Below are 115343 nucleotides of genomic sequence, written 5' to 3' on the forward strand. Positions count from 1 at the left end.
GGGAACTTTCAATTTGTTTTCTTTTGTCAACGTAACTGGTACATCATTTCGCTGCAGATGTTCTTTTACCTTATCTGTTAGTGCTTCATTGTACTGACCTTGTAAATCAAACTGATACGTGAGATCGCTTACTTTACATCCTTGACAAGACATCTTTTTCCTCCTTGTTTTGCTCTCTTCTTCCTTATATATACAATACCTTATCGTAGTATCGGATACTACAGCGAATTCGTTTAACGATATAACATTTTCTCTAGGCTAAGAAAGAAAAAGCTCACGATTTCTCGGAAGCTTTTGATAATGCTTGTACAGAATGTACTTTTGTTTTTATTAAAAGAGAGAATCGTTTCTCGCTTTAACTTTGTAACGAGCACATACATCACATTCTCACCGAGGATAACTGTGTCGCTTAATTAAGAGAATAGAAAGAACAATAATTACGGGATCGACGGTAAAAGTCAATCGTCGTCCCCTTTCTAAGTATTTAGATACGTTAAGTATATTGTTCTGATTTTCTGAAAACAAATAACGCTTCTTTCCGTTCCTTTCCCCTAAAAAAAGCCTTATCCGGCGGGATAATGGCTTAGTTCTCACAAATTTTCTGTGTTAATTCGTGGCTGTGGATCTACTACTTCTGTGTTTTCATTTTTGTCATCATCGAGGTCATTTGAAGAGAGCTTCAGTTTCTTAATTTCCTCTTCTGCTTTTTTCTCACGTTCTTTTTCCTTGGAATCTTTACCCCACATCACTTCATCACCTCATTCGCAAATAGTTTCTATCCTTATCATACCCTTCTCACCCTCTCCGTAATCCTTAGGTGTATGGGTCGAGTGCAAACTGATAAATTGTTTTAATTTTACAACTACGGGTTGACGCTCTCTAAAAGGAACGCGTACAATTTTTACGTAGACATCATGAGAGTGGAGGAAGGAAAGATGAATTTTGATCATTTGATTGCCCCTGAGTACTACAAACTTACAAGTGAACTTGAAGTTTATAAAGAAGATGATCAACGAATTGCCATTCGGTGGATGGATGACCAGGGATCACACCTAGATGTTTCGTATAAAGAACTTTCCACAAAGAAGTAAACGAAAAACCACTTTGTCAATCGGACAAAGTGGTTTTATGTTTCTGTTCATGGGCAAGAAGCCATTCTTTTCGCCAAAGGCCTCCCGCATACCCTACCATCTTCCCGCTCGCCCCAATGATACGGTGACAAGGCAAGACGACCGTAAAGGGATTCTTCCCGTTGGCTCCACCTACTGCACGCACTGCCTTCGGGCGATTCACTGTCGTGGCAATCTGTAAATACGAACCTGTTTCTCCGTAAGGAATCGTCCGTAAGCTTTCCCACACTTCCCGTTGAAATGGCGTACCAACTTGAGGCGCTATACAGAATGTAAAGTCTTTTCCTGTCCCTTTAAAATACGCATCAATCTCTTCATACGCTTTCTTTAGTTCCTCCGGAAGTTCGTCTGTCATAGGGAATTCAAGTGCATCCCCTTCTTCAAATAGAACTGAATGAACCGCATCCCCATCCCCTGTAATGACTAGTCGTCCAATCGGTGTCAGATAATCAACTTGTCTCATTCAACCCGTCTCCCTTTTCTTATCCTTCTTTCTTTAGTATACTATGAGGAACTGAAAGACACGAAAGTTTTCTAGGGTTCCGGAAGCTGTTGCTTTGACTGGTCCGAGAGAAAACGCATGGTGCGCCATGTACACGGAGGGACAAAAGCCTGGGAGATACTGCTGTTGCAGTGTCTTTCAGGCTTTTACTATGGAAAGGGGTAATACAACATGAAAGAATGGGGACTTCTTATAGTTGCCGCTATTTTTGAAGTGGGCTGGGTCATCGGATTAAAGCATGCCAGTTCAGTAGTGGAATGGGGATGGACCGTAGTGGCGATTCTGATCAGTTTCGGGCTATTGATCCGCTCCGGAAAGTATTTGCCTGTCGGTACAGCGTATGCCGTATTCGTCGGTCTTGGAACGGTAGGGACTGTCATTATGGATACCGTTCTTTTTGGTCAACCTCTCGGATGGGCACAAGTCGTATTGATTGGTCTGTTGCTTGCCGGAATTATCGGCTTGAAGCAGACGACGAAAGGAGCGGAAGTCTAATGGCTTGGATTGCACTGATTGTGGCGGGTCTTTTGGAGATGACAGGCGTCGCTATGATGGCTCGACTACATGAAAAGAAAAATCTATCGTCTGCGCTCCTACTCGGCGCCAGCTTTACGGGCAGTTTCTTCTTCTTGTCTTTGGCGATGGAAACGTTGCCTATGGGGTTGGCCTATGCTATATGGACAGGCATTGGAGCAGCTGGCGGTGCCGTTCTCGGGATGGTTTTCTATAAAGAGTCCACTGCACCACTTCGGCTATTTTTCCTTGGACTCATAATTGCTAGTGTGATTGGTCTAAAACTTGTCAGCCCATAAAACAAGCGGGGCTTCCTGTACCTGTTGTCATAGGACCCAAAAAAGAAGTGTCTGTAGCGAATAAGTAAGGAGTGAAGTACATGGAAATTGTAGGAACATGCGCCTACTGCGGGAAAACCGTTTATTGTCAGGCAGGATTTCTTCAAGGGATTCATGAAAACGGTCAACTTTTGTGTTTTGACTGTGCAGAACAAAAATCATAGAGGCTGGGACATAAGTACAAAATATTAACCTGATTAGCTGAATACTCAATAGTAAAACCGCGTAAAATCAAGGTTCTTGAAACTTGATTATGCGCGGTTTATTCATTTTACTGAGTTATGTCCCAGCCTCTCTCGAATCGGTTATTTAAATGGGTTTTTCCACTCCATCAACATCGCCATGTTGTGAGATTCCGCATCCTCTAAATACTCTTTGACGATCCGGACCGGCGTTCTGCCGCTTCGTAACATAAATGTAATGACCGGATCTTTCCATACGCCTGCTAGAACGTTCTCCATATATTCTTCTGGTGTCGCCTCTTCCGCATAGCGGTGATAGCCTGACATCCTTCCTCCGCCAAGCAGCCGGTCTAATTGATCTGCCACTACGCGGTCATACAGTCCTTGAAGAAGAGCCTTTCCAAGGTCCAGCTGACGATAGCCAGGACGGACACAAAGATCGACAACATATAATGTAGTACCTTCCGGATCATGTGCCGAAATATCGCCTCCACCGGTTACTTCTTCCCATGTATGATCAGGATCTTCATACGAGAAGTTTGTAAGTAAACTTGTCACAGACCCAGCCAGGATTCCCTCTACCTCCGCGCACAATGCCCCCTCCGGATAGAGCCGGAGATGATTCTCAAGCTGTTCCTCCGTCCACAACAGTTCTTCCGGGAAAGGTGGTGGAAAGCTCTCCCGTTGGATTTGAATTAGTTCTTGAAAATCATCCGGAGTGTATGTTCGAATGGTCACCTTCACAGGACGACTCTCCTTGAAAGCATAATAGTCTTTACGGTACACCTTCATCTCCCCCTTGTTACTCTAGTCTAAAGTAGCATACCATGGGATTGCTTAGGATGCCCCTTGTTTCACTTCAATTTGGCCATTGTCAGTCTTTAAGGAGATGATGACACGACCCTCTCCAAACTTCCGCTCCTTTACCTTCTCCCCAAATATTTTCGCTTTGCCTGAATCTCGTTCCGTGCTAATGACGGCATCACTCGGAATTCCTAGAACATTTACTTCGATCGAACCACTATCCGATGCAATCTCTTGATCTGTCTTCCCATCAGCTCTTCCATTTGCAAAATATTCTTTCATATCGCTCACTATTTCTTGACGGTCTTCTGATCAAAGTGTCTGTAGTGCTGCTACTAACTTCTCAATAAATTGTTGTTCACTCATTTATTTCATCCCCTTTTTGTAATAAATGTTGTACAGCTTTTACAAAAGTCTCCCACTCTTCCTTTTGTTCCAAACAATACACTGTGCCCTGCTCTGTCATTCGGTAATATTTTCTCGGAGGCCCTCCAACCGAGTCCATTAGGTACGTTTCGAAATACCCTTCGGCGGTCAATTTACGTAAAAGTGGATAGACAGCTCCTTCAGATAATTCAATCTGTTTCGATATCGTTTGAACCAATTCATATCCGTACCGATCTTTTTGTTCGACCAATGCTAAGACACATAAATTCAGTACACCTTTTTTGAACTGGATATTCAACTTACACCCCCACTACTATTCAATGTATAATACTACTCAAAAAAAGAAAGCAGGATGTGTCCTGCTCTAGTTCCCTTTTTCTATCAGTAGGTTCGCCACATTCATTCCGGATAACGTCACCATAGGAGACCCTCCCCCAGGATGTGTACTTCCACCGACAAAATAAAGATTGTGAATGTCTTTGCTTGTGTTACGCGGCCGAAGAAAGGCATCCTTTTTTCGGTGACTCGATAACCCGTACAAGGCACCTCTGTAGGCTCCAAACTTTTCCGCAATCTCTGCAGGCGGGATGACACGTTCCACCACGAGATCCTTGCGAATATCGACTCCTTTTTCTTTGAGACGGTCGTAGATGATTTCTTTATACGCCTCAGCCTCATACGACGCCGACCCATCCTTTCCTAAAGCAGGTGCGTTGACCAGAATGAATAAATTATCCCCGTCCGGTGAACGTTCCCGGTCTGTCACACTCGAATTACAAATATAAATGGTCGGATCCTCCGCCATCTCGCATTTTTTGAAAATCTGTTGAAACTCTTTTTTGTAATCCGACGAATAATAGACCGTGTGATGAAACTGCGATTTACGTCGTGTCGACAACCCTGCCAAAATGACGAAAGCTGAGATAGAGGGCTCCATTTCTTCCACTTGTTTATCTGTAAACGAAGGTCGGTCTACTTCATCAATCAGTTCAGGGTACGCTTTTAGTAAATCGGCATTCATAATTACGTCGTCCCCTGACCACACAGATTGCCCATGCGAGAACAGCGTATGAATTTGTTTCATCTCAATCGCTACTTGATCAATAGGTGTCTGAAGATGAAATTTTACGCCCAGTTCTTTCGCTACACTATGGAACGCACGAGCGATGCATACCGTTCCGCCTTTGACTGTATAGACGCCTTGAATCAATTCCAAATAAGCAATCATCGCAAATGTGGCAGGTGCTTGGTAAGGGGACGACCCAATATACGTTGCATACCGACCAAACGATTGCAAAACTGCAGGATGCTGAAAATAGCGCTTGAAGAAATGGTCCATCGACTCGAGTGGACGCACTTGTGTGAGTGCATATCCTAAGGACGGTGACAAATAATCCGTCCAGGAACGAAACGTTTTCGGAAAGAAATGGGTTTCTGACAATTCGTAAAGTCGTGTCAGTTCCTTTAGAAACGTATAGTAGTTTTTTGCCCCAATCGGATCAAGCGTTTCTAGTTGTTCAATCATTTTGTCCTTATCTCTGGATACTATGAATTCTGTGCCATCAGGAAATACATTCTTCGTATGGTGTTTCAATGGAATCAGTGTAAAGTAATCGTCCGCCCGTCTTCCGGTCTGTTCGATCACCTGTCTAAACACATGAGGCATCGTAATGGTGTTCGGCCCGAAATCAAATCCGTACGTCTTTAGTTGAACAGGCATCAATTTGCCGCCGATATGTGTGTTTTTCTCATACACGTCTACGTCAAACCCAGCATGAGCAAGTGTGATTGCAGCAGAAAGTCCACCGAGACCAGCCCCGATAATTGCTACTTTTTTCATCCGTAATACCTGCCTTTCCATTCCACTTGCTGTCCCTTTACTGATTTTCTCATAGCGGAAACCAATAGGAGAATGAATGCAACGGAGGCAACCGGCAACAAAAATGCAAGAGCAAGTGGCTCCCGTGTGTTCAGATAGACAATTCCTGCCTGAAGGATAATCAGTAAGTAAGGTAGTAACAAAACTCTCTCCTCCACTAGAAGAGCTGCCAGAGCAAGTATGCCGGACCCCACATAAACGACACCATAAAAAAGAATGATTCCTACGGCAAGAGGAATTGAACGTCCAATCCCATTAAAGATGTTTTTAGTGAACCCTTGCCATACTTCGGCATTCGTTTCATACATGCGGCAACTCGCAACCGACGTGATATTGGCAATCCACATCCTGTATCCTTCTGCTTTCATACGTTTAGATATCGCCACATCTTCCACAATATTTTCTTTTACGACCGCGTGTCCGCCAATGGCCTGATAAGCACTTCGTTCGAAGAACATAAACCCTCCGTGGGCAGCTGTAGCAGGGGGCCACTTTGTCCAATTGGCAAGGAGGATGGGGAGGTGAAAGAGAACAAAAAAATGTTGCAAAGGAACGAGCAGTTTATTTAACCATGTAGGTAAAATAAATCGTGAGAAACCAGAAAGCAAAGAAATGTTCTTTTGTTGCATCAATCCAAGTGCCCGCTCTACGGCTTCTGGTTGTATCCGGACATCGGCATCTAAAAACAGCAGATAGTCTCCTTTTGCCGCCTCACTCAATTGATGACAGGCAAAGACTTTGCCTATCCACTTTTCAGGCTTTGGTTTTCCCTGTAGAACCTTAAATCTTGCGTCTCCTCGAACGGCAAGTTCTAATGCGGAAGAAGTCCCATCAGTGGATTCATCGTCAAGAAAGAACACCTCTATATGCTTATACGTTTGTTTCTTTACACTGTCTACCATCCCCTTGACGTTACGCACCTCATTTCGCATAGGTACGAGAACGGAGACCAGTGGAACTCCCTCTATCCTTCGTATCTTAGATAGGTTCGGCAGCAATAGACTGTGAACTAGCGTAATGACAACAAAACTTAAAAGTATATAACTAAACCACAATGTCCACTCCATCGAACCCCCCCTTTATATCTTGATGTAGTCCTCTACTTGTTCATGGATAACGTCCTGTCGTACTTGATTGAGCTGCTGCTCCAGCAAGCGTTCAAGTGCTTCTGTTTTCTGTTTCCTCGTTTCACCTTCTAAGTCATGAAAGTAGACAGGTGATCCTCCCTGGATGGCTACTTCGCCTTTCTGGTGATGACCATATGAATAATAGAAGGTAAGAGGGATAATAGGCACTTTCGGAAGTTGACTGGCAAGATGCCCTACACCTGTCTCCAGTTTCAACGGTCGTTTTTCTTGATGATATTCATCGCCTTGTGGAAAAATCCAAATACTCTTTCCTTCTTTTAAGAGTTGCTTAGAATAACTGAGGGCTTCCACAATATCTCGACGAGAGGTTTTCTTCACGGAGTAGGCGCCAATCCATTGAAAATACCAGAATTTCTTGAGGCCTTCTTCATGCATTAAAATATAGACAACTCGGTCAATTACCGTGTGACGTAAGTGAAAGTAGAGAAGACCATCCCACCAGGAAGAATGATTCGCAATATAAATTGCCGGAGACGGATAGGGGTCCTCTCCCTTCCAGTAGATGGTGTGAAAGTGACTTCGTAACTGTCTGTGCGTAATTTGCCGCATAATCGCTTCAAACCATCGCTTCCGGTTGGCACGAATCATGACTCCTTCAGTCTCCTTTCTGCAAATCCATAAAGAACGCCTGTTAAGAAGAAGCTAAGGAAAATGGCTCCCCACAATCCCCCTGCAGCCATCGCGGTCACGATGAACATGAAGATCATCATGCCGTATAACCAATAGGTCCGCCTTTCCCATCTTTCAAAATCCGTTTGACGTTCCTCTCGTTTTTCCATTCCCCAAATGACCGCATGAAGAAGAAAAGCGACGACAAACCATCCCATAAAATTGGTCCATGGAATGTCATAGTATAGGCCACCCTCCCGCCAAATCCAATATTCATTCGCTTTAAAAGCGACCGGATCAATGATAAGGTCCATGACAACCGCAGCCAAGCTTCCCAACACAACATACCAAACGCCTCCGGAAGGGGTGATACGTTTCGTCAGAGCATGCGTGGAGGCGATGACAAGAAGCCAAGCGAAACCAATCGTGAATGGAATCATTCCAAATAGTTTATATCCAAACCGATCTGTATAATCGTACTCTCCAAATAAAATTCCATAAGCAGAACCTAAGTACTCCATAAAAGAAGAGAATATGTAGATAACAAAGACAACAACGGTTGCTTTGGCTGGGGGAAAGAGATGATAGAAATACAGAACCCCTATGAGTCCAGCCAATACTAAAAAGACGGAATTTGCCCATTCAAGCCAACTTGGTAAAAGGGCAAAGCCGACAAGAATCACGCCGACCGCATACCAAAACAAAAAGAGTAAGTAGATGCGGTCTTTCCACTTCGACATACCTCCACATCCTTTCTCTAGTGAAAAAACACCCGGAGGCGGGTGTTTTATTGAATCACTGCTAAAATTTCGGCTTTCCGTTCATCGGTTACGAAGTGTTTCGTATCAAACACCCGGTACTCTTTTTCACGAATGGTCGTGAGGATATGACGATAAAAATGAGAAGCACTCTTGAGTGGAATTTGAGACCTTTTTGGATATAAGTGAATCGTTCGGTTCGCTTTGTCATAGTGGCTTTCTGCTTCCGCAGCCAACTCTTCCCACGCTTTTTTAAACCCTTCACTCATGACCCCTTTGCGCATACACCATTCCGACACTTCGAAATGAGCGAGTCGTTCTGTAGGCATATAAATACGGCCTCGTTCCAAATCCTCTCCCACGTCACGTAAAATATTGGTTAACTGCATCGCAAGACCAAGTGATATCGCGTCTTGTCTTAATTCATTAACTTTGCCAGGCGCAAGAATTGGAAGCAACATAAGGCCCACAGTACTCGCCACATGATAACAATAAATCAACAAGTCCTCGAGTGTTGCATAGCGGTGAATCGTCAGATCCATCTCCTGACCTTTTAATTGTTCTTTAAAAGGGGTTGCATCCATTTCATAGCGCTTAAACACATCTTCAAGAGCTAACCACATCGCATCGGACGCATCAAATTGTCCTTGTAAGAACGCATTAAACTCTTCCTCAAATGCACGCAAACTTTCCTTGGGATGTTTCCCTTCATCTACTAAGTCATCTACTCTACGACAAAAGGCATAGATGGCCCATACAGCTTGACGATCGGCTTTTGGAAGAAGCGAGAATGCTTTGTAAAATGTCCTGGAATTCTCAGCAATGACGTTTTCACAGTGTTGGTACGCTTGTTTGACGTTCATTCGATTGTCCCCCTTTAATCGGAAAGTCACCCACAATGGCATCAGCTGTTAAATAAGCACCTTGCATGACAATGGGAATGCCGCCCCCCGGGTGGGTAGAAGCCCCTGTTGCATACAGGTTGTGAATCTTCGTAGGTTTTGCTTGTGGACGAAAGACGCCGGACTGACCAAGTATCGGTGCAATTCCAAAATTCCCACCTTGGAAGTACCCTTCTTGTTTTGCCGTTTCTGGTGTGCGAATTTCCATCCATTCCGTATGATCTCGCAATCCTTCATATCCGTTCATTTCTAAACGATCAATGATGCCTTCTCGCCACTCATCAACATCATTCCATGCTACATCAGAACCCGCGGGTACTGGGACAAGAACATAAAGAACACTATGTCCGGAAGGAGCAAGCGTGGGATCCACGACTGACGGGTTAAATATATAGATGGAAGGTTCTTTCGGTAACTCTTTAGTCTGGAACACGGCATTCATGTGACCTTTGAAATCCGGTCCCATTAAGTAGTTATGAACGGGTTGCTCCAAATACGTCTTGTTCAGACCAAAGTATAGTAGATAACAGCTTGATGATGGCGTGAACTTACGCGCGGGCACTTCCGGAAGTAGTTCCGGTAAGTGCGGCATCTCTCCATTAAAGACTACTGCGGAGTGATGCGTTTCTTGACCTGACGCTCGAACGCCTGTCACGTTGCCGTCTTTTGTCAGTACCTTTTCAACGGATGTGGACAGGTGAATCGTCACACCACGTTCCCGAAGTGTCTTTTCAAGTAACGGAATCAGAGAGGCATAGCCTCCTTGTAAGTAATAAACACCGTGTTCATGTTCAGAGAACGAAACTAACGAATACATCGCGGGCACTTGATAAGGGTTGCCACCAATATAAAGAGACTGCAGTGCATATGCTTGTTGCAGGCGCTCATCACTAAAGTAGCCCTTCATTAGTTGAGCAACGGATTGATAAGGTTTTAGCTGCAGCAATTTACGTATATTTGAGAATGTCCAAAAATCTTTGGACTCGGAAAAAGATTTGGATAAAAAGGCATCCATCCCTATATGGAATCGTTGTTTACCTTCCGTAAGAAACCGTTTGAATCCTCCCGTATCCCTTGGAAACAATCGGCTAATTTCTTTCTGCTGCTCGAGAGCATCCGCGTATTTTGTATAAGTCGAGCCGTCTGGAAAATGCATCGAGTACAAGGGATCACATCTCAGTAATCGCAAGGAAGTCGTGTCAACACCTGCTTTTTGAAGGAGTTCTAAAAACATTTCCGGCAGCAACACGATGGTTGGGCCTTCATCAATGCGATACTCCCCGTGGCGAACAAATGCAAGACGGCCTCCGAGCTTATCGCTTTTTTCGTAGATGGTCACCTCATAACCCTGATTCGATAGGTAAAGAGCCGTCATCAGTCCACCAACGCCTCCACCAATAATTCCAACTGTCATGATGTCCCCTCCCATGCAGGAAGAAGACCGACCGGAATCCGTTCTTTTCCTTCTTCTGCTAAAATCCCATTGGCCACAATACGAGCAGATTCTAAAATTGTCGGTAACCCGCTTCCTGGGTGAGTGCCTCCACCAACTAGCCAGCAGTGATCCAGCTCTTCGAACTTATTATGTGGGCGGAACACCATCATTTGTGACAATTGATGTCCTAAATTGAACGTGGCGCCTTTATAGACAGCTAAATCCTGTTCCCACTGCATTGGTGTCAACATTTTTTCAACGATAATATGTTTGGAGATGTCTTTAAATTCCGTTTTCTCTTCAATTGTACGGAGGACTAAATCTCGAAATGATTGTTGTTCCTTCTCCCAGCCAATACCGCTGTCATTGTTAGGCACGGGCGCTAAGATATAGAGAGCAGACATTCCTTCCGGTGCAAGTGTTGGATCCGTCACACTGGCATTTTGGATATAAATAGAAGGATCTGCAGACAGCTTCCGTTGATTAGTAATCTCTTCGACATTCGTCTTATAGTCTTTTGCAAAGACAATAGAGTGATGCGGGAGATCGTATTTTTTATCCAGGCCTAGGTATAACATAAAGGTAGAACAAGAATATTTTTTCTTTTCCAAATTTTCAGATGAGTATTTTTTTAGTATACCTTTATCAACGAGGTTTGTCATGACATGCCCAAAATCCCCGTTAACCACTACTTCGTCGGCTGTAACTCTTTCTCCAGACTCAAGTAGTAACCCTGTCACTTTCTTACCATCGAGAATAAATTTTTTCACCCCTGTATCTAAATGAATTCTCCCTCCAAATTCTCCAAGCACCTTGGCCATCGAATGGGAAAGCTGATTCACACCACCAATCGGGTGATAGATTCCATAGGCATGTTCCATATAAGAGAGGATGGAAAAAGCACCCGGACACTCCCATGGTGACATCCCCAGATATTTTGACTGAAACGTGAAAGCAAGCTTCAATTCTTCTTGGTCAAAGTATCTACTCAATACATCATGTAGCGTCTTTCCAAGTTCTAGTTCAGGCAATGCTTTAATTACACCTGGACGCATATAGTGAATCAATTTATCCATACGAGATTGTAGAATTGGAGTGAGTGCTGCTAATTTACGACCGCTTTCAGTCATAAATTGATCGTATCCCTCACTGTTTCCTGGATACGCTTCTTCAATACGACGTTTCATTTCTTGTTGATCTCGTGTCATTCCTAGTTTCCGTTTCCCATCAAACGTCAATTCATACATTTCCGGAAGCTCGACAAGGTCCATGTAGTCGTGCATGTTTCTCCCAGCTGCTTGAAAGAGTTCATCGACAATATGAACCATACTTAAAAACGTAGGTCCCATATCAAATCGATAGTCTCCTAGCTCAATTGCTGAATTACGGCCTCCGACTGTTTCGTTCTTTTCATAAACGTCCACTTGGTATCCTTTTGAAGCGAGCAACATGGCCGCCGCAAGACCACCTGGCCCTGCACCGACAACTGCTATTTTCTTTTTCATGATGGCCCTCCTCTTTGTACAACAATTGTATAATGATTATACAACCTTTTTTCTTATTATGCCATTAAGAGCTTTATTTTGTGATATTTTGTATAACCTTCGAAGAATGTTGTTGTAAAAGAATGATAGACGTTTAGTTTTACCTCGCCTTTTAAGTGTGTGTGTTCTATAACCTTACGTCTATGAAAAGTAAAAAATGCCCACCTCGAAAGGTGAGCAAGTGAATTACGCTTTTTTAGCTGTTGACAGTTGTGGTTGGAGGGGAGGAGTAATGAGCCAAGCTTTTTCCTTCATTAAACGTAGCCATTTCGCTCCAGCAAGTGCTTTCGATGCATGGAATTGTCCGAATAACATCGCTACGTCTTCACGAACGCATTGACCCATGACCATGCTGCACGAAACGAGTCCTTGTCCCAAGTTCATGCTAACTGTATTCGCAATTTCCGGATCAAGTACACGAGCCCCAGGTGGAATGGTCTCTGCATCAGCAACTGGTCGCTCTGGTGTTTCTGGAGGGAGGGGAATGCCATTTTCTTTCAACAATTGCGTTAACTTGACGGTCTCTTCTTCCATCGTTTTGTGAAGATCCTGCAATTCCCGCTTCAAATCATCGTCCCCTGCATGATTGTTCAGTGTTTCGTACAACCGTAGCAATCCATTCGTTGACAATAAGTATGCCCAAATCCCTGTAATTTCACCTACATGTAACGGTTCTTTAGACGGATTTCCTGATAAAATACCCAACTATGTGACCTCCTCTTCGGTAATCATAGTTAGGTTGTGTGGAATTAAAAAAATTATTCATTTTTAAATGAGTGTGGCTACTGAGAAGAAATGGCACACACTAGCTGCCAATACAAAAACATGCCAGACCGCGTGATGATAGGAAAAGCCGCGCCACACGTAGAAAATAGCGCCTACAGTGTAGAGTACACCACCAGCAACCAGTAAAATGAGCCCTTCTTGTGTCATCGAGGCTGTTAATGGATTCCAGGCAAAAACGATTAACCAGCCCATGACCACATATAAAAAAGTAGAAAGCTTCACAAAGCGCTTCACAAAATACAATTTAAACAATGTGCCGGCAATGGCAAGGCTCCAGACGATACCGAACAACACCCAAGCGAGTGTTCCTTGGACAGCCAAAAATAAAAACGGTGTATAGGTTCCGGCAATGAACCAATAAATCGATGAATGATCTAGCCATTCGAACCAGTCTTTAGCTTTCCCTTCCGGAAAACTGTGCACGAGAGTCGAGGCTGTGTAGAGTACCAGCATACTCCCACCAAACAATGTAAAGCTGACTACATGCCACGCGGTGCCATAGCGGGCTCCTGCCACAACGAGAATGACGAGTGCCGCGATACTTAAGAGCATGCCAATACCATGAATCAAAGCATTCATGAATTCTTCGCGTTTTGTAAAAGTATGTGTTGTATCCAAACCGATCACTCCTTACTCCCCACTCTACGCTTTTCCTATGGAGGAAAACAGTGACAGCTGTCACTCTTTCAAATGACAGGTGTTGTTAGTTCGAGGATTCTGCAGTAGCTAGCTCACGAATTTGTTGTTCGACAAGTTCATGAACATCCGAAAATCGAAAACCTTTTTCAGCAGCAAATGCGGTGGTTTGTGCGAGCGATCCGCCCAGGTCGTATGGGCTGCGATTGGTAGTCGCCTCATCTGAAATCGAGTAGGAATGACCGGTGATACCCGCAATCTTATCTAGGAGTTCACGAATCGAATAGCTTCCGTCAGAGCCTGCATTGATCGGTCCGAAGAACTCACTTTTCGCAACAGCCACTAAAAATTCGGCCGCATCTTTTGAATCAATAAATCCAAAGCGTGCGCCCGGATTTACAGAGCCTACAGGTTGATTTTCAAGAACCGCACGTACATGAAAAGCAAATCGCTCTGTATAATCATCTGCTCCAATAATAAATGGGAACCGAACGGTTACGACTGAACACGGAGCTTGTTGGTAGAGAACGGCTTCTGATGCCCTTTTTGCTTCCTGATATCCCGAAAACCCTGCGTACTCTTCCCGACTTTTGTAATGAATATCAAATTGACGCGGGTCAAAATCATCTTCCGTTAAGTGATCTCCTTCATCATAGACTGCGACTGATGAGATAAATACATACTTACCAATTCCTTCACCTAGTGCTTCCACCACTTCGCGAACTTCAACAGGAGAATAGCATGTATGGTCAAATACCACATCATATTTTTTTCCAGTTAAAGCAGCTGCCACACTTTTTCCGTCCGTGCGGTCGAGTGTTAACCGGTGGACCGTCTGCCCAAAGTCATCTGCCGCCTTCCCCCGTGTAGCAATTGTAACGTCGACACCTTGTTCCACTAAGAGTTGAACGACACGTTTCCCTACAAATTGAGTTCCACCTAAAATCAATGCTGTTTTCATAGCTCTCTCTCCTCTTAAAGGGTAATCACCTGTTTGGTCGATGCCAGTTCAACAGGCCCCGTATAGCGTTTTTTTGCTTCGGTTACTAAAATCGATCGGTCTCCGTACTGTGGCAAATGCGTGAGAACAAGCCGCTTCACATTCGCTTGTGCGGCAAGCTTTCCAGCCTCTTCGCCTGTCATATGCCCTTGAATCTTGCCAGCATATTGCGGATATACATTGGCTTCACTTACAAGAAGGTCAGCTTCTTGTGCAAAGGGAACTAAATCATCTGTCCACTGGGTATCTGCTGTGAAGACAACAACTTTGCCTCCTGCTTCAATTCGGTACGCCAGACAATAGACCGGATGAATGGTGGGACAAACGGAAATATGAAAAGGCCCAATTTCGAAGGAAGCCCCTTCCATTACTTCCTTCCCTTCGGTCACTCCTTTGTAACTTAACTTCTCAAATTCCACGGAATCTTGTGTGTGTCCATAGATCGGGATCACCTTCGATAAATTGCCGAGCTGTGTTTGAATCATCGCTGCGTGTTGCAGCACCCCAATATCTGCTACATGATCCGGATGGTAATGACTAATGAGTACGGCATCGAGCTCTTCTATTGTTCCCAGTGTCAGATAAGTAGAAAGCACGGCACTCCCACAATCGAACAATAGCCGTGTACCTTCGTATTCGATGAGGAAAGAAGAGGTGGCTTCTCCCGCTTCGGGATAGCCGCCCCACATGCCAATTGTCGTTATTTTCATTGCACTCACTCCTTCACATCTTTTTGCTAGTATCTATTCTACCTATTTTCTTTGTGTATTGCATTTTTATGCAAAGCGGAACATGATATAATACTAAAATTAAATTGTACTTAAAAGGAGCCTTGGCGATGGATGCATTAAAAATTATGGACCAACTTGATCAACTACGACCTGCCCTGCAACCGATTGTCAGTGCCATTACCCATCAGATTGTCGGCTACGAAGTTTTAGGACGCTTTGCCACAGAGGACGGAGTGATTTCCCTCGGCCCCTTCTTCAACGATCCGGAAATTCCGGAAGACTTCAAAAATGAGATTGATGGACACTTACTAAATCTAGCCGTCGACCACATGCTCGAACAAAAATTACCTGGCTATCTTTCTATCAATCGCAGTGGGGCTCAACTTCTTGCCGATGACGGAGAAGTATTGCTTCAACAGCTTGAGAAACAAGAGAAAAAAGGGTTTCGTATGGACCGTTTTGTGCTTGAAGTCACAGAGCATGATATCGCTGGAGACTTTGAAAACTTGAGTCATTTGCTGCGTTACTATAAAACGTATGGCCTCCAGCTAGCGATTGACCATATCGGGGGAGAAAGTTCGAATATCGATCGTATCCGGACCTTACAACCGCATATACTCAAGATTAATGCATCGTTAACTCGCTCATCGAATCTTGAAAACTTCCAAGACGTCTTACATACATTATCCGTCCTTGCCCGCCGCATTGGGGCTGTTCTTGCCTACGAACACATTGAGGATGTCAACCAATTGTATTTTGCGTGGAAGAATAACGGCCATTATTATCAAGGATACTATTTAGGCAAGCCATCCTGCACTCTTACCTCTAATCAAGCCTTAGCCATTCCGATTACGGAGCAAATTCATGAATTTGTAGAGCGAGAAAAACAATTGATTCAGCAGCGTTTGGCATTTGCGGAAGCGTGCGGCATGCGACTGAAGAAACTCCGGAAATGGCAGTCGGAAGAACGAGCAGACGCGTTACTCCATGACGCACAAGGTTTGTTTGATGAAGAAGCCTTTCGTCTGTATATTTGCGACAGCAACGGCAGACAGGTGTCTTCCAACTTGCGCAGGCATGGAGAGGCCTGGTCACTAGAAGAAGACATTCGCGGGGCAAACTGGGCGTTCCGTCCCTACTTTTTAGAGACGATGTTACAGATGCAACTAACACATAAAGGCAGACTATCAGATTTGTATTCCGATATTGAAACCCGCGAGTTCATTCGGACGTTTAGCTACCCACTAACAAATGACTACTTCTTGTTTATTGATATCAGCTCGTCGTTTTTGACGGAACGAGATTATCTGTTTATGAATTAACTTTTAGATGTGTTGACAGCTTGCACGTCGAGCGACCGTTCATTAGCCATGAAATGAGATTTATTGACCATGAACTGAGATTTATTAGCCATGAACTGAGATTTATTAGCCATGACATGAGATTTATTAGCCATGACAAGCATTCCTTTAGCCGCAAAACGTATGATGGGAACCAATCAATTCAATAGACGAAAGGTGCGAATCACCATGAAACTCGAACATCCAATCACAGGCGTTACATGGGGCATTACTATGAAATCCCATGAACGTCCGGAGAACAACAACATGGCTTTGCATACGTGCGAGAATCCGGAGGATATTTTGGCGAACCGGGAAGTTCTTGCGCAAGAGCTCGGTGTGCCACTTGATCAATTTGTCCTTGCGAACCAAACGCATAGCGACCACTGTCATGAAGTAACTGCAGCAGATCAAGGGAGAGGCGCGTTTTCTGTGGATACCGCTATACCCGACACCGATGCGCTGTTTACTTATGAACCGGACCTCGTACTCGGGACCTTTACTGCCGATTGTGTACCTATGCTCTTTTGGAGTACAAGCTCGCAGGTAATCGGCAGTGTCCATTCCGGTTGGCAAGGAACCGTAAAAGAGATCGTACCAAAACTGCTTGTCCACTTAAAAGAGGAGAAAAAAGAGGAGTTATCGAATGTACATGTCGTTTTAGGACCTGCCTTAAGCCAAGAGAAGTTTGAAGTCGATGCAGATGTTGCTGAGAAATATAAAGTCTTAGGGTATGCTGATGAATGGATTGTCTACAAAGAAGAAACAAATAAATATCATATCGACAATGCGCAAACAGTACGAGCGCAATGTCTACGGGCCGGTATTTTACCAGAGCACATTCATGTCTCTCCGGTATGTACATTTCAAGCAGCGGACGGCTTCTCATACCGCCAAAATAAACAAGACGGCAGGCACTTAGGATTTATTTTCCGACATAATGATTAAAAAGTGCCCTTAAATTATCCTCATTAACATTCCGACTCCCGCTTCCTTGATGAGGTATTTAGCTGTTGCAGGAATCCCTTAGGTAATAAAAAAACGCACTCCTCGTGAGTGCGTTTTTCTATGTCCATGAAGGAGCTTCATGTTCTTCAATTTCAGCTTCTAGAAAAGCATCCCACGTATTCACTAAAGGATTCCACACCCGGACGTACGTCATTTTCTCAACCGTATCATAGAGGCGAAACTCGTAACAGGTCACCCACCGGAGTTCTCCGTCATCATAGTCCACTAGTCCATTCAACGATTCAACAAACCCTTCCGCATGTTCCTGCTCATCCGCAAGTGTTTCTTTCACACCTTCAACGAGTTGTTCCTCATGCCGGTCGGGCACTTCATACGCCTGTGCATAGCGAAAAGGAGTGGCTGCTTCCTCGTGCGTCTCCACTTCTTCATCTGCCACTAAAAAGGTTTGATGTGTCGGACTAAATAGAAGATCCCGATACTCTTCTTCTTGTTCTTCCTCATAGATTCCCGCCAGGAGTTGTTGCTTTCCTGCTGGCGTCAGCACATAGCCTGTCTTCGTTTCTTGTATCAACTGGTTTCGTAGAAGTTTTTCCATTAAGTCGGTGACGAACAGTTCCTCGACAACTAATAATTCAGCGATAGCTGCTGCCCGTCGGATGGGCATCTCATCGATCACATGAAGAATCATCCGCATCAAAATATCGAGTCGGTATTTCTTTACACGTCGGAAGGTTACAGCGTACGACCATACAGGTAATTGCCAAAAGTCTCGGTGCTTGATTGTCACTGCTTTATTTCTTTCAAGTTGGCGTGCTAAATCAGTGGCTAAGTTTGACATGACCAAGCACCTCCTCTAGTGTTCGTGTTCCCTCGATTTGCTTCGTATAGTTCCAAACATGCTGGTACATATCTTTCGTAGAAGTGCGTTTTACTTTTTCCGTGAACATTTCATGGCTTCCCACTAAAACAAGCAGTTCTTTTGCTCGGGACAGAGCGACATTCAGTCGGCGGTAGTCATTCGCAAACCCAATGTCTCCTCGCCCTTCCTGATGATTACGCACCATACTTAAGATGATGACCTCCATCTCCATCCCTTGGAACCGGTCTACTGTCCCTGTTCGCATCGTGATATGAGGTAATCGGAGCTCTTGTTGAATGAGTCGATCAAGCTGTTTGACTTGTTCCCCGTAAAAGCTGATGACCCCGACAGTTTTTTGAGTATCTTTCGGATAACGTCCTTGTTCTTTCGCCGTCTTTATTGCCTCATTTAAATCGATTAACGCTTGCCGCATGACTTTCATTTCGGAAGGGTTCCATAAACTCTTCCCGCCCTTGACACGTTCTTCAAAATAGCCCTCACCGTGAGGCAAATCAACCCAGAGCACATGGTTCTCCGGACGTAACCAAGGTGTTTCAAGTCCATGTGCTCGAAGCGTATCCGAATCCTCTAGTCCACATGTTAACTCGTGCTGATCATGGCGATAGAACGGGGTAATGGTCTGCATAATGGACTCATGCATACGATACTGAATCGCAAGCATCGTCTTATGAGTTTCCGGCAAGTTCTTATATAAACGTTCAAACAATGATTCTTTTAATAAGTTTTCAATTTCTTGTTTCGCTGTAAACTCTTTCTGATCTTTCATCATTTGTTCAAGCACTTCTTCAAGCGTATCATCTCCAAGAAGCGGCGGAAGTTGGTGATGGTCTCCTACCAAAATGACTTTCTTCCCTTTTAACATCGGTAAGAGAAGCTCAGGAGGTGTCGCCTTTGACACTTCATCAATGATGACCACATCAAACGATGGGTAATTCTCTACGAAATCTTTTCTTGCGGAAGCTACACAAGTCGTTCCGATCACATTCGCATACTTAACGTTCAGTTTGCGAATTTCATCTACGTCCTCAGCAGTAGCTTGCTCAAGAAGACTTTGCCACTGAGATTGCAGTTTTTGTTTCAAAGGCGCATCTTTACTTTCTCTTTCAAGCGTTTCTACTTGGAACTGCAGAGATAGCCATTCCTTTTGAATCTTTTCGAGTTCTTCTTCTGGATTGTCTTGTAGAAGATGTTCGAGTTCTTTCAGCTCTTCTTCCAAACGCTGTATTTCGGAAGGAAATATCTCTGCCTGTGTTAAGCATTCTGTAAGTGCATTCTGGGCAGACGCAAGCTGTTCTTTTGCGACTTCCCAATCCGAAATCACTTGAGCGTAGCGTTCTTCAAATGCTGCAATATGTGCCTGTTTCTTTTCCAAATCTCGTACGGTTCGTTCCCATTCGAAAACTGTTGTTTCTGTTATCTGCTCCAGCTCTTCTAACCAGCGGTCTCCTTCTGCATGCTGCCACTCTGCATCGAGCTGGTGCTCCCGTTCTTTCAATTCCTCAAGCAAGTTCCCCGCACTCTGTTGAGCTCGGAGTTCCTGCTGAACCGTCAAACGTTCCATGTTCACGAGTTCCTCGCGCAACATCATAAGTTCGTGTTCTCCACGAGCGACGAGATCCTCATAACGATAAATGATTTCCGCTATGTACCGAAGACGGCTATAGAGACCCTGAACATAGTCACTCAGTTCACGCATATCCGGAAGTTGCCGATATTTGATCCATGCTCTACCCTGGTCAAGATACGCCTGCAATTCTTCATTCAGATAGACAGGGTCTGCCTGTTTACGAATCGGACGTTGCTTTTCTCCAAGTTGTTGGGTGAAATAATCAAGCGCCTTGGAGTACTGTTCCCACGTGCTTACTGCAGGATGATAGGTCTTCATCAATTGCCGAATCCCTTCGATTCCTTTTAATTTGAAAAGTACACGCGGTGTTTGGTACACCGGATTTTCATTTAAAACGTCTTGAATGTCTTTTACCTTACGCAATTGTTGAAAATGTGCTTGTTTTTGTTCCGTGAATTGAAGTTTCGAGTTAAGTTCTTCTACTCGATGCTTTGTTTCTTCTAAATTCTCTTTCACCTGTTGCCGAGATTTCTGAAGCTTGGCAAGTTGTTGGAGTTCCGTGACATGATGCAATTTTTCTTTAGCGACTACTAATTGTTCATCAAGTTCGTCTTTCGTCGGAAAGTTATGCTTATCTTCTTCCTCTTTTCGCTTGTTAGTTGTTACTTCGTTAAAGTGTTTCAACGCCTCATCTACAGTTGTTTCAAATTGTTGTTTCTGTTGGTCAAACTCTTCCATTTGTTTGGTGCGTTCTTGGTGTTCAGTACGGAGCTCTGCTTCTTTTTGTTGCGCTTCTTTTTTGCGTGCTGCTTTCTCTGTCCACAGATTTACTTTTTCTTGTAATTCCTCAAACAATGGTTTTACAGTCGCAAGTTCCTGTTCAACTTGCTTCATGCGAAGTGCTCGTTCATCGACAGTACTTGTAATGGTTCTTAGTGTAACGTCTCGCCAATAATCCCCAATATTTTCTTCAATAAACTTTTTACCTTCTTCTTCAATACTTTCCGTCCGTCCTACACGGAGAATTCGAATATCTTTATTGGCGAGTAATCGACTCAGTGCGTTGTCTACTGCCAAATTAGACTGAGAGGCCACAAGCGTACGTAGTCCCATCTTTGCATTTTGAAGACAAATCTCAGAAATGACGGTTGTTTTACCCGTGCCAGGGGGACCTTGGATGACATAAACATCTTCTGCAGCGATGGCACCTTCTACAGCCCGCCGTTGATAGTCGTTTAATGGATGATGCAAATGAAGTTTAGGAATGGTTTTGAGTGGTGCTACCGGTGGAGATTCTTCAAACAAGATTTTCTCTAGAAGTGGATTTTCCGCTTGCCCTTTTTCAAGCTGAACAAATCCAGAACGTAACCGCCGAATCTGACTGAGCGAAGCAAAATTGCTCAAAGTAGCTGTCTTCCCAAATCGTTCCGGATTCGTTTTCCGGACGACGTCTTCCATATACGGCAAGACCTCTATTTCCATCGTGGCAGAACGCTGATTTACTTTCAGTACTTTCCCGAGTTCGCGGCCTAGTGCAGGAAACTTGATGTCTAAGTCTTTTGCTTTCCGCCAGTCGTCTTGCTTTAACTGAACATCGTACAATGTTAAACGTCTAAAGTCTTTTTGAATTCCTACCTCGCCAAAGGAAAACGAGATGTCTGCTATATCGGCTTGCTGCTCTTGAATCGAGAGATACCCTTCCCATCCAGCTATCCTCTTTCTGACATATGCCGATTTTTCAGCGGCATCTTCCAGTTGATCTAGCCATTCACGAAAGGGTCGGGGAACTGGGTTCTTAATATGTGAATCTGGTACGAATGTGAGTTGGGCAGTTTTTCGCCAGTTGGTTTCTAAAATGGATTTATGTGGCTTTAACATGACATGTACAGCTGTTAACACGTAATCTTCCATGACTGCCGTAAGAACCGGAAGTTTTCCATTAAATTGTGCAAGCAAGTCTGGGGAAATATGCGCAAAATAGAGCAGAATTTTAGTAGATTCCTGCTCTGGCTCTTTATTTTTTTCAATTAGCACCGTATGAGGGTCATGCTGCTTGAGAAAACCCGAGTCCTCGAGTCCAAACCGTTTAAACGCATCTTGTACGGATTTTGTCAGTCTGATCGGACAGTTAAAATGTCTTGCACTATTCATAGAAATCCCTCTTTTATTGAATCTTTCTCTATACTACATGGAAACCTTCCATACGAAAACCACCAGAAGTCCCTTTCTACTTTCATTTCCCGGGAAATCTTTGGAACATAATAGATTGCATGCTATACTTAATTCACTATATTTCAAAGGATGATTGGATGTCACCGTTAAAAGTAAAACGCGTACCGTTTCAGAATTTTGACGAGGCCGCAAACACGATACTGCATATGATGGCAGGCCTATTAGAAATTAATACGTTATTCATCGCTAAAAACGACAAACAATCAAATGAAATTACAAAAGCAATCAACAAAAAGGAGACTCTCGTTCAACCAGGAGACACCTTGCCGTTTGAGCAAACGTTTTGTAAAATCAGTGTCGATCATGGGAATGAAGTGATTTACATTCCGGATATCACGCAACACGAACTGACAAAAGACTTGCAAGTGACACATAACTTGAAAAGTGGAAGTTTCATTGGAATTCCTATTTATACAGGGGACGGGGAGAATTACGGCACCATTTGCGGACTCGATACCACGCCTTTTCGTATACGCGAGGAACATGTAGATTTGTTCGAGACAATGAGTTCCTTACTTTCCTACGTCCTTGAGCTCGATGATGCCCAACGTCAGATTCAAAATCTGTCGGTCCCTATCGTTCCTCTTGCAGAGGGAATTGCGATTTTACCGGTCATCGGGAACATTACACGGACCCGGGTGGAACAGATTGTCGAAGTGGCCCTTACACGCAGTCAGGAACTCGGCCTCGACTATTTAATTGTGGACCTATCAGGAATCACTCAAATGAACCAATCTGTCGCAGACTCGCTATTAAAAATCACCAAACTTTTAAACCTGTTGGGTGTTCGACCTATACTGACCGGACTTCGACCTGAAACAGCTCTACAAACCAATCAACTTGGTATTGATTTGAAGAAGGTGATGGTAGAAGCCAATCTAGAGCGAGCTCTAGCTAAAGTTGGTTTTATGCTCGAAAAAAAATAAGCACTCCAAGTGGGGTGCTTATTTTTATTTAGTTTAGATCGTCAGCTGCTTCTTCTTGTAATTGTTGAAAAGCCTGTGACACGCGTTCAAATTCAGCATCCTCTTCAATCTCATAAAGCTCATCTTCCGCTTCTACGCGTAAGAAGAACACATCAATGTCTTCTTTGGAATCATCTTGAACGTCTTCTGAAAATGCAACAGCTGCATATTCATTTTCTTCCACATGTACGAGACCGAGAACTTCGATTTCTACTTCTTGGCCGTTTTCATCTTCCATTGAAAACACATCGCCTACATTTACTGTACTCATATCGTTTCCTCCTCGTCTACTTGTCTTACCTACTCAGCATAGCATACTTCACAGAGTAGAGAATATACTCTTCTTTTCCCTACTCATCACGAGTTAAACGATTAAAACGATTGATGGAAAGTCAGTTGATTTCCTACATATGCAAGCGTTTCTCTCAGCACAAAAGGAAATTGTTCTGCCCAAGACGTATAGACGCTAGTAGGTGTGGGAGCTGCAGAGACATTTAATTCAAATACATCCGCCATCATGAGTGCACGCTTCATATGAAATGGATCACTGACGAGTAGAAATTTCTCGAGTCCTAGTTGAATTGCTAAGTCTTTTGTATACATCATATTTTCCCGGGTGATTTGAGAAGTATCCTCCACCAGGATGGCTGACTCTGGTATGCCCATCTCCATCGCATAAGCTTTGGATACTTCCGCTTCACTTAAAGACGCCCCGTCTGTTTTCCCACCTGTAAATACGATTTGTTTGACGAATCCTTCTTCATATAACCATATCGCATAATCAACCCGGACACGTAGAGCAAGTGAAGGTTGATCTCCTTCCACTTTCGTGCCGAGGACAAGCGCTGCATCTGCATATTCCAGTTCAAGTTCGGATGTAAACGTCCATATTCCATACATAGACAAAAGTATGTAAAGAAATAAACTACTGATCAGTACCTTTGATGCTACGCGCATAGTTCTGTAAAATCCCCATTTCGATTTGTTCTTCTCCTATTAGTATGAGAAAGAAACGGCTAATCGAACAGAGACGCGAGACCTAGTTCATGTGTCTAAATAGTGAATCTATGAATGTATGCGTCATTATTTGTTTCTTGCCTCATATAGTAATCAAGTGGTCCGAAAAGAAGCCACCCACAAGGGGCAGCTAGTAAGACTCAATCGCTTCGAGTAGCTCTTCAATCGAATTCGTTTCCGTCACATCAAATGCAGAGGGTTCTTCCGGTCCCGCAAGAGATGGATCTGCCCCGTACTCCAGCAATACTTCAGCAGATGCACGGTCTCCATACGTAACAGCCGTTGTAAGTACTGTCGTATAGTTGTCAGCCGTATTCGGGTCCGCACCTTGGTCAAGAAGGAAACGGACGATGTCTGCATTTCCCCCGTAAACCGCATACATTAGAGCGTCTGAACCGTCCGCGTCTGTTGCGAGTAAATCGGCTCCAGCAGCAAGTTCTGCTTCTACAGACTCCGTGTTCCCGTAATACGCCGCTGTCATCAGAGGAGTTTCCCCTTCTATACCAAAAGCGGTCGATTCATCACCAAGTGTCTCCTCCCATTCCGAAGTAAACGCAGAGGTGAATAGGTTGCCGTATAGGAAACTTCCTCCTGCAAACAAGGCAATGGCTGTAAAGTATACTGCCATAATCCCCACAGCAAGTAACGCTGCCCCTCCGAGTACTTTTCCTAATCTTGGCTGATACACCTTTTGTGCTGTATTTGCAAACACAGAGATAGCCTGCACCCGTTTCGGAAGTAAAGGATGGGTAGATAAGATTTCAGAAAGCCATACTGCAGCATTCGATTCGGTTTCAATCTGTTGCATATATGCGTTTTCATTGACTTCACGGAATGTTCCTTTGCCGATTCCGAGCAATGTCAATGCACGACGGGCCGCTTGTGGATTTTGAATGACATATGCCGCATGGCGGTCACATGTATATTCACAGGAACGGCTATAGGCTTGTGAAAGAAACGGAACGAAGGCGGCAGGTAAAATCAATAGATTCTTCCAGACATGTCGTCTCTTAACGTGCGCTAATTCATGCGCCAAGATAAAATCGAGTTCCTCTTGACCTTGTTCTCGAGCAAGCTCAAAGACCTCTGAATACAAAACGACCATGTCACGTCCAAGAAAGCGTGTCGCAAAAGCATTCAATGCACCTTCCGATTGGATGACAAAGACATCCGGTACTTTCTTTAAGCCCATCTCTTTGGCTAATACGTCTACGCGTGCATACACATCAGGAAACTGTTGTTGATGGATGCGTACCCCGTTTCCGCGGATGGATCCCAACATGATCAGTTGAAGATAAAACACGATAGCAAACACAATCAGTGCGATTCCAATTCCAACAATTGATACAGCAGCTACTATGTATATGCTAATACTGATTAACAAACTAATAATAAAATAGACAACTTCTCGCGAAGATCGAATATGGGATGATTGCATATTGAAATTCCTCCTGTTCACTTTTCTACAATAACATGTTCTCGCATGTCAAACTAGCACTTTTTCGACACTATTTGTAAATTAATTTTCTCAAAATTCACCATTATCAATTAATCAATATTTCTTGATGAAATAGTTGACATGCGACCTGAGGGGTCGTATGATGAGTTTATCAAGGAAATTTGATTGAACAACTAGAAGGTGAATTCGATGCTAGAAACGACACATTGCACGCTTTCAACGGACACTTTAGCAATATATGAAAAGAAATTCAAAGCCATTAGTGACCAGAAACGCTTGCAGATTATGAACATCTTATCGAATAAAGGTGCTATGTGCGTAGGAGATCTCGCACCGTTGGTGGATATGACACAGTCCAAACTGTCATACCATTTAAAAATTCTATTGGACGCCGACCTTCTTGAACGAGAAACAAGCGGAACCTGGAGTTTTTATCAATTGAATCAGGTAGAGCTGAATCAATTATTATCTGATGAACTCTGTTGTCTATTCAAACCGGAAAATTGATTTTTCCGGTTGTGCTTAGGACTTTTAATCAAATTGTCTTGTTTAATTAAAAATTAAAACAATTCAGGAGGAATTTCTTATGATGAATTTATATTCTATGCATGAATCAGTAAAAGAAAATCAGTCTTCCATTCAGTTTTTAGCACAGCAACGTTTAGACAACCAGACAGCTACTACTGTAAAGCCCCACCCTTGGAAGAAATGGTTTTCAATCAAATCCTAAAATTTAAATTTTTCGACTTTTAATCAAATTGTCTTGTTTAATTAAAATTTCATACAATTATGGAGGAATAAAAAATGATGAACTATTACACAGTTGGAGAATCAATGAAAGACGCACAGAATGAAATGGCTTTCCAAGCCCATCAACGTATTGAAAATAAGACGTCTTCTTTCACAACAAAAGTAAAGGGATTATCGAAGTGGAATATCTTCAAATCTACTCAAAAAGCTATTAGCTAATCCATGCGCATCGATAAATCAAAAAATCTAGTAGCATCGGATCATGATGAAAAGCTGATTCACCGCGTGTGGAACTACTTTAAGCAAATACTTCGTAAATCGTGAACTCTCGCATTGGTGCGGGAGTTTTTTTATTTGGCTTGTGGCCGTTCTCTAGGTGTCATATTGATGATGAAATAACTGATGATAAGAATCAAAATAACTAAAGCATTGAGTAATGTATGAAATGCATTGTCATGTTCAACGATAATGACCCTAGTCATCGCAGTGATTCCGATATAGAGGAAGTAACGGAGTGGGAAATGATAGTTTTCTTTAAAATACTTTACAATCATCGCTATAAATTCGAAATAGAGAAAGAACAATAATATGTCCGCTAGAAATACTTTGTAATCATAGGTCGAGACGGACCAGATCAATTGACCGAACTCTACTAATGAACGAACTAATAAAAAGGATAATGTTAGAGCCAGTCCGATTAAAGCTAGGTTTAAAAAACTTTGCAATATCTTTGGAATCATTACAGTCAAAGGAATGACTTCTCGCATCGGTCTTGTCATTTCTTGTTCTCCCCCTTTATTCAACTTCATTTGACATCCTTACTATCCGTTTCTGATGGACGACATGTAAACTTTCTTCCCATGAAGAATTGTAATAGTTATACGAATTTTTACCACATAAGTCAACACTTATTTTCAGAAAGCGTTTACACTGAAAGTCGAGTCTTTTCCAAATTCCTGCTATACTCTCCTCTAATAGAAAAACGAGGTGAAGACACTCATGTTTACATTTGGATTTACAGATTTTTTTTCATTGCTAATCTCGGCGTTTTTAATATTACCTATAGTCATATTCATGCGAGAGCTTGGCTATGTCATCGTCACCTTCTTCATCGGGGTCGACAATCCGCGCTTGACGATTGGATCAGGCCCTCGCCTCTTCCGAATCGGTATGTTCGATGTGCGGAAATACTATCATCTATATAGTTGGTTTTCTTATGACGAGTTGAAACACAAAAATAAATGGATATACATTATTATTTACTCAGCACCTATTCTCATGAATATCCTTCTTGGGATCTCGCTTAATCTATTATTAGCCAATGGCTATTTTGAAGATATGCGAACGTTTTGGGATCGATTCATTTTCTACGTATTTTACTATGTTTTATTTGATATCGTGCCTATGCGAATGATTGGTGGAAAGCCGAACAACGGCATGATCATTTACGAGATACTACGTTACGGAAAACGAACCGATTATCATCCCGAGCCTTTTCTCCCTTCCACAAGTGAATCAGAAAGAGAAGTAGAGAAATCTGCTAAAGAAGCAAAAAATAGAAAAATTTAAGTGGGGCACTATTTGTTGGCGTGTTGTACGGCAACATGGCTTAGGCATCGCCGATATCATACGCGCCAAATGATTCGCCTATATCACTATTCATAAGCATGACGCGCCCTCCTTTCCTGAATACTAAACGCGAGTTCTTTCAATTGTTTGCGCTGGTGGTCGAGTGCTTTACGTGCTTCTTGCCATGTCACCCACTCAAAATGTAGGATATCCCCTGGTTTCTTCTGAGCCATGGCAGGCAAATCTGCTTGAATAACCTGCGCAATTCTTGGGTAACCCCCAGTCATTTGGCAATCGGCCATGAGAACGATAGGTGCGCCGTCCGCAGGTACTTGAATGGCACCTTTTGTAACCGGCTCTGAGAGCATTTCTTCCGATTGTTCAGGGGTCAATTGAGCACCATCTAAGCGGTATCCCATGCGGTCCGATTGAGGAGACACGGAGTAAGGAGTTTGTACAAAGTTCGCCAATTGGTCTTCTATAAACCGGTGCACTTCCGGACCTTTTACAATACGGATGCGCGGACGTGTCCACCAGTCTTCTGTACGGATAGTAAAATCGCTGCATGGTAAATCCGACTGAGAAACTTTGCAGAGAATTTGGTCCCCTTTACGAAGAGCCCGTCCGTCTAGTCCGCCAATGGATGCGCGAAGGTAGGTGCTCATACTCTGAAGGACAGGTTCGATGTCATAACCTCCTGCCAGAGCTACATACCCTCTACACCCATGAGACACTTTTGAAAACGTCAACAAACTTCCTTGTTCGATAGATACTGCTTTCCCCATGGGAATTGGCTGTTCATTTACTAGCGGCATCAGGTTAGCTCCAGTAATCGCGATGGTTGCTGTCTGATGGAACAGCAATTTCGTACCCGAAAGCGTCAGCTCAAGCCCTCCTTCATCCGCTTCATTACCTACTAAGTAATTAGCGATTTCAAGCGACACCGTATCCATGGCTCCGCCAATCGGCACACCGAAACTCTGGTATCCCCGGCGTCCTAAATCTTGAAACGTGGTTAGCAGTCCAGGATGAATCACTTCGATCATTTCAATCCCCCCACAGCGACAAATTTGACCCGATCTCCTGCTTGAAGAAGACTCGGTGGGTCTTGATCCGGTAAAAAAAGTTGGCGGTTGGTTCGCCCAATGATTTGCCAGCCTCCTGGCGTGGAGATAGAGTAAATTCCGGTCTGCCCACCCGCAATGCCGACACTACCTGCCGGAATGGATATACGAGGCGTTGTCTTACGAGGCGTATGTAACTTTGCAGATAAACCCTCTAGATAAGGAAACCCTGGCACGAATCCAATCATTGTCACCGGATAGGTTCCCGCTGTATGGTGAACAATCACTTCTTCTTCAGTCATCCCATTATGCTCAGCTACAATGGCTAGGTCAGGTCCCTCTTCCCCGCCGTAGAGAACAGGAATTTCAAAAAGACGTGATGGAGTGGGTGTTGTACTTAAAAAGTTCGTTTGTTGCTCCAATTCACCAATTACCCGGCACATTGCCTCATATGACAAAGATGGGGAAAAATAGAGAGCTAGCGTATAGGCGGTGGAAACAGTTTCATGAATTGTTTCATGAAATTGTGTGTGGATCAGTTGCTCGAGCTTTCTTCGTTTCTCTACAGATTCCGGCTGCCCTACAAACTTCATGACATACACCTCTTCGGTCAACCAATATCCCGTCAATTCCCATTACCTCACTTATCATTTATATCCTTAAATTCGGAACAGCAATTCCGTTTTACAAAACATTTCTTATCTTACTGGTTGTGGAAGTGGATTGCAAGCTACTTTTCTACTCACTAAAAACAAAAAGAGTTGATTAAATTTCACATGAATTCTCCCGTTTCCACAAGCCATAAAACGATTTAGGTAAAAAAATACCTATCCGAATTGGATAGGTATTTTTCTCATTACTGTTGGTATGCATTTAAGAATTCTTTTACTTTGTCTGCATCTGCTTCAAATGATAACCCTGTATCAACAAGTGGTGACACAGTAGATACTGCAGGCTTTTTATTTCCTTGATAGTACGTAATAAAGTCTTGCTGATTGATTGAATAAAGAACGGCTTTTCGAAGATCTGCTGAATTTGATACTTCACGTCCTGACATGTTGAATTGTAGGTAGCTCACACCATTGCTGTCTGCTTGCTTCAGTGTCAGGTTCTCATCAGAATTCACGACGTCATATTTTGTATCTGGCACCGATTGAAGCACGTGTATTTCCCCGTTACGTAAGGCAGATAATGCACTGTCATTATCATCGATGAATCGCACATTCACTGACTCGATGATTGGTGCATACTCCGAACCTGTTCGGTACGCAGGGTTTTTCACAAATTGTGCTTCATAGTCATTCTTCTGAACTAAAATGTATGGACCGCTTGCATACAGGTGATTATCGTATGAACCACCTTCTGTGATTGTAGACTGGTCACCATAAGCGATGTCGCTATTCGGGTCGTAACTTGCTACATCAAATGTATTGATAGAAGTAACTTGATGTTCAGAAACAATTCCGCCTGATTGATGTGCTAAGTAGTTGAGTACTTGCGGGAATGGCTGCGTTGTCGTAATTTTTACTACTTGGTAATTCCCTGTTGCATTATCTACTTCCTCTTCAGAAGCAACTAGTGCCGTCACATCTGCTGGGAGCTCTTGAGACAACGCTTCTAGAATACTTTCTCCATCTGGTGTTGTAGCATTCTCAAGCTCCGTTATATCTGTCACAATTTCTATAGTGTCCATGTTTTCATGCAAGCTATAAGTGCGGTGATCTGGAACAGATTCTGGATCCTTCGCACGATTCAATGAAAAGACAACGTCTTCTGCCGACACTAAATCACCCGTATCAACCGCCTCTCCGTTCTCAACAGCTGCAAAGTTAATATCATCACGTAAGATAAAGTAGTAGTTAGAGTTATCCTCTGTCATTGCATAATTGTATGAAAGGGAATCTTCTGCCACCACTTCATCTGCATCTGTTAAATTGACCAAGCGAACATACATGTTTGTATTAAGTGTGTTGATGGATCCATCATTGGCTTTGATTGGGTCAAGTGATGTCAGGGAACCAATTGCTTGGTGCAACACTAACGTCTCAGAAGCATTTAAAGAAGAATCATTAAAGGAGATCTTCTCCCATGCTTGTGCGCGTGACTTAGATAGACGCACGGTATCTGGGTTGACAGCTGCCGAATAAATGCCTTGGGCCTTGTTAGAAATATAAAGTGGCGCAATATAAGCTTGGTCAAACACAAGCAGTTCTTCTACCGCTTTGTATGCCTCCACTGCCTCTTCACCCGTTACTGCACTTGCTGCGTCTATTAATTCATCCAGTTGCTCATCAGCAATTACACTTGACGCTCCATCTGACTTGAAGAGTCCACGCACCGCATAATCTGGATTTCCTGTAACGGTTGTCCAGCTAGATACAGCAATATCGTAGTTGCCTGCATCTTTTTGAGAAGAATAAGAACCGTAATCCGGTTGAATATTTAATGTTACCTCAAAACCATTTTTCAATAACTGGTCACGCACAATGTTCATATCTTGTTCGCTTGATGCCATACCTAGTACTTCAATTACTGGTTTTTCAGCAGAAGGCGTCTCCGATACGCCACCTGATTCACTATCCGACTTCGTTTGAACACAGCCTGCTAAAACGAGGGTTGCTGCTGCAGCAACCGCAAAAAATTTCTTCATGTTGACTGTTCCTCCTCTAGATTAATTTGTTTTTGGATCAAGCGCATCGCGCAGGCCATCTCCAAAAAAGTTAAACGATAACACAAGTAACATGATGCAAATACCAGGAAAGATAGCTACGTATGAATGCGTTTCTAAATACGTACTCCCCACTTTCAAAATATTCCCCCATTCAGGAATATGAGGTTCGATGCCTAGTCCTAAAAAGCTTAGACTGCTTGTTGCAATCACAGCACCACCAATCGTCAAAGTGGCTTTTACAATCATTGGGGCTAATGCATTAGGAACGATTTGTTTAAAGATAATCGAAGCATCGGAAGCGCCGAGTGCTCGAGCCGCTTCTACAAATTCATAGTTAGACAATTGCATGACAGTGGCTCGCATGGTTCGTGCATACGTAGGAATAGCCCCTACACTCAGTGCAATAATCAGGTTCACTGTATTTGCTCCAAATGCTGCGATAATGGCAATCGCTAGAAGAATCCCCGGAATCGCATAGAGCACATCGAGCAGTCGCATAATGACCGAGTCGGTAGTTCGACCAAAGTAACCTGAAATCGCCCCCAGTGTACCGCCAATTAGAAATGGGATTACTGTAGATGCAAATCCGACAATTAAAGATATTTGAGCACCAAACACTATTCGCGAAAACAGATCTCGACCAAAATCATCTGTGCCTAATGGATACAATAGCGATGGACTTTGTAAAATCGCACTATAATTATTTTGTGTCGCAAAATCATAATCAAAGACAAATTCACTCACCACTGACAATGAGAAAATAAATGTGATAAAGAACATTCCAAAAATCGCCATCGTATTTCGGGTGATCTTCAACCACATGCTATGCCATTTCTCGATAGATGATGGGTTCGTAGATAATGTCTTTTTCAATAAGGAATAGCCCAGTAAGACAGCGAAGAAGTTCCCTATAAATAGACTAAGTAAGAGAAAGATACCCGGAAACACCATCCACCTCGGCGCGTTTTCCACTGTGACGAACTTGGCTGTTAAGACTATCATTCCCCCGTAAAAAATAGCCATCAATATGAGGAGCCCCATCGCTAGAACAAATGTATCGACTACGTACGGTTTAAATAGATTGAATGCAGCCACGCCGATAATAAAGAGCTGAGTCAAAAAAGCATAACTAGCAAATGTATACTCTGGGTGGTGATGACGATTTGCTAAAACAAACGCGAAACCTGCTGCAAAGATATTCCCTACTAAAATGGTGAGCAAAAGGGGGTAGGCGAAGAGACGCGTCCGCTTCTGCACCCCTCTTTTAGTTAGGATGTCTTGTTTGATGCGCTTTGCAAGGAAAAGTACATAGAGAGTAGTACCAGCATAGACAATCAAGAATACGACAACTGGAACGCGCACCTGTTGCGTTGCAAAATCAAAGCTATAGAGCAAAAACAAGAGGGTGAACAGTGCTGTAAACACCCATGTGAAATGAGCGTTGCGGTATTCTTGTGATAATTTAAGACGCAGTGCGTCATTGGTAATTTGTTTCACGGAAGCCCTCCTATCCTTTCTTTTTCATGGTCGAACGTATCCGCGGGTCATAAAACGCGTATAAAATATCGATGAACAAATTGACAAGGGATATGGCAATCGCGATATACACGACTCCACCGAGGAGTGCTGGGATATCAGGAATAAACTGCTTATCAACGATATAGCTTCCAATCCCACTAATATTAAATACTTTTTCAGTAATGGCAGCCCCACCTAACATGCCACCGAAAAGAAGCCCGATTACAGTAATGATGGGAATCATCGCATTTTTAAGTGCATGCTTTGAGACAATTTGACGTTCTGTAAGACCTTTTGCCTTTGCTGTTACAATGTAGTCTTCATGAATCACTTCCAACATAGAGGAACGAGTCATTCGAGCAATAGACGCAGCAATCGATGTGCCTAGAACCGCAACCGGTAGAACAAGGGAAAGCCAATTGGATGTACTATAAATAGCAGGGAACCATTGAAGGTGAATAGAAAACCCAAGAATAAATAACAACCCTTGCCAAAAACTTGGAATAGATAGTCCGATGAGAGCCACAATCATCAATGTATAATCCCAATAGCTATTCGGGCGGAGAGCAGATACGATTCCAGCCGGAATGGCTATCGCAATGGCCATGGCGAGTGAAAATAACGCGATAACTAGCGTCACTGGAAATTTTGAAGCGATACTAGCTGCAATATTTTCTTTTCCGGCAAATGAAGTGCCTAAATCAAATGTAAATAATCCAACTAGCGTGTCACGCAGCTGCACAAGATACGGTTGGTCTAACCCATAAATACGGTTAAAATTGGCTACTTGGTCCGGTGTAGACTCTACACCTAAAATATTTCGTGCTGGATCAAGTGGGGATATATATAAAATCGTAAAGACTAACGTAGCTACGCCCACAATCACAAATAATGTCTGTACAAGGCGCCCCAAGATGAACCAAGCGAATGATTGGCTACGTCCTGCTAAGAATGCGTATAGTGGCAATCCCAAAAGAAGAGTTAACCAGAAAAATGGAGGCTGTCCGATTCGGTCTGCTGTAAACGAGGCGTATGTCTGTGGATGAATGCCTTGTCTTAGTAATTGTCCTTCCACAACCCGCACTTCCTGTTCGTCCGTCAACTTTTGAGCCTGTTGCTTCATCACGTTGTCGGATTGCTGTAACTGAAAGGCGTGATTTTTGGCACGTTCTTGGTGGTAATAATCGTTGAACCATCGTTGCCGTTGTTCATCACTCACTAATTCTTTCTGACTGTGTAATTGATCACGATACAACCGGTCCGGACGACGAACGAGATATAAAATCAAACTTACCAAGTGAAGTGGAAGTGCTAGTAGAATCTGAAGGCAGAATATTCGTTTCTGCCGAGCATTTTTTATGTAGAGCTCTTTCATCCAACTGGATAGTGCCATCTGAACTGCACTCCTTTCACAACCTAAAAATTCAACCCGCCTTCACAATATGAAGACGAGTTAAAAGTGGGAATCGATATATTGTATAATCCCTAGTGGTATAGTAGAGTATGAAACATATTAAAAAAAGAGTCAACTAATTTTTTTCATTTTAAAATTGAGGTGTTTTCTATGGTTCAACCAATTTTATCCATCCGAGCTTTACGAGTCTCTTTTATAGCGGGAGAGCGAGAGATAGAGGCTGTGAAGAATGTCGAGTTCGACATTTTCCCTGGAGAAACTGTGGCTATTGTGGGTGAATCCGGTTCTGGAAAAAGTGTAACTGCCCGGTCAATCATGCGGTTGCTTCCCTCTCCTCCTTCTTTCATAAAAGATGGGTCGATTCGATGGAAAGGGGAGGAATTAATTCAAGCTTCCGAAAAACGTTTAGAGCAAGTTCGTGGGAAAGAGATTTCGATGATCTTTCAAGACCCAATGAGCTCCCTCAACCCGACGACTCGTATCGGGGATCAACTAGCAGAGAGCTTGATCAAACATCAAAAACTATCAAAGAAAGAAGCGCTTGAACAAAGTGTCATATTAATGGAGCAAGTGGGAATTACGAATGCTCGACAACGCGCTGTCCAGTATCCACATGAATTTTCTGGAGGGATGCGTCAACGCGCCATGATAGCCATGGCACTTGCCTGTGAACCACAGCTGCTACTTGCGGATGAACCGACGACAGCACTTGATGTAACGATTCAAGCACAAATTCTTGCTTTGATGAAGACGATGCAACAACGATTAGGGACAGCTATTGTCCTCATCACGCATGACCTTGGTGTAGTTGCGGGGATGTGTGATCGTGTCATTGTGATGGAAAAAGGGGAGATTGTAGAAACAGGAACGACAGAAGACATTTTTTATCATGCCAAACATCCGTATACCCAAAAGTTATTGAATGCATTGCCTAAATTGCATGAACCTAAACAGCCAAAACCACTCTCTACAACTAATGGAGTTCAAGACGTGACAACACCTTTGATTGAAGTACGCTCGCTTGTAAAGGAATTCGATTTAGGTCGCGGAGAACGCTTGAAGGCTGTAAATGATATTAGCTTTTCTATCTATCCAGGTGAAACACTGGGCCTTGTAGGAGAGTCGGGTTCTGGCAAATCCACTACAGGGCGTACCTTGTTACAACTCCACCAAGCAACTTCTGGAGATGTTTTATTTGATGGGATTCCGCTAAACCGTTTAACAAAAAATCAATTGAAACAAATGCGCAGACGTATCCAAATTATCTTCCAAGACCCATATGCTTCCCTTAACCCACGACAAAAGATTGTGGATATTATCGGCACAGCACTCGACTTACACGGTTTAGCTAAAAACCGGTCTCACCGGCAACAGCGAGTGGAAGAATTGTTAGAGCTCGTAGGACTTGAAAAGAGTCATGCCATGCGATACCCTCACGAATTTTCGGGAGGCCAACGTCAACGAATAGGAATTGCGCGTGCACTTGCTGTCGAGCCAGATTTTATAGTATGTGACGAACCTCTTTCTGCCTTAGACGTCTCTATCCAAAAGCAAATTGTCGATTTATTGCGTGATTTACAGCAGAAATTCAACTTAACCTTCTTATTTATCGCTCATGATTTATCTATGGTAAAACATATAAGTGATCGTGTAGCCGTCATGTATAAAGGGAAAATCGTCGAACTCGCGGAAAGTGAGCAACTCTACACATTCCCACAACATGCATATACAAAAGCATTACTGGCATCCATTCCCATTCCTGACCCCCATGTAGAAGTTGAGCGACTGGAGAACCGGTCGGCAAGGTTACGTCAAGAAACGACGGAAGTCTATGATGTAGAAGACAGTATCTTAACGGAAGTATCCCCGAATCATTGGGTAGCCGTACAACAGCAATTGACCTATCAATGAAAATAGTCGTGCCACCATTTGATAGGCTGGGAAAACTTATTTTAATTGAATCCGCATACACGGATTTCTTTATTGTTTCGGGCTTGCAGAAATCCGAAACAGGTAGAGACCGATTGCGCTAAGGACTAACGAGGGAAAGTATAACGGGATGCGGTAGATAGGATCAATCGTCTGTAAATAGGGCCATACTAAAACCGCTGACATCAGCAGTACACCAATAACTAGAAATAAGAGACCTAACCAACGATGTTTCATCGAACTTCTCCTTTCAGCAGGAAGTTTTCTGTCCTTTCACGAATACTATCCTTAGACGGATTCAGGAGGAGGACGAACGATTGCCTGCACATCAAACATTGACTCTTCGCGCTGTCGTCACGCGCCATCAAGGGTTATTTACTGACTATGCTACGATTGTACCGGAAAAAGCCCAACAATTCATGAAAAGACTGCAAGAAGTGGATCATCATGCCTCGATTGAAGTGGCTATTTTTGAACCTCACCGAGGAGACGACCATACAGAAGGTCATTTCTTTGTAGGAACCCTTGTCTCCAAACAACCGGATCACCCACCGGCGGGTATGGAATATATGGAATTCACTCGGGATTTTGCTTATTCTCGTGGCACCATAGAAGACATCGGAACACTTCATCTTCAATTGAATGATTGGATGCAACAAGAGAAGTTAGTATTTGATTATTCCGGATATATTGTTGAAATGTATTTCCCGACGGAGACTGGCGAAGAAGTGGAAATCTATCTACCTGTGAAAAACACCTCATCCTGATACATAGGAGAGGTGTTTTTTCACATTAAATCACTGGTTTCCACCAAGACGTTGTTTCGTAGTCGTCTAGCTTAGCAACATCTAATTTTTCACCGATTTTCGGTATCACTACATGCACCTGATGTTCTTCACCAAGATGCATCATTTGTTCAGGCGGGTCATCCCAAGTATGGAAAGCAAGCGTAAAGGCGCCCCAGTGAATCGGCATGAGATGTGCGCCACCTGTATCAAAAAAAGCCTTCATACTTTCGTTTGGATGCATATGCACCCCTGGCCAACGTTCATCGTACTGACCACATTCCATTAATACCAGATCGAACGGTCCATAACGACGTCCGATTTCTTCAAAGTGTTGACCATATCCACTATCCCCACTATAAAATATTCGGTAATTGTCCCATTCAAACACCCATGAACACCAGAGTGTTTCTGCATAGTCAATACCTAAACGACCTGAGAAGTGGCGTGCAGATGCTGCGTGGAAACGAATGCCGTCATCTTGATACGATTCCCACCAGTCCAGCTCAAAAATACGATGGGTTGGTACTCCCCAGCCTTCTAACCGCTTCCCTACACCGAGAGGAACGATGAACTTGCGAACACGGTCCTTGATGGTTTGCACTGTATCATAATCCAGATGATCATAATGGTCATGGGAGTAAACTACCCAATCAATGACAGGGAGATCATTCAAATCAAGAGCTTCCTCAGAAGGGTAGCGCATATTCTTAATCGGAAACGGTAAAGGAACCTTTCCAAACATAGGATCAACGAGCAGAACTTTGTCCTCCCATTCCACAAGGACGCAGGAATGACCAAACCATGTCACATGTGGCGTCTTTAACCCTATTTCTCGAATAAATTTCTCCGTAGGCATTGGATTGGCCGGATGTAAATCTGCCTTTCCTACAAAGAAATCTTTTGCGAGACTCTGGAGTGTTTCTAAACCTCCTGGAGAAACAATGGGTGGTGTGTTTCGAAACTTTCCATCCGTGTAATGGGGCAATTCATCATATCGTTTCTTTTCTGTTCGACTGACACGTTTTCCAAACGCAGGATACGTGACAAGATAGGCAGCGGCCCCAGCAAGTAAAGCACCCGCTACCCATAGTTTTTTATTGCGCATTGCTTCCACCTCTTCCGTGAGTATCTAGCTAGTCTCTTCCCTATTCTAATCTCCTTATAACTTTCTATTCGAGAATTTCCCATCCTTCTTTCTTGGCATAGGCTTTTAAGTCTCCATCCGGTTGAACGGCAACAGGATGGCCTACTAAATTCAATACATCCAAATCATAAATGCTATCGCCATATGCATAGCTCTCTTCCCATGAAACATCATACTCTTTCAAGTCTTGTTCGATTTGAATAATCTTTTGACGCTCATGTACGTGTGTCAATTCCACCACTTTTTGAAGTCTTCCTGATTGGAGCGGCACTTTTGTACCTAATAATGCATCTACCGGTAAATCTTTTAACACCTCTTGTAACATCACATCAAATGCACCGGAAATGACGAGAACGCGATGTCCCTGCTCGTGATGCCAATGCAACCGGCGAAGAACCTCTTCATTGAAGTCGTCTTTCATCTGCTCGCCCATCTCTCTGAAATACTGTCTCAGTTCTTCTTCTGTTGAGTTTTCAAACGTACGAAGATAGATTTCCATCGCTTTCTTTCGCATCTTTTTTTCTGGAGTCATCCCAAGTTTGTACATCAAGTAAACAGGCATTAAGCGGCGCATGAATTTCTTATAACGCTTTTTATACACAGAATGGTTCTGTAAAAAGCGCATGAGTAGTGTATATGTCTCATGTCGGTAAATGGTTCGGTCAAAATCGAATAAAGCTACTTTCATCTTGGTTCCCCCTGCACATCGTTTTCTTCAGTGTACAGGAATCCGGGCCATCAAAAAAGCGGGACAGTTTCCTGTCCCACCCTTTTACTCAGTATAGAATATGAATTTCGTTTCCAGCTGCATCTTCTGTAATGACCCGACTGTCTTGACGGTTCGCTTTATAGCTTTTTGCTTCTAAACGTTTCGCAAGGTCTTCGAGTTTCTCAGCATTTGCCACAGTTAAGGTATAGTGTTTCAATCCTACACTGTTTTCAGCCGGACGAGGAGCCCCTACACCGTTCCAAACATTGAGTCCGATATGGTGATGGTATTTTTGATCTGCAATGAACAGGGCTTGATGACCGTATCGTGTGACGACTTCAAATCCTAGCGCGTCAACATAGAATGCTTCTGCAGTCTTCAAATCATCCACGTGAAGGTGAATATGACCCATTACAGTGCCTGCTGGTAGCCCTGTCCATGGTGAAATGTTTTCAGGTTGTAACAAATCTTTGAAATTCAGTGGATCTACCGTCATTTCAACTGAATCACCATGCCATGTCCATTCTTCTGGCAAGCGATCTCGATAAATTTCAATCCCGTTACCATCTGGATCTGGTAAGTAAAGTGCTTCACTCACTAAGTGATCAGATGAACCAAGTTGCACACCGTTATTCACGAGATGCGGAACAATGCTCGCCAGGTCTTCACGTGTTGGCAAGAGAATTGCAAAATGATAGAGCCCAGTTGTCCGTGGCTGTTTTGGTGTTACATCTTCCGGTTGAACAATGGTCAAAATAGCAGTTTGGCCATCTGCAGTTAAATCAGCTTCTTGAGATGTCTGAGACAAGATTTGGAATCCAATGACACGCTGATAGAAGTCGAGTGATCGTTGTAAGTCAGAAACTTGAATGGTGACATTTGAAACATAAGTGACAGGTTTTGTATGAAAGTTCATGTTATCGCTCCTAAATTATCAATTACTTACTTTATGTAACCTAGTTTATAATAGTAATTTAAAGTTGTCAATAAAAAAAGCACCCCGATTTTAGGATGCTAGGACTTAGTGGTGGATAGATTGCGTTCTCTAAGTTGCGCTGAGATTTCTTTAAGCGCTTGTACTTTTTCACGTTGCGTTGCGATGAGTTGTACCATAAACCAAATGACAAATCCGATCATAGCCAAAATAAATAACAAGTATATCAACGAGAACAGTCCAATACCTACACTTGCGAAACCTGACATACCAATTCCCCCTTTTTTATCTCTACGTTTTGCTTTCACGAAAGTTTCACTGGATAAAAAACCGAAGCACTGAATTTCTCAGCACTTCGGTATTTTCCAACTTTATTCTTCGGTATCGACAAGAGATTTGTTCTTTTGGAATTTACGAAGAATTTCATACACGACAGGAACGACAACCAAGGTAAGGAGAGTAGACGAGAACAATCCTCCAATAACAGTGATCGCTAAATCTTGAGAAACGAGTCCTCCGCCACCACTTGAAAGTGCCATTGGAATCATTGCACCGATTGTTGCAATGGCTGTCATTAAGATTGGACGTAAACGTGTAGCCCCTGCTTCGAGTAAGGCTTCTCGTACCGACATTCCTTCTCGTTCCATTTGAATGACACGGTCAACTAGGACGATGGCGTTTGTAACGACAATACCAATCAGCATGAGAAGACCCATCATGACGGAAACAGAAATCGTCTGTCCAGTGATAAATAAACCAGTGAATGATCCAATGACGGCAAACGGTAGGGAGAATAAGATGGCGAATGGCGCCAGTCCCCCTCCGAATGTCACAACAAGAATAAAGTATACAATAGCTATTGCTGCCGCCATTGCTAACCCTAGTTGTGTGAACGTCTCATTGATGTCAGCCGTAACTCCACCCGTTTCCACTTTCACACCCATCGGTAAATCTAGGGCATCAATCGCTTCTTGAGCTTCTGCACTTGGACCGGATACATCATTTCCAGAAATGGTTCCAGAAACCGAAGCATAATATTCGCCTTTAGAACGGCTTAACGTATTTTGTGTCGTGCCTTCTTCCACTTCGACAAGTTCACCAAGCGTCATGGTGGTGCCTAATGCTGTTGGCACAGGCGTGTCTAACAACTCTTCAAACGTAGCAACAGCCTGTGCTTCTTCACGCTGAATAATGACGTCTAAGTCTCCATTCTCGGTACGAATGGATGTTAGTACTTCATCTTGACCCGAACTTGTTAGCGCCATAAGCAATTGACCGGCTGTTAGTCCATATTGCAGAACCTCTTGTTGCTTAATGCGTAAGACGTGTTCGACATATGGATTTTCTGCATCCGATGTCACTTCATCTAACCCGTCGATTTGGTTCATGGCTTTTTCTACTTCTGAAACCGAGGAAAGCAGGTCATCGAGATCTTCACTGTACAGAGTATAGGCCACTTCATTCGATGACATCATACCGCCACCCATAAAGTCTTGCTCTTTCCACTCCCCAGGTTGATCGAGCCCTGTCAGATAGTTTGTAATTTCAGCTCGGTAGTCTTCAAATTCATCCACGGAAATGGAATCATTAAAAATCAAGTAAAGAAGTGCTCCATCACTTCCGCCCGACATCATCGCTGCCATATCAGCAGACGACGCATCGGTGATTGACAACTGGACGATATCAATTTCTTCGCGAGTGAGTAGTTCTTGCTCCACTTCTTCGACATTTTCAATCGTTTCGTCGCCGAGTTCCCCTGCTGCTGGCGAATACGTGACATACATCATCTTCTCTGTTTGAGAACCAAGGAACGAGAAGCCAATGAGTGGCGTCAGTGCTAATGAACCAACCAATAATACGACGGCAATAACGGACGTGATCCATTTATGGTTTAATGCTTTTTCAAGTATCCCTTTAAACCATAATGCCAGCTTTCCAACCTCATCATGTTTGGACGGGGTCTTCTCTCCGTATAATTTCTTACGGAAAAGACTATGTGACATCGCTGGTACAATCGAAATGGCAACAACTAATGACGCAAGTAGAGCAAATGACATTGTCAGTGCGAACGGTAAGAACAGCTCTCCTACCATACCTCCCACAAAGACAAGAGGTGCAAAAACAGCAATCGTTACAAGTGTAGAAGATAAAATTGGTTTGAACATTTCAATCGTTGCGGATTGAATCAACTTGCGTCCTGATAATTTCTCTTCTTTCAAATGCATACGCCTGTAGATGTTCTCTACAACGACGATGGAATCATCGATGACCCGTCCAATGGAGACGGTGATGGCTCCAAGCGTCATGATATTGAGTGTGATGTCAAGCCAGTTCAGTAACAGGAGTGCTACAAAAATAGAAACTGGAATTGAAACTATCGCGATTAGTGTAGAACGGAAGTCCCTCAAGAAAATCAAGATTATCGCGACAGCAATCAAACCACCAATCAACGCTTTTTCAATCATGGCAAAGACCGAGTCTTCAATTGGCTCTCCTTGGTCAAGTGTCATGTCGACAACTAACCCACCCACATCCGCCTCTAGCTCTTTCATGAGATCTTTTACAGCATTTACAACGGTAACCGTATTCGCTTCTTGTCCTTTCACGACTTGAATCGCAATGGCATCTTCCCCATTCGTCCGTGCAATGGATTCCACTTTACCAACAAGTTCAATGTCAGCAAGCTCTGAAAGTGGCACAAACGGGGTAGGATTACTTTCTGAAGGTGTGACGGGGATTAAAATTTCCTTTAAGTCGTCAACAGAGGTGACGGCTCCGTCCACGTATACCGCTTCCTCCCCTTCTTCAAACTCATATAAGCCTAGTGAAACAGCAATATTACTTGCTTCAATCATTTGTTTTACATCGTCTTCAGTGACCGCAAATTGCGCCAATGCTTCCTGATCATACGTTACGTGGATTTCTTCCACGTGCTGCCCGTTGACCGTCGCAGACGCAACTCCGTCAATTTTCTCAATTTCAGGTAGAATAGAACTTTCTACGCGTTCTGTCAGTTCTACAATTGATTCGGTCTCACTACTAATCGATAAAGCTACGACCGGGAACATGTTCAAACTGATGGAGAGAATCGACGGTGTTTCCACTTCTTCAGGAAGTACCACATTGTCTAAAACGGATTCCAATTCTCGTTTCTTCTGATCCATATCCACACCGTAGGTATATTCGATCTGTACCTGGGAAACGTTTGCGGAAGAGTTTGAGAACACAGCTTTCACGTCTTCTAAACTTTCCACCGCTTGTTCAAGTGGAATGGACACTTCATCCATCACTTGTTCCGCAGTTGCCCCCGGATAGACGCCTGCTACAATCAGATAGGGAATCGAAATATCCGGTATGGACTCCATTTTCATTTGAGTAGTGGAATAGATGCCGGCAAAGGTTACAATAAGAGTGAGTAACCAGACGGCAAACTTATTTTTTAAAACAAATCGAACAAGATTTTGCACAAAGAAACTTCCTTTCACTTTGACTAATTTTATTTACCACTTTATAGTAATGACCAATCGGTCAATAGTCAATTTATAGAATACGAAATGAGGTAGAAATTATGTCAAAAAAACAACAGATAGTAGAAAGTGCCATTCAATTATTTGCTCAAAATGGAATTGAAGCTACTTCTATACAACATATCACAAAAGTGACCGGTATCTCTAAAGGCGCATTTTATCTGTCTTTCTCTTCAAAAGAAGAGTTGATTATGGAGATAATTGATACATTTATGAAACAATTTGTGGCTGATATTGACCGAGTAGTCAATTCAGATGTAACAGCCACCACAAAATTGTACCAATACTTTTTAGAGCACCTACAACTCCTTGAAACGCATGCCGATTTCGCGAAAATGTATGCCCAAGAACAAATGTATTCACTCAACGAAGAAATTCTTGAAAAGTTAATGGTTTACGATATGCTCATTGACGAATCATTAATTAAACTATTTGAAGAATTGTATCCAAAAGAAACGAAGAGTCAGCATTATGATTTACTTGTTTCTGTAAAAGGTTTTGTGCGCATCTATTCGCAACTCGTTCTCTTTCACCCGTATCCCCACGATACACAGCAAATTGCAGAAGCGTTGGTGGAGAAAACGACTATTTTGGCACTTCACACGAAGAAGTGGTATGTAACGGAAGAAATGGTACGCATCCCTTTACTTAATAAAACGGGAGAAACTGGTATTGAAAGTATTCAAGCTACGATTCTAGACTTAAAAACAGAGCAACACCCACCCCTCATTGAAGAGAGTCTGGAAGTTCTGGAAGAGGAGATGGCGAGATCCACCCCTCGCCAAGCAGTTATCAAAGGGCTTTATAGCAACTTTATGGAGTATTCTCCGACAAAATGGCTGTCCTATCTTTTGAATACGATGGAACCAAAAAAAGACGCCGAGTAGGCGTCTTTTTAAGTGAGTAATTGCGCATTGCGAACAAGCTCTTGGTAATAAGGGTTGGTTTCCACGAGTTCCCTGTGAGTTCCCGCCCCTCGCACACCTCGCTCTCGAATCACAATCAGCTGATTCGCATGCTGCACAGTGGATAATCTGTGCGCAATGATCAAAGTGGTCCGGTCTTTCATAATGTGTTGCAAAGCTTCTTGAACGAGCCTCTCTGATTCTGTATCTAGGCTTGACGTCGCTTCATCAAGAAGGAGGATACGAGGGTTACGGATAACAGCCCGGGCAATGGCAATGCGTTGCCGTTGTCCACCAGATAATTTAATCCCACCTTCCCCAACCGGTGTATCCAGTCCTTGTTCTAGTCTAGAGACAAAATTCCATGCATTGGCTTGTTTCAAGGCTTGTTCAATTGATTCGTTTGTTACGTCCTCAAGGGCCACCCCATAAAGGATATTGTCTCGAATCGTCCCATTCATCAGAGGACTTTCTTGAGACACATACCCGAACAAACTCCGCCATTCCGTCAATTGAATCTGACGGATATCCATTTCTCCATAGAGAATCTCTCCTGACTGCTGCTCGTAGAAACGTTGTAAGAGAGAAAACAACGTCGTCTTTCCACCGCCACTTTCCCCAACGAAAGCGGTCACTTTCCCTTTAGGAATCGTAAAATTCATATTTTCTAAGATGACTTTATCTCCATATGCAAAAGTGAGGTCTCGAATGTGAATATCTTGTTCAAGGGTCGACAGTGCTTTCCCCTCGTTCTTTTCTTGAGCACGTTCCAAAATGTCTTTAATACGTTCCGTGGCCCCTATTGTCTTTTGATAAGCGGTAAAGAAACTGGCCATTTGCGTAAACGGAACAATAATTTGAATCAGATAGAAAATAATCGCAACGAGTGCACCAGCTGTTAACGCACCAGAGGCCACTTGTGCGCCTCCATATCCAAAGACCACAATCAGAACAAGCGTCATGACGAGAGTCATCACAGGAGATAAAACAGCTACCAGCTTGGCTTCTTTTAAATAGAATGAGTAGATTCTGTCGACCTGTTGCTCTCCGTGCACTTGTTCCTTTGGTTCGGATTGGCTGTATTTTACGAGACGAATATTTTGGAGGACACGACCAAGTTGTGCACTGAATGTCGCCACTTCATCTTGGGTGGATTTGGCTACCTTCGTCATCATCCTTCCAATCGGGAACATAATGGCAAGTGTGAGTGGAACAGAAACTAGTAGAATTAAAGTCATGCGCCAATCGATCCAAATTAAAATAGCCACTGCACCAATCACCGTCAAAATACTTGTAAAGAAGGTGATCAGGTGTTCTGTAATCAATGATTTAATGACACCTGTATCTTGTAAGATACGACTCATCAGTTCACCAGATTCTTCTTCATCAAAAAAAGATACGGGCAGACCCAGAACATGATGCCACACCTTATTACGGATAAACGCGACCACATATTCTCCGATTTTCCGCATCAAGTAAAAGGCAATTCCTGATAGGACAGCTTGTACAATTAGCAGCGCCACTATGCCCCCGATGACAAGCGGACTGATGCCTCCTTCTGTAAAACTATCAATAAAGTTCATCGTTAAGAGCGGGATAACCAGACCGAATCCTGTCTCGATCAAGCTAAATAGAAAAGCAATAGCAATCATCCATTTAGGCCACTTCATACCAGCTACCAAAGATTTCATAGTTTTATCCCCCACCAACTGACCCCTTATTTTTATTTAAAACTGATACTTTTTAAGGGTTCAGTCATTTGATAAAGTAGATGTACATTTTACATTAATGAAAGAAGGTTTGGTTGTATGCAAAATCCACAAACATTGACACCCTCCTCATCACGTCCAAAGACATTTGATCTTATTCTAACATCGATGTTGATTGCGCTTGTCTTTGTCGCTACACTTTTACTAAATATTCGTCTGCCTATTGCCGCGAATGGTGGCTTGGTGCATTTAGGAACAGCGATGTTATTCATTGCTTCCATGTTATTCGGTCCGAAAAAAGGCGCACTTGCCGGCTCATTCGGAATGGCCATCTTTGACTTAGTGTCCGGCTGGACGCTATGGGCACCTTTCACATTCATCGCACGTGGGATTCAAGGCTATGTGGTCGGAAAGATTGCTTGGGCTGGTGGAAAGAACGGTAGCAGTGTCGGACTAAACATCTTAGCTGCAATTGTTTCCATCCCATTCATGCTCGCTGTGTATTATGTATGCGAAGGAATTCTTTATGGTAACTGGTACGCACCGATGGCCTCTATCCCAGGAAACTTAGTTCAAAATGGTGTAGGAATTCTTGTAGCAATTCCAGTTGTGTTAGTCTTGAAACGCATTCCTTATTTTAAGTAAAGTGAAAGCACGGCCATCCTAGGCCGTGCTTTTGTTTAGGAAATAAATAAGAGATAGGTTGTCACAAAGTAAACGATGATTGTGAGAACAGATGGAATCAAATACGTACCTAACTTGGTGGTCGGTTTACGACGGATTCCATAAATCACGAGTAAAGATAAGAATGTGATACTGACTCCTGTAACGATGTGGCTTTCTGCAGCCGCGTTCAAAATAGACCCTTCTCTGTAAACAAAGTCTGACATAACCAAGATGAGCATGTTAAAGATGTTACTTCCCAATATAGACCCGAAAGCTAAGTTTACATTTCGTAATCGAAGTGCCACGTAGACAGACACCGCTTCCGGAAGCGAAGTAGTCGCAGCAATTAAGAAACTCCCAATGAAGCTAGAACCGAGTCCAGTTAAAACAGCAATCTGGTCCCCTAAAATGGATAACGCTGTACCTGCACCCATAATGACTACGGCAGCAATCGAAAAACCGATAATAGCTCTTTTTAAAGAAATATCTGAATGTGGATTGCCTGGCTTTTTCTTTGATGTTTTTTCAGTCGGTACTTCTTGGACAGGTTGCATCGAAGAGGATGACTTCTTATTCATATAAACCAGACCTATGATGTAAATGATTAAAATAGCAATCATATCAATCCCTACACCTAAGATGGCTGGCGTTTCACTATAAAGCAATCCCGAAAGTGCTAATGAGGTGAGGATAATTGCGAGAATGGCAGAATACAAATGGGTTCGATCGATCTGTTCATAAAGCCGTTTACTTCTAAAATACAAATCAAACATAGCTAGAACAAACAGATTGAAAAGATTAGACCCGAGAACATTTCCTACCGCAATATCCGGGTTGCCAATCACAACTGCGGATATACTGGTTGTGACTTCTGGTAATGATGTGGCTCCGGCCAATAAGATGGTACCTACCAACATTCCACCCATCGATGTTTTTGTACTTAACACATCTGCAAATGTCGATAACTTCATGGCTGCATAAAGCGTTACCGCTGCCACTAAAATAAATAATACATAGACCATAGATTTCTCTCCTTTATAGTAAATTGGGGACAAAAAAAGACCCTTTTATGAAAACATCTGACCTTCAGTCTGTTTTCATAAAAAGGTCTTGTGCGCTCTATTTGAGCGGGACGGTCCGGGTACACTGTACCGGAATGACGAACACGTCGCTTATCACTACTCCCCTAATTACAACTTTAGTATATCGTATCCTCTAGACATTGTCTATGATAACCTTTTGAAACTTTTCCTCTTCCTCATCCGTCTAATGAGTATGCAGAAAGGTGGGGTCGTTTGAGAAAAATAGTGTTAGTCGCTGCGATGCTCAGCCTCTCTATCAGTTTATTTGCTATATATGAGCGTATGGTACAGCCTCCTCTCCCCATCAAGAATATTAGTCCCCAAGAAGTCGCAGAGAGAATCACAGGGTCGCCTTCACCAATTGTCTATTTAACAGAAGAAGAGTCTTATTTATGGTACGCGGTGAAAGAAAAGCGTACAGACCATGCCGATCAGCGAATAGAAGAGTTTATGGAATCTCACGGATGGATGTTCACAGAAAAGATGGGAAGTGGCTTAATCTTTTCCCGTGATTCCCAAGAAGTGATTTTGACGACTCAAAAATGGACAAAGAACTATACATTAGTCAAAGTACCAAAAGAAAGCTCAGCTGAAGAAGAAACCAGCTGAGCTTTTGACTTCCATGACCGCGAAATAGTTGTCTTCCGGATCGGCAAAGTTAAAGAACAGATTGCCCTCCATGTTCACCTTTTCACCAAGTGTGACGCCTTTTTGTTCTAGCTGGTCATACAGTTCATCTAGATTTTCTGTGAAAAATAAAAGTGACGGGGTTCCAAAGTTTAATTCCGGACTGTTCTTTTCCACAAATTCACGGTCATGCAGGATAAGGGTCGTCTCTGCGTCTTCCGTTGGAGCGACTTGTACCCAGCGCATGGCGCCTTCTGTATAATCCTGTAAAATGACAAACCCCATATCCTCTTCCCAGAAACGCTTCACTTCATCTTGATTTCGTACATAGACCATGACTTCTCCTAGTTTAGTAATCATCCGAACGCCTCCTTTTCTATACTCATTCGCTGTTTCTCCTCCATTTTCCTCTACTCAAGAAAAAATCGTTAAGAACTGCTACACTTTAATCAGAACATACTTATAGAAAAGAGGCATACATATGATTGATTTACGAAGTGATACGGTAACCAAACCTGATGAACGCATGCGAAAAGCGATGTATGAAGCGGAAGTCGGCGACGATGTATACGGGGAAGACCCAACGGTAAATCGATTGGAACAACGGGCAGCAGAAATTTTAGGAAAAGACGCAGCTCTTTTTGTGACGAGTGGCACACAAGGAAACCAGATTGCTGGACTTGTGCATTGCCGTCCCGGTCAAGAAGTCCTCTTAGAGTCTCAAGCGCATATCTTCCTTTATGAAGGGGCTGCCATGTCTGCTCTCGCCGGTGTGCAGCTAAAAACCATCGAAGGGATTCAAGGAGCCATGGACCCTGTCGAAGTGGAACAAGCCATTCGGGGAAAAGATATTCATGAACCGGAAACGGGGCTCATCTGTTTAGAGAATACTCATAACAAAGCAGGCGGAGCTGTTCTGTCGGTGGAACATATGAAAGCCATCTATGAAATAGCGCAACGTCATCAAATCCCTGTGCACTTAGACGGTGCACGTCTCTTCAATGCACAAGCAGCTACAGGCATTCCGGTAGCCGAATTTGCGAAGTATACAGATACGGTACAGGTCTGCTTATCCAAAGGCCTGGGGGCACCGGTCGGATCTATCATTGCAGGTTCACATGACTTTATTGCAAAAGCGCGCAAATGGCGCAAACGTCTAGGAGGCGGACTTCGCCAAGTAGGCGTTCTGGCAGCTCCTGCTTTGATTGCATTAGAAGAAAATCCCTCTCGTTTAGTTCAGGACCATGATATGGCAAAGGAACTGGCGGATGGCATTCAACAGATGACAGCCTTTGAGGTGCTTAATGAAGTGGAAACGAATATTATTCTCGTGAAGTTAACTAATGAACATCAGATGACAGAGAATCTTTTAAGTTATTTAAAGGGAAAGGGGATTCTCGCTGGTGGCTTCGGGCCGGGAATTATTCGCTTTGTGACGAACAATGGAATTTCTCATGAGCATATCAAAGAAACTTTAACTAAATTAAAAAAATTTCAATGATTTCCCACTAAAGTCGCAGACTATAATTCTTTCATTCGGGAATAATACATTAATTTCACCCGAAAGGAAGGATGATTATACAATGAAAGCTGTCACGTTCCAAGGCTCTAAAGATGTTCAGGTCAAAGAAGTCACGGATGCAAAGATTGAGAAATCGGATGATATTGTTGTAAAAATTACGACGACCGCTATTTGTGGTTCCGACCTTCATATTTATCGCGGTGCTGTCCCTGCACGTAAAGGTTATGTCATTGGTCATGAACCGATGGGAATAGTAGAAGAAGTCGGTCCGGATGTTACAGCAGTAAAAATAGGAGACCGCGTTGTTATTCCGTTTAACGTGGCGTGCGGCGACTGTTTCTATTGTCAACACGACATGGAAAGTCAGTGTGACAATGCGAATGATAACCCCGCCGTTGATTCTGGAGGTTATTTTGGTTTTACAGAGCGGTACGGAGACTGGGCAGGTGGCCAAGCGGAATATTTACGTGTACCTTTCGGTAATTACCTTCCATTCAAAATTCCGGAGTCTAGTGAACTCGAAGATGAAGCGCTTCTATTTTTATCAGATGTCTTGCCAACCGCTTGGTGGAGTGTAACAAATTCAGGGATGAAGAAAGGCGACACCGTAACTGTTTTAGGCTGTGGTCCGGTTGGGTTAATGGCACAAAAGTTTGCATGGATGCTGGGAGCAAAACGGGTAATAGCTGTTGACCATGTTCCCTATCGGCTCCAAAAAGCTATTCAAATGAACAAAGTGGAAGCCTATAATTTTGAAGATTTTGATCATATGGGAAAACACATTCGTGAAATCACAAACGGAGGAGCAGACATTGTTATTGATTGTGTAGGGATGGACGGAAAGATGTCCCTTGCAGATAAAGCCCAGCAGAAACTTAAGCTCCAAGGTGGAACATTAAGTGCCATCGATATTGGGCTAGATGCAGTGCGCAAGTTCGGTACCATCCAATTAACTGGGGTATACGGCTCAACTTATAACAATTTCCCGCTCGGCAATATTTTTGAACGTAATGTTCAATTGAAAATGGGGCAAGCACCTGTCGTGCATTTGATGCCAATCCTCTATAAGAAAATTGAGCAAGGTGAATTTGATCCAACGGAAATCATTACGCACCGTATGAGCTTGGATCAGGCCGCAGATGCCTATGAACTCTTCCATGATCATCAAGATGAGAGTATTAAATTTGTGTTAAAACCATAAGAAAAGGCTGAGTCTGCAAAAGTGCAGCTCAGCCTTTCGTCATTAAACCCATTTCGCTAAATCTTCGATTGGCAAACGTACAGATGAGTGACCTTCTTCTGCTGCTTTCCCAACGGAAATCAACATGACTGGTTCAAAGCGGTTTTTATCTAAACCGAATGTCTCTGCAATATCTTTCTTGTTATAGCCACCCATTGGATTGCTTGCATACCCACGTGCTTGCGCAGACAACATAATTTGCATCGAAACAAGCCCTGCATCAATAAAATGCGATGCACGAAGTTGTTCCTGAGGAACATCCTTCATCATATTCGTAATGGCTGGCACTTGCTTCTCTTTTACATCTTGCGGCATAAACCCTTTTTCCACCGCTAAACTATAAATTTCATCAATCGTCTCAATGCTATTCATATCAACGAACACAGCAATAACTGCTGAAGATGTTTCTACTTGTTTAGAGTTGAACTTTGCAAGTTCTTTTAACTTCTCTTTCGCTTCATCGCTCTCAATAACAAGGAAACGCCACGGTTGCATGTTCATTGAAGATGGCGCTAGTGTTGCTTCTTCAAGAATTTCTTGCATCTCTTGTTGCGTGATTTTCACACTCGTATTATATGTTCGAATGGAACGTCGCTCTTTCACGACTTCCTGGTAGCTTTTCTTAGTTGATGTTGTCATCTCTATCCCTCATTTAGTTAAAATTTTTATCGTACCACTGTTTGGATGCATCGACCTCACTGTCCGTCAATTGATGACCATACGGCTCGACGTGCATGGCAACTTCTGCTCCGTGATCTTCTAACATCTTCTTAAGTCCTTTTGACTCTTCATAAGGCACCATTTGATCATTCTTACCTGCTCCAATGAAGACAGGCAACTTACTGATATCTGGAATTTGTGCATCCGGGTTTGGAATCATCGGATGATATAGAATGGCCCCAGCGAGGCTATTCGCTTCCGTCATTACTAGGTTCGCTGCAATATTTGCACCATTTGAATACCCTACAGCTACGACATTACTTCGGTCAAAACCGTATTCCGTAGCGGCTTTATTCAAATAGTCATGTAACTCTTTTGTGCGGAGGGCAAGGTCTTCTTGATCTAATACACCCATGGCGAGTCGCTTAAAGAAACGAGGCATGCCATTTTCAAGTACATTTCCACGAACACTGAGCACGTTCGCACGATCATCAATCATCGAAGCAATCGATAATAAATCATGCTCATTTCCACCAGTACCGTGCAACAGTAATAGGGTAGGTGCGTCTTTCTTCGTTCCTGCTTTATAAATATGCTTCATATTATCTCTCTCCTTTTCGAGCAGCTTTACCGAGTTTACGTGTTAACTCAATCCATTCTTTTAACGTGTCTTCATCGACGCCTGCAAAAAACCGCTTCATATTTTCGAGATGGGCGGGGAATGCATCTTCCATTAACCGCTGTCCCTCTTCTGTCAATTCCACGTATGTTACTCGTCTATCTTCCGAACACATTGTTCGTTTGATCAGTTGTTTTTTGACGAGCTTATCAAGCACATATGTAGTACTTCCACTCGTAATCAAAACGTGCTGCGCGACCTTTTGAACCGGTTGGCGCCCTTGATGATACAGGAGTTCCATAACGGAGAATTCAGTCACATGGAGACCGTGAACGGTTGCATCTTCTTTAATTTTCTGATGAAATGCACCTGATGTACGGACAAGAGCTGCAATAGCCCTTCCTACTAGTTTTGTGTCTACCATTGTTAACCCTCTTTTATCTTGATTTTAAGATACTATAGCATGAATGGAAAGAAAGCGTCAAAAAAAGAGGCTCGCCATTAAGCGAACCTCCATAATCTTCTTCACAAAAAGATGCCTCGAATCAAAATAACAGCACTGATGATGGCAAAGAGCGGAAAAAGAATCATGAGTAAGGCGACACCTGCAAACCCGTCCCCTTCTATAATCGCATAGCCCATACTCATCAACCAACTGGCCAGTGGGGTGATGACGAGTAGTGAAACAATCCCCCACGCCACCCAGCGAATTTTTTCAGATTTTCTTCTTGTAATTAGAAACGTTATTCCTATGGCTAATACAAGTATGAAGCTTGCAACAATCAGTTCCATCAGACGCTCTCGATGACTAAAGCAATTCCCTGGCCTCCGCCAATACATAAGCTGGCCACACCATACTTTAGTCCACGCTCTTTTAACTCATACGCGAGACTTAGTACGATACGAGCACCACTGGTTCCAACGGGATGACCAAGCGCGATGGCCCCGCCGTTCACATTCGTCTTCTCCCGGTCTAGACCTAACTCTTTTTCAACAGCGAGATACTGAGCAGCAAATGCTTCGTTCACTTCAAACAAATCAATTCGATCAAGCGTCATTTCTGCACGGTCGAGTGCTTGTTTGATTGCAGGGACCGGGCCAATTCCCATAATTTCAGGATCTACCCCGGAAATTCCCCAGGAAAGGATGCGTGCCATCGGCTTTAATCCGTGTGTATCGATTGCCCCTTTGCCTGCAATTATAAGACTCGCCGCTCCATCATTAATCCCACTTGCATTTCCTGCTGTGACAGTTCCATCTTTTTTGAAGGATGGACGCAGTTTCCCCAGTGTATCCGTGGTCGTTTCCGGCTTGATGTGTTCATCTTTCTCAACCACAATGGTTCCTTTACGGTTCACGATTTCAAACGGTACGATCTCTTTAGCAAACCGGCCAGACTCACGTGCTGCCGCGGCCCGTTCATGACTTAGTGCAGAAAACGCGTCTTGTTCCTCACGAGAAATATCATACATCTCGGATAGCTTTTCTGCCGTCATCCCCATGCCGTTTCCTGTAAAGTCATCGGTCAAAGTCGACAACAACATATCTTCAAATTTCATAGGTCCTAGTTTTGCTTGGTGAAAGCGACTGCTAAAGTTTGCGTAAGGCGCCATGGACATGTTTTCAGCACCACCAGCTAATACGATATCTGCTTCCCCGAGTTGAATCATTTGAGCTGCAGCTACGACAGCTTGTGTTCCCGAACCACATAAACGATTTAAAGTGAATGCAGGTACTTCTTTCGGCACCCCTGCTTTCAGTCCGATGTGGCGCGCAAGGTATGCCGCATTTGTGTGGGAGTGAATGACATTTCCATAAACCACGTGATCGATTTGCTCTGGTGTGACTCCAGAACGTTTCATCGCCTCTTCAGCTGTCACTTTCCCTAACTCGTCCGCTTGAATGGTTGAAAATGACCCACCAAACGCAGTAAATGCGGTACGAGCTCCGTCGAGTATGTAAACTTCTTTCATATTGGTACATCCCCTTTGTTTATTCTATCGATGATAAATCACTCTTTAAGTATATCGATTTTAGCGCTTTAAGAACAAGACAACAGACGAACCCTTCAATTCGCCCGTCCATTTAGTCATAGGAATAAAATCCGCGTCCTGATTTTCTACCGTAATGACCGGCTCTTACTTTTTTCTTCAGAATAAGCGGTACGCGATATTTCGAATCTCCTGTCTCAGTAAACAGTGTCTCGCACACGAACTGTAGCGTATCGAGTCCGATGAGGTCCGCAAGGGCAAGAGGGCCAATCGGCTGATTGGTACCAAGCATCATGCCACGGTCGATATCTTCTTTTGAAGCCAATCCTTCCCCGTAAACAATCATGGCTTCATTGAGCATCGGCACTAAGATACGGTTAACAACAAACAATGGAGAGTCAAGAACGGTAATCGCTTCTTTTCCAATAGACTCGATTGTTTCTCGAACAAACCGCAACGTTTCGTCGGATGTTTCTTCCGCCTTCACGACCTCAACAAGTTTCATAAGGGGCACTGGATTAAAGAAATGCATACCCACCACCTGGTCTGGTCGTCCACTCGCAGCACCGAGTTCGGTCACGCTCAGGCCTGAAGTATTTGAAGCAAGGATGGTGGATTCTTTGCAAATCTCCCCCAATTGGTGAAACACTTTCTTCTTAATGGCCATTTGTTCAATAATGGCCTCTACAATTAAATCACTATCGGAAAGCTGGTGAATGTCTGTAACAAATTCAATGGATTGTACGACTTGACCGGTTACGTTTGGGTCTTCCCCCTGCTTTTCATGAATCTTAGCGATACTTTTCTCAATACTTTTTTTAGCCTTTTCTAAGCTTACTGGTTCGATATCATATAACTTCACTTCATGCCCGGACATAGCAAAGGCTTGAGCGATCCCGTGCCCCATTGTTCCGGCCCCTAAGACACCGATTTTCATCTCATTCAGCCCCCCTTAAAAAAATCTGGCAAGTCACTAGTTGTAAGAGGGAAACGAGGGTTACGTTTCTCTTTAAAAGAGGCAATTCCTTCTTTTACATCTTTTTCTCTAGATGCCCAGTGTAAAAACTTTGATTCTACTAAATGAGAATCCATTGGATGTTCTGCTTCCCACATTTTATAAAACAGTTGTCTACTAAATGAATTAGAGACAGCAGATGTATTTTCAATGATTTCTTTAGCCAGCTCCAGTGCTTTTTCATAGGCATCTTCCGCGACGTGATTGGCCAATCCAGAAGTGATCAATTCCTCGGAATATATCATTCGGCCTGTATACACCCACTCAAGCGCTTTCGACATACCTACCAGTCTCGGTAAGAAATAGCCACTTGTGGCTTCTGGACCAATACCGCGTCTTCCAAATACAAATCCGACTTTTGCCGTTTCAGAAAATACGCGTATATCTGCAGGCAGTAACATTGTTGCGCCAATACCTACTGCCGCTCCGTTGACAGCTGCAATGACTGGTTTTTTTACATGATAGACTTCAAGGCTAACGCGTCCCCCCGTATCTCTAAACTCCTCGATACTTTCATCCGATTCAAAGACATCGTCCCCTGTTGATAAATCCATACCCGCACAAAACACTTTTCCTTTTGCTGTGAGAATAATAACTCGTACGTCATCTGATTGGTCTGCTTTTCGATAGACTTGAATCAGTTCCTCCATCATTTGCTCGTTAAAGGAATTTAATGCCTCTGGACGGTTTAATGTAATCGTTGCGATTTGCTCGTTCACAACGTAGTCAATCGTGTTAAACATGAACAAACCACTTCTCCTTTGCCTCCATGTATTCACGCGTTAGTGTTTGAAGTAGCTGCTGGACAGGTTGTGTCTCTTTTACAACCGTCACTCCATGGCCAGCTGACCAAATATCCTTCCATGCTTTTGGGTCAATCATATGACCTAGGTCGACTGTTTCCTTTTTCTTTAATGTCGAAGGATCAATATGATTTCTTTTTAGACTGGGAATCAGATAATTTGCATGCACGCCACTGAACGCATCCGTATAAAGAATATCTTCTGAAGTAGATTGTACGAGCATGTCTTTGTATTCTGGAAATGCCACACTTTCATCTGTAGCAATAAATCGTGTACCCATATACACGTAGTCTGCTCCCATGACTTGTGCCGCAAGAATATCTTGGCCTGTCGATATTCCTCCTGCCAAAATAATGACTCCGTCCCAGAATTCTCTTACCGCTGAAATGAAAGCAAACGGATTTAATATACCCGCGTGCCCGCCAGCCCCTGCACTCACTAAAATAAGTCCATCCACACCGGAGTCAGCCGCTTTTTGGGCATGTCTCAAATTGGCTACATCAGCAAACACTTTTCCACCGTATGTTTTGACAACGTCTACCACTTTTCCAGGATGACCAAGAGACGCAATGACAATCGGTGGTTTATACTTCTGAATCAATTCTAAATCCTCTTCTAACCTCTTATTTGTCCGATGACAAATATAGTTAACCGCCCAAGGAACATCCGATAGTTCTTTAGAAAACTGCTGTAACCACTTTTCGCATTGTTCTTTTGTTCGAGCATTTAATAAAGGAATGGATCCTATAACACCACTTCTGCTACTTGCTATGACCAATTCCGGACTAGAAACGAGAAACATGGGCGCAACAATAATAGGTAATTTTAATTTAGAAAACATTACGCAACATCTCCTATTTTTTTGAAATAGGTTCGGTAGATGGATAGCACTACTTCAAGAACAACAGCAGCAAAGCTGATAGGCACGATCATATAGAGTGGATAGACAGGCAATAAATTCCCTGCAACAGGAATGGCCATTTGATCTTGAATACCCGATAAGGCAAATAAAATACTGTAATAAGTTAACAACAAAAATACGACTAATTCTAATGCATAGATAATGATGCGATTTACCTGTTGGAACCGCTTAGGAAGTTTCTCAATCAATTCACTAAGTCTAGGTAACACACCTGATTGATAAGCAAATGCCAAAGTTGGAAAAATGGCCAACGGCATTAAAAAATATTGTACAACTTCATAGGTACCTTGAATGGGTACTTTAAAGACATTGCGCATCGTAACATCTACTACAATCATTAGAACCATTGCTGCGATTGCAAAACTAGCTACACTGATGCCAATGATACGAAACCAATGGGCGATTTTTTCAACACTACTCAAATTGACTCCTCCTATCGCATCTGACTTGGCAACCAAGTAACCAGTTGCGGAAATGCAATCAATAATCCTATAACGATGATGGTTGCGACCACTGCAAAGACAGTTGATGTCTTGAACAGGCGTTCAATAGGGATTCCGGTAACTCCCCCTACAGCATATACACTGATACCCACAGGCGGTGTCAACATGCCCAACGTACACACAACAGTTAACATGATGCCAAACCATAAAGGATCCGCGTTAATTTGATCCAAGATCGGTGTAATGATGGGAACTGTCATCAGAATAACGGCTACTCCTTCAATAAACATAAACAGGAAGAAATAGAAAACCATAATGATGGTGATAATCAGAACAGGTGATTCCATCAATGGACCTAACAAATCAATGATTTTTCGAGGAACAAGGGATAAAGAGATAAATCTCCCAAATAAAGATGCCCCTACAACAATAAACATTGCCATCGTTGTGACTTTTATGGTTTCAACAAACGAGACTTTCAAGAACTTGAGTGAAACTTTTTTTAATACAACCGCAAGGATAAAGGCAATAAAGGCACCAATAGCACCAGCTTCAGTCGGTGTAAATATCCCCATATAAATACCACCAAAAATAGCAGCAACAATGAAGGTTCCTGCGAGAACGACAGTGACATATCTCATTACGGATGTCTCTTCATTCGTCTCATTTTTAATGGCATTTGCTTCAAATTCTTTTCCGTAGATCTTCAAGTAAACCAAAGTCGTTCCAGCAAAGACCAGCATCATAAGAATTCCGGGTATCATAGCTGCAGTAAACAGTTGTCCGATTGAAATTTGTGCGACCACCCCATATAAAATCAAGAAAACACTTGGTGGGATAATTGCCGATAATGAACCGGATGCCGCTGCAAGGGATCCAGCCAAATGTGGCGGGTATCCTCGGCGAATTAATTCTGGCACGGCAATCTGCCCTAGCGCTGCCGAAGTAGCTGTACCTGAACCTGATACACCGCCTAATAAACCCCCGATGAATACCGTTAGTACGCCTAGAACTCCACCTCTACCTTTAGACAATTTATAGGCGAGATCGTAAAGGTCCTTTACAATTCCCGCTTGCATGATAAATTGAGCCATGAGTATGTAAAGTGGAATGGTTGTTAAAGAATAGCTGGCTACTCGTGCAAAGGGTTCTCCTTGTAAAAACCCATTCATGATGGTCGAGCCCCCAATGAGATAAATTCCAAGGATCCCTACAAAGAACAATAATGAGCTGATATACATGCCTGTTGTTAAGAAATACAGAAAAATTAAGATGACGATAAATAACACAATATTCTCTGTCATACTCTGCCCCCTATGCCAAGAAAGAAGAATAGGGGCTATGGAGCCCCCAAACTTTTTCTCTCCTATTCAATATCCATAACTTCTTGTGGAACTTCTGCGCCCGCTTCTACTAGACTGTCTCTCCAAAGGATGGCAATGTTCTTACCTGCATGTCCTTGAGATTCTAGATTTTCGATCCAGTCTAACCACGTTTTAGTAATGGCTGCTTCAATATGAACTCGAACCTCTTCAGGTACTTCCGATAAATGTTTGAAATCTCCACCCTTATCGATATTGCTTTGACGATTCTCTTCAGTTTCATCCTTCGTCAATTGAGAACCTTCTACAATTAAGCGCTCTGCATTTGTGCGGAAAATGTCTTGAGTTTCTGGAGTTAACTTAGCCCATGTGTCTTCCGTCATTGCCGTATGACCAACGAAGTGCCCGAAGTTTGCTCCTTCAATCGTATGTTTGATCAGTTCATCAAAACCAAAAGCCATCCAGTCAGGTACATTGTAGAAAAACCCATCTAAAGCATTTCTGCTCAATGCATCATAGGCATCTGTGATTGGCATAGATTGTGATGTAATGCCTAAATTAGTTGATAAGATTTCGTGCACACGTGATGCTGTTCGCATGCGAACATCTCGACTAAAATCGCTCACTTCAGCAAACGCTTTGTTTGTTGTTGAAATCACGTAAGGCTGTGTTGGTGAATTGGCAAAAGCTACTAACCCTTTATCTTCAAATTCCAGTTGGTAATAGGTTTTTCCATCTTTAATTTCTTGATCGCTGTTCATCATTGCTCTCATAGCCTCAGCCGCAATCGTAGAATCCGATTCAAGCAACGGCAGCATAACCACTTCTGTATAAGGGAAACGTTGTGGGTCATAAGGCGCCATTAGAGTAAGGGCTACATCAATCGTTCCATTTGTTAACGCATCATATTCTGTACCTAACCCGACAAGCTCTCCAGATGTGAACGCATTAAAGCTTACTTTGCCGTCTGTCTCTTCATCCACAGAATCCATCAGTGGCTGGAAAAATCCTCGATGCCAAAAGTGTTTATCATTTACCCCTGAAGAAGCATTAAACGTCACCGATTCTTGATCCCCAGATGTATTGGAGTCAGTGGTTGCTGAAGAGGTACCTCCCCCATCTCCGCATGCTCCTAAAATTAGTGCCGACATTGCCACGACAGAAAACCATTTCTTTGAACGTTTCATTTCATTATCCCCTTTGATTTGTATTTACTTTCATTCAATCCCTGTGGTTAAGCTGTTTGATGCTCTCGTAAAACATTCTTGAGTACTTTTCCACTCGCATTCCGTGGCAACTCTTCTAAGAAATCAATTTCTTCAGGAATTTTATATTTTGCAATATTCTTACTGCAATATGTTTTTACATCTTCTTCTGTAAGATGTTGGTCGTTTTTCAACACTACATATGCTTTAGGAACTTCACCATATACCGGATGAGGAACACCCACGACAGCGGCCTCTAATACTTCAGGAATCTGATACAAGACTTCCTCTACTTCAACCGGATAGACATTTTCACCACCCCTAATGATCATGTCTTTTTTCCGGTCGACGATATACAATAATCCATCTTCATCAAATCTTCCTAAATCCCCTGTATATAACCAACCATTCTGAATCGCTTGGTTTGTCGCTTCTTCATTTTTTAAATACCCATTCATTAACTGTGGGCCTTTCACAACAATCTCGCCCACTTGACCTGTTGGCAATGACTCACCGAATTCATCGACTACTTGAACTTCCGTTTTTGGTAACATTTCACCTACGGAACCGATCTTGTCTAATGCAAAATGATCTTTAAGCGTAGTTGCTGCTGGAGAATTTTCAGTTTGACCATATAAGTTTTGGACGCTTACATTCGGATACAACTCTTTTACTTTTTTAACTAATTCATATGGCATTGGTGCGGCTCCATAGGTGAAGAGGCGAAGTTTTGGCAAATTCAGCTCCTTCATCCGTGGATTATTCAATAAGATGCTATACATAGCTGGAACTCCAAAGAAAATCGTAATATCTTCATTTTCGAGAGTGTCCATTGCAGCTTCTGGTGAAAATGCTTCTTCAATGACGATGGTTCCCCCTGCATAAATAACAGGGATGCTAAACACGTGACTAGCTGCGCAGTGAAACAGGGGTGTGACAATTTGCACTCGATCCTCGTGATTCAAGCCCATGGCTTCTCCCCATATTTGAGCAGTCGCCTCTGTTGCGCCAGCGCTCAACATGACCCCTTTTGGTCGACCTGTTGTACCCGAAGTATAAAAAATGACATTCACATCTTTAGAAGTAAGGTCTACAGATTCATAGATGAACGAAGAATCATTCAAGACCTCTTCTAGCGAGTGTTCAGACCCTACTTTGAGTACCGTTTCTACTTGTTGAAGGGTATCTGAAAGTTGTTTCAGTGTATCGTCAAAGCGAGTATCATAAATCAGGTGCTTTGCTTCAGAGTGTTCCAAAATGTACTGAATTTCTGGTGCAGCGAGTTTATGGTTAATCGGGAGAGCAGCAAAACCTCCTAAATGCGCTGCATAATAGGCAACCAAGAAGTAATCACTATTCGGCAATAAGAAGGCGATAGGGTCTCCCTTTTTTAAACCTTTTGACTGATAGTAAGCTGCCAATCGTTTCGCTTGCTCGTAGAATTGTTGATACGTTAATTGTCTTCCTGCAAATGACGTGATGACTTTATCCCCTTGAGTTGTTGCATGTTCTGTTAATCGACCTGTAATAAACATGGCTCTACCCCTTTACTTCAATAATTTGATTAAATAATCGGCATACAATTGCTGGATTTCTTCAATTGAATTTTTCCCATCTACTTTGTACCATTGTTGAATCCAGTTCATTGCACCAAGTAGCATCATTCGTACCATTCGCACATCTACTTTTTCAAACTCCCCTGCTTCCATCCCTTTTTCGATAATTTCATCAAAAAATCGAGAGTAAATTGCTCGCTTTTCAAATAATGGCTGTAATTGTTCTTCAGCAAAGGTCTTATCCGGCCGAATGATCATATTAAACGTTTCTTTTTCATTAATTGCATAATCGATATGAAGGGCAATCATTTCTCGCAATCGCTCCTCATAACTCTTCTCACTAATCACTACTTGGTGAATGTCTTCATTGGCTCGTGAAAGAACAAGAACATGACATTGAAAAATGAGATCTTCTTTATTACGAAAATAATAATAGAGAGAACCTTTTGTCATGAGGAGCTCCGCAGCTATTTGTTCCATAGTGGCTCCTTTTGTTCCTTGTCGATTCATAATGGCAATTGCGGAAAGGATGATATCTTCTTTCTTTTTCTTGACTTTCATTTCTGAGCGCTTCATAGCACACCCTCTTTTCTAAAGCTCCAGTTGTTTAGCAATGATGGTCTTCATAATTTCGGTCGTTCCTGCATAAATACTAGCAACTGGAATATCGCGATACCTACGTGCAATTTCATATTCCTCCATATAGCCATAGCCTCCATGTAATTGAAGACATTCTGCGGCCGTTCTTTTTGCCATCTCACTGATCCACCATTTCGCCATGGATACTTCTTTGACAATGTCTTCACCCTCAATATGTCGATTAGTCACAGAGTTCAAATAGGTCCTTCCCAGTTCTAACTCCGTTGCAATTTCGACTAATTTAAATTGAGTATTTTGAAACTGACTAATCGGCTTCCCGAAGGCTTTGCGTTCTTTCACATAGGCTCTCGTAATATCGAACATGACTTCTGCTTCAATTTGGCATTGAATAGCTACAACCAGCCGTTCCTGTTGCAGATGACCCATCAAGTAATAAAAACCTTTGTTTTCTTCGCCTAAAAGGTTACTTACCGGAACTTTCGCATCTTCAAAGATCAGCTCACCCGTATCTCCACTATGTATGCCAATCTTGTCGAGCTTTTTTCCCTTCTTGTAACCCGGAGTTCCTGTTTCTACAACAATGAGGCTGATTCCTCTATGAGCCGGTTCTGCTGACGGATCCGTCTTACAAACAACTACAGCTAGATCGGAGTCTATAGCATTCGTAATAAATGTTTTTTCTCCATTTAGAATGTAGTGGTCTCCTTCACGCCGAGCAGTCGTTTTGATATTTGCTAAATCTGATCCTGCACCCGGTTCGGTCATGGCAATCGCCGTAATTATTTCTCCACTGATACATTTTGGCAGCCATCTCTCTTTTTGCTCATCTGTCCCCAATTCAACAATGTAAGGGCTTACAATTTCTGAATGCAGACACACACCACCAGCTAAACCCTGACCCACACGTTCAAGCTCTTCAATTAAAATCATTGAATAGGAAAAATCTAGACCTAGTCCTCCATACTCTTCTTTCACCCATGGGAGAAGAAACCCGTTCTCGCCCAATTTAGTCCAGATGGAACGAGGTATTTCTCTCTTTTCTTCCCATTCCTCGTAAAAAGGATAGGCTTCCTTTTCTAACATTTTTCTCAAAGATTTTCTGAACAATTCGTGCTCACTCGTAAAGTGTAAAGTAGACACAAGAATTCCCCCATAAATTAGTTGATTACACTTAATTTTCTGATAATTAAGTTAAGTATAATTCCTGTTTTCTTTGAAGTAAAGAGTTTTTTGAACAAAGTTTAAATTTTAAACATATAATAAAATTATAGTGGAAATTGATTTAACATAAGGTATTACAAGGTCTGACTTTCGTTTAATTATTAAACAAACAAAAAAGACTAGCTCTATTGGCTAGTCTCCTACTCTATTGTGTACACTTACCGAGTGCACTAAGATCTCATCATGTATCGGAAAAATAATACTTGCGTGTGTACCTTTTTTTACTTGTTTATATACAAATTCACCTTCAAGATCGTTCACAATCAAATTACGAACAATATCAAGACCTAAGGAACGGGTATATCCTTCCATTCCCTTCCCATCATCACTGATATGCATCTCGATAAACTCTTGCTTCACTTTAAACTCTACACAAATCGTTCCTGCTTGATGGGGAAATGCATGCTTCAATGAATTCTGTACGAGTTCATTGACAATCAGAGCAATGGACACTGCTTTTCGTGAAGAAGCAAGTAAGGTATAACCGTTTGATACTACCCGGAACTCAATTTGATGATCCAAATCATTCAACATCATTGTCGATCCAATCTTGGAGGTAAGCTCAATGACATCCACATCATCTTGATCAGCATCTTCATTAGCAAGAATCAATTCATAGACCGCAGAGATGCTATATACTCGGTGCAACGTATCTTCAAAATGGCTCTTACTTTCCACCGATAATCCTTTACGCATCTGTAATCTCAACAAGCTCGCGACCGTCTGGAGGTTATTTTTCACCCGGTGATGAATCTCTTTAATGACAACTGACTTTTTCAACAACTCTTTTTCTTTTAAGCGGAGCTCCGTCAAGTCTTGAATAATGAAGAGCAACCCTTCCAGCTCATTCCGCTTCGTTCGCATATGAACTTTCTTGACCTCTAAGACACGTTGTCCTGCGAGAACTTCTGAGATAAACACTTCTTCTTTGTGATGAAGTAACCCTTCGAGAAAGGGTAAGACGTGTCCCACAGGTTGGTTTACCCAATCACGCTCGCCTTGAATTTCATGTAAAAACTTGATACCGGAAGGGTTGGCATAGACAAGGCGTTGCTGATCGTCTGTCATGAAGATAATTTCCATTAGTAAGTCTGCCACCATCGGGTTGTCAGAGAAGGGTCCCATATCCATCGACTTGATGGGGAGTGTCCCTCCATTTGGAGCTGAGGATTCCTCACTCCGATCCGCCTCCATAATTAACGTTCCTATCACTTCATGGCTGTCATTGTAAATCGGTATCACACTCTGTTCGACCACTTTCCCTTCTTGTGTGATCGCCCGGTGTTTCAGCGACTTTCTCCCGGTCTTATGACAAAGTAGAACGGCCGGTTCAAATGCTTCGAACACTAACTTTCCAAGTACTCGATCTTTGTATGCCGCGTCAGGCGTGCGTGGAAGAGCTTCTGCTACGACAATCCCGTGGTCCCCTGACTGTAACAAACAATCAATGTACATATAATTGCCCGTCAATTCGGCATACTGAGGCAACGTATCAGCCACTTTTTCTAGGATAGCAATGTCTTCCGCTTTCAAGTTTGTATATAAACGACATAATTGGTGAAGCGTGGTTTCGCTCATAGACTCGTCAACCACCTTTAGCTTAGTTGTACCTTCTATCTTTTCGTATTTCTACACGTCTTGCAAGTTGTTTTGACGAGCAAACGCCACCCCTGAAGACTTAGCTTGAAGCATTTTTTCAATCAGTCCTGATAAATGTGCGCCAGCTTCTACAGGAGCCAGACCTTCTTTGTGAATATTAGAAATCACAGTTCGGTCCGCTTCTACCGTTTTGTCTGTAGGTTTATAAACCATATACGCACTCATACTTTCATCTGTATTCAGTCCTGGACGTTCGCCAATCAGTGAAATGACGAATTCGGCATTGAGTAATTGAGCCACTTCATCCTGAACCCATACTCGTGCCCGTTTGATAAAGAGAGGTTTCCCTACTTTAATATTTTTGAGAAGTAGTCCTTGTGTCAATGCAGGGAGCAAGTCCCCAACATTTGCCTCTACGGCAGAAGAGCTGAGTCCATCACAAACCAAGATCTGTACTTGAACGTCCTTCTCGCCGTTCTTTTGAAGCCATTCTTTGGAACGGTCTGACAGTTTTCGTCCTGCATCTAGATCCATTAGGTAGTTCTTCAGGGATTCCGCACGTGTTTCAAGAATAGGGAGATCCAATGCTTCGATTACTTCAGGGTTTACATCTTTACGAACGGCATCTTGAGCAGCTGCATGGTCAATCCGGAATTGTAGATAACTCTGCGTTTTCATACGTGAACCTGCCCGTCCGATACCAATCCGTGCGGGTGTAATTGACTGGGCATGGCGGATCGCTTCTTCTTTATACGGATTCTCAACTCCCATTTCAAATTCTTCAGGGAAGTGAACCGTTCTTTTGCTACGCTCATCAGATTTAGGTATAAACGTACTCTCTTGGTTTCGCATAACTTCATCTATTATTTGTTTGACAATCTTTTCTAAGTCCATTCATTTCACCTCCTAGTCTTCAAAAATAGATAAGTCGCCTGCCCGTTTTGTTAAACGACCATTTTCCATGATGCCCATTCTCTCCATCCACTTTTCAAATTCTCGGAGTGGACGTAACCCCAGCATTTCACGTAATGATGCATCATCATGATAACTTGTGTCCTGATAATTGAGCATGACATCATCCCCGCCAGGCACGCCCATATAAAAGTTTGCGCCAGCTAATGCGGTTAACATGCCCCCGATCTCTTGGTCGTTTTGATCGGCTTCCATATGGTTTGTATAGGTCGGCGCAATTCCCATCGGGAGACCTGACAGTTTCCCCATAAAGACATCTTCGAGGTCCGCTCGAATCAGCTGTCGGCCATCATATAATGTTTCCGGCCCAATAAAACCTGATACGTTGTTGACCATGAACGGCTTCCAGTGTTTAGCAAACCCATAGCTCCGTGCTTCTAATGTTTGCATATCGACTTTATGATCGGCGTCTAGGGACACTTCCGACCCTTGTCCCGTTTCAAAATACATAAAGTTTGGTCCCGCTGATGTTCCCATCGTGCGCATCATTTCATAGCCTTCTGTTAAAATATCACGAGAAATACCAAATGCTTCATTTGCCCGCTGGGTACCTGCAAGACTCTGGAACATCAAGGCAATCGGCGCTCCTTTTTTCATGGCATCCATTTGGGTTGTAATGTGCGCAAGTACGCAGTTTTGCGTGGGAATCTCCCATCGCTCGATAAAATCATGAGATAGCGTCAACAGTCGCTTCACAGATTCCACAGAATCGACATTCGGGTTAATCCCAATCACGGCATCTCCTGCTCCGTAAGATAACCCTTCCTTGATTGAATAAAGGATTCCTTCCGGTACATCGTTCGGATGATTCGGTTGACAACGAAAAGCGAGTCGCCCTCGTTCCCCAATTGTTGTATTGCAATGTGCAGTGAACTTCATCTTTTGGGAGGCAAGGACAAGGTCAATGCTCGACATGAGTTTAGCTACGCCTGCGATCATCTCACTTGTTAAACCTCTCGACCATTTAATCAAATGATCCGTCGTCGTTTCATATGACAAGATGCGGTTTCGTAACTCCCCAACCGTCCAACCTTTTAAGGACTGATAAATGGGTTGACTGACGTCATCATAAATAATCCGCGTCACCTCATCTTCCTCATAGGAAATGACCGGATTTTCGTAAATATCTTCAAGCGTGAGTTCACTCAAAACGACCTTCGCTGCCATTCGTTCGAGAGCACTTGTCGCAGCGACACCCGACATCACATCGCCTGATTTGGCTTCACTCGCTTTTGCCAGTACCTCACGAACGGATGAAAATGTATACGTTTCCCCTTTTACTGTACATGTTAACTTTGGCATACCTCTTCACCTTCCCCTAAAAAGACAAAAAAACACCAGCCCAATGATTCATTGAGACCGGCGCCTTTGCCAGAAAAATTATTTACATAGTTTGAGCACAGAGCGAACAGACTCCGCCGACCGGTCCAGTGCTTCTTTTTCCTCTGTCGTGAGTGGCAACTCAATAATGCTTTCAATTCCATCTCCACCTAGAATCGTCGGAACCCCTAAATACAGATCACTGTACCCATATTCTCCTTCTAAATACGCAATGGATGGAAGGATTCGTTTTTTATCACGTAAGATGGATTCTGCCATTTCCACGAGGGAAGCAGCTGGTGCATAGTACGCGGAACCATTTCCAAGAAGTGCGACGATCTCGCCACCGCCTTTTCGAGTTCTCTCGACAATTGCATCCATCCGTTGTTGAGGAATTAACTTCTCGAGTGGAATGCCCCCTGCATTGGAATAACGCACAAGCGGAACCATATCATCGCCATGCCCTCCCAACACAAAACCAGAAACATCTTCTACAGAGACATTCAGTTCTTCAGCGACAAACGTATTAAAACGAGCCGTGTCGAGCACACCTGATTGACCAATGACGCGGTTCTTCGGGAATCCTGTTGTCTGATAACAAACATAGGTCATCGCATCAACGGGGTTACTCAGGACAAGAATATAGCTATCTGGAGCATACTTCTTTACGTTTTCAGCAACGGATCGCATTATCTTTGCATTTGTCGCTACTAAATCATCACGACTCATACCCGGTTTACGTGCAATTCCTGCTGTAATGATTACCAGGTCGGCTCCTCGAATGGTCTCATAATCAGACGAGCCCTTTACATGAGCATTAAAGCGTTGAACAGGTCCCGTTTCTAGGATATCCAAGGCCTTTCCCTTCGTTGGGTTCTCTTGTTCAGGTGTATCGATGAGAACGACATCTCCTAGTTCTTTTTGAGCAGCCATCAATGCAACTGTCGCTCCTGTGAATCCTGCACCGATAACAGCAATTTTCGGACGTGTGAAAGCCATACAATCTCTCCCTTACGCTTCGTTTGGTGGGGCTGGTTTCGCAGGCTTATTCACTTGTGGTGCAGGCGGTAAAGGCTTTGGATCCAACATCTCATAAACATCTGTATCTGGACGCGGAATCACATGAGCACCAAGCAGTTCACCCGTGCGTTTCGCTGCCTCTTCTCCAGCCGATACGGCAGCCTGAACAGCTCCCACATCTCCTTTAACAATAACCGTTACAATCCCACCGTCAATCATCTCCTGCTTCACAAGGGAGACGTTGGCAGCTTTAATCATCGCATCTGCGGCTTCAATGGAACCGATGAGGCCTTTTGTTTCAATCATTCCAATCGCTTGACTCATTTAGCCCACCTCTTTCTACCTCTGTCGAGTCAATAATGCCGACAATCACAGCATCTATCGGCAAAGATTTCTCTTTCATGATATAGCGGGATGACCCTCCGGAAGTCACTAACACATCATCCCCGATACCGGCCCCAATTCTGTCAGCTGCAACAAGCTGGGTACGAATCGGTTTGCCCGCAGAGTTGACAGGTTGAACGATGAGGAGCTTCAACCCTTCCAATCCTTCTTCTTTCCGTGTTGCCCATACGTTGCCAATCACTTTTCCCATTTGCATTTAGGGCACCTACTTTCCTGTCTCAAACGAGAGCGCGATGCCTCGTTCTCTCGCAAAATCTTTCGCAAGATCGGTCACAATCGTTCCTTTTGGAAGACGGACCTCTTTTCCTTGAAGACTCTCTACATCTTCTTTCGTCAGCAGTTTTTTTGTATACGTTATGCGTTCAGAAGAAACCTGTTTGACCTGTGTTTGTTCTAATGCAATCTGTTGAGGCACTACTTCTCCTGCTTTAATCAGTTGACCCCTACCTTTTTTCTGTAGAAAAGCTGCATTCGCTTCGTCCGTATCTATATGCATTTCTAATCGATATCGATCAGATACGCGAACTTTGACCCTTTGGAACCGTAGAGGGCGATCTGAATCAATTAAAACTTCTACATATTCTTGGTCCTGGACCTGGTAACGGGCGGCATCTTGAGGTGACATGTGAATATGTGCTTGTGCCACAATCAGTCCCTCATTTAGATATAAACTTCCTTTAGGCCCAATTAATGTGACTCCAGCGGAACCTGCGATATCTCCTGATTCGCGGACCGGAGCAGAGACACCTAATGTGATGGTGTCGGTCTGACTGACTTCTACTTGAGTGAGCTTCCTTGCAGGACCGAGTACACGTACACGGGTAAAGCTGCCTTTTGGTCCCGCGATATGAACGGTCTCTTCTGCAGCAAATTGACCAGGTTGGGAGAGGTCGGCTCGCTTCGTGAGCTGATACCCCTTTCCAAACAACTGCTCTATGTGCTCTTCCGAGAGATGAACATGTCTTGCGGAAATAGCAATCGGCACAGAAGAATCGGGTGTTTGCTGGGTATCTGCCTCTAAAGAAGCGAGTACCTCTCTGACTATCGTCTGAATCAATTGCGGATCCATCGACATTCCCCTTTCCTCTTATCTATTAGTTCTCCGATTTTGGCAAAATCATTTCAAGTTCGTTATGTGGACGTGGAATCACGTGGACAGATAATAATTCTCCCACACGCTGTGCCGCTGCTGCACCTGCATCTGTTGCTGCTTTAACTGCGCCTACATCGCCGCGTACAAGAACTGTGACTATACCGCCACCCACATGTACTTTTCCAACTAAATGCACACTAGCTGCCTTAACCATTGCATCTGCTGCTTCAATTGATCCGATTAATCCTTTGGTTTCTACCATTCCTAATGCTGTACCTTCTCTTGACATGTGTATGTCCTCCTTTAAATTTGCTTTTATTTAGTAGTTAATTGGTTCACAATTTGAGTGACAAGCTGTTTCACCTGTGCTTCGTCGAGTCCATTAATGGAGCCAACTGATTTGAGTACTTGTTGGGTAACCTCTTTAGAAGATGCTTTGACTGGTAACACTTTTGGTAGCGACACATCTTTTGTTCCATAGGCCATACGCTTGATGTTCAACAAATGGTGAGCAGAAATGTTATCGGATGTAATATTCCCTCCGAACGTCCCACACCCAAGTGTTAGAGAGGGTTTAAGTCCCGTCGTACCTCCGACTGCTCCAATCGACGACAATGTGTTTACAAGTATACGAGAAACCGGCATCTCAATAGAAAAGTCTCGTGCGATTCGGTCGTCTTGTGTATGGATGGAAAGACTATGTCCTCGTCCACCTAAATTTAAGAGGTCCAGGCAGACTTCCTTGGCATGCGTAGAATCACGTACTTCATAAAATGCGAAGATAGGGGATAGTTTCTCAAGGGAGAAAGGCACATCTTTCCCTACACGGTCTTCCATTCCGACAATAATTCGGGTCCCTTCGGGAATAGTGATTCCCGCAAGTTCAGCAATGGTCTGTGGACTTTTTCCAACGATTTTGGGATTCACTTTTCCCGGAACTGGCGAGATGGTCTTTTCCATCTTCTTCTTTTCTTCGTCATTTAACAGATACGCGCCGTTCTTCTCAAGCGCTTTAAACACTTGATTTTTAATGGCCTGATCCACGACGAGGGCTTGTTCTGTAGCACAAATCGTTCCATAATCAAACGACTTACTATCAACAATTTGAGCCACCGCTTTATCAATTCGGGCAGAACGTTCAATATAAACAGGAACATTACCAGGCCCTACGCCGTATGCAGGTTTTCCTGAACTATATGCCGCCCGAACAAGAGCGCCACCACCTGTAGCCAAGATTAAATGAATATCTTTATGTTTCATCAATTCTTGCGTCGCTTCCATCGAACCGAGAGTGAGACACTGCACGAGCCCTTTTGGAGCTCCAGCTTTTTCTGCTGCGTCTGCACACACGCGTAATGCTTCTTTTGTACACTCAATTGCATAGGGGTGAGGACTGACAACGATGGCGTTGCGCGTCTTCAGAGCAATCAGTGTTTTGAAGAATGCTGTGGATGTCGGATTCGTAGTAGGGATGATACCCCCAACGACTCCAAATGGTGCAGCAATCTCAACTACTTTGTTCGTTCTGTCTTCTGAAACAACGCCCACACTCTTTAAATTCTTGATGCTTTCATACACATCGCGTGACCCAACTTCATTTTTCAACTTTTTGTGTTCGGCAACGCCCATTCCAGTTTCTTCAACAGCCAACTTCCCTAGCCTTTCAGAGGCTTGGTAAGCGGCATCTGCTGCTGCCTTCACAATTTTATCGACTTGTTCTTGAGTGAAATTCATATATTCCTTCTGCGCTTTATTGGCTGCCTCCACGGCTTGCCTCATCTCTTGTAGAGCAAGAAGATCGTTGTCCACTAATGTAACCATATGATTCCTCCTTTCCTAATACTGCACAGGTTGCTGAGCGAGTCGTTCTATAGTTTCTCGAAATGCATCAGCAGCTGCCTGACACGAAGACTGACTACCCGTAAGTAAAGCTCCACCAAAGTTCGTTTCTGAAGGTGGGTTAAACAATTCACAAATTCGAACATCAGCTGCTTTTAAAGCGGCATCCAGTCCGACCATTGCCTCAAGAGGAGGGGCAATGAGATACGCCAGTGCCTGACCTTCTGAAACCCCTGCTTGTTCCGCTAGAAATGTACCGCAACTGGAAATAGTTTTTGCATAAAGGGTATGCCCTTCATCCCCATTGATGGCTTCAAAGTAAGCATCTGTTTCTACCGTTTGTCGAACAGCATCGAGGCCACTCCGGATTTCTTCTGGAGATGGGCCAGCTAGTATACCAATAAACTCTCCAGAGAGTGGACCTGAGGCATGTGCGGCTCCGGCGTAAAAGCTCTTGGCATACACGACACGCACATCTGCCTTTTTCGTTGCTTCATCTGCTGCCGTGTACCCCACATCATCAATTGTCGATGTAAACAATCCTAAGCTGCGTTCATGTTCTCTCAGTCCATATGCCTGTCGCATATCGTCCTGCACATTCGGAATGATATGCATCGCTAGTAATTCCCCAAAGATTTTTGTCATCGTCACGCCTCCTTCTTCACCAAGTTCACACCACTGGCTTGATAATGGAGTATTTTTTTAATCAATGTTCCAAGGTATGCCCCAGCTTCTACAGCAGGAATGCCTCCTTTATGAATATTGGAGACCACCATCCGGTCCGCTTCAATTGTTCCGAATCGTGGCTGATAACACACATAGGCACTCAGAGATTCAGCGGAAACAAGTCCAGGACGCTCTCCAATCAAGTAAATGACCACATCTGGCTGCAGCAATTCCCCAATCTCATCCATTAATGCAACCCGTCCCTTATCAATATAAAAAGGTGTACCGACATCAAGATTCAATTGCTTCAGCGCTTGTTGGAGACTGAGGTATACATCTTCAAGATTCTCTTCTACAGCTTTTGCACTTAATCCATTCGACGAGATAATCTGAACTGTGGGGTTTTTCTTACATTCCCGTTTGACTTTTTCCTTACTGTCATCCGAAAGTCGGCGTCCAAGGTCCGGACGCAGAATATACTCTTCTTTATCTTTCACACGTGTCGTTACTTGGAAGAACCCGAGCCGCTCAATCAGTTCATCTGGTACTTCTCCGTAAACGGCATCAACAGCCGCGGCATGGTCAAAACGAAATTGAAGCCATGTGTCTGTCTTCGGTCTAGATCCAGCTCGTCCTACCCCAATTCTTGCAGGCGTTGTCTTTTTCATGGCTCGGATATCATCACTTACGGCAGCATTTTTCTTTTCAACTTGGCGAGATTCTTCCGCTTTAACTGACGGAGAAAACGATTCTCTTACCTTGGATTGCTTTTGTACCGGCTTGGATGATGAGGAAGTTAGCGAATGTAATGTAACGGTTCCCTCTGGTTCTTTTTTACGTTTTTCGATTTCTACCCGTCCTTTAGGACTGGTTGATCTGAGGGCAACAGATGCACTCTGAGAAGCCGATTCTATTTCATTTAGTTCCGCCATCACCAGCTTGGTAATTTGTTCAACGAGTTGTTCATTCACTGCTTTCACCTCCTATCGGTTAAAGAGTTCAATCTTGCCAGCGTTTGGACCCAGTCTTCCGTTTTCGTAAATCCCCATGTTCTCTAACCACGTGAGATATTCTGGAGAGGGCAGTTTACTCATTGTCGATCGCAGTGTTGCGACATCATGGTAACTCATCGATTGATAGTTCAACATACAATCGTCACCCATTGGTGTAGCGATAATGAAGTTGACACCCGCTGCAGATAAAAGGACGCCAAGGTCTTCCATGTCATTTTGATCTGCTTTGATGTGATTCGTGTAACAAATATCAACACCCATTGGTATACCATGCATTTTTCCCATAAAATGATCTTCAAGCCCAGCCCGAATAACTTGTTTACTGTTATACAAGTATTCCGGTCCGATAAAACCGACGACCGTATTGACGATGAACGGATCGTATCGTCTAGCGAAACCATAGTTTCTTGACTCCAGTGTCACTTGATCTAATCCGTGATGGGCTTCCGCTGAGAGTTCTGAACCTTGTCCTGTTTCAAAGTACAATCCTTGTGGTCCGGTTCCTGTTCCGTGCTTCTTGGCTACCTGCTGGGCTTCTGCAATGAGTTCCGCCGAGATGCCAAATGAACGATTGGCTTTCTCTGTTCCTGCAATACTCTGGAAAATCATATCCGCCGGAGCCCCTTGTTGAATCGCTTTCATTTGTGTTGTTACGTGAGCGAGTACACAGTTCTGCGTAGGGATTTGCCATTCACGGATAAAATCATGTGTTGCATGCAACAGTCGTTTGACACTCTCTACCGAGTCATCTACGGGGTTGATTCCAATGACGGCATCCCCAATTCCGTAGGATAAGCCATCTTTTAACGAAGCAATCATTCCGTCAACATTGTCCGTCGGATGGTTTGGTTGTAAACGAGAGGCAAGAGTCCCCTGTTGTCCGATAGAAATATTGCATGTCGTGATAATTTCAATTTTGTTTGCTGCGTGTACCAAGTCGAGATTGGACATGATCTTGGTGACTGCCGCAATCATTTCCGAGGTAAGTCCCCGACTGATTCGCATCAGTTCCCTGTGACCTGTTGACAGATGCAGAATATACTCACGCAGTTCAGCAACGGACCAGCGTTTGATCTCTTCATACACACGTTCGTTGATGTCTTCTTCAATAATGCGAGAAACTTCATCTTCTTCCGGAGCAATTAACGGGTGATTTCGAATGTCTTCGAGCAACAGTTCGCTAAGAACCGTCTTCGCAGCAATTCGTTCCTGTACAGTTTCAGCAGCAACGCCTGCTAAACGGTCCCCTGATTTTTCTTCATTGGCTTTTGCCATTACCTCTTTTAAGTCCCGAAATGAATACGTTTCTCCGCCGAGTGTAGCGGATAGCTTCACAGCAATTCCTCCTTTTAGCTATGAAAAGTCAATGTTTTGATGACCACTGGTACAGTATCTGAAGCAAGTGATCGTCCGATATCCAGATAGTCACCGTGCTCTACTTTGATTTGGTCGATACAGATAATGCTCTGCTTTACCTGCATGGCATGCAATGTCTGTCCAAGCACTTTTGCGTGATCTGTTTCTAAAACAAGTACGACCGGAAGTGACGGGTCAGCTCTTCGGTTCATCACCTTCATCACTTGTTCCGCGAGTTGCTGAATGGCTTGGAACTTCATATATGGAAGTCCTGAAAGATATAACGCAAAGTTCTGACCTTCACGGTATGCATCATAAAGATCAAGTGCCTGACTTATTGCATTTTCCATCTGAGGAAGTCGTTCAACAAAGTTCTGTTCAAAATCGAATTCATATACTGGTAGGTTCTTCAGCGGAAGTTCGTCTGCCTGCACCTGGATTGTGGCTCCACTAATTTCTGTGGTATGCGCTCCTGCACCGAGCACGGTAGCACGTACGGTCTCCTTTGGTTCTAACCAGCGCCAATCCGACTTCGATTTTTCCTGCAAGATTTTATGAGCCAATTGTTGTCCGATATCATTGTACTGAGCGGGAGAAGCACCTTGCTCTTCGTACTGATACATGCACTCTGCCACTCCACCTGAAAACATGACGGTTTCAATGGGCCTGGACCAGTTTGGCAGATGACCAAGTACCAGCACTTCATCGATCGGTTCAGGACTTTGTGAGAGAATGCGGAAAAGCGCTGCAGTCAGTTCGTCAATGACTTTCGCAACAACGGGTTCATCCGATGGATCTCCAACATGGAGTGTCCACCCTTTTTTCTGAAGAAGCTTTTCAATAGGCGGCGAGATGGAACGAATCTTCCCGTTCTCAAATTCAATCAACCTTCCTCCCACATGCATTGTGCACGTACCAAGGAGCTTTTTCTGATGATAGACGGCAATGTTTGCCGTACCTCCTCCAATATCGACGTTCGCAATAGGGGCATAACTTTTCGCTGACTCATCAAATGCACCCGAACCTTTGGCAGCAATCATTCCTTCGAGATCGGGTCCTGCTGTAGCGACAAGAAAATCACCGGCATGCTCAGATAAATGGTTGACCATCTCTCGCGCATTTTTTTTCGTTGCCGTCTCACCCGTGATGATAACCGCGCCTGTTTCAATCTCTTCCGGCCTTACACCTGCTTTTTTATATTCTCCCCGAACGAGCTCTTCCACTTTGGCCACATCAATCGTGGATGCATCTAAAAGGGGTGTTCGATAAATAGGGCTTTGATATAAAATTTCTGTTTCCACAATTTCAATACGAGGGACATGGGTAGCACCTGCCACATTCATGAGTTCAAAACGACTGACAATCATTTTGGTTGTACTTGTCCCCACGTCAATGCCGGCACTGAGCATCGACTCTCTTTTGCGCGGCCTCTCCCACATGCTCTTCCCTCCCTCTAAAAAACGAAAAAAGACGCCATTACACACGATATGCGAATGGCATATCATGGGTAAGGCGCCTTTGCCTGATTATGGACTTGTTACGAATACACTCATCCTATCAAACTCCATTATTTTTGTAAAGATTCGACTAAATTAAAATTTCAGACGAGTGAGACTCTGCATAGTCTTTCATCGCTTGAGTGGTAGAGCATGCCACTAGCTCTTTGATATGCTCTAAACCTTTCCTTGTTACAGCAGATGTGACCACAATCGGTCCTTTCGGCAAGGCCATCCGTAAGATACGGATGGCCCGTTCCACATTCGCTTCTGGATGGTCCGATTTCGTAATCACTCCAATGGGAAGCTTGGTAAAACCTTGACTAAATCCAGGTGGAAACGTCAGCTTTGCACTAGTGGCATCAAACAAGAAAATTAAGTGTGTGACTTCTAATGCAGTCGCCATAATCGTCTTATAATAATACGGGTTTTCCATGTATTCCCCTGGCGTATCCACAATCCAGTCTCTGTAAGACAAGGTCTGTGTTTTTGTTGCAGACGATTCAGTTTCCAATAAAGCATTGGTCAGTGTCGTCTTTCCAGCGCCAATCGGCCCCATCATCATCACGCGGTTTCTCAAGTTGTGGCCTCCTTAGGATTTTGTGATTGGCGCTGTACTATATCCAAGGCGTTCTGATAAAAATCGGTTGATTGCTTCCATCGCCATCTCTACTTCAGATACACTGCCAACAATGACCAGACTTCCTGTAAAGCGGTCAAGAAACCCAATTTTCACACTGGCTGCTTTTGTTGCCAGGTCGCCTGCAATAATAACAGTCTCACTTGGCGTACAAGTCAAAATGCCAAGAGCACCTGCTTCTTCAATCCCTAGTTTAACAAACATATCCGGGTCAGGATTGGCGATTAAATGGGATAAGGTAATTTGTTTACCCGGCACAAACTCCTGGATAAAACGCTTTTTCTCTTCACTCACTGTCCTCTTCCTCTCCTTTCCGGACTCCTGTTACACACGTCTTGGTGTTGGAATCTCTTCGTGTTCCCCGTATTCTTTATCCACGTACTCACCTGGACGGATCAAACCACTTGCACGGTCTTCCTCTTCAAGGCGTAATGCAGTCGGAACCGAAAGCCAATACGCAAAGCCAATGGCGATAATCCCGGCAATCAACTTCCCTAAGATAACAGGTAAAATGATATTCGGTTGGAAGTTGGCTGTGAACGATAAATGATCTCCTAATAAGAACGCAGCACACACCGCAAAGGCAATGTTGATGACCTTGTCTTTTGGTCGCATGTAACGAACGAGTGTGAACATCGCTAAAATATTGGCAATCGTCGCAAGTAGTCCTGCACTTCCGACAGAAGTTAATCCAATCTTACGTCCGCCCGCTTCGAGTGGAGAAGAGAAGAATTTACGGATTAAGTAAACCATTGGGAAGGCCCCCGCAAGCATGATTCCGATATACCCTGCTGTTTCTAAGGCACGGAATTGATCTTCTTCATCCGCCATGATCGGGTCAAAGCCCCAAGCGCCAAAGACGTTTGTAAATAAACCTGTAAAAATTTCAACTATCGAGAACACCAGGACTAACTTGATTCCTGCATCAAGGAAGCGGCCAAAGCCCATGAATCCAGTAATCATCGCGTTCGGGAAGAACTTTAATCCTGCTGCGATGATCACAACAAAGATGAGCAGTGGCAAGAGATTAACTAAAATCTGCCCATAACTAATCGCAAATTCATAACTAGATTCCGCTGTGGTGCTCACGACTTCACGCACATTCGTGTCAAATAAAACAATAAGTACAGCAGAGATGAGTGCACCAATCGGAATCGTTAATACGCCCGCCATAACCCCAAGTGCCATATATTTATGGTCGCGCTTGTCGAGCATTGCCAATCCCATCGGAATGGAGAATACAATGGTAGCCCCCGCCATAAAACCTACAATTAAGGCCATTACCCATCCTTCGTAAGATGCTTTTAGTGCATCTGCTAATTGGTAGCCTCCCATATCTGAAGCAAGGATCGTTGTGGCGGCAATAGCTGGATCCGCTCCAATCATGTTGAAAAACGGTCCAACGAAACGGTCGATAAACCATGTTAGATATGGAATGGATGCCATGATTCCTGCAGCAGGTACAAAGATGTGACCAACTGCATGTAACCCATTCATGAATTCTTTTCCAAGACCCCGGTCTGGATCTTTAATAGAGGCAAATGCCCCTGCAACCGCACATGCCATGATGATATACACCACGATTGTTCCGATTAACGCCATTCTGTTTTCCTCCCCTATGTGTTTTTCTCCTCAGTTGACACGAATTCACGTGTCCTTTCCGCAACAAACAAAAAGACGCCTAAAGAAAATTTCTTTTCTTTAAGCGCCGTTGCTTAGTTATGGACGTGTTCAATAATTTCCTTGGCAAGAGATTCTAAGGTGATTTGACGTGACATGCTGGTAGATCGCATTTTTTTAAACGCTTCTGGTTCACTGAGATGTTCTCGGTCCATCAAAATCCCTTTCGCACGTTCGACAAGTTTTCGTTTTTCAACCATTTCATTGGCTTTCTGGACATCTCCTTTTAGGCGTTTGGTCTTGTCCGCTTGATGAAGGGCTACTTCGACAGCAGGAAGGAGGTTGGCTTCCGAAATGGGTTTCACTAAATAGCCAACGATATTGTCTTGGCGTGCTTTTTCGATAAATTCTTTCTGACTGTAGGCAGTGATAAGTAGGATCGGTAAATCAAGCTGACTGGCAATCACTTGACTCGCTTGCAGCCCATTGATCTTTGGCATTTTGATATCCATTAGAATTAAATCCGGACGATGTGCAAAAGCAAGTTCAATTGCCTTGTCTCCATTCCCGGCCTCTCCTACAACTTCATAGCCGTTGTCTTCAAGCATCAATCGTACATCCATACGGATCAGCGATTCATCTTCAGCGATAAGAATACGCTTTTTCATGCGGAGTCCTTCCCTTCTTCGGAAATTAGAACTCATGCAACTGGTTAACCAGTAAAGCAGTGGTTGCGTCTAAATGAAAAACGCCGTTGTTTTTCTTTAGTCGTCACTGAGTATCAGTTTTATTGTAAGGGGATACATTTCAAGAATCAAGTTATTTTTGAATAGTCTCATAATTTAGGTGATTCTTTATGACTAGTGAATCGAAAAATGGATGGGGAATATCTTATAAATTCGATTCTCTGTTGTAAAAAAATTCATGCTCCTGGACGTATCTACTTAATTCGGTGGTGCCTGATGACTGAAGTAGGCTGTTGCAAGAAAAATAGCAAATAAGATGAGTGATTCTGCACGCACCCAGGGAATAGGATTCACATTGCGCGCTTCCATCCATCGTTTCATAAAAAAACTATTGACGACGATATAGAAAATCAATGGAATCATAAGCAGATGCTTTATAAGAAGACCTTGCCCATAGGCGGTGCGAAGCCCTGCTACATAATTTGGAACCATCAAGTCCATCAGCAATAATCCGCTAATCCCCAATGTGACAAAACTCAAGAAAGCAACGGGAGAAAACCACTTTAACCATTCAGTCCAGTGTGACGTATCTTTTGAAAACCAAGCGATGACAAACACCACTCCGACCCAAACCGCAGCTGCAAGTAAATGAAGAAAATCCCCAAGAAACCCTCGCAAAAGTGCCACAGAGCTGGCATGACTTGCCCAGGCAATCGTACCGATCATCACCACCGTCAGGGCTAAATATCCGACGTGATATCTCCGTTCCTTCCGGTGACCAAATAGAGCATAGAGAACTAGCAGGAATACGCTGCTCAGAAGGGTAAAGCTCCAGGCGAGACCTGTACGATACGACAGCAGGACCATTTCTAGTGCAGATGTAAACGATAATCTAGGCATCAATGCAAAAGTGATCTGAAGTACAGGAATAAATGTTCCGACGAGAACCCCAATTACACTTCCAGCAATCACTAAAGGCGGAATCGTAAGAGAGGGTCTCTTCGATTCAGGGACGGCGAGTACTATGAAACTTCCTACAAGAACAGCGAGGCCAAGCGACAGTACCAGCTGTCCAATGATGACAAGCCATTCCATTAGACGTTCTTACGTTTCACGACCATCCACAGACTTCCCGCGACAAGGACGAGAACTAGACCTGCAATGATCCAAATAAATGAGGGTGATCCATTGGTTTCTGTAGCAGTCGCATCTACGACAGCTTCTTCTGTAGATTCTTCGGCCGCTTGTTCTACAGGAGCCTCTGTCTCTTCGACCTCTTCCTGTTCAGTGGGAGCCACTTCTTCAGGTACCGCTACTGTAAATGAAAAGGTGCCACTCAGTGGGTGTCCGTCTTCACTGATGCTATTCCAGTTCACAGTGTATGCACCATTTTCTAATGGGGATTCAAGCATGCCTGTCAGCACACCGTCAGCCACCACAAAGTTTTCTACAGGAATGACCTCTCCTTGTTCGTTGGTCACATCAAACGCACTACCTTCTTCAATTTGACCTGAATAGGTTAAAACAATTTCGCTGACAGACGCTGTCAGTTCTGTCCCATCTTCTGGATTTGTCTTACTTAAATCGGTATGCGCGAAGGTGACCGATGCCGTCATAAAAAAGATTAGTCCGATTATCATCAGTTGTCCTATTGTTTTCATGTAAATTCCTCCATTCTACTTCTCCCTTAAGTATAAAACGGGAAGAAGCGCGTAAGATGTTGCAGTTTTGACTAATTAGAGAACGATTAGAATCTATTTTGGGATCAATTCTTGTTTAGACAGATGAAACGAGGTGTGTCATCATTAGGAGGAGGTGTTCAAATGGCAAAACGAAGAAAGCATGTAAATGTGGAAGGAATATTACTTAGTGGAGGGATTCTTCTGTTAATCGGCTCTCTCTTTTTACCTATCCCCATTATTCTCTTTGCGCAAGATGGTTTATTTTATCGAGAAGATCAACTAGCTCTCATACGCCATGAAGAAGCCTTTCGTGGACTTGCAGCGGCGATGGCAGGACTTGGAGTCCTAAGCTTACTCGCCCTTATTCGATGGGTCTGGGCAGATAAAAAGCGTCAGCCTTTTCAATATAGCTGGCTATTTGTAAGTCTAGCACTACTCGCCCTTCCCATTATACTCTCTTCTATTTTCAGCTATACCTCTATTGAAGAAACAGGCGTGACTCAACACTCGTTTGGGAAGTTCCAATCTGAATCCCTGTCGTTTGATGAAATGACACAAATGACACGGCATTATGAACCCAACCCACTGCGCATCACATCGATCACCTTTACATCAGAAACTAATGAAGTGACGATTCCTTATGATGTACAACATGGACCTACTGTGCGTTCCATCCCCCGTATTCTTGAATTGTACCCTGTAGAAGTGATTGAAGATGGTTTGCCGGAATAGAAACCTTTTTACAATCAAATCGTCCGGAAAGAAAGATAGAGTTGGAGGTTGTTATGGAAGAATTCGTTATTTTATTGAAATACATACTTTTAGGTGCTTTACAAGGATTCACAGAGCCCATTCCGATTTCTTCAAGTGGGCATTTAATTATCGCCCAAGAGCTGTTTGGTCTTGAAATGCGGGCGGATGACTTTACATTTGAGATTCTTATGAATTTTGCATCTTTACTTGCAGTATTACTTATATACCGCAAAGATTTGATTCGTTTAGTCATGAACTCACTTTCTTATATTCAACACCGGACAGTAGAAGGAAAATCTGATTTTCAGTTTGTAATCTACCTCCTAATCGCCACGATTCCTGCGGGTATCATTGGACTGTTGTTTGAAGATGTCATCGCTGAATTCTTTAAATCATCAAAGACCGTCGCAGTCGCTTTGATCGTGACGGGAATTGCCTTATTCTTCATTCGTAATCTAAAAGGACGAAAGAATGATGGCGACTTAACATGGAAAGACGCCGTGATTGTGGGGTTTGCTCAGGCGATCGCTCTCATTCCCGGCATCAGTCGTTCAGGGGCGACAATCGTCGCTGCCATGGGGCTTGGCATGAAACAGGAGACCGCTTTACGCTTTTCCTTCTTGTTATTCATCCCAATCAGCTTAGGTCTCATCCTTGTCAAAATCCCTGATCTTGCATTAGGCGATTTATGGCTACCATACCTTTTGGCTTTCTTATTCTCCTTTGGATTTTCATACTTCGCTTTAAAGTGGTTTATGAACATCATGGCACGAGGGAATTTGATCTATTTCACAATCTATTGCTTAGTGGTCGGATTTGGATTCTTGATTTTTGGCTAATGAAAAAGAGCGAAGGCAGCCTTCGCTCTTTCTTTTACTTTGTCTCCCGATGAAGTGTCACTTTTTTTAATCGCGGACAATACTTTTTCAATTCAATTCGTTCGGGATTGTTACGTTTGTTTTTCGTCGTAATGTAATTGCGGTCGCCTGTCTCTGTACAAACGAGTGTGATGTTTACACGCATATATGCTCCTCCTATTGCAAAATAGTTTGTGCTCCTGGTAATGGATCTCGAAAACTGAACCACTCCAGTTTCATTTCTTCTTCAGTTAACAAACAAGCCGTAAGATGGGTACGAATTTCCGCTTCATCCATTTTGATTCCAATGAGCACAAGCTCTGTTCTCTCCTCCGTTGTCTCTTCCCACTCTCCAATCTTTTCAATGGTCATAGCTGGGCCTGCTTGAGAGAGTAAGATTGCATCTTGTGGGCGTGTTGCCACCCATAAGAACCCCTTCGCTCTTACCACTTCCACAGGCCAGTCCATAAGCCAGTCCATTAATCGTTCAGGATGAAAAGGACGAGGCGAACGGAATACGAAAGAGGAAATTCCATACTCTTCCGTTTCAGGAATATGCTCCTCGTTTAATTCTTTGATCCAGCCTGCCCCTTGACTTGCTTCCTCGAAATCAAATAGGTGCGTGTCTAATACATGTGACAGTGGAATTTGTGAATGAGAGGTCTTGTAGATTTTAGCGCCAGGATTCAGTTTAGCAATCACGCTATTGAGCTCTCCTACTTGTTCGGAAGTTAGCATTTCTACTTTATTAATTAAAATGACGTTTGCAAACTCAATTTGATCAATCAGTAAGTCGGCTACTTCTCGCTCATCTTCTTCTCCCACAGCTTCTTTTCTATCGAGCAAGGTTTCTCCAGAAGTAAAGTCATGCCAAAACCTGTTCGCATCCACCACAGTGACCATTGTATCTAATCGGCTGACTGCACTTAAATCAATGCCAAGCTCCTCATCGATGTATGTAAATGTCTGCGCAACCGGAATCGGTTCGCTAATGCCAGAAGACTCAATCACTAAATAATCAATATCTCCCGCTTCCACGAGTTTCTTGACTTCAATCATTAAATCTTCACGTAGTGTGCAGCAGATACACCCATTTTGCATCTCTACTAATTTTTCCTCTGTGTGTCGAAATCCACCTTGTTTCACTAACTCTGCATCTATATTCACTTCACTCATATCGTTTACGATAACCGCTACTTTTAGGCCTTCACGGTTCGCTAGTATATGATTCAGTAGCGTTGTTTTTCCTGCTCCTAGATATCCACTTAGAACAGTTACCGGAATTTTTCGCATGTAGTTCTCCTTTTTTAAATCGTATTCATTACGTTTTATAGAATACGTGATTTCATCTACTAATGCAAGAGAAAATAAAAAAAGAGCTCATATGAGCCCTTGCGGTAAGGTTGGAATCATTCGCTTCTTGAGTTCGTGAAGGTAGGTAGGAGGCAGTGCGCCCATATCTCCTACTTTTAATTGTATTTCTCGCTTTTCACGTTTTCCATCCCGTTGTACATATCCAACGCACGGAATGTGTTCTTTTTCATGACTAATTAGTTGCAAGAAGTCACGTAACCGTGTGGCAAATATGCCTTCAAGCTCTTCTTCTTGAATCGAAAAATCTTCAAGTGTTCCAGGGTGGCGATAGAGAAACACATGTGCGAACTCTGCATCGTTGATATCCGGCGTATGGATTTGATAATTAATGACTCCTAGCGGTTCTAATTCCCGAAAAGAGACGCTTATGCCTAGCTCTTCTCGCAGTTCTCTGACACCGTCTTCTACGGTTTCCTGAGCTTCTAAATGTCCTGCTGCCGTGATATCAAAATCTCCTGGATAATCTTTTTTCTTGAGGCTACGCTGCTGCAAATAAATCCACCAGTCCTCATTGCGCTGTTCCAGAACCCAACAATGAAAGACTTCATGCCAGTCCCCTTCGCGGTGGACGTCTTCCCGTTCTTTTTCTCCTATGTACGCATAGTCCTCTGTAAATATCCGAAGATATTCTACCATTCTACAAAACCCCTTTTCATCATGTAAAAACCTCTCCTGAACAGAACGTTTCAGGAGAGGAATAGGTTTACTTAATGCAAATCTTTTTTACCCGGAATGGCATCAATCTGCAACGAGGCATACGTATTACAGAACTTAAACACCGTTTCTACAACCACTTTCGCACTGTATTCCATAAACGGCTGCATATGCTCTTTATTATTCGGATGATAGAACGTCGTCAAGAAATCGAGTAACAGATCGTTGACGATTTTCGTCGTCATGTAGGCAAGCTCTCCATGACGTGCTTTCTCCTCTACTGTCTCACCTTTTAAAACAAAAGCACGTTGGCGTTCTGCAATCTTTTGAATTTCCGCAGGATCACTAATCATCGTACGTAAATTGGATAAATAGACTTTAAAACTATCTGGTGAATAAAACGTTTCTTTATCAATACTTTGAAAAAGGAAATTATTCATGCCATTGGTATGGCCTATATAAAAAGCGGCATTGTTTAACAGCATCTCTAAATAGGCTTCATCGGATTCTGCCTTCTCCCGCTTTTCAATCAATATTTTTTGAATCCCTGCATACAGTGTATCCTTATCCCACTTCGGCTGCTTCGTTACCGCATTAATGACCCCTGCGGTTTGTTTTGTTAATTGTTCCATTGACATGCTGTAACACTCCTAATTTTAATTTACTATTCTGTCAATTGTAAGTAGAGTTAGTGTATCATACCCTGCCAAAGGATTCGTCCTTTTTTTAAAAAATCGCCCAGTACACGAGGTGGAAGAACACTGGGGCCGTGTACGTCAGACTGTCTATTTTATTGATTGTCTTACTTTCTAAAAGTTCTCCCTTAAACGTTTCCCTTAAAAAGAAATTTCGTTTCAATGCTGACATCACTGCCGTACCGAAAAATCCTGTCATTGCAATCAACACGCCCGCAAAAATACTAAAAGGCAAGGTCATGGGCGTAATATAGGGGGCAATGATGACGGATAAAATGGTAGTCCCAAAGATCCCTGCCACTACACCTTCCCAAGTTAAATCCGGATTCGCAACGGGCAGAACTTTATGTTTTCCAAACTTTTTTGACACCATATAGTGAATCACATCATTCGCTTGCGTTAAGGGAATCAAAAACAAGACCATTAATGCACCGTATTCTGTCGCAATTCCAACATCATGTCGCGTAATCTCTGGCATTTTTGCAAACAGAGCGAGATGACTGATACCGAATACGATGAGCATCAACCCCCACTGCGTCATACTGACAGACTTGAGAAAGCCTGCGTTGCTTTTTTGAAATAACCGAGCAAGCGGCAGGAAAAGAAAGACATAAATTGGAATAAAGACAATAAACATGCCGTACCAACCGATATAGATCCAGTAGAAGTTAATTGGAATCGCCAAGTACGCCCAAATGAATAAACGGCGGTCCTGTTTTCGTGTCTCCAACATTGAAAAGTATTCACGCAGAGCTAAAAAGCATAGCACCATTAAGGAGATAAGAGAGATATTCGGACTGACTAAGAAAGACAATCCAAAAATGAGGGCCATACCCCACCAAAGCTTCGTTCGGATGAGAAGTTGCTCGTATTTATTACTCCCCTTATGTTTCCTTCTATGAAAATATGTTATAACTGAAACCAAGAGACTAACTACTATTAAAATCATAAAAACGATATAAATTGTATAAAAGGCTTGGTTCATAAAAAAATCCACTGTCACATTGTCACCCCTATATTCAGTCAAAAGGAGGTTTCCCAGTTGAATGAACGTTTTGTCTATATATTATTAACAGATACGGGCACGGTCTTTACAAAGACGATAAAGACCTATACCAAGGCTCCTTATAACCATTCGTCCCTTGCTCTCGATTCCGATCTGATTCAATTATATAGCTTTGGACGTAAAAAACCTAACAACCCTTTTAAGGCTGGATTTGTTCAAGAAGACGTCGTAAATGGGACCTATAAAAAATATCCTCAGACGACATGTGCTCTCTACGAAGTTCCAGTGTCAGAGCGGCAATATCAAAAAATTTGCCGTATGCTGGAATTATTTAAGAAAAACAATCAAAAGACGATTTATAATTTGATGGGGGTTTTTGGAGTTGCTGTTAAAGCACCTTTTGAGCCACAAGGATCTTATTTTTGTTCACAGTTCGTCGCAGAAATTTTGCATAAAGCTGGCGTAAATCTTTGGACGAAACTCCCCGCACTCATTGAACCGAATGACTTTAGAGAAGCCCAAGTAACAAAATTAGTGTATGAAGGACTTTTAAATGAATATCCTCCTGTATGGCTAAGGTCAGAACGCACCTAGAATTTTCATTTTATGGATAATCTTATTCCAGTCTATAGCTATGCATTCTTCGAAATGGTATACTATTCTAACTAATCAAATTTTATGGATGTGAGTATATGGCGACAGTGCTTCTGGAAGATCAGCTGAAAGACATTTGGTCTCACGTGCACTCCGATTCAAAGCAAGCCATGAGAAATGCATCAGCTCTGATTAAACAGTTAGATCCCCTAACCGACAAGTTGCTGATTGCTAAAACTCAAGTTACGCTTGCTTATTGTTATGGTCACGAAGGTGATAATGCAGAAGCTCTTGACCTGGTAAACAGGTCCACACAAATAATTAAAGATGCACAAGACATAGAATGGCATGTCAATGCAAACCGAGTCACTGGATTCGTATATGCTAGTTTAGGAGACCTTAAACAAGCGAGTGATGCATTTGAAGAAGGTTTAGTACTTATGAAAGAACACAAAATGCCTATCGATCCCTATTATTTAAATAATCTGGGGTTTATCTATTATGAGTTGGGTGAGTACGAACAAGCCTATCATCAGATTCTCGGTGCCATGGAAGTAGCACGCGAACAACAACATGACATCGTGCCCTTGTTGTTATCAAACCTAGCAGACTTGCAGCTTCTTTTTGGAAACATTGAAGAAGCTGAAGGATTCAACAATGAAGCATTCCATCTGTTGAAGAAGCAACCTCATCAGAAAGCCTCTCTTGCACAATGTTATAGCATTTATGGATTAATCGCCCGCGAGCGAAAAGAATGGTCGAAGTCTCTGGAATACTTGCAGAAGACGTTAGAACTGAACCAAGAAATGAATAGTAAATACTCTCAGGCAGCTACTCTACTGGACATCGGGATGCTTTATTCTGTTCAGAATGACTACGAGGCAGCGTTAGATTATTTGATCCAAGCTTTAGAGCTTTCCGATTCGATTCAAGCCACTCTTCTGCAGCGAGACATCTTAGAGAAAATGGCAGAAACATTTAAACAAACGGGGGACTTTGAAGAGGCATACTATCACTTAAAGCGTTTTAATGAGGTCAACGAACAAATCCGTACAAAAGAGGTTCAGGATCAAATCTCCAGGCTGATGACGGAAATGAAAGTAGAACAAATGCAAAAAGATGCAGAAATTGAAAACTTAAAGTTAAAACGTCTTTCTGAACAAGCCAAAGTTCGTGCGGAAGTCCTTGAAGAATCGTATCAAGATTTGATCACAATCAGTGAAATTGGCCGCCGAATCATTGCTAATCAAGAAAATGCAGAAGTCCTTTATACCGTTCACAAAGACTTGAATAAATTAATGGAAGCTCATATCTTCGGGCTGTGCATCTACAATAAGTCAAAGCAGGAAGTAGAATACCGCGCTTTCGTCGAACAAGGTCATCTTGTTACACTTTCCAATAAGTCCATACATGACCCGAAAAGTCTATCCGTTCATTGCATTCGTGAAAATAAAGAAGTGCACATCGTAAAAGGTGTGGCGATGCAAGATTACACACCACGCGAAACAGGAATTGAGAGTAGAAATCCACAATCCCTCCACTTCTTCCCGCTTGTGATGAACGAGGATGTCATTGGAGCTATTACGATACAAAGTTATCAAAGCAACGCATTTAGCGAGCGTCAAATTGAGATGCTCCGAATTCTGGCATTGTATGTTTCCATCGCAATGAGCAATGTCATTAAATCAGAACAGCTTCGTGAACAGACGAAAAAGTTAGAAGAGATGACGAAAAAAGATTCATTAACAAATCTTTATAATCTTCGCCATATGAAGTCTCTATTGAAAGACGCGATGGAGACATTCCATAAAACACATACGCCTTTTTCAATTATTGTGATTGACTTGGATCATTTTAAAGAAATCAATGATTCCTACGGCCACAGTTGTGGCGATCATGTGCTTCAAGAAGTGAGTCGTCATTTTTTAGAGTTTGCTCGACAAGAAGATGTGGTCGCTCGTTGGGGAGGGGAAGAATTTTTAATACTCTTACCGAATACGCCTCTTGAAGAAGCACGAGTGATCGGGGAAGCACTTCGCGAATTAGTAGAGGATCTTTCCATCTTGTATCAACATATGACGGTAGAAGTAACAGCCACTCTTGGCGTTGCCACGTATTCCTCAAGAGACTGGCATGTAGATGAATTGATTGAACGTGCGGATAAAGCACTTTATATCGGAAAAGAAGCAGGGCGAAATCAAGTGGTTGTTTACGGGAGTGAATAAACAAAACGAGTGTCCCTTATTTATAGGAACACTCGTTTTTCATTGACGGTGTAGAGAGATATACTCGTTAGTGGTATTCTCATGTCCAGTAGATACCTTCCATGCTTTGAACTTCTCTAAGTCTTTTGAGATCCGTTTATAGGCAAAACCAAGAACCGCAATGTCATCTATAAATCCAATTCCCAATAGAAAATCTGGAATCAAGTCGATGGGTGAAACAAAATAGAGGAGCGCAGCAACGATACTCAGGATCGTACCTTTTGAAACATGCCGGTACTCTCTCTTGTACCAGGCTTTTACGAATTCTACGAGAAGTAAGGCTTGTTCTTTGGCATCACCTAGAGAGTTTTTATTACTCGCTGCCTTTAAAGCGACCGCTTTCAAAAGATTCTCACGTCTTTTCGGATGATTCATGACACCTTTTGCATGGCTCTCATACGGCTTATGTGCATCTTTAAACGATTTATTGCGTTTCATAGGGTCCCGCCTTTCCGTTTGTCGTTCATCTTTATACGTTTCATACCCCATTCTGGTTTCATTAGACAAACCTAAGCAAAAAGGCATCTTCGAAACCAATCGAAGACACCTTGCTCTCATACTTAATATACCCATATAAGTATATTGTGAGGGCTTCTAGAAACTATCAATGACAAGAAAAAGCGTATCTACTCAAAACATGAGCAGATACGCTTTTTAATCTTCTTTATTAAACCAGAGCTCGTCTTGGTCATCAACGTCTCCGTTATAGTTAATTAAAATTTCTTCGCCTTCCGCGATATCCGTATATGCATAGAAATCAAATGTCTGATTATCGAAATCAATTTCATACGTAGCATTCGGTGTATACGAATGATTGAATAACATTCCGTACCCTAACAAAATCGCAGAACGACCTATTCCGTATTCAAACGCATAGTCTGCAAGGTGTGTTTTTTCAATATGTTGATGTTCTTCGTTCGGGTACGCCAGAACAGGTGCACGGTGGAGGAGTTCTCCTTTTTTTATTGCTTGAGTTGCAAAAACACCACGGTTCATTTCTCCTTCCCCAAGTGGGGACCATTTAATTTCAATCATGCCATACCTTCTTATTCTTTAGAGTTGTTGGCTTAACTGTACCACGAATCTAGGAAATGCTACAGGGATATTTCACAAAAATAGGTCTACTGTAAGGCTCTAAGGGGTATAGGAGAACATAACCACAAAGGAGATAGAGATTATGGGTAGTCAAAAATTAGTTTGAGACAAATCAATGGAATCTTTGGCGCTTAATAGCGATGTCGTATCGATGGAAACGATCAAAGGGCAGAAGTATGTGCAGGCCCTTCATCAGCGAATCTGCGACGGAGCCGTTGGGTACAAGTTTGCCTCTACGGAACGCGAGGCTGTCGAAGAGTTAGTTGATTTACTGGAGCTGATTCACACCGTCTTACCTCTTCACAATATGACATTTGAAGAGCTCGACATGGTGCGCCAACGGAAGAAGACGGAACAAGGTTCGTTTTCGAAGGGTATTGTGTTATCGAACCAAGCGGCTGAATAGCCATCTCCCCTAGCTTTTCTATAAAAGGCTAGGGGATTTTTTTCCTTGAGGATGTCACAGAATCCTCATACGTCTACGAGTTCTTGAGCTCTCGCAACGGATTGTGCCGATCAAATTCCGTATAATAGAGACAAGAGGTGAAGCACATGAAAACGCTCCAAGCGTGGGCAATGCAGTATAGATTATTTCTGGGCATTCTTTTTCTCATTAATGTCCTCTTGGGAATCACTGTCATTGGTCAAAGCTATGCCATCGTTCAAATCGTCGATTCTGTTTTTATGGAATCTACCACGTTTCAACAAATCGTCCCGTACCTCATGGGACTTGCTGCATTTTTACTGATTCGCACATTCCTTAATTACACGAATGCCCGTATAGGCTTGTCGTTATCTCATCATGTCCGACACTCCTTACGAAACGCCTTAACTACTAAATGGACAAAGATACCTGTTGAACAAACCGGGGAATCGTTAACTGGTAGCCGAATCACCACTCTAATCGAACAAATTGACCAGATTGATCCATACTTCCGTGAGTATATTCCGCAAGTTATCAAGACGACGATTCTTCCACTTTTAATTTTGATAGCTGTTTTTTACGTCAACCCGAATAGTGGATGGATTATGCTAATAACCGCCCCATTTATTCCGATTTCCTATATCTTAATTGGCGTGAAGACCCAACAAAAGTCGGAAAGGCAACTGGCGGAACTCTCTCGTTTCTCAGGGAAGTTCTTAGATATCCTCCAAGGACTACCCACGTTAAAGCTATTAGGTAGAGGAAAAGAGCAATCTGACATCCTCCAACAAAACAATCAGGGATTTCAAAATACGACCTTATCTATTCTAAAGATTGCCTTTGCTTCGTCTTTCTTTATTGAGTTGATTATCACACTAGGCATAGGTTTACTAGCACTGGAAATTGGTTTTCAAATGCTCGTTTATGAAACACTCGCGTTTGCGTCGGCCTTCTTCATCCTTGCCATTGCACCCGAATATTATAATTCATTAAAAGAACTCGGATCCGCCTTTCACACCGGACGAGGCAGTTTAGCTGCAGCTGAGCAGATTTCAAAAGAACTCGATAAAGAAGAACGTCCGGTCTCTTGGGGAAGTCAATTCATAGAAGGACCCATTCGTTTAGATGCAAACAGCCTATCTTTTCAGTATGATGATGGATTTGAACTGTATGTGAATCATTTCACGTTGGCTAAACAGAAGCGGGCTGTTATCATTGGACCTTCCGGACAAGGGAAAACCACCCTTTTGAACGTCCTCGCCGGTATTTATGAAAAACAACAAGGCGAATTACGTTTGAATGGAGAACTACGTGAAAACATTGACGAGAACAGCTGGTGGAAAACGACCTCTTATATTTCTCAGCAACCCTACCTTTTTTCAGGAACACTTCGTGAAAATGTGTCGATGGGTGAACACTATACAGATGATGAAGTAACCAAGGCGCTTCAGACTTCCGGACTTCAGGAATGGATTACCTCCTTACCTCAAGGTTTAGATACAAACATAGGTGAAGGTGGGCGTGGTTTATCTGGTGGAGAAAAACAACGTGTCGCTCTGGCTCGTGCTTTTTTAAAAAAGCCTACCATGGTTTTTTTTGATGAACCCACTGTCGGCTTAGACGTGCGGACGGAACAGATTTTAGCTAATTCCATCGATGCTCTTGCAGAAACGGCAACCGTCCTTACCGTGGCACACCGACTTCCGACCATTCGTAAAGCGGAATGGCTGTACGTTATAGAGGGTGGAAAGGTGACGGCTATGGGCACACCAGAAGATTTGTTGATTACAAGCCCTTACTATCAATCCCTTATGAAAAGAGGCGCTTCAGATGCAAACACTCATTGATTTACTTTGGCACGAAAAGCGTGATGCCCTCTACTCCGTCGGACTCGGTGCATTAAGCGGTTTAACAGCTGTTGCCTTATTCGCAATGAGTGGGTATATGATTTCGAAAGCTGCACTGGCTCCTCCGTTCTATACCATTTTGATTTTAACATCCTTCTTAAAACTGTTTGGAGCTGTGAAATCAAGCTCTCGCTATTTTGAACGTGTCATTTCTCACCGTGTGACATTTCAAGCACTTAGTCGCATCCGGTTGCACTTTTTTGAACAGTTGCAGCCACATGTTCCGCAATTGTTCTCAAAATATCGGTCGGGCGACTTGCTCGCACGGTTTGTGGGAGATGTGGAAGCACTTCAAAACTTCTTTTTACGTGTGGTTTACCCTCCACTCGTGACAGCAGTTGTCTTTCTGGCCACTATTTTCTTTTCATTGTTCTTTTCCGTCTGGATAGCTCTCGCCTTACTTATCGGTATACTACTTGTATCCGTTGTGATTCCCGTGATTCTTTCAAAACGACTGACAAAATACGATGTATTAGAAAAGCGTGCAGCACTCTCTACAGAGACAGCTGAGTATTTTGCGGGATATCGGGACTTGCGACTGCACCAACAGGCAAAAAATAAACAACAATCTTTAGAACGCCTGCAACACATGTACGAACAAGAACAACATAGAAACAGTCGTGTCCAAGTATGGAGTCAGACACTCAATGCTGGAGTTGCCTCGTTTAGTGCTTTTGCTGTATTGGCGGCAGGTGCCTATTTAGTTTCTACGGGGGAACTAAATGGCTTATACTTAGCCATGCTAACCCTTGTGGCACTCACATCATTTGAAAGTGCGATTCCTCTAGCAAATACGCCTACTTATTTTCATGAATCTAACCAGGCTATGGAACGATTAGAATTTCTTGATAAAGAGCCGTTACCGATAAAAGATCACTCGTTACTGGTTGCAGAATCATATACTTTGATGGTGAATCAACTGATCTATTCCTACCCAGAAGCGCTTCGCCCAGTTTTAAACAACATCTCACTGACCTTTCCGGCAGGCTCCTCGACTGTCATTGTAGGTGCCAGTGGTTCAGGCAAATCGACGCTTCTTCAATTATTAGCTGGGATGATCATGCCAACCAGTGGGGAAATCCTTTATAACGGTCAAGATATTTCTAACGTCCAAGAAGAAAGCTTGTGGCAGCAAACCGGAATACAGCTACAATCAAGCCACTTCTTTTACGGAACTGTTCGCGAAAACCTTGCACTTGCTCATGCATCGGCAACGGATGAAGAGCTACAGCAGGCTCTGGAGAAAGCTCAACTTCCGCTAGATTTGGATGCGTCTGTGTTTGAAAGAGGAGAGAACTTATCTGGAGGTGAAAAGCAGCGACTCTCACTTGCCCGACTGTTTCTTCAACGGGCCAAGGTATGGCTACTTGATGAACCCTTTACTAGTATGGACTCCTTCACAGAAGAACGATTGTCAAGTGAACTTAAACAACATTTGAATGGCGGCACAGTCATTATGATTAGTCATAAGCTAAATGGTCTTGAAGAAGTCGATCAAATCGTTGTAATGGACCACGGAGAAATCAAAGAGGTAGGATCTTTTGAAGAATTAGTGGCCCGTCAAGGATTGTTCTATGAGATGTTAGAAATTGAAAATCAAATCGTATAATGATAAACGCTCCTCTGCACCGAAATGCTGAGGAGCGTTTTTATGAGTGATTCCACTCATCTTGTAGGAGATCGGGTGGCAGTGGTCGGCTAAAGTAGTACCCTTGGAATACATGACAGCCCAGTTGCTTCAGTTCGGCTACTTGAGCAGGTGTCTCGACTCCCTCCGCAACCACAGTTATATCTAAGTGATGTCCTAGAGATATAATAGTGGCAACAATCGCTCTTCCCTCTTTCGTAAAGAGGTTGTTGACGAATGCTTTATCAATTTTAATGTGGTCAATCGAGAAGTTCTGCAAATATTTGAGAGAACTGTATCCTGTGCCGAAATCATCCATCGCAATTTTGACACCTAGTGTTTTTAGTTCTTGAAGAATACCGGTAGCGATGTCTTCCTGCATCGCAATGGTCTCGGTAATCTCGAGCATTAAATACTCTGGTGGAAGCCCAGTACTCGTAAGAATAGCTTTGATTTTTTCAACTAAATCCGATTGATAAAATTGTCGTAACGATAAGTTGACGGAAACGGGTAATGGGTTCATGCCGGCATTCTGCCAAGTTACATTCTGTCGGCAGGCTTCTTCTAACACCCATTCTCCAATTGGAACAATCATGCCTGTTTCTTCCGCAACAGGAATAAAGGCAGCCGGAGTCACCATGCCCAGTTCTTTGTTATTCCATCGGATGAGGGCCTCTATACCATGAAGTTCCTTTGTATCCGCACGATACTGTGGCTGATAGTGTAAGACAAATTCTTTATTCTCTAAAGCCTCATGTAGAAGAGCTTCCATTCGCAAATCCGAATGGGCAAGCCCTTCAATATCTGAAGAGTATACTTGGAAATTATTGCGCCCGTACTTCTTCGCATGATACATGGCATGATCGGCTGCCCGTACGATTTCTTTTTCATCGACTCCATGTCGTGGGTATACCCCAATACCAATACTTGCTGTAAGAACAGTTGTGAATCCATCTATTTCAAACGATTTACCCACCGCACAAACCACTTCCATGGCAAGTACTTTCACTTCAAGTTCAGAAAAATGAGGGGTTAATACAGCAAATTCATCCCCGCCAAAGCGGTAAACACTCCCTTTGTCACCAACCACTTTTTGCAATCGCTCTGCAAAACTAGTAAGTAGCTGGTCACCTGCTTCATGCCCCAGATTGTCATTGATAAATTTAAAGCGGTCAAGATCTACAATCCATACAGCCAGTTCTTGTCCTTGTTGAATGGATTTTCTCAAATCCTCATTAAAAAGACGCCGATTTCCAAGGCCCGTTAAATTATCATGATAGGCCATGTACCTCATCACTTCATCATGTCGCTTTTGTAGCGTGATATCCTTCCCAATACAATGAATATGGGTCAGCTCATTATTGACGAAAGCGGGGATGAGGGTAACGTGCAAATAGATGATTTCATTATCTTTATTTCGAGCAATCGTTTCATATTGATATGGTTGCCCTTTCAAAACTTGCTGAAAGTGGTTCCAAGTCTGCTCACGTACCTCTTCATCAATAAACGGTAAAAAAGATTGACCAGCCAGTTCTTCCGGTTGCACACCTAAGAGTTCTTCTGTTGTTTTATTAAACGTAATAAAACGACCTTCTAAGTCATATGTAATAACTGGATCAATGTTATAGTAGAAGAACGCACGGTTGCTTTCTACACTTTCTTTGATTTGCTGTTCCATCGAAAGTCGGTCAGTAATATCTTGCGCAGTCCCTATCACACCCGTGACTTTCCCATCAATAATAATCGGAACTGCTGTAATTTCTACGGAAATGGCTATCCCTTTCTTATCCTTCATCGTAATAAAGAAGTTTTCTACATGTCCATCCAACACCTTTAAGAAATGATTATAGGTACGTTCAAGATCTGCTGGAACAGTTACTTCTTGATAACTCATTCCAATGATTTCTTCGCGCGAATAGCCGAGAATCTTGAGGCCTGCATCATTAAAATTTGTAAAATGACCTTCTTTATCAATCATATAGACAATATTTGGATTGTATTTAAAGAGAGATTCAAACTCCGATAATGTGACACGTAACTTTTCCTTCGTCTGATAATGATCCGTGGCATCTACAATAGTTAGGACAAAAAAAAGGCTTTCCATCGGTGGTAAAGAAATCTTTTAAACTCACTTTTAATGCGCGCCCTTGCAAATGGTTGAATAGCGGAGATTGTTTATGTGTATACAGCCGATCTTTATATGTCTCCTCTATTTCCTCCATCGTGCTTTCTAGTTGTGCACCAAAGAATTCAGACCATGTAAACGTACATAACTCATCTGCTGACATGTTCAATAACTCTTCAGCTTTCGTATTCGCATAAATGAACTGCAAAGGTTGTCCAAATTCATTGGAGTTTAATAAACAGAGCGGCTCGGGCATCCGTTCCAGTAAGAGATGCAAATCTTTCTCACTGAAAAATTGATAAAGATTTGTTAAACAGGTATTTATTTTCATAGGCCTCCACCACCAGACAGTAAATTTAATTAAGACAAAGGGAATAGATTTTGTCTCATTGTATCAAATGATTCGACAAGAATATATGACAATTATTAAAAAAAGCCCCTCAATGCATAAGTGAAGGACTGTCTGTCTATTCATTTATATACGTGTTAAAGGCATTGTACAACAGCGGAAGGAGCCGCCAGATTTAATGATTTCACTAAACTCAATTTCAATCACTCGAAACCCATGCAGTTTCAGTTGTGCATTCACTTTTTTATTTTGAGGCAGACTGATGATTTGTTTTTGCCCGACCGCAAGGACATTGGTTCCCATGGCAAACTGTTCTTCTTCACCCACTTCGATCAGAGTGAAGTGCTGCGCAAGTAGTTCATACGCTTCTTTTGAAAGCGCAGCAGGATAAATCAATGCATGAGTTTTAGAGATGATGGTAAATACACAGTCTAGATGAAGACATGCAGCATCGAACGGTACACGAATAATCGTATATCCTGGCAATTGTCTTTCTAGGAAATCAATAGCTTCATGATCGGTTCGAAGACTGATGCCAACAAAGATACGTTGACCATCGATGACCACGTCCCCGCCTTCAATAGACCCAGCTGTCATTTTTTGATACGGAAACCCATTCGAACCGATCCATTCACGTAATACCTTTTCTTCTCCTTGGCGAATAGGGCTAGCCATTTCGGAAATAAACACTCGGTTTCCAATCGTAAATCCAATATCTCGTGTAAAGACCTGTTCCGGAAATTCAGGTCGACTAGGTAGCGTGATGACATCGACTCCGAGTTCTTTCAGCTTTTGTGTGAAATTGTGATGCTGTTCCATGGCACGTGGAACATCGATGTTTTCTTTGGCATAACGTTTTTGCACCGTATTGATGACTTCTTCAATCTTCATATATACCGGCTCACAAACGATTACTTGTTCAAGTGAAGCATATTCGGTGTGGCAACCATGCCATCGCGTTTCGTGTTGTTCAAGTCCCATGTTTTCTCCACCTCGACCTCTTTTGGTACTCTTACTATTTCCTTTTTTATACGAGGTAAACTCAGAATAGGAAAAACGCGTTTTTTTCTCGCAGGTTTAGGGAATGACAAAGGAAACAAGATATCATGAGTTGGAGGGACAACCCGTTATGATTCAAGCAAAGCATGCATTGTTAACGAAAGAAGATGTGGAGACACGGACCGATTTGCCGGAATGGTTTAAAAGAGAGTTTCAAACCTTCGAAAACACCATTACGGATAAGACATTCCCTTGTTATTTTGGACGCACCGGTCATCTGCGCGGCGAACTTCGATATGCTTATATATCACAAGATGATTGGTCCAATGCATCGATAGCTTTAAAGGATTTTCTCGCTCTATTTGAAGACCCGAACCATAAACGACACGGATTATTTTTGTTTGTGGAACCTTTTGAAAAAGAAGGACCACTCGATGCGTATCGAACACAATTTTGGGACATCCTCCAGTATTTACATCAGGTCGATGATGTCCAATGGCCAGAAGAAGCTCCGAAAGACCCAGATCATTATTTATGGGATTTCCGTTATGCAGGTCAACCAATTTTTGCGTTTGGAAATACTCCCGCTTATAAGCAACGAAAAACACGCGACCTTGGAAATGCGATGGTCATCGGGTTTCAACCTCGCTTGATTTTTCAAGGGCTTGAAGGAACTGAAAAAGGCGGCATCATGTCTCGCGAGAAAGTACGTGAACGCGTAGAGAAGTGGGACGGTCTACCGAAACATCCGGACATTAGTCACTTTGGTGATCCAACACATAATGAATGGAAGCAATTCTTTATTGGTGACGATAGTGAGCCGATTTTAGGAAAATGTCCTTTCCAACATAAAGCCTTACAACAAACAAACGAGACGTTAAATTAACGTCTCGTTTGTTTTTAGTAGAGGACAAAATTCGTTCTATCCTCATAATATGACAGCGGGTTCATAAACATAAAAGGTCGATTTGTTGTCAGCTTTCGTCGTGTACATTGCTTCATCGGCAAAACGAATCAATTCTTTTTGATCACGGGTATGGTCGGGATAAAGAGCAAGCCCAATGTCTACATTGAAATGAATCGTATGACCGTCATATTCCCACGGATTTTTAAATTCTTCCATGATGCGTTCCGCCACCACAATGGCATCTTCTTCTTTTTCAATATCCGGTAAAACGATAGCAAATTCGTCCTCACCGAAACGGGCTACCGTATCTACTTGACGTACACTGCGCTCTAAGCGGCGTGCCAATTTTTTGATGACTTCGTCTCCGATGTCATGTCCAAATGTATCGTTGATACGCTTGAAATTTTTACCATCAATCAGGAGCAAACCGACTTTTTTGTCTTTTCGCTCTGCTTGACGAAGAGCCATGTTTAGGCGGTCTTCAAATAGACGGCGATTTGGTAAGCCAGATAAATAATCATGGAACGCCATCTTAGCTAATTTTTCTCTGTATTCGATCCGTTCAGAAATGTTGCGAGCGGAAGTGACGACTTGAGTAACTTGACCGTCTTTAATGACAGGGGTCGCTACAATTTCCATCCATACGTGATGACCATCTCTATGAAGATATTTAACTTCTACTGTAATGGCTTTTTGTTCTTTAATGATAGATTCAAAATTTTGAACGATTGTCTCTCTTTCTTCTTGACCCAGGAAATCCTTAAAGTGTTTGCCGATATAAGTATCTGGCAAGAAACCGACAATGACTTCACTAGATGGAGAGACATATTCAATAATGCCATCTGTATTGATCAATTTGATGACATCCAGGGAGTTTTCAGTAATCAAACGATATTTCTCTTCATTTTCACGAAGCATTTGTTCGAGTTGGTATTTCTCGGTGATGTCTTTAACAATTGTTAAGATATACGAACAGCTGCCGTTTTCATCAAAGATGGGATAAAGGGTTGTATCACCGATGAGTAAGCGTGTTGGATTTAAGAGATGATAAACAAATTTGACAGGTTCTTTTGTATCAGCTACCTGCTGGAAATGACTATGTAAAACCTCCACTTCTTCCGGTTTATCGGCTACTTCTTGCAGTGTTTTGCCAATAGCCGAGTGGTCAAACAACAGCACTTGTTTAACGGATTGATTAATGTATTCATAGCTAAAGCCTTTCGATTCCACTTTCAATAAAAACACGAGATCATCTACAAAATCAAATAGCCGAACCATCTTCAATCCTTCTGATAAATGTGTATCGAAGAAATTTTGCATCGCCCTTTTCCCCTTTAAGAACTAATTTCATTGATTATATACTATATACCCGTTAATAATCGATTTTACACGAAGAATAATGGATGTTATGTGAAATTTCTCACCACCTATTTGACCTTATTGTTATTTTTTTGTCTATATCGAGTGAAGTACTTCCTTAAGTCTCCTAAGATATGCATAATAAAATCCACCTAGAAGAAGGTGGATTCGGCATTTCTATTCGACAAAATGTTCCACGAGGAACGATTCCATAGTCAGTAAGGGAAGAGAAGATTTTATTCTTCATCCCCTTCTTCCTCCTCCCAGTCGTATAACTCCCGAAGGTTTTCTTGAATGGTGAGAATATCATCTTCAGCTAATGGTTTGTTGATCCATCGGTCGATGTAAACGAGGACATCTTCAATTGGCAACGCATATTTGATTTCTTCGTAATACCCACCCGTTTGCGTAATGACTCCAATTACTTCACTTGATTTCGCATCAAATAGTGGCCCCCCACTACTGCCTGATGCGACTTGTGCATCAAACTGAATGAATTGGTTATAGTTTGACGCACTTTCCATTTCTACGGATCGTTTACGGCCCGTGATATACCCTACAGCTCCTGTGTTCTGGTTATCGTAAGGAGTACTAATTGTAAGGATAGGGATTCCTGGCTGAACATTTAATACTCGGTTAATCGGGACGCCTTCATTGCCTTCATAATCTGGTACGTGAATCAATGCAATGTCCATGAATTCAGATATCCCTACCACGGTTCCGTCAGAAGGATGTGAGAAGGAGTTCCACACGGTAACGTCTAGACCATCCGTGACGACGTGAGCATTAGTGATCACGTATCCACCATCCGTATACAAAAATCCAGAGCCCCATCCAGTTTCTCCTTCAATCACCATGACAAGTGGATCTAAGGCTTTAAAGTTACTTGAATAATCCGGCAGTCCATTCATTTCTAGTTGAGATGAAACAGGTAAGGCAACCACCGTTTCTTGTTCATTAAAATAGAACCCACTTAGATTGAGCCCCAACAGAACCCCGATGACAACTAGTCCTGTTGCTTTGATGCGTGATTTCCACGGTGATGTTTCTTTCTCAGATGTTTGATGATTATCCATCTTCTTCCTCACAGTCGTTTTCTTCAAATTATATAATCATATTAGGATACTTCATAGGGTTATTCTTCTTATTTTTCTAATTCTTTCTCAATCGACCTTTCCAAATTCATAAACCTATTGAATAGTTCTTGAGCAGTTTAATAGTCAGGGTCGTCAGATTAAAATGTATATGTCTCTACCACCTCTTCAAATAACATGTCTTCCCCCCTTTCTTATATAACGGTTGTCACGCATCATTGGATTTCCAAGTAGCAACTTTTTTTCAAAAAAGAACCTGTGCTTTATGCACAGGTCCACAATTAGTTGGTTTGTAAGGATTCGAGCCACTCGTCGGTGCCTTGGAAGTAGAGTCCACGTTTTTCTAAGCGTTCGATTGCCTCTGGATGACTCGGATCTTCACGTAACAATTCTAAAGTAGAATGTAAGTGCTCCGTTTCTAATGATTTAAGCTCGATTTCTCCATTCATGGAGTCTTCCAAGATGGCAATGGCTCCGTCCAAATCCCCTCGTCCTGCGACAATGATTGCCCTATCATAATTACTAGCTTCAGGACTATAGGATAAATCATAGGACAACCGTTCCTGTAAGATTTTCTCCCCGGCATCGAAGTCCAGTTCACCCAGAACCAATCTGCGTAAACTAGATAAATATTGTCCGTACATCGGAAAATAGACCTCTTCTTGAAAAGCATCCCATTCTTCCTCCCATTCACTTGCCGGAATTTCATAGGTCCGATCAAAATATGTTCTATCCTTAGCCAGCGTCTCTTCATAACGGTCAATTAGAAAACTTTGTGTCGTCACGTCTTCTGGGATTTGATACAGGTCACGAATTTCTTCTTCAATTACTGCGTAGTCATCCGTGAGAAGCCACTTTTGAAATTGTTCCGTGCTCGCTCCATGAATCAATTCCGACGTTAAAATTTGCCCGTATGTATAGACATCTTGCGTGTGATTATTCATTTGCAAGATTTTACTGGATGCATCTGCAAACGAGAGATTTTTATAGTTATCAAATGGTCCAAGCATCAAGGAACCTGTCATTGCTTCGGCAAATCCTTCTTCTAGCCAATGAGGAATCCTTACGTGTTTTCCCGCTTCTTGCAATTGGAACTGGTGGACGCGGTAATGCGTGTACTCATGAATGAAGATTTTTTCCCAGTACGGTGTATTCTCAAGCATGTCGATGCGCCCCGTAATAATTGAATATACGCCAGCCATATTGCCGTCCATTTCTAACAGCTGGAGAGTCGAAGCATTTCTATGTAATTCAATCTCTGGTTTTTCTCCTTCTGCTAGAGGGGAAAGATAACGATCAAGCTGCGCTTCCATACGCGGGAATAATTCTTCCATAATGGCGACTTTATGTTCATTGTCTTCTGTTACATAATACGTCGCATACTTCCCGTCTACTCGGTATGAATCATCTTGCATCGTCGTCTGTCCTGTCAGACGCGCATACCAACGCACTTTCTCTTTCACTGATTCGTCCACATTCCCCGCTTGGATCACAAACGCATTGCCGAATGCCAACAGCACAATGGCGAGTCCGGCCGCTAACGATGTCACGAGAACGACCGTCCCGCTCCAACGGGAACGAATGCCAAGCCGTGGCAATTTGCCAACGACAAGAGCGACAAGTGAGATAATAAATATCGCAAATGGCACAAACCAAAGCACAATACCCCAAAGCATGCCGATCAATTCATCATACGAAAAAATAAGGTAGCCACTTCCACCTAAAAACAACACCATGACGACTAGGAACAACAAAAACTTCAAAAACCCCTTCATCCAACCTTCCTTTCATTCCCCCTTAATTTGTACGAAGGATTTCTAATATAATGACGAGCCATAAGATTCCGAGGATACCAAAGCCAATCCATACTCGAAAACGTATCGCTGCTTTTCCTGCATCACTCAGCTGCGGATCTTCTTTGTATTTCCAGCGCTCGAAGAGAAACTCTGCCTCTTCTGGGTGGCGAAGCGCAAAAATCCCTAGCAGTACAAACACGATTGTTATACACACCAAGAAAAACATGGAGGGTACCCCTTTCCATCTCTTATTTCTAGTGTATACGATTCAAGATGGACATTGTTTCAAAAAATAGAATCATTCTCAGAATCGTAGAAAAAATGTTCTTATCGAACAATGCTATTGACTTTTATGTTCATAGGTAACATAATGATGTTTGAAGTGAACAATAAAGCGTTTTCATTAGGTGGAGGTTACGGTATGTCTATTAAGAGAAAAAAACACATCATGGAATTGTTACAACAGCAAGGCACCTTAGAAATCGCTGAGTTAACAGAACATTTCCAAGTGTCTTCTATGACCATTCGCCGGGATTTAGATCAATTAGAGAACGAAAAGAAACTGATACGTACGTATGGAGGAGCTACCCTAGCCCATCCATTAAAGTCAGAGCGTAGTTTTTCTGATAAACAGCTGGAAATGCTTGAACAGAAACAACAAATAGCAGAATACGCCATTCCATTCATTCAACCAGGAATGACGTTATTACTCGACTCAGGAACCACCACGCTTGAAATTGCGAAGCGACTTTCCGATATCGAACAACTTACAGTGGTAACAAACGATATCCAAATTGCAGCTATTCTTATGAATTCGAAATTAGACGTCTATCTACTTGGAGGGCGCGTTCAAAATGATGTGGGGGCTGTATTTGGTAATCATGCCGAAGAGATGCTTAAAGAATTGCATGTCGACCTTTTCTTCCTTGGGGCACATGCTATCCATCCCTCCTTTGGTATTACAGCACCTACGATTGAAAAAGCCGCACTAAAGCGTGTGATGATTCGTGCAGCTGAACAAGTCTACCTCGTCGCCGACACGTCAAAATTCAATCAGAAAGCTTTTGCAAAAGTGTGTGACCTCTCTTCGATTAATGGAATTATTACAGATGATTCGTTACCGCAAGAGATCTATACACAATATAACGAACTTGCGGAACTGAAAAAGGTTGTGAAGAAATGAAGATTGGAATTATAGCAGATGATTTAACAGGGGCGAATGCAACCGGTGTTCGTCTTGCCAAAAATGGATTTTCAAGTGCGACGGTCGTTTTTGGTGGGCCTATCCCTCATAATGGGGGTGTATCCGCCATTAGTATCGACACAGATAGTCGGTATGTCGATCAAGAACTAGCAAAAGAGCGCGTAAAAGATGCCTATCACAAACTTGCTGCTTGGGACGCTCAGATATTCGCAAAGCGAATTGATAGCACCATTCGAGGAAATTTAGGAATCGAGACGGACACCTTACTGAATGAGCTCGGTCCGGAAGCGGTAGCCATTGTGGTGGCTTCCTATCCCGATTCGGGTCGAGTGACATCAGGGGGGTACTTACTAGTCGATGGCATTCCTGTTCAAGAAACGGATGTCGCAAAAGATCCTATGAATCCCATTACACAATCGCATGTGCCTACTCTCTTTAGTGAGCAAAGTTCTCACCCAGTAGCCCATGTAGGACTGGACGTTGTTTTACAAGGCTGTGCCGCAATCAAACCTAAGTTACAACAACTCGTGGAAGCAGGTTCCCGCATCATTGTTCTCGATGCCGTAACGAACGAAGAAGTAGACCATATTGCGGAAGCGATGGCAGAACTCAGCACCATTTCTTGGGTACCTGTTGATCCAGGTCCCCTTACAGCAACTTATGGAAGATTAATGGCACATCAAAGTGTAGCTCCAAAAAAGTGGATCTTTTCTATTGGAAGCATTACCCCACTTACAGGTAGACAACTCCGCTATCTAATTGATAAGACGAACGCGAAACCTGTCTATGTGGACGTTAAGAAACTGGCATCTACAACTTCAAGTTGGGACACAGAAATCGAACGTGCCATCAAGGAAGGCTTAACTCGCTTGAACCAAGAGGATGTTTTAATTATTACTACGTATTCACCTTCTGGTCAGATACTTAATTTAACAGAACTTGGGCAGAAGGAAGGCGTGACGTCAACCGTCCTTGCCAAACGTATTACAGAAGGCCTCGCAACTATCAGTACGCAGATTATGACGCAGACCAATCATGTAATTGGAGGAACCTTCTCAAGCGGCGGGGATGTAACGGCTGCGATTTGTTCCGTGAGCCAAGCGGAAGCTATTGGTCTTGAAGATGAAGTTATACCTCTGGCCGCCTATGGCACATTTATCGGAGGGCGTCTAAATGGCATCTCTGTCGTCACAAAAGGCGGAATGGTTGGCGATAAACAATCGATTTATCAATGTTTCACATTTCTAAAAACTAAAAACCAAGAAGGAAGTGGCGAAGAATGACAAACGAACGCGCAATTATTGCAATCCCAATGGGAGATGCAGCAGGAATCGGACCAGAAATCACGGTAAAATCTTTAGCTAAACAAGAAATTTATGATGCATGTAAACCTCTTATCGTCGGAGATGCAAAAATCATCGAAAAGGCAATCGAAGTAACAGACGTGAAATTGTCTGTTCGTATAGTAACCTCACCTGCAGAGGGGAAATATGAATTCGGAACCGTAGATGTTTTAGATTTAAACAATATTGATCTTTCTACTTGGGAGGCTGGTCAAGTATCTGCACAGTGTGGTCAAGCTTCTTTTGAATACATCAAGAAGTCTGTCGAACTAGCAAAAGCTGGTGAAGTCGCTGCTTTGGCAACTACACCAATCAACAAAGAATCATTAAAAGCTGCGAATGTACCATACATTGGACACACAGAAATGTTAGAGGACCTTGGAAACACGCCAGACCCACTAACTATGTTCCAAGTGCATGACTTACGTATCTTCTTCTTGACACGTCATGTATCTGTAAAAGAAGCCATTGATCAGATGACGAAAGAGCGTGTGAGAGACTACTTGAACCGTTGTGATAAAGCATTGCAACGTCTGGGTCTTGAAAATCGCAAACTCGCTGTAGCTGGATTGAATCCACACAGTGGAGAAAATGGACTTTTCGGTCGAGAAGAATTAGATGAAATTGCACCGGGAGTTGAGGCAGCACGCGCGGACGGAATTGACGCACATGGGCCAGTACCAGCTGATTCAGTGTTCTTCCAAGCTTTACATGGGAAATACGATGCCGTCCTCTCTCTTTATCATGATCAAGGGCACATCGCCGCTAAAATGACGGACTTCCACCGGACGATTTCGATTACGAATGGACTTCCTTTCCTTCGTACATCTGTTGACCACGGTACGGCATTCGATATCGCATGGAAGAACATTGCATCAAGTGTCAGCATGGAAGAATGCATCAAACTAGCTGCCACATATGCACCGAAATTCACAGCAGATTCTATCTAACTAGCAGGAACTTGGAAGGGGCTTTCCCCTTCCTTCCCATATATTAAAAATGAAAGGGGTTACATGGGGATGACTCTTGAGACTCAGATGTTGTTAGGATTAGTTTTAGGTGTTACTGTTCTTATTTTACTCGTTTTAAAAACGAAGATTCATGCATTTTTAGCTTTAATTATCGCTGCTTCCATTACAGGTTTAGTGGGTGGAATGGCTCCACTGGCTGTAGCTGATGCAATATCTTTAGGATTCGGGAATACACTCGCTTCCATCGGGATCATTATTGGTTTTGGTGTAATGATGGGACGAATCTTAGAAGTAACAGGTGCCGCTGAAAAGCTTGCCTATACATTGATCAAGTTTGTTGGGAAACGCAAAGAGGAATGGGCAATGGCGATTGCCGGTTACATTGTATCCATTCCAATTTTTGTTGATTCGGCTTTCGTTATTTTAAATCCTTTAGTACGTGCCTTATCATCAAAAACAGGTAAATCCGTTGTCACGTTGGGTGTAGCTTTAGCCATCGGTCTCGTTGCGACTCACCACGCGGTTCCTCCAACTCCAGGTCCATTAGGGGTTGCTGGTATCTTCGGAGTTGATGTCGGTTTAATGATTTTATGGGGATTAATTTTTGCTGGGCCGATTATTATTGTAGGCGTACTTTATGCTCAATGGATCGGGAAGCGCATCTATCAACTTCCAAGTGAAGACGGATTAGGCTTTGTACGTCCTGAAAATGTTTCTGCCTATGATGAATTCGTTGCTCTTTCATCTGAGCGTGAAAAAGAACTTCCGTCATTGATCAAATCGATTTTACCGATTTTATTACCGATTGTTCTTATCTTTATTAATACTACTTTAACCGCACTCGAGATTTCGGGTGGGGCAATCGATTACCTTCTCTTCTTAGGAAAGCCAGTCATTGCGGTCGCATTAGGTTTAGTGGCTGCCATCTATGCGCTAGCGAATCGCTTGAAACGTGAAGAAGCACTTGAGCGTATGGAGGAAGGAATGACAACTGCTGGTATCATTTTACTTGTTACCGGTGCCGGTGGTGCGTTGGGTCAGGTTCTACGTGAAAGTGGCGCGGGTGACTATATTGCGCAAGTAATTGCAGACTTACCACTTCCAGCCATTTTGATTCCTTTCTTTGTTGCTACTTTAGTGCGTCTGATTCAGGGAAGTGGAACGGTTGCTATGATTACAGCGGCATCTATCTCTGCACCGATCTTAGCGAACCTAGATGTGAACTTAGCATTAGCTGCGCAAGCGGCGGCATTAGGTGCCATGATTTTCTCTTACTTCAACGACTCCATGTTCTGGGTCGTCAACCGCATGCTCGGCATCAAAAATGTCAAAGAACAAATCATGGTGTGGTCAGTCCCAACAACTTTAGCTTGGGCAACATCATTAGTTATGCTTCTCATCGCCAATATGTTCTTTGGTTAATATCTGTATATCAAAAAACGCCTTTTCCGTTTAGGAAAGGCGTTTTTTACTATTAGATGTACGTCGTCACAGCCCCAAATCCAAGAGCAAGTAAAATCACAACTGCCGGATGCAGTTTTACACGTTCCAATAAGATATAAGCGCCAATCACTAAAAACACGGTGATCCACGCCCCATTCATTTCATAGGAATCAAAAAAGAATTGAAAGGTAAGGACGACCAACAGAACCGCAATAACCGGACGAACCCATTTCGTTAGGTTTTTCACATACGGCGAATCTTTGTAGCGCCATAGAATGTTTAGTAGCACAATCATCATCAGGAGGGAGGGACCGACACTCGCAAAGAGAGCAACAATCGCCCCGAGCACACCTGCTTGATCATACCCTACAAATCCAGCCATCTTCGTCGCAATCGGTCCCGGAAGCGCGTTTGCGGCAGCAACCATTTCCGAGAACTCCGGGTTGGTCATCCAGCCGTAGCGATCCACGACCTCCACTTGTACGAGTGGAATAGCAGCAGGTCCTCCTCCGTACCCGAGAATTCCCGGAATCAAGAAGGCGAGAAACAGTTCCCAGTAAATCATAGGCGTTTCCTCCTTTTCGTGAGAAGTGGCGAGAAGATGAGTGCAAACACTGCAAGAATCACAAAGGCTGGGTGAATGTTCAATACATACATGGCAACATAAGCAATGACAATCGCAAATATGGCTTTTGCCCAGCCAATCGAATCCCCAGATTTTTTCACAAAATCCCATGCGAGGACCCCAAGCATGACAGTCACCACTGGGATGACTGCGCTGGCCATATTGTTCACTACCGGTAGATCTTTATACGCTGCTAATAAGTTGAGCAACAGAATCACCGCAATGACTGTAGGCACTACATTGACCACAAGGGCAATCAGTAGCCCCAGCATGCCCGCCACGCGGTACCCGATATAGCCCGCCATCTTCGTGGCAATCGGTCCCGGCATTGTATTGGCGAGGGCAAGGATATCACCAAATTCGTCATCGGTCATCCATTTATATTTCTTCACTGCCTCTGTATGAACTAACGGGATAGAAGACGGTCCGCCTCCAAATCCGAAGATCCCAACGCGGAAGAATCCAAGCGCCAGTTCTTTGTAAAGACGACCAGTCGAGCGTTCATCTGCTGTCTTTACATGTTGACGTGCTACCAAGCAGCGACTGATCCATCTGTCCGTGATTCGGTTCCACCTTGGAGTACGCCCGTTTCAGGATCTCGCCAAATGATTTGACCACGTCCAAAACTTCCTCCATCCGGTAAGACCTGTACTGTATGTCCTTTGCGAATCAATGCCTGAACCAAATAGTTCGGGAATTCCGGTTCGACATGAATCGTCTTTCCTTCAATCCACTGCCATCTTGGCATATCTAGTGTCGCTTGCGGATTCAAGTGATGGTCTACTGTACTTGCAACGACCTGGAAGTGTCCTTGTGGCTGCATGTATCCACCCATGACACCAAACGGTCCAACGGCTTTGCCATCTTTTGAAAGGAATCCAGGTATAATCGTGTGATACGTTCGTTTCCCAGGCTTTAAGTAGTTTGGATGTTCCGGATCCAGCGAGAAATCATGCCCACGGTTCTGTAGGGCAATCCCTGTACCTGGCACAACTATGCCTGAACCGAAGCCCATATAGTTACTTTGAATATAAGAAATCATGTTGCCTTCATTATCTGCCGCTGCTAAATAGACTGTACCTCCGCGCGGAAGATCGTATGGTTCCGGTTGAAGTGCTTCGTCACCAATAAGTTTCGCACGTTTCGATGCATACTCATCTGAAAGCAGATGCTGCGGGTCAACTGGCATTTCACTCGGTTCCGTAATAAATGCTTTGCCATCTGTGAACGCAAGTTTCATCGCTTCGATTTGACGGTGTAAGCTGTCGACATCCTGCCAATGATTTTCTCCTGTTTTCTCGAAGATTTTTAATGCCATTTGTGCAATCATGCCTTGTCCGTTCGGAGGAATTTCCCACACATCATAGCCTTTGTAATTGGCCGATAACGGTTCTACCCATTCGGGTTCATACGCAGCAAGATCTTCTTTTGATAAATACCCGCCGTGTTTTTTCATGAAAGTATCCATCTGATCGGCAAGCTCACCTTTATAAAAGGCTTCCGCTTCCGTTTCTGCAATCGCACGTAACGTCGATGCATGTCCTGGTGAAGACCATAGCTCACCAATCTTCGGAGCTTCCCCAGATGGCGCGAATGTCTCGAACCAACCTGCAAACTCTTCCGACGTATGCGTTTCTTTAAACTTCTTATGCGCAAGGCCCCAGAACTTTCCGAGGATTGGGGAGATCGGGTACCCTTCTTCTGCGTAGCGGATGGCAGGGGCCAACACGTCTTTTAGCGGCAGCTTACCAAATTTCTTTGATAGGGCTACCCACCCAGCAGGAACGCCAGGAACCGTCACAGGAAGTACGCCAAACACAGGGACATTTTTGTGTCCCGCTTCTTTCAATTTATCAGCAGAAATGGACTGTGGCGCAGGTCCGGAAGCGTTCAATCCGTGTAACTTGTCCTTTACCCAGACAAGAGCAAAGGCGTCGCCACCGATTCCATTTGATGTCGGTTCAACAACTGTCAATGCGGCTGCAGTTGCAATGGCTGCATCAATGGCGTTTCCACCTTGTTTTAAAATATCTAGTCCTGCTTGGGCAGCAAGTGGTTGAGATGTTGCCACCATGCCGTTTTTTCCAAATACGGTATTTCGTTTCCCTGGAAAGGGATGGTATAAATAATCCACTATACGTCAGCTCCTTCGAGTATACTCTTTCCTGCAAAATGACAGGCTGCAAAATGCTCTGGTTGATATTCTTGCCATTCTGGTTTGGATTGGACACAGACGTCTTGGGCAATCGGACAACGTGTATGGAATGGACACCCACTTGGTGGGTTTGCCGGATTCGGTAAATCCCCTTGTAAGCTCACTCGTTTCACGTTGGCATGGACGGATGGGCGTGGAATAGCTGAGAGAAGAGCTTGAGTATACGGATGAAGAGGAGTTTCAAAAAGTTCTTCTACTTTCGCTAATTCTACACTGTTTCCTAAATACATTACTAAGACGCGGTCACAGAAATATCGTACCACACCTAAGTCGTGAGAGATGAATAGATAGCTAAGGTTATATTTTTCTTGAATGGTTTTTAATAACTTTAAGACTTGTGCTTGAACGGAAACATCGAGCGCGGATACCGCTTCATCACAAATGATAAACGATGGATTTAATGCAATCGCTCGTGCAATACCAATGCGTTGTCGTTGTCCTCCACTAAATTCATGAGGATACCGATCAAAATGTTCTTCTTTTAGACCTACTTCTTTCAGCAGATCTACGACACCATCTCTTTTTTCTTTCGCAGAAAGATTTGTATGCATCGAGAACACTTCTACAAGGGCATCGCCTACACGCTGTCTAGGATTTAAAGAAGCATAAGGATCTTGGAAGATCATTTGCATTTCTTTCACAAACTTCTTCTTTTCATGGCGTTTTAAATTTTGGATTTCCTGGTCACGATAGTACACTTGACCATCTGTAATCTCTTCTAATCCTAAAATGGTTCGACCTAGAGTGGACTTCCCACAACCAGATTCGCCGACGACACCCAAACTCTCGCCTTCCATCAGTTCAAAGGAAACGGATTCAACGGCCTTCACATGCCCTTGAACGCGCTTAAGTAAACCACCTTTAATCGGAAAATACTTTTTAACGTTGTGCAACTTTAAGAGGGGCGTCTTCGCTTCTTGTTGCTGTTCCTTCGTCGTTTGTGCCAACACCATCAGATACTGCCTCCTCTCTTGTTAACCAACAACTTACATAATGCCCGTTCCCTAAGTCATCTTCCGGGGGAACCTGCTGGCGGCATCGGTCCATTGCAAATAGACAACGCGGGTGGAACCGACACCCTTGAATTTGCTCGGTCAAACTTGGCAAGGTTCCAGGAATTGGGTGAAGCTCAAATGTTGGGTCATCCACATTTGGCACCGAACCAAGTAATCCTCTTGTATATGGATGCTTCGGTCGATCAAAGATTTCCTCTACTGGACCTTCCTCAATTTTTTGGCCAGCATACATGACCATCACACGGTCTGCAACTTCAGCCACAACACCCATATCATGAGTAATAAACATGACCCCCATATCCAGACGGTCTTTCAGTTCATTAATCAGATCTAAGATCTGCGCTTGAATCGTAACATCTAACGCTGTTGTCGGTTCATCTGCAATCAATAACCCCGGGTCGCCGGCTAATGCAATGGCAATCATCACACGCTGGCGCATTCCCCCACTCAGTTCATGCGGGTATTGATTCATTCGCTTTTCTGGATAAGGAATCCCTACTTGATTCAGCAATTCGATACCACGAGTCGTCGCTTGTTGCTTCGACATTCCATGATGAATCATCAGTGGTTCTCTTAGTTGATAGCCCACCGTCAAAACTGGGTTTAAAGCCGTCATAGGCTCTTGAAAAATCATCGATATTTCAGAGCCGCGCATCAATCTCTTTTTTTCCGCTGAGAGATTGTGGATGGCTTCGCCTTTATACCGAACTTCTCCATTAGCAATACGTCCATTTTCAGGTAAAAGTCCAATGACGGAAAGAGATGTAATACTCTTTCCGCAACCAGACTCCCCTACGATACAGAGAGTTTCTCCTTTTCGAACTGAAAAGGAGACATCCCGAACCGCTTGGACTGGACCTTCCTTTGTACGGAATTCAGTAACCAAGTTGTTAACTTCAAGTAATGTCTCCTTCATCGAATCTCCTACTTTCTTGTTACATCTTTAAGTGTCCATTTTCCATTTGGTTCGAGAATTAAATTTGTATACTCACTGTTCATCGCCCCAGTTACGACACCATGGTACATGACGACGACATCATTCTGCTCGAGCAATAATCCATTCGCTTGATCCAAGTAGTTTAAACGCTCTTCTTGGTCAACCGATGTACGAGACGCATCGACTAACTCATCAAACTCGGCATTCGAATATTGTGCACGGTTAGAAGAACCGATATTGTCAGTGTGCAAGTTCGGATAGAACATTTCTGATCCATCTTGTGTTAAGTTCGCCCAACTTAAGAACGTAATGTCAAATTGGCCAGCACGAGCTGTATCTAAGAATGTTGCCCATTCCATCGTTTCGATCTTTACATTAAATCCAGCTTCCGTTAACTGAGCTTGAGCAATTTCTGCCATCAAAACAAAATTATCACGGTTCGCAGTGAGTAGAGAAATCGTTCGATCACCATACCCATTTTCTTCAACAAGTTGCTTGGCGAGTTCCGGATCATAAGCTTGCCCTGCTGCGTTTTTTGATTCATTGTAACCAAATACCATAGGTCCTAATACGCTGTCGCTTCGAAGACCTAAGCCATTTAATTTACCAACGAATGCATCACGGTCTACAGCAGCCGCAACCGCTTTACGAAAATTCTCATCTTGATTCTCTGGTCGTGATTGGTTGAAAGCCAAATAGAAGACAGATGTTCCATCTTTTTTCTCAATATCGACATTTTGGATAGATTCAATTCGTGCAATCTGCTCACTTGGCAAGTTATCGATAAAATCAACTTCTCCTGTTTGAAGCATAGAGATTGCTGTTGATATTTCAGGGACAACTTTGAAAACGAGCTTCTTAATATCTGGTGCGCCGTCACGGTAGTCTTCAAATGCTTCTAGAACAACTTGGTCACCTGGTGTATAGCTGACAAACTTAAATGGACCTGAACCTACAGGGTTGCTCATCAAGTCTTGCGCTTGGTCAGCTGTTGGACTTACAATAGCTGCGTTTGAGTGTGCCAAAGAAGCTAAGAACGGCCCGTATGGATACTTTGTTGTGATTTTTACAGTGAATTCGTCTTCTACAGTAATTTCATCCACTGGTTCAAGTAAAGATGCACGTGGTGCAGCAGTAGTTGGATCACGCAATTTATCGAATGTGTACTTAACAGATTCTGCATTAAGAGGTGTCCCGTCATGGAAAACTACATCTTCGCGAATCTTAAAAATCCAAGTTAACTCATCAGGGTTTTCATACGATTCTGCAAGAGATGGAATCAACTCCCCTGTATCCGTATCGCGTTCAAACAGCGTTTCGTAAACATGTTCTTGGACATTGGCTGAAACCGAATCGTTTGTCAAAATTGGTGAAAGGCCGGCTACATCAGAAGTCGAAGCGTACACAAATTCTTCAATTTCTCCACCCCCTGCTTCTGTCGTTCCTCCTTCATTTGTTTGGCTTGGTGCAGAGCTCGATTCCCCTCCACAAGCCGCTAATACCACTGCTGCGATAAGTGCTACAAAAAGTACCCATACCTTTTTCATTCTTCATTTCCTCCCTTTTATTAGTTAATTCAGATCCATATTTGGATCCAGTGCATCCCGTAATCCGTCACCTACTACATTGAAAGCAAATACCGTTAGCATGATAGCAATCCCCGGAATTACAGTTAAATGAGGGGATGTCCACATATAATCCTGACCTTGCGCAATCATTGCGCCCCATTCAGGTGTTGGAGGTTGAGCACCAAGGCCAAGGTAACTGAGTGCAGCCGTGGAGAGGATGGCGGTTGCCATACGCATCGTGGCAAAAACAATGATCGGCGCTAAAGCATTCGGAAGAATATGTTTCACCATGATCCGAAGGTCCGAAGCACCCATAGACTTCATCGCCATGATGTATTCCTTTTCCTTAATAGAGAGAACCGAACCACGCACAATTCTCGCACACGTCGGAATGGACCAAATACTGATGGCAATAGCGACATTTATCAAGCTTGTTCCTAAAATTGCGATAATCAACATCGCAAGTAAGATACCTGGAAATGCGAACAACAGATCGACAAAACGCATAATGACGGCATCCCATTTTTTGTAGTACCCAGCCAGCATACCGAGCACTACACCACCGAGAAGTCCTAATGTAACGGCAGTGATCGCCACCACAAGTGAAATTTGTGCGCCATAGACAATACGTGTCCATACATCTCTTCCATAATTGTCTGTACCGAGGATGTGTCCTTCTGACATGACAGGTAATTCACTCTTAGTCAGTTGTTGTGTCGCAGGATCATAAGATGTAATCCAAGGTGCGGTGATCGCCATAATAACTTGAATCGCAATGATGATCAGCCCAACCACCGCCAACTTGTTTTTCAACAATCGTTTCATTGTAGATACAACAAATCGATCTTTCTTCTTTGTTCGGACTTGAGGAGTCTCTACGGAGAATGTGGTAGACAT

General features: G+C 43.1%; 122 protein-coding genes and 1 riboswitch (1 of these 123 cut by a window edge). Of the genes, 30 read left to right on the forward strand and 92 right to left on the reverse strand.

Features of this window, described 5'->3' with window-relative positions:
* Nucleotides 1–153, reverse strand: the 5' portion of a protein-coding gene (locus tag ACFO0S_RS10230; protein WP_378141901.1) for an EAL domain-containing protein. It extends 855 nt beyond the left edge of the window; the window shows 153 of its 1008 coding nt (coding positions 1–153); the start codon lies at nt 151–153; its stop codon lies off the left edge, out of view.
* Nucleotides 154–590: 437 nt separating this feature from the next.
* The gene (locus tag ACFO0S_RS10235) at nt 591–749 is read right to left on the reverse strand and encodes a hypothetical protein (RefSeq protein ID WP_378141902.1); all 159 of its coding nucleotides are present in this window, start codon (nt 747–749) and stop codon (nt 591–593) included.
* 186 nt (nt 750–935) lie between these two features.
* Between ACFO0S_RS10235 and ACFO0S_RS10240 the strand changes: the two genes are divergently transcribed.
* Nucleotides 936–1091, forward strand: a complete 156-nt coding sequence (locus ACFO0S_RS10240) for a hypothetical protein (RefSeq protein ID WP_378141904.1) — start codon at nt 936–938, stop codon at nt 1089–1091.
* 16 nt (nt 1092–1107) lie between these two features.
* On the opposite strand, the gene ACFO0S_RS10245 is transcribed toward ACFO0S_RS10240, so the two are convergent.
* Nucleotides 1108–1593, reverse strand: coding sequence for a methylated-DNA--[protein]-cysteine S-methyltransferase (locus ACFO0S_RS10245; protein WP_378141905.1), 486 nt, complete (start codon nt 1591–1593; stop codon nt 1108–1110).
* 60 nt (nt 1594–1653) lie between these two features.
* Nucleotides 1654–1751: riboswitch (guanidine-I (ykkC/yxkD leader) on the forward strand.
* Between the two features lie 52 nt (nt 1752–1803).
* Between ACFO0S_RS10245 and ACFO0S_RS10250 the strand changes: the two genes are divergently transcribed.
* The 3 genes from ACFO0S_RS10250 to ACFO0S_RS10260 all read left to right on the forward strand — a co-directional run bounded on the left by ACFO0S_RS10250 (nt 1804) and on the right by ACFO0S_RS10260 (nt 2647).
* Nucleotides 1804–2127, forward strand: a complete 324-nt coding sequence (locus ACFO0S_RS10250; protein WP_378141907.1) for a DMT family transporter — start codon at nt 1804–1806, stop codon at nt 2125–2127.
* Entirely contained in the window at nt 2127–2444 is a 318-nt protein-coding gene (locus ACFO0S_RS10255; protein ID WP_378141908.1) for a DMT family transporter, read from the forward strand. Before ACFO0S_RS10250 ends, ACFO0S_RS10255 begins: the two co-directional genes overlap by 1 nt.
* An 80-nt stretch (nt 2445–2524) precedes the next feature.
* Nucleotides 2525–2647, forward strand: coding sequence for a hypothetical protein (locus ACFO0S_RS10260; protein WP_378141910.1), 123 nt, complete (start codon nt 2525–2527; stop codon nt 2645–2647).
* Nucleotides 2648–2788: 141 nt separating this feature from the next.
* Here the strand turns inward: ACFO0S_RS10260 and ACFO0S_RS10265 are convergent, their stop codons facing one another.
* The 14 genes from ACFO0S_RS10265 to ACFO0S_RS10330 form a co-directional block, all read right to left on the reverse strand.
* On the reverse strand, nt 2789–3457 hold the full coding sequence (locus ACFO0S_RS10265) for a GNAT family N-acetyltransferase (RefSeq protein ID WP_378141912.1): 669 nt from the start codon (nt 3455–3457) through the stop codon (nt 2789–2791).
* A 45-nt stretch (nt 3458–3502) separates the two neighbouring features.
* Nucleotides 3503–3751 (reverse strand): hypothetical protein, encoded by a 249-nt coding sequence (locus tag ACFO0S_RS10270; protein ID WP_378141913.1) that lies wholly within the window; start codon nt 3749–3751, stop codon nt 3503–3505.
* Between the two features lie 76 nt (nt 3752–3827).
* Nucleotides 3828–4154 (reverse strand): PadR family transcriptional regulator, encoded by a 327-nt coding sequence (locus tag ACFO0S_RS10275; protein WP_378141914.1) that lies wholly within the window; start codon nt 4152–4154, stop codon nt 3828–3830.
* Between the two features lie 66 nt (nt 4155–4220).
* Nucleotides 4221–5696: a phytoene desaturase family protein gene (locus tag ACFO0S_RS10280; protein WP_378141915.1), complete on the reverse strand. Its 1476-nt coding sequence runs from the start codon at nt 5694–5696 to the stop codon at nt 4221–4223.
* Nucleotides 5693–6802, reverse strand: a complete 1110-nt coding sequence (locus ACFO0S_RS10285; protein ID WP_378141917.1) for a glycosyltransferase family 2 protein — start codon at nt 6800–6802, stop codon at nt 5693–5695. The genes ACFO0S_RS10280 and ACFO0S_RS10285 overlap by 4 nt, the downstream gene beginning before the upstream one ends.
* A gap of 12 nt (nt 6803–6814) precedes the next feature.
* Entirely contained in the window at nt 6815–7471 is a 657-nt protein-coding gene (locus ACFO0S_RS10290; protein WP_378141918.1) for a lysophospholipid acyltransferase family protein, read from the reverse strand.
* A complete protein-coding gene (locus ACFO0S_RS10295; RefSeq protein WP_378141919.1) occupies nt 7468–8232 on the reverse strand; it encodes a carotenoid biosynthesis protein in 765 nt (254 codons plus the stop codon). Before ACFO0S_RS10295 ends, ACFO0S_RS10290 begins: the two co-directional genes overlap by 4 nt.
* A 47-nt stretch (nt 8233–8279) precedes the next feature.
* Nucleotides 8280–9113 carry a phytoene/squalene synthase family protein gene (locus ACFO0S_RS10300; RefSeq protein ID WP_378141920.1) on the reverse strand — a complete coding sequence of 278 codons (834 nt, stop codon included), beginning with the start codon at nt 9111–9113 and terminating at the stop codon, nt 8280–8282.
* A complete protein-coding gene (locus ACFO0S_RS10305) occupies nt 9082–10566 on the reverse strand; it encodes a phytoene desaturase family protein (protein ID WP_378141921.1) in 1485 nt (494 codons plus the stop codon). The genes ACFO0S_RS10300 and ACFO0S_RS10305 overlap by 32 nt, the downstream gene beginning before the upstream one ends.
* Nucleotides 10563–12092: a phytoene desaturase family protein gene (locus ACFO0S_RS10310; protein WP_378141922.1), complete on the reverse strand. Its 1530-nt coding sequence runs from the start codon at nt 12090–12092 to the stop codon at nt 10563–10565. The genes ACFO0S_RS10305 and ACFO0S_RS10310 overlap by 4 nt, the downstream gene beginning before the upstream one ends.
* Before the next feature lie 225 nt (nt 12093–12317).
* On the reverse strand, nt 12318–12836 hold the full coding sequence (locus ACFO0S_RS10315) for a DUF3231 family protein (RefSeq protein ID WP_378141923.1): 519 nt from the start codon (nt 12834–12836) through the stop codon (nt 12318–12320).
* Between the two features lie 63 nt (nt 12837–12899).
* The gene (gene trhA, locus ACFO0S_RS10320) at nt 12900–13535 is read right to left on the reverse strand and encodes a PAQR family membrane homeostasis protein TrhA (RefSeq protein WP_378141925.1); all 636 of its coding nucleotides are present in this window, start codon (nt 13533–13535) and stop codon (nt 12900–12902) included.
* An 85-nt stretch (nt 13536–13620) separates the two neighbouring features.
* Nucleotides 13621–14514, reverse strand: coding sequence for an NAD-dependent epimerase/dehydratase family protein (locus tag ACFO0S_RS10325; protein ID WP_378141926.1), 894 nt, complete (start codon nt 14512–14514; stop codon nt 13621–13623).
* Nucleotides 14515–14528: 14 nt separating this feature from the next.
* Nucleotides 14529–15263 (reverse strand): MBL fold metallo-hydrolase, encoded by a 735-nt coding sequence (locus tag ACFO0S_RS10330; RefSeq protein ID WP_378141927.1) that lies wholly within the window; start codon nt 15261–15263, stop codon nt 14529–14531.
* Between the two features lie 128 nt (nt 15264–15391).
* On the opposite strand from ACFO0S_RS10330, the gene ACFO0S_RS10335 reads away from it, so the two are divergent.
* Nucleotides 15392–16606, forward strand: coding sequence for an EAL domain-containing protein (locus ACFO0S_RS10335; protein ID WP_378141929.1), 1215 nt, complete (start codon nt 15392–15394; stop codon nt 16604–16606).
* On the opposite strand, the gene ACFO0S_RS10340 is transcribed toward ACFO0S_RS10335, so the two are convergent.
* Nucleotides 16603–16740, reverse strand: coding sequence for a hypothetical protein (locus tag ACFO0S_RS10340; protein WP_378141930.1), 138 nt, complete (start codon nt 16738–16740; stop codon nt 16603–16605). The two genes, ACFO0S_RS10335 and ACFO0S_RS10340, sit on opposite strands and share 4 nt — an antisense overlap.
* Before the next feature lie 73 nt (nt 16741–16813).
* On the opposite strand from ACFO0S_RS10340, the gene pgeF reads away from it, so the two are divergent.
* Nucleotides 16814–17572, forward strand: a complete 759-nt coding sequence (gene pgeF / locus ACFO0S_RS10345; protein WP_378142214.1) for a peptidoglycan editing factor PgeF — start codon at nt 16814–16816, stop codon at nt 17570–17572.
* Between the two features lie 118 nt (nt 17573–17690).
* Here pgeF and ACFO0S_RS10350 read toward each other — a convergent pair whose 3' ends face one another.
* Nucleotides 17691–18431: a hypothetical protein gene (locus ACFO0S_RS10350; protein ID WP_378141931.1), complete on the reverse strand. Its 741-nt coding sequence runs from the start codon at nt 18429–18431 to the stop codon at nt 17691–17693.
* Entirely contained in the window at nt 18412–22191 is a 3780-nt protein-coding gene (locus tag ACFO0S_RS10355; RefSeq protein ID WP_378141932.1) for a DEAD/DEAH box helicase, read from the reverse strand. Before ACFO0S_RS10355 ends, ACFO0S_RS10350 begins: the two co-directional genes overlap by 20 nt.
* Nucleotides 22192–22349: 158 nt before the next feature.
* On the opposite strand from ACFO0S_RS10355, the gene ACFO0S_RS10360 reads away from it, so the two are divergent.
* Nucleotides 22350–23198 (forward strand): STAS domain-containing protein, encoded by an 849-nt coding sequence (locus ACFO0S_RS10360; RefSeq protein ID WP_378141933.1) that lies wholly within the window; start codon nt 22350–22352, stop codon nt 23196–23198.
* A gap of 28 nt (nt 23199–23226) precedes the next feature.
* On the opposite strand, the gene ACFO0S_RS10365 is transcribed toward ACFO0S_RS10360, so the two are convergent.
* The 3 genes from ACFO0S_RS10365 to ACFO0S_RS10375 form a co-directional block, all read right to left on the reverse strand.
* The gene (locus ACFO0S_RS10365; RefSeq protein WP_378141934.1) at nt 23227–23508 is read right to left on the reverse strand and encodes a DUF1292 domain-containing protein; all 282 of its coding nucleotides are present in this window, start codon (nt 23506–23508) and stop codon (nt 23227–23229) included.
* 101 nt (nt 23509–23609) lie between these two features.
* The gene (locus ACFO0S_RS10370; protein ID WP_378141935.1) at nt 23610–24194 is read right to left on the reverse strand and encodes a YdcF family protein; all 585 of its coding nucleotides are present in this window, start codon (nt 24192–24194) and stop codon (nt 23610–23612) included.
* 190 nt (nt 24195–24384) lie between these two features.
* Nucleotides 24385–25692, reverse strand: a complete 1308-nt coding sequence (locus ACFO0S_RS10375) for a M48 family metallopeptidase (RefSeq protein WP_378141936.1) — start codon at nt 25690–25692, stop codon at nt 24385–24387.
* 210 nt (nt 25693–25902) lie between these two features.
* On the opposite strand from ACFO0S_RS10375, the gene ACFO0S_RS10380 reads away from it, so the two are divergent.
* The 3 genes from ACFO0S_RS10380 (at nt 25903) to ACFO0S_RS10390 (ending at nt 26682) form a co-directional block, all read left to right on the forward strand.
* Nucleotides 25903–26220 carry an ArsR/SmtB family transcription factor gene (locus ACFO0S_RS10380; protein WP_378141937.1) on the forward strand — a complete coding sequence of 106 codons (318 nt, stop codon included), beginning with the start codon at nt 25903–25905 and terminating at the stop codon, nt 26218–26220.
* Between the two features lie 79 nt (nt 26221–26299).
* Nucleotides 26300–26443 (forward strand): hypothetical protein, encoded by a 144-nt coding sequence (locus ACFO0S_RS10385; RefSeq protein WP_378141938.1) that lies wholly within the window; start codon nt 26300–26302, stop codon nt 26441–26443.
* A 74-nt stretch (nt 26444–26517) separates the two neighbouring features.
* A complete protein-coding gene (locus ACFO0S_RS10390; protein WP_378141939.1) occupies nt 26518–26682 on the forward strand; it encodes a hypothetical protein in 165 nt (54 codons plus the stop codon).
* Nucleotides 26683–26813: 131 nt separating this feature from the next.
* Here ACFO0S_RS10390 and ACFO0S_RS10395 read toward each other — a convergent pair whose 3' ends face one another.
* A complete protein-coding gene (locus tag ACFO0S_RS10395; RefSeq protein ID WP_378141940.1) occupies nt 26814–27242 on the reverse strand; it encodes a phosphate-starvation-inducible protein PsiE in 429 nt (142 codons plus the stop codon).
* A 220-nt stretch (nt 27243–27462) separates the two neighbouring features.
* Between ACFO0S_RS10395 and ACFO0S_RS10400 the strand changes: the two genes are divergently transcribed.
* Nucleotides 27463–28032: a hypothetical protein gene (locus ACFO0S_RS10400; protein WP_378141941.1), complete on the forward strand. Its 570-nt coding sequence runs from the start codon at nt 27463–27465 to the stop codon at nt 28030–28032.
* An 86-nt stretch (nt 28033–28118) separates the two neighbouring features.
* Here ACFO0S_RS10400 and ACFO0S_RS10405 read toward each other — a convergent pair whose 3' ends face one another.
* From ACFO0S_RS10405 to ACFO0S_RS10425, 5 genes are all read right to left on the reverse strand, one after another.
* Nucleotides 28119–29078, reverse strand: coding sequence for a 5-oxoprolinase subunit C family protein (locus ACFO0S_RS10405; RefSeq protein ID WP_378141942.1), 960 nt, complete (start codon nt 29076–29078; stop codon nt 28119–28121).
* Complete coding sequence (pxpB, locus tag ACFO0S_RS10410) at nt 29075–29689, reverse strand: 5-oxoprolinase subunit PxpB (RefSeq protein ID WP_378141943.1); 615 nt, start codon at nt 29687–29689, stop codon at nt 29075–29077. Before pxpB ends, ACFO0S_RS10405 begins: the two co-directional genes overlap by 4 nt.
* 263 nt (nt 29690–29952) lie before the next feature.
* Nucleotides 29953–31746 (reverse strand): ABC transporter substrate-binding protein, encoded by a 1794-nt coding sequence (locus ACFO0S_RS10415; RefSeq protein WP_378141944.1) that lies wholly within the window; start codon nt 31744–31746, stop codon nt 29953–29955.
* A 21-nt stretch (nt 31747–31767) separates the two neighbouring features.
* Nucleotides 31768–33264, reverse strand: coding sequence for an ABC transporter permease (locus tag ACFO0S_RS10420; RefSeq protein ID WP_378141946.1), 1497 nt, complete (start codon nt 33262–33264; stop codon nt 31768–31770).
* Between the two features lie 10 nt (nt 33265–33274).
* On the reverse strand, nt 33275–34678 hold the full coding sequence (locus ACFO0S_RS10425; RefSeq protein WP_378141947.1) for an ABC transporter permease: 1404 nt from the start codon (nt 34676–34678) through the stop codon (nt 33275–33277).
* Between the two features lie 171 nt (nt 34679–34849).
* On the opposite strand from ACFO0S_RS10425, the gene ACFO0S_RS10430 reads away from it, so the two are divergent.
* Nucleotides 34850–36610, forward strand: a complete 1761-nt coding sequence (locus ACFO0S_RS10430) for an ABC transporter ATP-binding protein (protein WP_378141949.1) — start codon at nt 34850–34852, stop codon at nt 36608–36610.
* Between the two features lie 69 nt (nt 36611–36679).
* Here ACFO0S_RS10430 and ACFO0S_RS10435 read toward each other — a convergent pair whose 3' ends face one another.
* Nucleotides 36680–36865 carry a hypothetical protein gene (locus ACFO0S_RS10435; protein WP_378141951.1) on the reverse strand — a complete coding sequence of 62 codons (186 nt, stop codon included), beginning with the start codon at nt 36863–36865 and terminating at the stop codon, nt 36680–36682.
* 80 nt (nt 36866–36945) lie between these two features.
* On the opposite strand from ACFO0S_RS10435, the gene ACFO0S_RS10440 reads away from it, so the two are divergent.
* Entirely contained in the window at nt 36946–37395 is a 450-nt protein-coding gene (locus tag ACFO0S_RS10440) for a GyrI-like domain-containing protein (protein ID WP_378141953.1), read from the forward strand.
* Nucleotides 37396–37420: 25 nt separating this feature from the next.
* Here the strand turns inward: ACFO0S_RS10440 and ACFO0S_RS10445 are convergent, their stop codons facing one another.
* The 5 genes from ACFO0S_RS10445 to ACFO0S_RS10465 all read right to left on the reverse strand — a co-directional run bounded on the left by ACFO0S_RS10445 (nt 37421) and on the right by ACFO0S_RS10465 (nt 43670).
* Nucleotides 37421–38521: an MBL fold metallo-hydrolase gene (locus tag ACFO0S_RS10445; RefSeq protein WP_378141954.1), complete on the reverse strand. Its 1101-nt coding sequence runs from the start codon at nt 38519–38521 to the stop codon at nt 37421–37423.
* A gap of 64 nt (nt 38522–38585) precedes the next feature.
* Nucleotides 38586–39248, reverse strand: a complete 663-nt coding sequence (locus tag ACFO0S_RS10450) for an HAD family hydrolase (RefSeq protein WP_378141955.1) — start codon at nt 39246–39248, stop codon at nt 38586–38588.
* Nucleotides 39249–39336: 88 nt separating this feature from the next.
* The gene (locus tag ACFO0S_RS10455; protein ID WP_378141956.1) at nt 39337–40185 is read right to left on the reverse strand and encodes a VOC family protein; all 849 of its coding nucleotides are present in this window, start codon (nt 40183–40185) and stop codon (nt 39337–39339) included.
* Between the two features lie 98 nt (nt 40186–40283).
* Nucleotides 40284–40472: a hypothetical protein gene (locus ACFO0S_RS10460; protein WP_378141957.1), complete on the reverse strand. Its 189-nt coding sequence runs from the start codon at nt 40470–40472 to the stop codon at nt 40284–40286.
* A gap of 102 nt (nt 40473–40574) precedes the next feature.
* Nucleotides 40575–43670, reverse strand: coding sequence for an efflux RND transporter permease subunit (locus tag ACFO0S_RS10465; protein WP_378141958.1), 3096 nt, complete (start codon nt 43668–43670; stop codon nt 40575–40577).
* Nucleotides 43671–43771: 101 nt separating this feature from the next.
* Here ACFO0S_RS10465 and ACFO0S_RS10470 point away from each other — a divergent pair, with 101 nt between their 5' ends.
* The gene (locus tag ACFO0S_RS10470) at nt 43772–44617 is read left to right on the forward strand and encodes a TetR/AcrR family transcriptional regulator (protein WP_378141960.1); all 846 of its coding nucleotides are present in this window, start codon (nt 43772–43774) and stop codon (nt 44615–44617) included.
* Between the two features lie 8 nt (nt 44618–44625).
* Here the strand turns inward: ACFO0S_RS10470 and ACFO0S_RS10475 are convergent, their stop codons facing one another.
* Nucleotides 44626–46326 carry an ABC transporter ATP-binding protein gene (locus ACFO0S_RS10475; RefSeq protein ID WP_378141961.1) on the reverse strand — a complete coding sequence of 567 codons (1701 nt, stop codon included), beginning with the start codon at nt 46324–46326 and terminating at the stop codon, nt 44626–44628.
* A 117-nt stretch (nt 46327–46443) separates the two neighbouring features.
* Between ACFO0S_RS10475 and ACFO0S_RS10480 the strand changes: the two genes are divergently transcribed.
* Nucleotides 46444–46989 carry an ECF transporter S component gene (locus tag ACFO0S_RS10480; protein ID WP_378141962.1) on the forward strand — a complete coding sequence of 182 codons (546 nt, stop codon included), beginning with the start codon at nt 46444–46446 and terminating at the stop codon, nt 46987–46989.
* Nucleotides 46990–47024: 35 nt separating this feature from the next.
* Here ACFO0S_RS10480 and ACFO0S_RS10485 read toward each other — a convergent pair whose 3' ends face one another.
* The gene (locus ACFO0S_RS10485) at nt 47025–48032 is read right to left on the reverse strand and encodes a sodium:calcium antiporter (protein ID WP_378141963.1); all 1008 of its coding nucleotides are present in this window, start codon (nt 48030–48032) and stop codon (nt 47025–47027) included.
* A gap of 273 nt (nt 48033–48305) precedes the next feature.
* On the opposite strand from ACFO0S_RS10485, the gene ACFO0S_RS10490 reads away from it, so the two are divergent.
* A complete protein-coding gene (locus ACFO0S_RS10490; RefSeq protein ID WP_378141965.1) occupies nt 48306–48701 on the forward strand; it encodes a hypothetical protein in 396 nt (131 codons plus the stop codon).
* Here ACFO0S_RS10490 and ACFO0S_RS10495 read toward each other — a convergent pair.
* Nucleotides 48678–49079 (reverse strand): VOC family protein, encoded by a 402-nt coding sequence (locus tag ACFO0S_RS10495; protein ID WP_378141967.1) that lies wholly within the window; start codon nt 49077–49079, stop codon nt 48678–48680. The two genes, ACFO0S_RS10490 and ACFO0S_RS10495, sit on opposite strands and share 24 nt — an antisense overlap.
* Nucleotides 49080–49200: 121 nt before the next feature.
* On the opposite strand from ACFO0S_RS10495, the gene ltaE reads away from it, so the two are divergent.
* A complete protein-coding gene (gene ltaE / locus ACFO0S_RS10500; protein ID WP_378141968.1) occupies nt 49201–50220 on the forward strand; it encodes a low-specificity L-threonine aldolase in 1020 nt (339 codons plus the stop codon).
* A gap of 82 nt (nt 50221–50302) precedes the next feature.
* A complete protein-coding gene (locus ACFO0S_RS10505) occupies nt 50303–51442 on the forward strand; it encodes a zinc-dependent alcohol dehydrogenase (RefSeq protein WP_378141969.1) in 1140 nt (379 codons plus the stop codon).
* A gap of 42 nt (nt 51443–51484) precedes the next feature.
* Here the strand turns inward: ACFO0S_RS10505 and ACFO0S_RS10510 are convergent, their stop codons facing one another.
* The 33 genes from ACFO0S_RS10510 to ACFO0S_RS10670 form a co-directional block, all read right to left on the reverse strand.
* Nucleotides 51485–52120, reverse strand: a complete 636-nt coding sequence (locus tag ACFO0S_RS10510; protein WP_378141970.1) for a nitroreductase family protein — start codon at nt 52118–52120, stop codon at nt 51485–51487.
* Between the two features lie 13 nt (nt 52121–52133).
* Nucleotides 52134–52742, reverse strand: coding sequence for an alpha/beta hydrolase (locus ACFO0S_RS10515; protein WP_378141971.1), 609 nt, complete (start codon nt 52740–52742; stop codon nt 52134–52136).
* A 1-nt stretch (nt 52743) separates the two neighbouring features.
* The gene (locus tag ACFO0S_RS10520; RefSeq protein ID WP_378141972.1) at nt 52744–53184 is read right to left on the reverse strand and encodes a MarR family winged helix-turn-helix transcriptional regulator; all 441 of its coding nucleotides are present in this window, start codon (nt 53182–53184) and stop codon (nt 52744–52746) included.
* 101 nt (nt 53185–53285) lie between these two features.
* The gene (locus tag ACFO0S_RS10525) at nt 53286–53552 is read right to left on the reverse strand and encodes a hypothetical protein (protein ID WP_378141974.1); all 267 of its coding nucleotides are present in this window, start codon (nt 53550–53552) and stop codon (nt 53286–53288) included.
* Nucleotides 53552–54733 carry an acetyl-CoA C-acetyltransferase gene (locus tag ACFO0S_RS10530; protein WP_378141976.1) on the reverse strand — a complete coding sequence of 394 codons (1182 nt, stop codon included), beginning with the start codon at nt 54731–54733 and terminating at the stop codon, nt 53552–53554. Before ACFO0S_RS10530 ends, ACFO0S_RS10525 begins: the two co-directional genes overlap by 1 nt.
* A gap of 112 nt (nt 54734–54845) precedes the next feature.
* Nucleotides 54846–55688 carry a 3-hydroxyacyl-CoA dehydrogenase family protein gene (locus ACFO0S_RS10535; protein WP_378141977.1) on the reverse strand — a complete coding sequence of 281 codons (843 nt, stop codon included), beginning with the start codon at nt 55686–55688 and terminating at the stop codon, nt 54846–54848.
* A 5-nt stretch (nt 55689–55693) separates the two neighbouring features.
* Entirely contained in the window at nt 55694–56509 is an 816-nt protein-coding gene (locus ACFO0S_RS10540; RefSeq protein ID WP_378141979.1) for an enoyl-CoA hydratase-related protein, read from the reverse strand.
* Nucleotides 56502–57410: an NAD(P)H-dependent flavin oxidoreductase gene (locus ACFO0S_RS10545; RefSeq protein ID WP_378141980.1), complete on the reverse strand. Its 909-nt coding sequence runs from the start codon at nt 57408–57410 to the stop codon at nt 56502–56504. The genes ACFO0S_RS10540 and ACFO0S_RS10545 overlap by 8 nt, the downstream gene beginning before the upstream one ends.
* Nucleotides 57410–57913: a TRAP transporter small permease gene (locus ACFO0S_RS10550; RefSeq protein ID WP_378141981.1), complete on the reverse strand. Its 504-nt coding sequence runs from the start codon at nt 57911–57913 to the stop codon at nt 57410–57412. Before ACFO0S_RS10550 ends, ACFO0S_RS10545 begins: the two co-directional genes overlap by 1 nt.
* 11 nt (nt 57914–57924) lie before the next feature.
* The gene (locus ACFO0S_RS10555; protein WP_378141983.1) at nt 57925–59238 is read right to left on the reverse strand and encodes a TRAP transporter large permease; all 1314 of its coding nucleotides are present in this window, start codon (nt 59236–59238) and stop codon (nt 57925–57927) included.
* 62 nt (nt 59239–59300) lie between these two features.
* A complete protein-coding gene (locus tag ACFO0S_RS10560; protein ID WP_378141985.1) occupies nt 59301–60443 on the reverse strand; it encodes a TRAP transporter substrate-binding protein in 1143 nt (380 codons plus the stop codon).
* A 47-nt stretch (nt 60444–60490) separates the two neighbouring features.
* A complete protein-coding gene (locus ACFO0S_RS10565; protein WP_378141986.1) occupies nt 60491–61996 on the reverse strand; it encodes a class I adenylate-forming enzyme family protein in 1506 nt (501 codons plus the stop codon).
* Nucleotides 61997–62008: 12 nt separating this feature from the next.
* The gene (locus ACFO0S_RS10570; protein ID WP_378141987.1) at nt 62009–62593 is read right to left on the reverse strand and encodes a TetR/AcrR family transcriptional regulator; all 585 of its coding nucleotides are present in this window, start codon (nt 62591–62593) and stop codon (nt 62009–62011) included.
* Nucleotides 62594–62608: 15 nt separating this feature from the next.
* A complete protein-coding gene (locus tag ACFO0S_RS10575) occupies nt 62609–63757 on the reverse strand; it encodes an acyl-CoA dehydrogenase family protein (protein WP_378141989.1) in 1149 nt (382 codons plus the stop codon).
* 213 nt (nt 63758–63970) lie between these two features.
* Nucleotides 63971–65416: a sensor histidine kinase gene (locus ACFO0S_RS10580; RefSeq protein WP_378141991.1), complete on the reverse strand. Its 1446-nt coding sequence runs from the start codon at nt 65414–65416 to the stop codon at nt 63971–63973.
* 51 nt (nt 65417–65467) lie between these two features.
* Nucleotides 65468–66331 (reverse strand): ethanolamine ammonia-lyase subunit EutC, encoded by an 864-nt coding sequence (gene eutC / locus ACFO0S_RS10585; protein WP_378141992.1) that lies wholly within the window; start codon nt 66329–66331, stop codon nt 65468–65470.
* Between the two features lie 12 nt (nt 66332–66343).
* On the reverse strand, nt 66344–67711 hold the full coding sequence (locus ACFO0S_RS10590) for an ethanolamine ammonia-lyase subunit EutB (protein ID WP_378141994.1): 1368 nt from the start codon (nt 67709–67711) through the stop codon (nt 66344–66346).
* A gap of 78 nt (nt 67712–67789) precedes the next feature.
* Nucleotides 67790–68728, reverse strand: coding sequence for a malate dehydrogenase (gene mdh, locus ACFO0S_RS10595; protein ID WP_378141996.1), 939 nt, complete (start codon nt 68726–68728; stop codon nt 67790–67792).
* A 12-nt stretch (nt 68729–68740) separates the two neighbouring features.
* Entirely contained in the window at nt 68741–69073 is a 333-nt protein-coding gene (locus ACFO0S_RS10600; protein WP_378141997.1) for a BMC domain-containing protein, read from the reverse strand.
* Nucleotides 69048–69350, reverse strand: a complete 303-nt coding sequence (locus ACFO0S_RS10605) for a EutN/CcmL family microcompartment protein (protein ID WP_378141998.1) — start codon at nt 69348–69350, stop codon at nt 69048–69050. The genes ACFO0S_RS10600 and ACFO0S_RS10605 overlap by 26 nt, the downstream gene beginning before the upstream one ends.
* A gap of 9 nt (nt 69351–69359) precedes the next feature.
* The gene (pduL, locus tag ACFO0S_RS10610) at nt 69360–70229 is read right to left on the reverse strand and encodes a phosphate propanoyltransferase (protein ID WP_378141999.1); all 870 of its coding nucleotides are present in this window, start codon (nt 70227–70229) and stop codon (nt 69360–69362) included.
* Nucleotides 70230–70248: 19 nt separating this feature from the next.
* On the reverse strand, nt 70249–70536 hold the full coding sequence (locus ACFO0S_RS10615; protein ID WP_378142000.1) for a BMC domain-containing protein: 288 nt from the start codon (nt 70534–70536) through the stop codon (nt 70249–70251).
* Nucleotides 70537–70562: 26 nt separating this feature from the next.
* Nucleotides 70563–72068, reverse strand: a complete 1506-nt coding sequence (locus ACFO0S_RS10620; protein ID WP_378142001.1) for an aldehyde dehydrogenase family protein — start codon at nt 72066–72068, stop codon at nt 70563–70565.
* A gap of 15 nt (nt 72069–72083) precedes the next feature.
* Entirely contained in the window at nt 72084–72731 is a 648-nt protein-coding gene (gene eutL, locus ACFO0S_RS10625; protein WP_378142002.1) for an ethanolamine utilization microcompartment protein EutL, read from the reverse strand.
* A gap of 2 nt (nt 72732–72733) precedes the next feature.
* A complete protein-coding gene (eutC, locus tag ACFO0S_RS10630; RefSeq protein WP_378142005.1) occupies nt 72734–73723 on the reverse strand; it encodes an ethanolamine ammonia-lyase subunit EutC in 990 nt (329 codons plus the stop codon).
* Between the two features lie 12 nt (nt 73724–73735).
* Nucleotides 73736–75100 (reverse strand): ethanolamine ammonia-lyase subunit EutB, encoded by a 1365-nt coding sequence (locus ACFO0S_RS10635; protein ID WP_378142006.1) that lies wholly within the window; start codon nt 75098–75100, stop codon nt 73736–73738.
* Between the two features lie 14 nt (nt 75101–75114).
* Complete coding sequence (locus ACFO0S_RS10640) at nt 75115–76560, reverse strand: ethanolamine ammonia-lyase reactivating factor EutA (protein ID WP_378142008.1); 1446 nt, start codon at nt 76558–76560, stop codon at nt 75115–75117.
* A 148-nt stretch (nt 76561–76708) separates the two neighbouring features.
* On the reverse strand, nt 76709–77197 hold the full coding sequence (locus tag ACFO0S_RS10645) for a EutP/PduV family microcompartment system protein (protein WP_378142009.1): 489 nt from the start codon (nt 77195–77197) through the stop codon (nt 76709–76711).
* Nucleotides 77198–77209: 12 nt separating this feature from the next.
* Nucleotides 77210–77551: an ethanolamine utilization microcompartment protein EutS gene (eutS, locus tag ACFO0S_RS10650; RefSeq protein WP_378142010.1), complete on the reverse strand. Its 342-nt coding sequence runs from the start codon at nt 77549–77551 to the stop codon at nt 77210–77212.
* A 30-nt stretch (nt 77552–77581) separates the two neighbouring features.
* Nucleotides 77582–78859: an ethanolamine utilization protein EutH gene (eutH, locus tag ACFO0S_RS10655; RefSeq protein WP_378142011.1), complete on the reverse strand. Its 1278-nt coding sequence runs from the start codon at nt 78857–78859 to the stop codon at nt 77582–77584.
* A 113-nt stretch (nt 78860–78972) separates the two neighbouring features.
* On the reverse strand, nt 78973–79545 hold the full coding sequence (locus ACFO0S_RS10660) for an ANTAR domain-containing response regulator (RefSeq protein WP_378142012.1): 573 nt from the start codon (nt 79543–79545) through the stop codon (nt 78973–78975).
* Nucleotides 79546–79821: 276 nt separating this feature from the next.
* A complete protein-coding gene (locus tag ACFO0S_RS10665; protein WP_378142014.1) occupies nt 79822–80658 on the reverse strand; it encodes a copper resistance D family protein in 837 nt (278 codons plus the stop codon).
* Complete coding sequence (locus ACFO0S_RS10670) at nt 80658–81224, reverse strand: copper resistance CopC family protein (RefSeq protein WP_378142015.1); 567 nt, start codon at nt 81222–81224, stop codon at nt 80658–80660. Before ACFO0S_RS10670 ends, ACFO0S_RS10665 begins: the two co-directional genes overlap by 1 nt.
* Nucleotides 81225–81386: 162 nt before the next feature.
* Here ACFO0S_RS10670 and ACFO0S_RS10675 point away from each other — a divergent pair, with 162 nt between their 5' ends.
* Nucleotides 81387–81977 (forward strand): hypothetical protein, encoded by a 591-nt coding sequence (locus ACFO0S_RS10675; RefSeq protein ID WP_378142017.1) that lies wholly within the window; start codon nt 81387–81389, stop codon nt 81975–81977.
* 53 nt (nt 81978–82030) lie between these two features.
* Entirely contained in the window at nt 82031–82837 is an 807-nt protein-coding gene (locus ACFO0S_RS10680) for an undecaprenyl-diphosphate phosphatase (protein WP_378142018.1), read from the forward strand.
* A 34-nt stretch (nt 82838–82871) separates the two neighbouring features.
* Here ACFO0S_RS10680 and rpmG read toward each other — a convergent pair whose 3' ends face one another.
* The 5 genes from rpmG to ACFO0S_RS10705 all read right to left on the reverse strand — a co-directional run bounded on the left by rpmG (nt 82872) and on the right by ACFO0S_RS10705 (nt 86563).
* A complete protein-coding gene (gene rpmG, locus ACFO0S_RS10685; RefSeq protein ID WP_378142019.1) occupies nt 82872–83021 on the reverse strand; it encodes a 50S ribosomal protein L33 in 150 nt (49 codons plus the stop codon).
* A gap of 11 nt (nt 83022–83032) precedes the next feature.
* On the reverse strand, nt 83033–84148 hold the full coding sequence (locus tag ACFO0S_RS10690; protein ID WP_378142020.1) for a GTP-binding protein: 1116 nt from the start codon (nt 84146–84148) through the stop codon (nt 83033–83035).
* An 87-nt stretch (nt 84149–84235) separates the two neighbouring features.
* Nucleotides 84236–84865, reverse strand: coding sequence for an NUDIX hydrolase (locus ACFO0S_RS10695; RefSeq protein WP_378142022.1), 630 nt, complete (start codon nt 84863–84865; stop codon nt 84236–84238).
* 71 nt (nt 84866–84936) lie between these two features.
* Nucleotides 84937–85521: a hypothetical protein gene (locus ACFO0S_RS10700; RefSeq protein ID WP_378142023.1), complete on the reverse strand. Its 585-nt coding sequence runs from the start codon at nt 85519–85521 to the stop codon at nt 84937–84939.
* A gap of 88 nt (nt 85522–85609) precedes the next feature.
* Nucleotides 85610–86563 (reverse strand): phosphatidate cytidylyltransferase, encoded by a 954-nt coding sequence (locus ACFO0S_RS10705; protein WP_378142215.1) that lies wholly within the window; start codon nt 86561–86563, stop codon nt 85610–85612.
* Between the two features lie 57 nt (nt 86564–86620).
* On the opposite strand from ACFO0S_RS10705, the gene ACFO0S_RS10710 reads away from it, so the two are divergent.
* Both ACFO0S_RS10710 and ACFO0S_RS10715 read left to right on the forward strand, forming a co-directional pair.
* Nucleotides 86621–87178: a C40 family peptidase gene (locus tag ACFO0S_RS10710; protein ID WP_378142024.1), complete on the forward strand. Its 558-nt coding sequence runs from the start codon at nt 86621–86623 to the stop codon at nt 87176–87178.
* 98 nt (nt 87179–87276) lie between these two features.
* Nucleotides 87277–89403: a tetratricopeptide repeat-containing diguanylate cyclase gene (locus tag ACFO0S_RS10715; RefSeq protein WP_378142025.1), complete on the forward strand. Its 2127-nt coding sequence runs from the start codon at nt 87277–87279 to the stop codon at nt 89401–89403.
* A 39-nt stretch (nt 89404–89442) separates the two neighbouring features.
* Here ACFO0S_RS10715 and ACFO0S_RS10720 read toward each other — a convergent pair whose 3' ends face one another.
* Together ACFO0S_RS10720 and ACFO0S_RS10725 are read right to left on the reverse strand one after the other, a co-directional pair.
* A complete protein-coding gene (locus tag ACFO0S_RS10720; protein ID WP_378142026.1) occupies nt 89443–89880 on the reverse strand; it encodes a YkvA family protein in 438 nt (145 codons plus the stop codon).
* A 216-nt stretch (nt 89881–90096) separates the two neighbouring features.
* Nucleotides 90097–90477 (reverse strand): SET domain-containing protein, encoded by a 381-nt coding sequence (locus ACFO0S_RS10725; RefSeq protein WP_378142027.1) that lies wholly within the window; start codon nt 90475–90477, stop codon nt 90097–90099.
* Nucleotides 90478–90652: 175 nt separating this feature from the next.
* On the opposite strand from ACFO0S_RS10725, the gene ACFO0S_RS10730 reads away from it, so the two are divergent.
* The 3 genes from ACFO0S_RS10730 (at nt 90653) to cydC (ending at nt 94477) form a co-directional block, all read left to right on the forward strand.
* Entirely contained in the window at nt 90653–90943 is a 291-nt protein-coding gene (locus ACFO0S_RS10730; protein ID WP_378142028.1) for a nucleoside triphosphate pyrophosphohydrolase family protein, read from the forward strand.
* Between the two features lie 146 nt (nt 90944–91089).
* On the forward strand, nt 91090–92808 hold the full coding sequence (cydD, locus tag ACFO0S_RS10735) for a thiol reductant ABC exporter subunit CydD (protein WP_378142029.1): 1719 nt from the start codon (nt 91090–91092) through the stop codon (nt 92806–92808).
* The gene (gene cydC / locus ACFO0S_RS10740) at nt 92792–94477 is read left to right on the forward strand and encodes a thiol reductant ABC exporter subunit CydC (RefSeq protein WP_378142030.1); all 1686 of its coding nucleotides are present in this window, start codon (nt 92792–92794) and stop codon (nt 94475–94477) included. The genes cydD and cydC overlap by 17 nt, the downstream gene beginning before the upstream one ends.
* Nucleotides 94478–94517: 40 nt before the next feature.
* Here the strand turns inward: cydC and ACFO0S_RS10745 are convergent, their stop codons facing one another.
* The 3 genes from ACFO0S_RS10745 to ACFO0S_RS10755 all read right to left on the reverse strand — a co-directional run bounded on the left by ACFO0S_RS10745 (nt 94518) and on the right by ACFO0S_RS10755 (nt 97950).
* Complete coding sequence (locus tag ACFO0S_RS10745; RefSeq protein WP_378142031.1) at nt 94518–96599, reverse strand: sensor domain-containing protein; 2082 nt, start codon at nt 96597–96599, stop codon at nt 94518–94520.
* Nucleotides 96508–96951 (reverse strand): hypothetical protein, encoded by a 444-nt coding sequence (locus ACFO0S_RS10750; RefSeq protein WP_378142032.1) that lies wholly within the window; start codon nt 96949–96951, stop codon nt 96508–96510. The genes ACFO0S_RS10745 and ACFO0S_RS10750 overlap by 92 nt, the downstream gene beginning before the upstream one ends.
* Before the next feature lie 144 nt (nt 96952–97095).
* Entirely contained in the window at nt 97096–97950 is an 855-nt protein-coding gene (locus ACFO0S_RS10755; RefSeq protein WP_378142033.1) for a dimethylarginine dimethylaminohydrolase family protein, read from the reverse strand.
* A 148-nt stretch (nt 97951–98098) separates the two neighbouring features.
* Here ACFO0S_RS10755 and ACFO0S_RS10760 point away from each other — a divergent pair, with 148 nt between their 5' ends.
* On the forward strand, nt 98099–98854 hold the full coding sequence (locus ACFO0S_RS10760) for a YqcI/YcgG family protein (RefSeq protein ID WP_378142034.1): 756 nt from the start codon (nt 98099–98101) through the stop codon (nt 98852–98854).
* A gap of 42 nt (nt 98855–98896) precedes the next feature.
* Here the strand turns inward: ACFO0S_RS10760 and ACFO0S_RS10765 are convergent, their stop codons facing one another.
* The 4 genes from ACFO0S_RS10765 to ACFO0S_RS10780 all read right to left on the reverse strand — a co-directional run bounded on the left by ACFO0S_RS10765 (nt 98897) and on the right by ACFO0S_RS10780 (nt 103350).
* Complete coding sequence (locus ACFO0S_RS10765) at nt 98897–100195, reverse strand: sensor domain-containing protein (protein ID WP_378142035.1); 1299 nt, start codon at nt 100193–100195, stop codon at nt 98897–98899.
* Nucleotides 100196–100470: 275 nt separating this feature from the next.
* A complete protein-coding gene (locus tag ACFO0S_RS10770) occupies nt 100471–101310 on the reverse strand; it encodes a S1C family serine protease (protein WP_378142036.1) in 840 nt (279 codons plus the stop codon).
* Between the two features lie 299 nt (nt 101311–101609).
* Entirely contained in the window at nt 101610–103103 is a 1494-nt protein-coding gene (locus tag ACFO0S_RS10775) for an AI-2E family transporter (protein ID WP_378142037.1), read from the reverse strand.
* A gap of 22 nt (nt 103104–103125) precedes the next feature.
* Entirely contained in the window at nt 103126–103350 is a 225-nt protein-coding gene (locus ACFO0S_RS10780; RefSeq protein WP_378142038.1) for a DUF6199 family natural product biosynthesis protein, read from the reverse strand.
* Between the two features lie 195 nt (nt 103351–103545).
* Between ACFO0S_RS10780 and ACFO0S_RS10785 the strand changes: the two genes are divergently transcribed.
* The 4 genes from ACFO0S_RS10785 to ACFO0S_RS10800 all read left to right on the forward strand — a co-directional run bounded on the left by ACFO0S_RS10785 (nt 103546) and on the right by ACFO0S_RS10800 (nt 108064).
* Nucleotides 103546–104307, forward strand: a complete 762-nt coding sequence (locus ACFO0S_RS10785) for a DeoR/GlpR family DNA-binding transcription regulator (RefSeq protein WP_378142039.1) — start codon at nt 103546–103548, stop codon at nt 104305–104307.
* Nucleotides 104304–105611, forward strand: a complete 1308-nt coding sequence (locus tag ACFO0S_RS10790; RefSeq protein ID WP_378142040.1) for a four-carbon acid sugar kinase family protein — start codon at nt 104304–104306, stop codon at nt 105609–105611. The genes ACFO0S_RS10785 and ACFO0S_RS10790 overlap by 4 nt, the downstream gene beginning before the upstream one ends.
* On the forward strand, nt 105608–106621 hold the full coding sequence (gene pdxA / locus ACFO0S_RS10795) for a 4-hydroxythreonine-4-phosphate dehydrogenase PdxA (RefSeq protein ID WP_378142041.1): 1014 nt from the start codon (nt 105608–105610) through the stop codon (nt 106619–106621). The genes ACFO0S_RS10790 and pdxA overlap by 4 nt, the downstream gene beginning before the upstream one ends.
* A gap of 69 nt (nt 106622–106690) precedes the next feature.
* Nucleotides 106691–108064 carry a GntP family permease gene (locus ACFO0S_RS10800; RefSeq protein WP_378142042.1) on the forward strand — a complete coding sequence of 458 codons (1374 nt, stop codon included), beginning with the start codon at nt 106691–106693 and terminating at the stop codon, nt 108062–108064.
* Between the two features lie 52 nt (nt 108065–108116).
* Here ACFO0S_RS10800 and ACFO0S_RS10805 read toward each other — a convergent pair whose 3' ends face one another.
* The 7 genes from ACFO0S_RS10805 to ACFO0S_RS10835 are packed head-to-tail and all read right to left on the reverse strand — an operon-like array spanning nt 108117 to nt 115343.
* A complete protein-coding gene (locus ACFO0S_RS10805; RefSeq protein ID WP_378142043.1) occupies nt 108117–108650 on the reverse strand; it encodes a chromate transporter in 534 nt (177 codons plus the stop codon).
* A complete protein-coding gene (locus ACFO0S_RS10810; RefSeq protein ID WP_204590072.1) occupies nt 108647–109246 on the reverse strand; it encodes a chromate transporter in 600 nt (199 codons plus the stop codon). The genes ACFO0S_RS10805 and ACFO0S_RS10810 overlap by 4 nt, the downstream gene beginning before the upstream one ends.
* Nucleotides 109240–110844, reverse strand: a complete 1605-nt coding sequence (locus tag ACFO0S_RS10815) for a gamma-glutamyltransferase family protein (RefSeq protein WP_378142044.1) — start codon at nt 110842–110844, stop codon at nt 109240–109242. Before ACFO0S_RS10815 ends, ACFO0S_RS10810 begins: the two co-directional genes overlap by 7 nt.
* The gene (locus tag ACFO0S_RS10820; RefSeq protein WP_378142045.1) at nt 110844–111878 is read right to left on the reverse strand and encodes an ABC transporter ATP-binding protein; all 1035 of its coding nucleotides are present in this window, start codon (nt 111876–111878) and stop codon (nt 110844–110846) included. Before ACFO0S_RS10820 ends, ACFO0S_RS10815 begins: the two co-directional genes overlap by 1 nt.
* Entirely contained in the window at nt 111805–112857 is a 1053-nt protein-coding gene (locus ACFO0S_RS10825; RefSeq protein ID WP_378142046.1) for an ABC transporter ATP-binding protein, read from the reverse strand. Before ACFO0S_RS10825 ends, ACFO0S_RS10820 begins: the two co-directional genes overlap by 74 nt.
* An 8-nt stretch (nt 112858–112865) precedes the next feature.
* Nucleotides 112866–114425, reverse strand: coding sequence for an ABC transporter substrate-binding protein (locus ACFO0S_RS10830; protein WP_378142047.1), 1560 nt, complete (start codon nt 114423–114425; stop codon nt 112866–112868).
* A gap of 24 nt (nt 114426–114449) precedes the next feature.
* Nucleotides 114450–115343, reverse strand: a complete 894-nt coding sequence (locus ACFO0S_RS10835; protein ID WP_378142048.1) for an ABC transporter permease — start codon at nt 115341–115343, stop codon at nt 114450–114452.

It is taken from the genome of Chryseomicrobium palamuruense (assembly GCF_042649045.1).
GTDB lineage: Bacteria > Bacillota > Bacilli > Bacillales_A > Planococcaceae > Chryseomicrobium > Chryseomicrobium palamuruense.

Coding starts and splice junctions, on each gene's coding strand:
- ACFO0S_RS10565 (WP_378141986.1), bottom strand. CDS start 61,996: ATGTTTATTACAGGTCGATTAACAGAACATGCAACAACTCAAGGGGAT.
- ACFO0S_RS10355 (WP_378141932.1), bottom strand. CDS start 22,191: ATGAATAGTGCAAGACATTTTAACTGTCCGATCAGACTGACAAAATCC.
- ACFO0S_RS10555 (WP_378141983.1), bottom strand. CDS start 59,238: ATGACAGAGAATATTGTGTTATTTATCGTCATCTTAATTTTTCTGTAT.
- ACFO0S_RS10350 (WP_378141931.1), bottom strand. CDS start 18,431: ATGTCAAACTTAGCCACTGATTTAGCACGCCAACTTGAAAGAAATAAA.
- ACFO0S_RS10310 (WP_378141922.1), bottom strand. CDS start 12,092: ATGAAAAAGAAAATAGCAGTTGTCGGTGCAGGGCCAGGTGGTCTTGCG.
- ACFO0S_RS10260 (WP_378141910.1), top strand. CDS start 2,525: ATGGAAATTGTAGGAACATGCGCCTACTGCGGGAAAACCGTTTATTGT.
- ACFO0S_RS10825 (WP_378142046.1), bottom strand. CDS start 112,857: ATGAAGGAGACATTACTTGAAGTTAACAACTTGGTTACTGAATTCCGT.
- ACFO0S_RS10605 (WP_378141998.1), bottom strand. CDS start 69,350: ATGCAAATGGGAAAAGTGATTGGCAACGTATGGGCAACACGGAAAGAA.
- ACFO0S_RS10760 (WP_378142034.1), top strand. CDS start 98,099: ATGATTCAAGCAAAGCATGCATTGTTAACGAAAGAAGATGTGGAGACA.
- ACFO0S_RS10660 (WP_378142012.1), bottom strand. CDS start 79,545: ATGAAAAAGCGTATTCTTATCGCTGAAGATGAATCGCTGATCCGTATG.
- ACFO0S_RS10690 (WP_378142020.1), bottom strand. CDS start 84,148: ATGCGAAAAATTCCGGTAACTGTTCTAAGTGGATATCTAGGAGCAGGA.
- ACFO0S_RS10450 (WP_378141955.1), bottom strand. CDS start 39,248: ATGAAAGTAGCTTTATTCGATTTTGACCGAACCATTTACCGACATGAG.
- ACFO0S_RS10680 (WP_378142018.1), top strand. CDS start 82,031: ATGGAAGAATTCGTTATTTTATTGAAATACATACTTTTAGGTGCTTTA.
- ACFO0S_RS10280 (WP_378141915.1), bottom strand. CDS start 5,696: ATGAAAAAAGTAGCAATTATCGGGGCTGGTCTCGGTGGACTTTCTGCT.
- ACFO0S_RS10530 (WP_378141976.1), bottom strand. CDS start 54,733: ATGAAAGAAGTTTACATACTCGACGGAGCTCGTACCGCATTTACTGCG.
- ACFO0S_RS10270 (WP_378141913.1), bottom strand. CDS start 3,751: ATGAAAGAATATTTTGCAAATGGAAGAGCTGATGGGAAGACAGATCAA.
- mdh (WP_378141996.1), bottom strand. CDS start 68,728: ATGGCTTTCACACGTCCGAAAATTGCTGTTATCGGTGCAGGATTCACA.
- ACFO0S_RS10600 (WP_378141997.1), bottom strand. CDS start 69,073: ATGAGTCAAGCGATTGGAATGATTGAAACAAAAGGCCTCATCGGTTCC.
- ACFO0S_RS10770 (WP_378142036.1), bottom strand. CDS start 101,310: ATGGATAATCATCAAACATCTGAGAAAGAAACATCACCGTGGAAATCA.
- ACFO0S_RS10425 (WP_378141947.1), bottom strand. CDS start 34,678: ATGGCACTATCCAGTTGGATGAAAGAGCTCTACATAAAAAATGCTCGG.
- ACFO0S_RS10365 (WP_378141934.1), bottom strand. CDS start 23,508: ATGAGTACAGTAAATGTAGGCGATGTGTTTTCAATGGAAGATGAAAAC.
- ACFO0S_RS10545 (WP_378141980.1), bottom strand. CDS start 57,410: ATGTTTTCTAAATTAAAATTACCTATTATTGTTGCGCCCATGTTTCTC.
- ACFO0S_RS10470 (WP_378141960.1), top strand. CDS start 43,772: ATGTCAAAAAAACAACAGATAGTAGAAAGTGCCATTCAATTATTTGCT.
- ACFO0S_RS10415 (WP_378141944.1), bottom strand. CDS start 31,746: ATGAAGAAATTTTTTGCGGTTGCTGCAGCAGCAACCCTCGTTTTAGCA.
- ACFO0S_RS10780 (WP_378142038.1), bottom strand. CDS start 103,350: ATGTTTTTCTTGGTGTGTATAACAATCGTGTTTGTACTGCTAGGGATT.
- ACFO0S_RS10390 (WP_378141939.1), top strand. CDS start 26,518: ATGATGAACTATTACACAGTTGGAGAATCAATGAAAGACGCACAGAAT.
- ACFO0S_RS10370 (WP_378141935.1), bottom strand. CDS start 24,194: ATGCGCGTAGCATCAAAGGTACTGATCAGTAGTTTATTTCTTTACATA.
- ACFO0S_RS10250 (WP_378141907.1), top strand. CDS start 1,804: ATGAAAGAATGGGGACTTCTTATAGTTGCCGCTATTTTTGAAGTGGGC.
- pgeF (WP_378142214.1), top strand. CDS start 16,814: ATGAAACTCGAACATCCAATCACAGGCGTTACATGGGGCATTACTATG.
- ACFO0S_RS10255 (WP_378141908.1), top strand. CDS start 2,127: ATGGCTTGGATTGCACTGATTGTGGCGGGTCTTTTGGAGATGACAGGC.
- ACFO0S_RS10340 (WP_378141930.1), bottom strand. CDS start 16,740: ATGGCTAATAAATCTCATGTCATGGCTAATAAATCTCAGTTCATGGCT.
- ACFO0S_RS10265 (WP_378141912.1), bottom strand. CDS start 3,457: ATGAAGGTGTACCGTAAAGACTATTATGCTTTCAAGGAGAGTCGTCCT.
- ACFO0S_RS10615 (WP_378142000.1), bottom strand. CDS start 70,536: ATGTCAAGAGAAGGTACAGCATTAGGAATGGTAGAAACCAAAGGATTA.
- ACFO0S_RS10430 (WP_378141949.1), top strand. CDS start 34,850: ATGGTTCAACCAATTTTATCCATCCGAGCTTTACGAGTCTCTTTTATA.
- ACFO0S_RS10820 (WP_378142045.1), bottom strand. CDS start 111,878: ATGGTGTTGGCACAAACGACGAAGGAACAGCAACAAGAAGCGAAGACG.
- cydD (WP_378142029.1), top strand. CDS start 91,090: ATGAAAACGCTCCAAGCGTGGGCAATGCAGTATAGATTATTTCTGGGC.
- ACFO0S_RS10455 (WP_378141956.1), bottom strand. CDS start 40,185: ATGAACTTTCATACAAAACCTGTCACTTATGTTTCAAATGTCACCATT.
- ACFO0S_RS10665 (WP_378142014.1), bottom strand. CDS start 80,658: ATGGAATGGCTTGTCATCATTGGACAGCTGGTACTGTCGCTTGGCCTC.
- rpmG (WP_378142019.1), bottom strand. CDS start 83,021: ATGCGTGTAAACATCACACTCGTTTGTACAGAGACAGGCGACCGCAAT.
- ACFO0S_RS10590 (WP_378141994.1), bottom strand. CDS start 67,711: ATGCCAAAGTTAACATGTACAGTAAAAGGGGAAACGTATACATTTTCA.
- ACFO0S_RS10675 (WP_378142017.1), top strand. CDS start 81,387: ATGGCAAAACGAAGAAAGCATGTAAATGTGGAAGGAATATTACTTAGT.
- ACFO0S_RS10505 (WP_378141969.1), top strand. CDS start 50,303: ATGAAAGCTGTCACGTTCCAAGGCTCTAAAGATGTTCAGGTCAAAGAA.
- eutH (WP_378142011.1), bottom strand. CDS start 78,859: ATGGCGTTAATCGGAACAATCGTGGTGTATATCATCATGGCATGTGCG.
- ACFO0S_RS10515 (WP_378141971.1), bottom strand. CDS start 52,742: ATGAAGCATATTTATAAAGCAGGAACGAAGAAAGACGCACCTACCCTA.
- ACFO0S_RS10560 (WP_378141985.1), bottom strand. CDS start 60,443: ATGAAACGTTCAAAGAAATGGTTTTCTGTCGTGGCAATGTCGGCACTA.
- ltaE (WP_378141968.1), top strand. CDS start 49,201: ATGATTGATTTACGAAGTGATACGGTAACCAAACCTGATGAACGCATG.
- ACFO0S_RS10385 (WP_378141938.1), top strand. CDS start 26,300: ATGATGAATTTATATTCTATGCATGAATCAGTAAAAGAAAATCAGTCT.
- ACFO0S_RS10715 (WP_378142025.1), top strand. CDS start 87,277: ATGGCGACAGTGCTTCTGGAAGATCAGCTGAAAGACATTTGGTCTCAC.
- ACFO0S_RS10460 (WP_378141957.1), bottom strand. CDS start 40,472: ATGTCAGGTTTCGCAAGTGTAGGTATTGGACTGTTCTCGTTGATATAC.
- ACFO0S_RS10245 (WP_378141905.1), bottom strand. CDS start 1,593: ATGAGACAAGTTGATTATCTGACACCGATTGGACGACTAGTCATTACA.
- ACFO0S_RS10495 (WP_378141967.1), bottom strand. CDS start 49,079: ATGATTACTAAACTAGGAGAAGTCATGGTCTATGTACGAAATCAAGAT.
- ACFO0S_RS10375 (WP_378141936.1), bottom strand. CDS start 25,692: ATGCAATCATCCCATATTCGATCTTCGCGAGAAGTTGTCTATTTTATT.
- cydC (WP_378142030.1), top strand. CDS start 92,792: ATGCAAACACTCATTGATTTACTTTGGCACGAAAAGCGTGATGCCCTC.
- ACFO0S_RS10800 (WP_378142042.1), top strand. CDS start 106,691: ATGACTCTTGAGACTCAGATGTTGTTAGGATTAGTTTTAGGTGTTACT.
- ACFO0S_RS10785 (WP_378142039.1), top strand. CDS start 103,546: ATGTCTATTAAGAGAAAAAAACACATCATGGAATTGTTACAACAGCAA.
- ACFO0S_RS10300 (WP_378141920.1), bottom strand. CDS start 9,113: ATGAACGTCAAACAAGCGTACCAACACTGTGAAAACGTCATTGCTGAG.
- pdxA (WP_378142041.1), top strand. CDS start 105,608: ATGACAAACGAACGCGCAATTATTGCAATCCCAATGGGAGATGCAGCA.
- ACFO0S_RS10640 (WP_378142008.1), bottom strand. CDS start 76,560: ATGTGGGAGAGGCCGCGCAAAAGAGAGTCGATGCTCAGTGCCGGCATT.
- ACFO0S_RS10510 (WP_378141970.1), bottom strand. CDS start 52,120: ATGACAACATCAACTAAGAAAAGCTACCAGGAAGTCGTGAAAGAGCGA.
- ACFO0S_RS10745 (WP_378142031.1), bottom strand. CDS start 96,599: ATGGAAAGCCTTTTTTTTGTCCTAACTATTGTAGATGCCACGGATCAT.
- ACFO0S_RS10240 (WP_378141904.1), top strand. CDS start 936: ATGAATTTTGATCATTTGATTGCCCCTGAGTACTACAAACTTACAAGT.
- ACFO0S_RS10335 (WP_378141929.1), top strand. CDS start 15,392: ATGGATGCATTAAAAATTATGGACCAACTTGATCAACTACGACCTGCC.
- ACFO0S_RS10405 (WP_378141942.1), bottom strand. CDS start 29,078: ATGATCGAAGTGATTCATCCTGGACTGCTAACCACGTTTCAAGATTTA.
- ACFO0S_RS10520 (WP_378141972.1), bottom strand. CDS start 53,184: ATGGTAGACACAAAACTAGTAGGAAGGGCTATTGCAGCTCTTGTCCGT.
- ACFO0S_RS10750 (WP_378142032.1), bottom strand. CDS start 96,951: ATGAAAATAAATACCTGTTTAACAAATCTTTATCAATTTTTCAGTGAG.
- ACFO0S_RS10525 (WP_378141974.1), bottom strand. CDS start 53,552: ATGGAACTGATTGTTGCAAGCTTCATACTTGTATTAGCCATAGGAATA.
- ACFO0S_RS10445 (WP_378141954.1), bottom strand. CDS start 38,521: ATGCGCAATAAAAAACTATGGGTAGCGGGTGCTTTACTTGCTGGGGCC.
- ACFO0S_RS10535 (WP_378141977.1), bottom strand. CDS start 55,688: ATGAAAATCGGTGTCTTAGGGGCCGGAACAATGGGGCACGGGATCGCT.
- ACFO0S_RS10395 (WP_378141940.1), bottom strand. CDS start 27,242: ATGACAAGACCGATGCGAGAAGTCATTCCTTTGACTGTAATGATTCCA.
- ACFO0S_RS10285 (WP_378141917.1), bottom strand. CDS start 6,802: ATGGAGTGGACATTGTGGTTTAGTTATATACTTTTAAGTTTTGTTGTC.
- ACFO0S_RS10485 (WP_378141963.1), bottom strand. CDS start 48,032: ATGGTCTATGTATTATTTATTTTAGTGGCAGCGGTAACGCTTTATGCA.
- ACFO0S_RS10790 (WP_378142040.1), top strand. CDS start 104,304: ATGAAGATTGGAATTATAGCAGATGATTTAACAGGGGCGAATGCAACC.
- ACFO0S_RS10720 (WP_378142026.1), bottom strand. CDS start 89,880: ATGAAACGCAATAAATCGTTTAAAGATGCACATAAGCCGTATGAGAGC.
- ACFO0S_RS10830 (WP_378142047.1), bottom strand. CDS start 114,425: ATGAAAAAGGTATGGGTACTTTTTGTAGCACTTATCGCAGCAGTGGTA.
- ACFO0S_RS10305 (WP_378141921.1), bottom strand. CDS start 10,566: ATGACAGTTGGAATTATTGGTGGAGGCGTTGGTGGACTGATGACGGCT.
- ACFO0S_RS10835 (WP_378142048.1), bottom strand. CDS start 115,343: ATGTCTACCACATTCTCCGTAGAGACTCCTCAAGTCCGAACAAAGAAG.
- ACFO0S_RS10360 (WP_378141933.1), top strand. CDS start 22,350: ATGTCACCGTTAAAAGTAAAACGCGTACCGTTTCAGAATTTTGACGAG.
- ACFO0S_RS10765 (WP_378142035.1), bottom strand. CDS start 100,195: ATGCAAAATTTCTTCGATACACATTTATCAGAAGGATTGAAGATGGTT.
- ACFO0S_RS10400 (WP_378141941.1), top strand. CDS start 27,463: ATGTTTACATTTGGATTTACAGATTTTTTTTCATTGCTAATCTCGGCG.
- eutL (WP_378142002.1), bottom strand. CDS start 72,731: ATGACAAAAATCTTTGGGGAATTACTAGCGATGCATATCATTCCGAAT.
- ACFO0S_RS10480 (WP_378141962.1), top strand. CDS start 46,444: ATGCAAAATCCACAAACATTGACACCCTCCTCATCACGTCCAAAGACA.
- ACFO0S_RS10580 (WP_378141991.1), bottom strand. CDS start 65,416: ATGAGCGAAACCACGCTTCACCAATTATGTCGTTTATATACAAACTTG.
- ACFO0S_RS10540 (WP_378141979.1), bottom strand. CDS start 56,509: ATGTTTAACACGATTGACTACGTTGTGAACGAGCAAATCGCAACGATT.
- pduL (WP_378141999.1), bottom strand. CDS start 70,229: ATGTCGATGGATCCGCAATTGATTCAGACGATAGTCAGAGAGGTACTC.
- ACFO0S_RS10695 (WP_378142022.1), bottom strand. CDS start 84,865: ATGGTAGAATATCTTCGGATATTTACAGAGGACTATGCGTACATAGGA.
- ACFO0S_RS10330 (WP_378141927.1), bottom strand. CDS start 15,263: ATGAAAATAACGACAATTGGCATGTGGGGCGGCTATCCCGAAGCGGGA.
- ACFO0S_RS10775 (WP_378142037.1), bottom strand. CDS start 103,103: ATGAAGGGGTTTTTGAAGTTTTTGTTGTTCCTAGTCGTCATGGTGTTG.
- ACFO0S_RS10380 (WP_378141937.1), top strand. CDS start 25,903: ATGCTAGAAACGACACATTGCACGCTTTCAACGGACACTTTAGCAATA.
- ACFO0S_RS10670 (WP_378142015.1), bottom strand. CDS start 81,224: ATGAAAACAATAGGACAACTGATGATAATCGGACTAATCTTTTTTATG.
- ACFO0S_RS10705 (WP_378142215.1), bottom strand. CDS start 86,563: ATGAACCAAGCCTTTTATACAATTTATATCGTTTTTATGATTTTAATA.
- eutC (WP_378141992.1), bottom strand. CDS start 66,331: ATGGACTTAGAAAAGATTGTCAAACAAATAATAGATGAAGTTATGCGA.
- ACFO0S_RS10700 (WP_378142023.1), bottom strand. CDS start 85,521: ATGTCAATGGAACAATTAACAAAACAAACCGCAGGGGTCATTAATGCG.
- ACFO0S_RS10295 (WP_378141919.1), bottom strand. CDS start 8,232: ATGTCGAAGTGGAAAGACCGCATCTACTTACTCTTTTTGTTTTGGTAT.
- pxpB (WP_378141943.1), bottom strand. CDS start 29,689: ATGAAGTTTGTAGGGCAGCCGGAATCTGTAGAGAAACGAAGAAAGCTC.
- ACFO0S_RS10730 (WP_378142028.1), top strand. CDS start 90,653: ATGGAATCTTTGGCGCTTAATAGCGATGTCGTATCGATGGAAACGATC.
- ACFO0S_RS10290 (WP_378141918.1), bottom strand. CDS start 7,471: ATGATTCGTGCCAACCGGAAGCGATGGTTTGAAGCGATTATGCGGCAA.
- ACFO0S_RS10435 (WP_378141951.1), bottom strand. CDS start 36,865: ATGAAACATCGTTGGTTAGGTCTCTTATTTCTAGTTATTGGTGTACTG.
- ACFO0S_RS10475 (WP_378141961.1), bottom strand. CDS start 46,326: ATGAAATCTTTGGTAGCTGGTATGAAGTGGCCTAAATGGATGATTGCT.
- ACFO0S_RS10325 (WP_378141926.1), bottom strand. CDS start 14,514: ATGAAAACAGCATTGATTTTAGGTGGAACTCAATTTGTAGGGAAACGT.
- ACFO0S_RS10620 (WP_378142001.1), bottom strand. CDS start 72,068: ATGGTTACATTAGTGGACAACGATCTTCTTGCTCTACAAGAGATGAGG.
- ACFO0S_RS10755 (WP_378142033.1), bottom strand. CDS start 97,950: ATGGGACTTGAACAACACGAAACGCGATGGCATGGTTGCCACACCGAA.
- ACFO0S_RS10570 (WP_378141987.1), bottom strand. CDS start 62,593: ATGAAGCGCTCAGAAATGAAAGTCAAGAAAAAGAAAGAAGATATCATC.
- ACFO0S_RS10725 (WP_378142027.1), bottom strand. CDS start 90,477: ATGATTGAAATTAAATGGTCCCCACTTGGGGAAGGAGAAATGAACCGT.
- ACFO0S_RS10805 (WP_378142043.1), bottom strand. CDS start 108,650: ATGATTTACTGGGAACTGTTTCTCGCCTTCTTGATTCCGGGAATTCTC.